108 protein-coding genes and 3 pseudogenes (1 of these 111 running past the window's edge) are annotated in these 112,742 nt (G+C 65.3%); 58 read left to right on the top strand and 53 right to left on the bottom strand.

Annotation, left to right across the window (positions count from 1 at the left end; translation table 11 throughout):
- The 3 genes in view from AC1DRE_RS16720 to AC1DRE_RS16710 are tightly spaced (each overlapping or abutting the next) and all read right to left on the bottom strand, a layout consistent with a single transcriptional unit that may run on beyond the window.
- Positions 1-71 carry the start of a hypothetical protein gene (locus AC1DRE_RS16720; protein WP_476985634.1) on the bottom strand. Its footprint begins 1,180 nt before the window's first position, so the window shows 71 of its 1,251 coding nt (coding positions 1-71); the start codon lies at positions 69-71; the stop codon falls past the left edge of the window.
- On the bottom strand, positions 61-831 hold the full coding sequence (locus AC1DRE_RS16715) for a TIGR03943 family putative permease subunit (RefSeq protein ID WP_476985633.1): 771 nt from the start codon (positions 829-831) through the stop codon (positions 61-63). Before AC1DRE_RS16715 ends, AC1DRE_RS16720 begins: the two co-directional genes overlap by 11 nt.
- Positions 821-1,876 carry a permease gene (locus AC1DRE_RS16710; RefSeq protein WP_476985632.1) on the bottom strand — a complete coding sequence of 352 codons (1,056 nt, stop codon included), beginning with the start codon at positions 1,874-1,876 and terminating at the stop codon, positions 821-823. Before AC1DRE_RS16710 ends, AC1DRE_RS16715 begins: the two co-directional genes overlap by 11 nt.
- A gap of 709 nt (positions 1,877-2,585) precedes the next feature.
- Between AC1DRE_RS16710 and AC1DRE_RS16705 the strand changes: the two genes are divergently transcribed.
- On the top strand, positions 2,586-3,002 hold the full coding sequence (locus AC1DRE_RS16705; RefSeq protein WP_476985631.1) for a hypothetical protein: 417 nt from the start codon (positions 2,586-2,588) through the stop codon (positions 3,000-3,002).
- A gap of 186 nt (positions 3,003-3,188) precedes the next feature.
- Here AC1DRE_RS16705 and AC1DRE_RS16700 read toward each other — a convergent pair whose 3' ends face one another.
- From AC1DRE_RS16700 to AC1DRE_RS16680, 5 genes are all read right to left on the bottom strand, one after another.
- Entirely contained in the window at positions 3,189-3,500 is a 312-nt protein-coding gene (locus tag AC1DRE_RS16700; RefSeq protein WP_476985630.1) for a thioredoxin family protein, read from the bottom strand.
- Between the two features lie 41 nt (positions 3,501-3,541).
- Positions 3,542-3,880: a YnfA family protein gene (locus AC1DRE_RS16695; RefSeq protein ID WP_476985629.1), complete on the bottom strand. Its 339-nt coding sequence runs from the start codon at positions 3,878-3,880 to the stop codon at positions 3,542-3,544.
- Positions 3,881-3,966: 86 nt separating this feature from the next.
- Positions 3,967-4,452 carry an N-acetyltransferase family protein gene (locus AC1DRE_RS16690; protein ID WP_476985664.1) on the bottom strand — a complete coding sequence of 162 codons (486 nt, stop codon included), beginning with the start codon at positions 4,450-4,452 and terminating at the stop codon, positions 3,967-3,969.
- A gap of 35 nt (positions 4,453-4,487) precedes the next feature.
- Positions 4,488-4,838 carry an ArsR/SmtB family transcription factor gene (locus tag AC1DRE_RS16685; RefSeq protein WP_476985628.1) on the bottom strand — a complete coding sequence of 117 codons (351 nt, stop codon included), beginning with the start codon at positions 4,836-4,838 and terminating at the stop codon, positions 4,488-4,490.
- Between the two features lie 82 nt (positions 4,839-4,920).
- Positions 4,921-5,661 (bottom strand): aquaporin, encoded by a 741-nt coding sequence (locus AC1DRE_RS16680; RefSeq protein WP_476985627.1) that lies wholly within the window; start codon positions 5,659-5,661, stop codon positions 4,921-4,923.
- A 45-nt stretch (positions 5,662-5,706) separates the two neighbouring features.
- On the opposite strand from AC1DRE_RS16680, the gene AC1DRE_RS16675 reads away from it, so the two are divergent.
- The 9 genes and pseudogenes from AC1DRE_RS16675 to AC1DRE_RS16635 all read left to right on the top strand — a co-directional run bounded on the left by AC1DRE_RS16675 (position 5,707) and on the right by AC1DRE_RS16635 (position 14,849).
- Entirely contained in the window at positions 5,707-6,381 is a 675-nt protein-coding gene (locus tag AC1DRE_RS16675; protein ID WP_476985626.1) for an arsenate reductase/protein-tyrosine-phosphatase family protein, read from the top strand.
- 146 nt (positions 6,382-6,527) lie between these two features.
- A complete protein-coding gene (locus AC1DRE_RS16670) occupies positions 6,528-6,950 on the top strand; it encodes an arsenate reductase ArsC (RefSeq protein WP_476985625.1) in 423 nt (140 codons plus the stop codon).
- 42 nt (positions 6,951-6,992) lie between these two features.
- Positions 6,993-7,970 (top strand): thioredoxin-disulfide reductase, encoded by a 978-nt coding sequence (trxB, locus tag AC1DRE_RS16665; RefSeq protein ID WP_476985663.1) that lies wholly within the window; start codon positions 6,993-6,995, stop codon positions 7,968-7,970.
- A gap of 217 nt (positions 7,971-8,187) precedes the next feature.
- Complete coding sequence (locus tag AC1DRE_RS16660) at positions 8,188-9,570, top strand: FAD-dependent oxidoreductase (RefSeq protein WP_476985624.1); 1,383 nt, start codon at positions 8,188-8,190, stop codon at positions 9,568-9,570.
- Between the two features lie 51 nt (positions 9,571-9,621).
- The gene (locus AC1DRE_RS16655; protein ID WP_476985623.1) at positions 9,622-10,056 is read left to right on the top strand and encodes an arsenate-mycothiol transferase ArsC; all 435 of its coding nucleotides are present in this window, start codon (positions 9,622-9,624) and stop codon (positions 10,054-10,056) included.
- A 13-nt stretch (positions 10,057-10,069) separates the two neighbouring features.
- The gene (locus AC1DRE_RS16650) at positions 10,070-11,281 is read left to right on the top strand and encodes an MFS transporter (protein ID WP_476985622.1); all 1,212 of its coding nucleotides are present in this window, start codon (positions 10,070-10,072) and stop codon (positions 11,279-11,281) included.
- Positions 11,282-11,416: 135 nt separating this feature from the next.
- Positions 11,417-11,979 (top strand): annotated as a pseudogene (locus AC1DRE_RS16645) (YceI family protein).
- Between the two features lie 336 nt (positions 11,980-12,315).
- Positions 12,316-13,230, top strand: a complete 915-nt coding sequence (locus AC1DRE_RS16640; RefSeq protein WP_476985621.1) for an ABC transporter ATP-binding protein — start codon at positions 12,316-12,318, stop codon at positions 13,228-13,230.
- A complete protein-coding gene (locus tag AC1DRE_RS16635) occupies positions 13,230-14,849 on the top strand; it encodes an ABC transporter permease (RefSeq protein WP_476985620.1) in 1,620 nt (539 codons plus the stop codon). The genes AC1DRE_RS16640 and AC1DRE_RS16635 overlap by 1 nt, the downstream gene beginning before the upstream one ends.
- 59 nt (positions 14,850-14,908) lie before the next feature.
- Here AC1DRE_RS16635 and AC1DRE_RS16630 read toward each other — a convergent pair whose 3' ends face one another.
- From AC1DRE_RS16630 to AC1DRE_RS16615, 4 genes are all read right to left on the bottom strand, one after another.
- Positions 14,909-15,334 carry a VOC family protein gene (locus AC1DRE_RS16630; protein ID WP_476985619.1) on the bottom strand — a complete coding sequence of 142 codons (426 nt, stop codon included), beginning with the start codon at positions 15,332-15,334 and terminating at the stop codon, positions 14,909-14,911.
- Positions 15,335-15,390: 56 nt separating this feature from the next.
- The gene (locus tag AC1DRE_RS16625) at positions 15,391-15,873 is read right to left on the bottom strand and encodes a GyrI-like domain-containing protein (RefSeq protein WP_476985618.1); all 483 of its coding nucleotides are present in this window, start codon (positions 15,871-15,873) and stop codon (positions 15,391-15,393) included.
- Positions 15,874-15,993: 120 nt separating this feature from the next.
- Positions 15,994-16,860: a universal stress protein gene (locus AC1DRE_RS16620; RefSeq protein WP_476985617.1), complete on the bottom strand. Its 867-nt coding sequence runs from the start codon at positions 16,858-16,860 to the stop codon at positions 15,994-15,996.
- Positions 16,857-17,189, bottom strand: a complete 333-nt coding sequence (locus AC1DRE_RS16615) for a universal stress protein (protein ID WP_476985616.1) — start codon at positions 17,187-17,189, stop codon at positions 16,857-16,859. Before AC1DRE_RS16615 ends, AC1DRE_RS16620 begins: the two co-directional genes overlap by 4 nt.
- A 335-nt stretch (positions 17,190-17,524) precedes the next feature.
- Between AC1DRE_RS16615 and AC1DRE_RS16610 the strand changes: the two genes are divergently transcribed.
- A complete protein-coding gene (locus AC1DRE_RS16610) occupies positions 17,525-20,344 on the top strand; it encodes a cation-translocating P-type ATPase (protein WP_476985615.1) in 2,820 nt (939 codons plus the stop codon).
- A gap of 91 nt (positions 20,345-20,435) precedes the next feature.
- Here AC1DRE_RS16610 and AC1DRE_RS16605 read toward each other — a convergent pair whose 3' ends face one another.
- From AC1DRE_RS16605 to AC1DRE_RS16590, 4 genes and pseudogenes are all read right to left on the bottom strand, one after another.
- Positions 20,436-20,594, bottom strand: coding sequence for a hypothetical protein (locus AC1DRE_RS16605; protein ID WP_476985614.1), 159 nt, complete (start codon positions 20,592-20,594; stop codon positions 20,436-20,438).
- A 260-nt stretch (positions 20,595-20,854) separates the two neighbouring features.
- The gene (locus tag AC1DRE_RS16600; protein ID WP_476985613.1) at positions 20,855-21,307 is read right to left on the bottom strand and encodes a universal stress protein; all 453 of its coding nucleotides are present in this window, start codon (positions 21,305-21,307) and stop codon (positions 20,855-20,857) included.
- Positions 21,308-21,514: 207 nt separating this feature from the next.
- Positions 21,515-21,970: a pyridoxamine 5'-phosphate oxidase family protein gene (locus tag AC1DRE_RS16595; RefSeq protein ID WP_476985612.1), complete on the bottom strand. Its 456-nt coding sequence runs from the start codon at positions 21,968-21,970 to the stop codon at positions 21,515-21,517.
- Between the two features lie 390 nt (positions 21,971-22,360).
- A pseudogene (locus tag AC1DRE_RS16590) lies at positions 22,361-23,091 on the bottom strand (DNA glycosylase AlkZ-like family protein).
- A gap of 191 nt (positions 23,092-23,282) precedes the next feature.
- Here AC1DRE_RS16590 and AC1DRE_RS16585 point away from each other — a divergent pair.
- On the top strand, positions 23,283-24,746 hold the full coding sequence (locus AC1DRE_RS16585) for a protein adenylyltransferase SelO (RefSeq protein ID WP_476985611.1): 1,464 nt from the start codon (positions 23,283-23,285) through the stop codon (positions 24,744-24,746).
- 324 nt (positions 24,747-25,070) lie between these two features.
- Positions 25,071-26,528 carry an FAD-dependent monooxygenase gene (locus AC1DRE_RS16580; RefSeq protein WP_476985662.1) on the top strand — a complete coding sequence of 486 codons (1,458 nt, stop codon included), beginning with the start codon at positions 25,071-25,073 and terminating at the stop codon, positions 26,526-26,528.
- A gap of 38 nt (positions 26,529-26,566) precedes the next feature.
- On the opposite strand, the gene AC1DRE_RS16575 is transcribed toward AC1DRE_RS16580, so the two are convergent.
- The 4 genes from AC1DRE_RS16575 to AC1DRE_RS16560 all read right to left on the bottom strand — a co-directional run bounded on the left by AC1DRE_RS16575 (position 26,567) and on the right by AC1DRE_RS16560 (position 30,003).
- Positions 26,567-28,459 carry a transketolase gene (locus AC1DRE_RS16575; RefSeq protein WP_476985610.1) on the bottom strand — a complete coding sequence of 631 codons (1,893 nt, stop codon included), beginning with the start codon at positions 28,457-28,459 and terminating at the stop codon, positions 26,567-26,569.
- A 121-nt stretch (positions 28,460-28,580) separates the two neighbouring features.
- Entirely contained in the window at positions 28,581-28,967 is a 387-nt protein-coding gene (locus tag AC1DRE_RS16570; protein ID WP_476985609.1) for a VOC family protein, read from the bottom strand.
- Positions 28,964-29,800 (bottom strand): hypothetical protein, encoded by an 837-nt coding sequence (locus AC1DRE_RS16565; protein WP_476985608.1) that lies wholly within the window; start codon positions 29,798-29,800, stop codon positions 28,964-28,966. Before AC1DRE_RS16565 ends, AC1DRE_RS16570 begins: the two co-directional genes overlap by 4 nt.
- A gap of 59 nt (positions 29,801-29,859) precedes the next feature.
- Positions 29,860-30,003, bottom strand: coding sequence for a hypothetical protein (locus tag AC1DRE_RS16560; RefSeq protein ID WP_476985607.1), 144 nt, complete (start codon positions 30,001-30,003; stop codon positions 29,860-29,862).
- A gap of 299 nt (positions 30,004-30,302) precedes the next feature.
- Between AC1DRE_RS16560 and AC1DRE_RS16555 the strand changes: the two genes are divergently transcribed.
- Both AC1DRE_RS16555 and AC1DRE_RS16550 read left to right on the top strand, forming a co-directional pair.
- Positions 30,303-30,668 (top strand): alpha/beta fold hydrolase, encoded by a 366-nt coding sequence (locus tag AC1DRE_RS16555; RefSeq protein WP_476985606.1) that lies wholly within the window; start codon positions 30,303-30,305, stop codon positions 30,666-30,668.
- A 188-nt stretch (positions 30,669-30,856) separates the two neighbouring features.
- Complete coding sequence (locus AC1DRE_RS16550; RefSeq protein ID WP_476985605.1) at positions 30,857-31,300, top strand: hypothetical protein; 444 nt, start codon at positions 30,857-30,859, stop codon at positions 31,298-31,300.
- Here AC1DRE_RS16550 and AC1DRE_RS16545 read toward each other — a convergent pair.
- The gene (locus tag AC1DRE_RS16545; RefSeq protein WP_476985661.1) at positions 31,270-31,668 is read right to left on the bottom strand and encodes a LysR family transcriptional regulator; all 399 of its coding nucleotides are present in this window, start codon (positions 31,666-31,668) and stop codon (positions 31,270-31,272) included. The genes AC1DRE_RS16550 and AC1DRE_RS16545 overlap by 31 nt on opposite strands.
- A gap of 230 nt (positions 31,669-31,898) precedes the next feature.
- Between AC1DRE_RS16545 and AC1DRE_RS16540 the strand changes: the two genes are divergently transcribed.
- A complete protein-coding gene (locus tag AC1DRE_RS16540; protein ID WP_476985604.1) occupies positions 31,899-32,912 on the top strand; it encodes an isopenicillin N synthase family dioxygenase in 1,014 nt (337 codons plus the stop codon).
- A gap of 179 nt (positions 32,913-33,091) precedes the next feature.
- Here the strand turns inward: AC1DRE_RS16540 and AC1DRE_RS16535 are convergent, their stop codons facing one another.
- Entirely contained in the window at positions 33,092-34,534 is a 1,443-nt protein-coding gene (locus tag AC1DRE_RS16535; RefSeq protein WP_476985603.1) for an SLC13 family permease, read from the bottom strand.
- Positions 34,535-34,546: 12 nt separating this feature from the next.
- Positions 34,547-35,665 (bottom strand): PrpF domain-containing protein, encoded by a 1,119-nt coding sequence (locus AC1DRE_RS16530; protein ID WP_476985602.1) that lies wholly within the window; start codon positions 35,663-35,665, stop codon positions 34,547-34,549.
- Positions 35,666-35,904: 239 nt separating this feature from the next.
- Here AC1DRE_RS16530 and AC1DRE_RS16525 point away from each other — a divergent pair, with 239 nt between their 5' ends.
- Positions 35,905-36,843, top strand: coding sequence for a LysR substrate-binding domain-containing protein (locus AC1DRE_RS16525; protein ID WP_476985601.1), 939 nt, complete (start codon positions 35,905-35,907; stop codon positions 36,841-36,843).
- A 113-nt stretch (positions 36,844-36,956) separates the two neighbouring features.
- Here the strand turns inward: AC1DRE_RS16525 and AC1DRE_RS16520 are convergent, their stop codons facing one another.
- Both AC1DRE_RS16520 and hisC read right to left on the bottom strand, forming a co-directional pair.
- Positions 36,957-38,372: an amino acid permease gene (locus AC1DRE_RS16520; protein WP_476985600.1), complete on the bottom strand. Its 1,416-nt coding sequence runs from the start codon at positions 38,370-38,372 to the stop codon at positions 36,957-36,959.
- Between the two features lie 57 nt (positions 38,373-38,429).
- Positions 38,430-39,527, bottom strand: a complete 1,098-nt coding sequence (hisC, locus tag AC1DRE_RS16515) for a histidinol-phosphate transaminase (protein WP_476985599.1) — start codon at positions 39,525-39,527, stop codon at positions 38,430-38,432.
- A gap of 92 nt (positions 39,528-39,619) precedes the next feature.
- On the opposite strand from hisC, the gene AC1DRE_RS16510 reads away from it, so the two are divergent.
- Both AC1DRE_RS16510 and AC1DRE_RS16505 read left to right on the top strand, forming a co-directional pair.
- Complete coding sequence (locus AC1DRE_RS16510; protein ID WP_476985598.1) at positions 39,620-40,123, top strand: Lrp/AsnC family transcriptional regulator; 504 nt, start codon at positions 39,620-39,622, stop codon at positions 40,121-40,123.
- 119 nt (positions 40,124-40,242) lie between these two features.
- On the top strand, positions 40,243-41,916 hold the full coding sequence (locus AC1DRE_RS16505) for a thiamine pyrophosphate-binding protein (RefSeq protein ID WP_476985597.1): 1,674 nt from the start codon (positions 40,243-40,245) through the stop codon (positions 41,914-41,916).
- Positions 41,917-41,934: 18 nt separating this feature from the next.
- On the opposite strand, the gene AC1DRE_RS16500 is transcribed toward AC1DRE_RS16505, so the two are convergent.
- The 7 genes from AC1DRE_RS16500 to AC1DRE_RS16470 form a co-directional block, all read right to left on the bottom strand.
- Entirely contained in the window at positions 41,935-42,186 is a 252-nt protein-coding gene (locus tag AC1DRE_RS16500; RefSeq protein ID WP_476985596.1) for a DUF202 domain-containing protein, read from the bottom strand.
- A gap of 100 nt (positions 42,187-42,286) precedes the next feature.
- Positions 42,287-42,688 (bottom strand): YidH family protein, encoded by a 402-nt coding sequence (locus AC1DRE_RS16495; RefSeq protein WP_476985595.1) that lies wholly within the window; start codon positions 42,686-42,688, stop codon positions 42,287-42,289.
- Positions 42,689-42,938: 250 nt separating this feature from the next.
- Positions 42,939-44,447, bottom strand: a complete 1,509-nt coding sequence (locus tag AC1DRE_RS16490) for a sulfatase family protein (RefSeq protein ID WP_476985594.1) — start codon at positions 44,445-44,447, stop codon at positions 42,939-42,941.
- Positions 44,448-44,482: 35 nt separating this feature from the next.
- Positions 44,483-45,319: an ATP-binding cassette domain-containing protein gene (locus tag AC1DRE_RS16485; RefSeq protein WP_476985593.1), complete on the bottom strand. Its 837-nt coding sequence runs from the start codon at positions 45,317-45,319 to the stop codon at positions 44,483-44,485.
- Complete coding sequence (locus tag AC1DRE_RS16480) at positions 45,316-47,160, bottom strand: dipeptide/oligopeptide/nickel ABC transporter permease/ATP-binding protein (protein WP_476985592.1); 1,845 nt, start codon at positions 47,158-47,160, stop codon at positions 45,316-45,318. Before AC1DRE_RS16480 ends, AC1DRE_RS16485 begins: the two co-directional genes overlap by 4 nt.
- Positions 47,157-48,098, bottom strand: coding sequence for an ABC transporter permease (locus AC1DRE_RS16475; protein ID WP_476985591.1), 942 nt, complete (start codon positions 48,096-48,098; stop codon positions 47,157-47,159). Before AC1DRE_RS16475 ends, AC1DRE_RS16480 begins: the two co-directional genes overlap by 4 nt.
- A 63-nt stretch (positions 48,099-48,161) precedes the next feature.
- On the bottom strand, positions 48,162-49,691 hold the full coding sequence (locus tag AC1DRE_RS16470; RefSeq protein WP_476985590.1) for an ABC transporter substrate-binding protein: 1,530 nt from the start codon (positions 49,689-49,691) through the stop codon (positions 48,162-48,164).
- A 270-nt stretch (positions 49,692-49,961) separates the two neighbouring features.
- On the opposite strand from AC1DRE_RS16470, the gene AC1DRE_RS16465 reads away from it, so the two are divergent.
- Genes AC1DRE_RS16465 through AC1DRE_RS16450 form a run of 4 tightly spaced genes read left to right on the top strand, consistent with a single transcriptional unit; the run spans position 49,962 to position 54,119 of the window.
- Positions 49,962-51,527, top strand: a complete 1,566-nt coding sequence (locus tag AC1DRE_RS16465; RefSeq protein ID WP_476985589.1) for a sulfatase family protein — start codon at positions 49,962-49,964, stop codon at positions 51,525-51,527.
- Positions 51,528-51,531: 4 nt separating this feature from the next.
- Entirely contained in the window at positions 51,532-52,194 is a 663-nt protein-coding gene (locus AC1DRE_RS16460; RefSeq protein ID WP_476985588.1) for a PadR family transcriptional regulator, read from the top strand.
- 11 nt (positions 52,195-52,205) lie between these two features.
- Positions 52,206-53,207 carry a formylglycine-generating enzyme family protein gene (locus tag AC1DRE_RS16455; protein WP_476985660.1) on the top strand — a complete coding sequence of 334 codons (1,002 nt, stop codon included), beginning with the start codon at positions 52,206-52,208 and terminating at the stop codon, positions 53,205-53,207.
- A 15-nt stretch (positions 53,208-53,222) separates the two neighbouring features.
- The gene (locus AC1DRE_RS16450) at positions 53,223-54,119 is read left to right on the top strand and encodes a ketopantoate reductase family protein (RefSeq protein WP_476985587.1); all 897 of its coding nucleotides are present in this window, start codon (positions 53,223-53,225) and stop codon (positions 54,117-54,119) included.
- A gap of 146 nt (positions 54,120-54,265) precedes the next feature.
- Here the strand turns inward: AC1DRE_RS16450 and AC1DRE_RS16445 are convergent.
- Positions 54,266-54,496, bottom strand: a pseudogene (locus tag AC1DRE_RS16445) (50S ribosomal protein L11 methyltransferase); the annotation flags it as partial.
- Positions 54,497-54,615: 119 nt separating this feature from the next.
- Between AC1DRE_RS16445 and AC1DRE_RS16440 the strand changes: the two are divergent.
- On the top strand, positions 54,616-55,371 hold the full coding sequence (locus tag AC1DRE_RS16440; RefSeq protein ID WP_476985586.1) for a hypothetical protein: 756 nt from the start codon (positions 54,616-54,618) through the stop codon (positions 55,369-55,371).
- Positions 55,372-55,424: 53 nt separating this feature from the next.
- Positions 55,425-56,987 (top strand): HD domain-containing phosphohydrolase, encoded by a 1,563-nt coding sequence (locus AC1DRE_RS16435; protein WP_476985585.1) that lies wholly within the window; start codon positions 55,425-55,427, stop codon positions 56,985-56,987.
- A 34-nt stretch (positions 56,988-57,021) separates the two neighbouring features.
- On the opposite strand, the gene AC1DRE_RS16430 is transcribed toward AC1DRE_RS16435, so the two are convergent.
- Complete coding sequence (locus AC1DRE_RS16430; RefSeq protein WP_476985659.1) at positions 57,022-58,098, bottom strand: methyltransferase; 1,077 nt, start codon at positions 58,096-58,098, stop codon at positions 57,022-57,024.
- Positions 58,099-58,574: 476 nt separating this feature from the next.
- Between AC1DRE_RS16430 and AC1DRE_RS16425 the strand changes: the two genes are divergently transcribed.
- On the top strand, positions 58,575-59,273 hold the full coding sequence (locus AC1DRE_RS16425) for a DUF998 domain-containing protein (protein WP_476985584.1): 699 nt from the start codon (positions 58,575-58,577) through the stop codon (positions 59,271-59,273).
- A gap of 24 nt (positions 59,274-59,297) precedes the next feature.
- The gene (locus AC1DRE_RS16420) at positions 59,298-60,383 is read left to right on the top strand and encodes a hypothetical protein (protein ID WP_476985583.1); all 1,086 of its coding nucleotides are present in this window, start codon (positions 59,298-59,300) and stop codon (positions 60,381-60,383) included.
- A 65-nt stretch (positions 60,384-60,448) separates the two neighbouring features.
- Here the strand turns inward: AC1DRE_RS16420 and AC1DRE_RS16415 are convergent, their stop codons facing one another.
- The 3 genes from AC1DRE_RS16415 to AC1DRE_RS16405 all read right to left on the bottom strand — a co-directional run bounded on the left by AC1DRE_RS16415 (position 60,449) and on the right by AC1DRE_RS16405 (position 63,794).
- Entirely contained in the window at positions 60,449-61,129 is a 681-nt protein-coding gene (locus AC1DRE_RS16415) for an excalibur calcium-binding domain-containing protein (RefSeq protein WP_476985582.1), read from the bottom strand.
- Positions 61,130-61,175: 46 nt separating this feature from the next.
- Positions 61,176-62,555: a GmrSD restriction endonuclease domain-containing protein gene (locus AC1DRE_RS16410; RefSeq protein ID WP_476985581.1), complete on the bottom strand. Its 1,380-nt coding sequence runs from the start codon at positions 62,553-62,555 to the stop codon at positions 61,176-61,178.
- Between the two features lie 201 nt (positions 62,556-62,756).
- Complete coding sequence (locus AC1DRE_RS16405; protein ID WP_476985580.1) at positions 62,757-63,794, bottom strand: helix-turn-helix transcriptional regulator; 1,038 nt, start codon at positions 63,792-63,794, stop codon at positions 62,757-62,759.
- 120 nt (positions 63,795-63,914) lie between these two features.
- Between AC1DRE_RS16405 and AC1DRE_RS16400 the strand changes: the two genes are divergently transcribed.
- The 3 genes from AC1DRE_RS16400 to AC1DRE_RS16390 all read left to right on the top strand — a co-directional run bounded on the left by AC1DRE_RS16400 (position 63,915) and on the right by AC1DRE_RS16390 (position 65,999).
- Positions 63,915-64,313, top strand: a complete 399-nt coding sequence (locus AC1DRE_RS16400) for a DUF1304 domain-containing protein (RefSeq protein ID WP_476985579.1) — start codon at positions 63,915-63,917, stop codon at positions 64,311-64,313.
- Between the two features lie 100 nt (positions 64,314-64,413).
- Complete coding sequence (locus tag AC1DRE_RS16395; RefSeq protein ID WP_476985578.1) at positions 64,414-65,307, top strand: potassium channel family protein; 894 nt, start codon at positions 64,414-64,416, stop codon at positions 65,305-65,307.
- A 107-nt stretch (positions 65,308-65,414) separates the two neighbouring features.
- Entirely contained in the window at positions 65,415-65,999 is a 585-nt protein-coding gene (locus tag AC1DRE_RS16390) for a mismatch-specific DNA-glycosylase (protein ID WP_476985577.1), read from the top strand.
- Positions 66,000-66,043: 44 nt separating this feature from the next.
- On the opposite strand, the gene AC1DRE_RS16385 is transcribed toward AC1DRE_RS16390, so the two are convergent.
- Positions 66,044-66,613, bottom strand: coding sequence for a TetR/AcrR family transcriptional regulator (locus AC1DRE_RS16385; protein WP_476985576.1), 570 nt, complete (start codon positions 66,611-66,613; stop codon positions 66,044-66,046).
- A 96-nt stretch (positions 66,614-66,709) separates the two neighbouring features.
- Between AC1DRE_RS16385 and AC1DRE_RS16380 the strand changes: the two genes are divergently transcribed.
- Positions 66,710-67,702 (top strand): SLAC1 family transporter, encoded by a 993-nt coding sequence (locus AC1DRE_RS16380; RefSeq protein WP_476985575.1) that lies wholly within the window; start codon positions 66,710-66,712, stop codon positions 67,700-67,702.
- Positions 67,703-67,824: 122 nt separating this feature from the next.
- Positions 67,825-68,463, top strand: coding sequence for a hypothetical protein (locus AC1DRE_RS16375; RefSeq protein ID WP_476985574.1), 639 nt, complete (start codon positions 67,825-67,827; stop codon positions 68,461-68,463).
- 37 nt (positions 68,464-68,500) lie between these two features.
- Here the strand turns inward: AC1DRE_RS16375 and AC1DRE_RS16370 are convergent, their stop codons facing one another.
- Positions 68,501-68,881 carry a VOC family protein gene (locus AC1DRE_RS16370; RefSeq protein WP_476985573.1) on the bottom strand — a complete coding sequence of 127 codons (381 nt, stop codon included), beginning with the start codon at positions 68,879-68,881 and terminating at the stop codon, positions 68,501-68,503.
- A 340-nt stretch (positions 68,882-69,221) separates the two neighbouring features.
- Here AC1DRE_RS16370 and AC1DRE_RS16365 point away from each other — a divergent pair, with 340 nt between their 5' ends.
- Positions 69,222-70,970 carry a RecQ family ATP-dependent DNA helicase gene (locus tag AC1DRE_RS16365; RefSeq protein ID WP_476985572.1) on the top strand — a complete coding sequence of 583 codons (1,749 nt, stop codon included), beginning with the start codon at positions 69,222-69,224 and terminating at the stop codon, positions 70,968-70,970.
- A 34-nt stretch (positions 70,971-71,004) separates the two neighbouring features.
- A complete protein-coding gene (locus AC1DRE_RS16360) occupies positions 71,005-72,306 on the top strand; it encodes a hemolysin family protein (RefSeq protein ID WP_476985571.1) in 1,302 nt (433 codons plus the stop codon).
- 27 nt (positions 72,307-72,333) lie between these two features.
- Here AC1DRE_RS16360 and AC1DRE_RS16355 read toward each other — a convergent pair whose 3' ends face one another.
- The 4 genes from AC1DRE_RS16355 to AC1DRE_RS16340 form a co-directional block, all read right to left on the bottom strand.
- Complete coding sequence (locus tag AC1DRE_RS16355; RefSeq protein WP_476985570.1) at positions 72,334-73,101, bottom strand: amino acid ABC transporter ATP-binding protein; 768 nt, start codon at positions 73,099-73,101, stop codon at positions 72,334-72,336.
- Positions 73,098-74,144: an amino acid ABC transporter permease gene (locus AC1DRE_RS16350; RefSeq protein WP_476985569.1), complete on the bottom strand. Its 1,047-nt coding sequence runs from the start codon at positions 74,142-74,144 to the stop codon at positions 73,098-73,100. The genes AC1DRE_RS16355 and AC1DRE_RS16350 overlap by 4 nt, the downstream gene beginning before the upstream one ends.
- A 6-nt stretch (positions 74,145-74,150) precedes the next feature.
- Positions 74,151-75,053, bottom strand: coding sequence for an ABC transporter substrate-binding protein (locus AC1DRE_RS16345; RefSeq protein ID WP_476985568.1), 903 nt, complete (start codon positions 75,051-75,053; stop codon positions 74,151-74,153).
- A gap of 83 nt (positions 75,054-75,136) precedes the next feature.
- A complete protein-coding gene (locus AC1DRE_RS16340; RefSeq protein WP_476985567.1) occupies positions 75,137-76,408 on the bottom strand; it encodes an alpha-hydroxy acid oxidase in 1,272 nt (423 codons plus the stop codon).
- Positions 76,409-76,541: 133 nt separating this feature from the next.
- Between AC1DRE_RS16340 and AC1DRE_RS16335 the strand changes: the two genes are divergently transcribed.
- Complete coding sequence (locus tag AC1DRE_RS16335; RefSeq protein ID WP_476985566.1) at positions 76,542-78,176, top strand: PucR family transcriptional regulator; 1,635 nt, start codon at positions 76,542-76,544, stop codon at positions 78,174-78,176.
- Positions 78,177-78,220: 44 nt separating this feature from the next.
- Positions 78,221-78,688 carry an SRPBCC family protein gene (locus AC1DRE_RS16330; RefSeq protein WP_476985565.1) on the top strand — a complete coding sequence of 156 codons (468 nt, stop codon included), beginning with the start codon at positions 78,221-78,223 and terminating at the stop codon, positions 78,686-78,688.
- A 37-nt stretch (positions 78,689-78,725) separates the two neighbouring features.
- On the opposite strand, the gene AC1DRE_RS16325 is transcribed toward AC1DRE_RS16330, so the two are convergent.
- The gene (locus tag AC1DRE_RS16325; protein ID WP_476985564.1) at positions 78,726-80,240 is read right to left on the bottom strand and encodes an MFS transporter; all 1,515 of its coding nucleotides are present in this window, start codon (positions 80,238-80,240) and stop codon (positions 78,726-78,728) included.
- 579 nt (positions 80,241-80,819) lie between these two features.
- On the opposite strand from AC1DRE_RS16325, the gene AC1DRE_RS16320 reads away from it, so the two are divergent.
- Entirely contained in the window at positions 80,820-81,815 is a 996-nt protein-coding gene (locus tag AC1DRE_RS16320) for a TM2 domain-containing protein (protein ID WP_476985563.1), read from the top strand.
- Between the two features lie 86 nt (positions 81,816-81,901).
- On the opposite strand, the gene AC1DRE_RS16315 is transcribed toward AC1DRE_RS16320, so the two are convergent.
- Entirely contained in the window at positions 81,902-82,408 is a 507-nt protein-coding gene (locus tag AC1DRE_RS16315; protein WP_476985562.1) for a mycothiol transferase, read from the bottom strand.
- Positions 82,409-82,643: 235 nt separating this feature from the next.
- On the opposite strand from AC1DRE_RS16315, the gene AC1DRE_RS16310 reads away from it, so the two are divergent.
- From AC1DRE_RS16310 to AC1DRE_RS16250, 13 genes are all read left to right on the top strand, one after another.
- A complete protein-coding gene (locus tag AC1DRE_RS16310) occupies positions 82,644-83,159 on the top strand; it encodes a hypothetical protein (RefSeq protein ID WP_476985561.1) in 516 nt (171 codons plus the stop codon).
- Between the two features lie 11 nt (positions 83,160-83,170).
- A complete protein-coding gene (locus AC1DRE_RS16305; protein ID WP_476985560.1) occupies positions 83,171-83,683 on the top strand; it encodes a hypothetical protein in 513 nt (170 codons plus the stop codon).
- A 54-nt stretch (positions 83,684-83,737) separates the two neighbouring features.
- A complete protein-coding gene (locus AC1DRE_RS16300; protein ID WP_476985559.1) occupies positions 83,738-84,235 on the top strand; it encodes a DinB family protein in 498 nt (165 codons plus the stop codon).
- A complete protein-coding gene (pdxR, locus tag AC1DRE_RS16295) occupies positions 84,198-85,838 on the top strand; it encodes a MocR-like pyridoxine biosynthesis transcription factor PdxR (RefSeq protein WP_476985558.1) in 1,641 nt (546 codons plus the stop codon). Before AC1DRE_RS16300 ends, pdxR begins: the two co-directional genes overlap by 38 nt.
- Before the next feature lie 111 nt (positions 85,839-85,949).
- Positions 85,950-87,035 carry a sugar phosphate isomerase/epimerase family protein gene (locus AC1DRE_RS16290; RefSeq protein WP_476985557.1) on the top strand — a complete coding sequence of 362 codons (1,086 nt, stop codon included), beginning with the start codon at positions 85,950-85,952 and terminating at the stop codon, positions 87,033-87,035.
- The gene (locus AC1DRE_RS16285; RefSeq protein ID WP_476985556.1) at positions 87,032-88,330 is read left to right on the top strand and encodes an MFS transporter; all 1,299 of its coding nucleotides are present in this window, start codon (positions 87,032-87,034) and stop codon (positions 88,328-88,330) included. Before AC1DRE_RS16290 ends, AC1DRE_RS16285 begins: the two co-directional genes overlap by 4 nt.
- 230 nt (positions 88,331-88,560) lie before the next feature.
- Positions 88,561-88,938, top strand: a complete 378-nt coding sequence (locus AC1DRE_RS16280; RefSeq protein WP_214950871.1) for a MarR family winged helix-turn-helix transcriptional regulator — start codon at positions 88,561-88,563, stop codon at positions 88,936-88,938.
- Positions 88,935-90,191: an MFS transporter gene (locus tag AC1DRE_RS16275; protein WP_476985555.1), complete on the top strand. Its 1,257-nt coding sequence runs from the start codon at positions 88,935-88,937 to the stop codon at positions 90,189-90,191. Before AC1DRE_RS16280 ends, AC1DRE_RS16275 begins: the two co-directional genes overlap by 4 nt.
- A 204-nt stretch (positions 90,192-90,395) precedes the next feature.
- Positions 90,396-91,379 carry a LacI family DNA-binding transcriptional regulator gene (locus AC1DRE_RS16270; RefSeq protein ID WP_476985554.1) on the top strand — a complete coding sequence of 328 codons (984 nt, stop codon included), beginning with the start codon at positions 90,396-90,398 and terminating at the stop codon, positions 91,377-91,379.
- Positions 91,380-91,502: 123 nt separating this feature from the next.
- Positions 91,503-92,822, top strand: coding sequence for an ABC transporter substrate-binding protein (locus tag AC1DRE_RS16265; protein WP_476985553.1), 1,320 nt, complete (start codon positions 91,503-91,505; stop codon positions 92,820-92,822).
- Entirely contained in the window at positions 92,819-93,829 is a 1,011-nt protein-coding gene (locus AC1DRE_RS16260) for a carbohydrate ABC transporter permease (protein ID WP_476985552.1), read from the top strand. The genes AC1DRE_RS16265 and AC1DRE_RS16260 overlap by 4 nt, the downstream gene beginning before the upstream one ends.
- Positions 93,826-94,740, top strand: coding sequence for a carbohydrate ABC transporter permease (locus AC1DRE_RS16255; protein WP_476985551.1), 915 nt, complete (start codon positions 93,826-93,828; stop codon positions 94,738-94,740). The genes AC1DRE_RS16260 and AC1DRE_RS16255 overlap by 4 nt, the downstream gene beginning before the upstream one ends.
- Positions 94,737-96,416, top strand: coding sequence for an alpha-amylase family glycosyl hydrolase (locus tag AC1DRE_RS16250; RefSeq protein WP_476985550.1), 1,680 nt, complete (start codon positions 94,737-94,739; stop codon positions 96,414-96,416). Before AC1DRE_RS16255 ends, AC1DRE_RS16250 begins: the two co-directional genes overlap by 4 nt.
- Before the next feature lie 45 nt (positions 96,417-96,461).
- On the opposite strand, the gene AC1DRE_RS16245 is transcribed toward AC1DRE_RS16250, so the two are convergent.
- Complete coding sequence (locus tag AC1DRE_RS16245) at positions 96,462-96,974, bottom strand: VOC family protein (protein ID WP_476985549.1); 513 nt, start codon at positions 96,972-96,974, stop codon at positions 96,462-96,464.
- 73 nt (positions 96,975-97,047) lie between these two features.
- On the opposite strand from AC1DRE_RS16245, the gene AC1DRE_RS16240 reads away from it, so the two are divergent.
- Positions 97,048-97,860: a helix-turn-helix transcriptional regulator gene (locus AC1DRE_RS16240; RefSeq protein WP_476985548.1), complete on the top strand. Its 813-nt coding sequence runs from the start codon at positions 97,048-97,050 to the stop codon at positions 97,858-97,860.
- A gap of 24 nt (positions 97,861-97,884) precedes the next feature.
- Here the strand turns inward: AC1DRE_RS16240 and AC1DRE_RS16235 are convergent, their stop codons facing one another.
- Entirely contained in the window at positions 97,885-98,523 is a 639-nt protein-coding gene (locus tag AC1DRE_RS16235) for an HD domain-containing protein (RefSeq protein ID WP_476985547.1), read from the bottom strand.
- A 101-nt stretch (positions 98,524-98,624) separates the two neighbouring features.
- On the opposite strand from AC1DRE_RS16235, the gene AC1DRE_RS16230 reads away from it, so the two are divergent.
- From AC1DRE_RS16230 to AC1DRE_RS16205, 6 genes are all read left to right on the top strand, one after another.
- Complete coding sequence (locus AC1DRE_RS16230) at positions 98,625-99,590, top strand: GlxA family transcriptional regulator (protein WP_476985546.1); 966 nt, start codon at positions 98,625-98,627, stop codon at positions 99,588-99,590.
- Positions 99,591-99,696: 106 nt separating this feature from the next.
- Positions 99,697-100,161 carry a phage tail protein gene (locus tag AC1DRE_RS16225; protein WP_476985545.1) on the top strand — a complete coding sequence of 155 codons (465 nt, stop codon included), beginning with the start codon at positions 99,697-99,699 and terminating at the stop codon, positions 100,159-100,161.
- 433 nt (positions 100,162-100,594) lie between these two features.
- Entirely contained in the window at positions 100,595-103,153 is a 2,559-nt protein-coding gene (locus AC1DRE_RS16220) for a hypothetical protein (RefSeq protein WP_476985544.1), read from the top strand.
- Between the two features lie 230 nt (positions 103,154-103,383).
- Positions 103,384-104,235 carry a PhzF family phenazine biosynthesis protein gene (locus AC1DRE_RS16215; RefSeq protein ID WP_476985543.1) on the top strand — a complete coding sequence of 284 codons (852 nt, stop codon included), beginning with the start codon at positions 103,384-103,386 and terminating at the stop codon, positions 104,233-104,235.
- On the top strand, positions 104,232-105,179 hold the full coding sequence (locus AC1DRE_RS16210; RefSeq protein ID WP_476985542.1) for an SAM-dependent methyltransferase: 948 nt from the start codon (positions 104,232-104,234) through the stop codon (positions 105,177-105,179). Before AC1DRE_RS16215 ends, AC1DRE_RS16210 begins: the two co-directional genes overlap by 4 nt.
- Before the next feature lie 140 nt (positions 105,180-105,319).
- Entirely contained in the window at positions 105,320-106,630 is a 1,311-nt protein-coding gene (locus AC1DRE_RS16205; RefSeq protein WP_476985541.1) for an MFS transporter, read from the top strand.
- Positions 106,631-106,729: 99 nt separating this feature from the next.
- On the opposite strand, the gene AC1DRE_RS16200 is transcribed toward AC1DRE_RS16205, so the two are convergent.
- The 6 genes from AC1DRE_RS16200 to AC1DRE_RS16175 form a co-directional block, all read right to left on the bottom strand.
- A complete protein-coding gene (locus AC1DRE_RS16200) occupies positions 106,730-107,146 on the bottom strand; it encodes an ester cyclase (RefSeq protein WP_476985540.1) in 417 nt (138 codons plus the stop codon).
- A gap of 78 nt (positions 107,147-107,224) precedes the next feature.
- On the bottom strand, positions 107,225-107,974 hold the full coding sequence (locus tag AC1DRE_RS16195) for a DUF2182 domain-containing protein (RefSeq protein WP_476985539.1): 750 nt from the start codon (positions 107,972-107,974) through the stop codon (positions 107,225-107,227).
- Positions 107,975-108,152: 178 nt separating this feature from the next.
- Positions 108,153-108,770 (bottom strand): DUF1326 domain-containing protein, encoded by a 618-nt coding sequence (locus AC1DRE_RS16190; protein ID WP_476985538.1) that lies wholly within the window; start codon positions 108,768-108,770, stop codon positions 108,153-108,155.
- A 191-nt stretch (positions 108,771-108,961) separates the two neighbouring features.
- Positions 108,962-110,320, bottom strand: coding sequence for an MFS transporter (locus AC1DRE_RS16185; RefSeq protein ID WP_476985537.1), 1,359 nt, complete (start codon positions 110,318-110,320; stop codon positions 108,962-108,964).
- A 110-nt stretch (positions 110,321-110,430) separates the two neighbouring features.
- The gene (locus AC1DRE_RS16180; protein WP_476985536.1) at positions 110,431-110,736 is read right to left on the bottom strand and encodes a hypothetical protein; all 306 of its coding nucleotides are present in this window, start codon (positions 110,734-110,736) and stop codon (positions 110,431-110,433) included.
- Positions 110,737-110,849: 113 nt separating this feature from the next.
- Positions 110,850-111,185 carry a cupin domain-containing protein gene (locus AC1DRE_RS16175; RefSeq protein WP_476985535.1) on the bottom strand — a complete coding sequence of 112 codons (336 nt, stop codon included), beginning with the start codon at positions 111,183-111,185 and terminating at the stop codon, positions 110,850-110,852.
- A 188-nt stretch (positions 111,186-111,373) separates the two neighbouring features.
- Between AC1DRE_RS16175 and AC1DRE_RS16170 the strand changes: the two genes are divergently transcribed.
- A partial coding sequence (locus tag AC1DRE_RS16170; RefSeq protein ID WP_476985534.1) for a cbb3-type cytochrome c oxidase subunit I occupies positions 111,374-112,742 on the top strand: 1,369 nt, incomplete at its 3' end.

Genomic DNA, 112,742 nt, shown 5'->3' with positions numbered 1-112,742 from the left:
CGGGCAGGCGCCGGGATGAGATTGGTTGGCCGGGGTCTTTTGCGTTGGGCCGCGGAGCGCTTAGTAGACATACGGAGAATCCGGCTCCGGAACACTGGCGATGGAGTCAGGGACCATCACCAAAACCTCATCGCTCATCCGGCTCGGGTTGGTTTGGAAGCCGCCGGAGACGGTTACCCAGCTGTCGGTGTCGAACCGGTCCTGCCAGCCCGGGGAGTAAATGGGCAGGCCGATTGGCTGGGCGTCCACGGCGCAGCATGTCACGACGAAGCGGGCGGCGAAGAACACGTTCTCCGGGTCGCTCTTGTCCGGTGTCACGAATCCGGTGACTGTTGCCGTCTTGCCGGTCAGGTATTCCACGCCAACCCCCTGTCGCAGCAGCGAGATCCAGTCCTTCATGGTGAACGTTGTGTAGTCAGCGCCCACGAGTTCTACCGCTTCGTCCCTTGTAAGCGTCGATGCCGAGCCGTTGAGGTCGCGCTGGGTGACCGTCGCGGTGCTGAGTGTGGACGGGGGCAGGATCAGAAGTCCCGCGACGGCAGCGGCGCAGATCAATGTGCTTCCTGTGGCCCCCAGTCGTCTCCACCGGCGGTTGCCGGCGTCGGCATGCCCGTGCTCGTCGGGATGCGCGGCGGCGGCGCCGGGAACCACGACGAATGCGGCCAGCGCCAGAACCCCGGCGATCAAGGCCATGATGATGGTGAACACGAAGTATCGCGGGTGGATGTAAAGAGCGAGCTGCCCTGTGAAGCCCAGCCAGAGTGTGGCAACCACACCGATGATGCTCAGCAGCACGCCGAGCCAGCGGTCAAGAAGGCGCCTATAGAACATAGTTGACCGCCAATCCCAGGGCGGCGGAGCTCAGTGCGACCACCACGGTGAGCTGCAGGAGTGTCTTCGCTGTGAATGTGGTGCGAAGGAGGGCGAGCATCTTCACGTCGATCATCGGCCCGAATACCAGGAAGGCCACGATGGAGCCCGGCATGAACGTTGCGCCGAAGGACAGGATGAAGAACGCGTCCACGTTGGAGCACACCGCCACGACAAAGGCCAGGACCATCAACGCTGCGACCGACCAGACCGGGCTGGTCCCCACCGAGACCAGGACGTCCCGCGGAACCCCGACCTGTATCAAGCCCGCGATGCCGGCTCCGATGAACAGGGCAGGCATCATGGCGCCGGTCTCCCGGACAAACAGTTGCACGCTGCGTCCCGCTTTCCCCGTGGCCTGCCCGGCGTGGTCCTCCAGGGAACACTCCTCCTGGAACCGGGACGTCAACAGGACCTCGGGGCGAGGATGGCGGCTGTAGATCCATCCGATCAGATTGGCGATGAGGAAGCCGCCGGCAATCCGGGAAATGAGGATGCCGTTGTCCCAGCCGAATGCCTGTTGGGTGGTGATGATCGTGATCGGATTCAGGATCGGCGCTGCAAACAGAAACGTCATGGATTCGGACACGGTCAGCCCGCGGACGATCAGCCCGCGGGCCAGGGGAACGTTCCCGCATTCGCACACCGGAAGCAGCATACCCAGCAGGGAAAGTATTGGCCGCCTAAGCGCCGGACTCGCAGGCAGCCGACGGAGCATGAACCCGTCCGGCAGCCAGATCTGCACTCCGATAGAGAGCACAATGCCGAGGAAAACGAAGGGGAGGGATTCGATCACCACGCTGATCGACAGCGAGACAAAATCGCGGGCAGCATCCGCCAGCCAGGCGCTTCCCTCATCCGCCGGAGCGAGGATTCGGAGCGCCAGCAGGGCCGCGAAGACTGCCAATCCGATGAGCAGCCCCGCAGTAGGCCGGCGTCGGGTTCCAGGGAGCGCATGCGTGGGGGCATCATGGCGGGCCTCGACGTGTTTGTCTGTGGCTGGCACCGGCACGGGCACTCCCTACTGGGCCGCATCCGCCTGTCCCTGTCGCCGGCGCGGCCGCCAGGGACAGCCAGCCGGCACGCGGTGACCGACAGACACAGCGAAGCTACGTTTCACAAAGCACCGTCAAGAGTGTGACGGCGGCCCATATCGAGCCAATGGCCCCAGTCTAGGCAGAGGACCCCGAAGGCTCATGAGTGGCCGCTACCTGAGTTCTCACCCGTAACTACTCGCATCAACGGCCTCATGCGCATCGGTGCCATCAATCTAGTATTGGCAAGCTCTTCAGCCAGCCATTCCCACCCCTGACGGACCCTGACGGACCCTGACGGGACGAAAGAAGGCCGTCTCATGCAGCCTTGCGGGTAGAGGAAGGCGAAATCGCGGAGGCCGTCTGAGCTTCCCAGGCTCTTGCGAGGTAATCGTTGACACGGGCGAAGCGCGGGCGTTCGTTGATCTCACAGGGTCACACCGCGAGGAGGCAACCGTCGATGCAGGTGGTTAGCAAGCCTAAACGAGTGTCCGTGATGGTCGGCGGTGCCTTGATGGTTGTCGGATGCCTCGGCATATGGCATCGAAAACCTCTACCGCCCGGAGGAGATACCAATGGAGGTCGCATGAGGCCCGGCGCGCCCCGTCGCAGGTAAGAGGCGTGGGCTCCAAGCCGTAGCGTTTTCTTCATTAGCATGTGCGGTGAGGGAAAGAAGGCATGATGACCGAGACATCCGCAGGGCCCCATCCGTCGACGGGTGACACCGTCCTGTCGCTCGGTCTGCATCCGAGCGCCGCCGACCTTAGCCGCTACCCGGAAATCACCCAAGAGATACTGGCGACCCGGATCGCGGCAGGTGAGGCGGCCCTGCGCGAGGCGGGGTTCGACATCGTGCCATGCCAAGTCCCAGCCGACCTGGATGAGGCCGAAAAGAGGGTCCGTGAGTGCATTGCCGAGCGACCGGTCCAGGTCGTGATGATCGGCGCGGGCCTGCGGATGGCCGCGGAGCACACCTTGCTGTTCGAGCGCGTCCTCAACCTGCTCAACGAGCTCGTCCCCGGCATCGTGTTCTGCTTCAACACGTCACCGGAGACCACCATTGACGCATTGCGCCGATGGGCGCGCCTCAGCTACTGAAACGGCAGAAATCCTCCTCACTTGGCAGTTGGTCGGGGGTCAACTGCGAGGGCCGGGTCTAGTCCCGGGCCGCAGTGCGACCCACAGGCCACATCTCCGGCAAATATAGGCTGGTTCGGCGGCGGGGGGCAATGAAGCTTTTCGCGCTTCATTGTCCGCCTACAACAGGAACACGGGCAGTCTGTATCAGAGGCCATGCTTTGTCAGCGCTTCCATTACCTGATCGACGGTGGGAACGCCGGCCAGACCACTGGGAGTGGCGTAAATCCGGCATGCCAGATCAGTGGTCGGGACTCCGGCGGGGAAGATGTCGGCCCCGTCTGCTGTGATCGTAGGCGAACCGGCAAAACCGGTCCCGGCGGTATCCGCTGCGGTCTTGATGCGCCGCAAGTGGACGGGGACATCTTGGCGCCCCAAGGCGGCCAAGGCAGCCTGTACCTGCTGGAGTGCCTTTTCTGTGTTGGGGCAGTCGTCGATGTGGAGAAGTTCTATTCTCATTTGGTCCTTGTCGGGGTCGTCGGCCGGCTGGAAGCGTACTCTTATGCCGCGGTGCGCGGTGCGAACATGATCACGGCCACCCCGAGGAGGCAGATCACGGAGCCGGTGATGTCCCAACGGTCGGGCCGGAACCCGTCGAAGATCATGCCCCAGGCCAGGGACCCGGCCACGAACACGCCGCCGTAGGCGGCGAGGATTCTGCCGAAGTGTGCGTCCGGTTGCAGCGTCGCGGCGAAGCCATAGATCCCCAGGGCGAGGATTCCGAGTCCGGCCCACCACCATTCCTTGCCCTCCCTGACCGACTGCCAGACGAGCCAGGCCCCACCAATTTCAGCCGCTGCGGCGAGGGCGAACAACAGGACGGTTTTTGCGATGGTCACGGATTTATCTTGGCAGACCCGGCCAAGTCATTCTTTGGTGGCCCTACGCGTCCTTTCATTTAGGGGGGGCGAGGGCCCGCGCCCGGTCAGATGGCGGGGGAGCGTCGTTCGATCAGAATGGTGTCGCGCCACTGCCCCGTTAGGGGCCCGTGGGTCATCCTGGCGATGCGGTGCCTGCGCCCGACGACGACATAGCCGTTGGCGAGGTGGAGGTTGAGGCTGGCTTCGTTTTCGGGGAAGACGCTGGCCTGGATGGTCCAGATCCCGTCACCCTCGGTGGATTCTGCCAAGGCCGTCAGCAGCGCTGCGCCCACGCCGAGCCCGCGCGCTTCGGCCGCGACGTAGACGGAGTGCTCGACCACACCTGAGTAGACAGGGCGGACAGAGACGGGGGAGACGGCGGCCCAGCCAAGGATCGTGCCTTCCACGGTTTCGGCGACGAGCCGGTGGCGGGGCAGCCTCGAGGTGTTGAACCGTTCCCAGTCGGGCGCCTCCGCCTCGAAGGTGGCGTGGCCGGTGGCGATTCCTTCACGGTAGATCTGCTGGACGACCGGCCAGTCGTCGCCGCGCATGGCACGGATCGTGATCGTGGACCGTTCCGGCGCGGTCACAGGGTGGCCAAGAGCCCGGCCGTCTGTTCGAGGGCGCCGGGGACCAAGGAGTAATAGGCCCAGGTGCCACGCTTTTCGCGGTGCAGCAGCCCGGCCTCGACCAGGATCTTCAGGTGGTGGGAGACGGTGGGCTGGCCCAGGTCCAGCGGACCGGTCAGGTCGCACACGCAGGATTCGCCGGAGGCGTCGGCCTTGACGATGGAGAGCAGCCGCAGCCGGTTCGGGTCGGCCAGCGCCTTGAAGACCAGGGCTTTCTGCTTTGCCTCCTCGGCGCCCAGGGCAGGTGGCCCTGCCGGGGCGCAGCAGGCGTCATCCGTGGCCGGGTCGAGTACGGGCAGCAAGTTCATGTACCCATTATGCCCCAATATTGATAATCATCAATATATAAGCCGGAAGAGCTCGAACGGCCGGACGACGTGTCGCCGAAGGCTATGAGCTGGTCGTTTCGGAGCTGTGGGGGAGGACGACGTCGTCCGCCGCGCGGTCCGCGGTGGGGAACAGGATCAGGAGGAGCCCGAGTCCTACTCCGGCACCCACCAGCTGCGCCAGGACGAAGCCGGGGACGGACGACGGGGCGATGCCGGCGAAGGTGTCGCTGAAGATGCGGCCGACTGTCACGGCCGGATTTGCGAACGAGGTTGAGGATGTAAACCAGTACGCAGCACCGATGTAGGCGCCCACGGCGGGAGCTGCGAGGGCGCCCCGATTGGTGGCGGCCAGGGCAAAGATCAGCAGGATGAGCCCGGCGGTCGCTACTACCTCGCCCAGCAGGTGCCCCGTCGTTGCCCGGCCCTTGACCGAGATGGAGGTGCCCACCTCAAACATGGCGTTCGCCACGACGCTGCCGCTGATGGCACCCACGATCTGCGCAACGGCGTAGGTGCCGAGTTCCGGCAGGGTCAGTCCGGTACCGCGGCGCCGGCCCAATACGAAGTCCACCAGCGAGACCACTGGGTTGAAGTGGGCGCCGCTGACGGGACCGAACACGAGGATCAGGACTGTCAGGCCCAATACGGTGGCGGTGCTGTTCTGCAGCAGCTGCAGGCCGACGTCGTTCGGGGAGAACTGCTGGGCAGCGATCCCGGAACCGACAACGATCATCACCAGCAAACTGGTGCCGAGCACTTCGGCGACGGCACGGCGCCACAGCGGCGGTTGTTGAGAAGTCATGCCAACAGCTTGACTCAAGATATTTACTCAGTCAAAATTGAACCAATGAATACTGACCCAGTTGAAGTCTTTCGGGCGCGGGTCGCCAAGCATGCGGCCCTCGCGGATCCCGCGCGGCTGCGGATCGTTGACCTGCTGACTCTGGGAGACCTTTCCCCCACGGAGCTGCAGGCCGAACTCGGGATGCCGTCAAACTTGCTGTCCCACCACCTGCGCACGCTCGAAGGCGCGGGACTGGCGACCCGCCACCGGTCGGAGGCGGACAGGCGCCGCAGCTACATCCGGCTCGCCGCCGGGGCGTTGGAGGGGCTGGCTCCCGGCCGCGAACACGGAGCCCGCCGCGTCCTCTTCGTCTGCACCCGGAACAGCGCCCGGTCCCAGCTGGCCGTCGCACTCTGGAACCAGGCCAGCGGAATCCCCTCAACCTCCGCGGGCACGCACCCCGCGGACCGCATCGCCCCGGGCGCCATTGATGTCGCCCGCCGTCACGGCGTCGCTCTGGCGGACGTTCCCCCGCGCCGGCTGGATCTGGTGGCCAACGCTGAAGACTTCGTTGTGACCGTGTGCGATAACGCCCACGAGGAAATCCCCGACCTGGGCGGGATCCACTGGTCCGTTCCGGATCCGCTCCGGCTGAACACCGAGGACGCCTTCGAGGGCGCCTTCACTGACATCGCACGCCGCATCAGCGGCCTCGCACCCCGCCTGCACGCCGCGTAAAACCCGACATCCCACAAATATTGACAAGTGTCGATTTATTGTTCGATACTGCATGCATCGACAAACATCAATGTCTAGTCACTCAGCGCGGGGACAACGACCTCAACAAAAACCGATCCATACACAACTGATTCCAGGAGAAACCCGTGACCGCCGAAGCCGCCAAGAAGCCGTCCGTACTGTTTGTCTGCGTCCACAACGCCGGCCGCTCCCAGATGGCCGCCGCCTTCCTGACAACCCTCTCGAAGGGCGGCATCGAGGTCCGCTCAGCTGGGTCCCAGCCCGCCGACAAGGTGAACCCGGCCGCCGTCGCCGCCATGGCCGAACTAGGCATCGACATGTCCGCCGAGATCCCCAAGGTCCTCACCACCGAGGCCGTCAAGGAATCGGACGTGGTGATCACCATGGGCTGTGGCGATGAGTGCCCGTACTTCCCCGGCAAGCGCTACGAGGACTGGGTCCTGGAGGACCCTGCCGGCCAGGGCGTGGACGCCGTCCGCCCCATCCGCGACGAGATCAGGACCCGCATCGAAGGCCTGATCGCTTCCCTCAGCCCCGCCGCCAAGTAACCGTCCCGGACACAAGGAGAGATCTTCGTGAGCACCAAAGAAGTGAGCACAAAGCAGCTGATCATCATCGGATCCGGCCCCGCAGGCTACACCGCGGCCATCTATGCCGCCCGAGCCGGCCTGAAGCCCCTGGTTCTGGCGGGGTCGGTCACCGCCGGCGGCGCGCTGATGAACACCACCGAGGTCGAGAACTTTCCCGGCTTCCCCGCCGGTATCCAGGGGCCAGAGCTCATGGACGGGCTGCAGCAGCAGGCTGAACGCTTCGGCGCGCAGGTGGTGTTCGACGACGTCACTGACGTCACGCTCACCGGACACCTGAAGCGGGTGGTCACCGGCGCCGGCGACATCCACCAGGCACCCGCCGTCATTCTCGCCACCGGTTCCGCCTACAAGGAACTCGGCCTGCCGGAGGAGAAGAAATTCAGCGGCCACGGCGTCTCCTGGTGCGCCACCTGCGACGGATTCTTCTTCCGCGACCAGGACATCATTGTCGTCGGCGGCGGTGACTCCGCCATGGAGGAAGCCACGTTCCTGACCCGCTTCGGGAGGTCGGTCACCGTGGTGGTCCGCAAAGGTGAGTTGCGGGCTTCCCGCATCATGGCCCAGCGGGCCAAGGACAACCCCAAGATCAGCTTCGCCTGGCACTCGGCCGTCAGCGCCATCCACGGTGATGGCAAGGTCACCGGCGTCACCCTGAGGGACACCCGCACCGGCGAAACCCGCGAACAGGCCGCCACGGGCATCTTTGTGGCGATCGGACACGTGCCGCGCACCGAGCTGGTCGAAGGCCAGGTGGAGCTCGACGCCGAGGGCTACATCAAGGTTGATTCGCCCACCACGGTCACCAACCTGACGGGAGTCTTCGCCTGCGGCGACGCCGTGGACCACCGCTACCGCCAGGCCATCACGGCGGCCGGCACCGGCTGCGCAGCTGCCCTGGACGCCGAACGCTACCTCGCCGCCCTGGACGACGCCGACAGCATCGCCACCGCCCTGGTGGAAGAACCCACCCACGCCTAACCCAGTACAGGGGAGGAGGTGAGCTGAATGAACACCGGATGCTGCGGAGACTCGGGCTGCTGCGACGACTGCCCTGATGACATGCAGGGCTGCTGCTGACCACCCCGCCCCACCCAACTAGGTAGCAGTAGATGTCGTTATGAGCCCCCAAAACGACATCTACTGCTACCTAGTTGGGCCCGAACCGTCACACCTACAGATGGAACAGAGAACAGCCATGGATTCCACCAGAAACCTTCCCGTTGCCGTAATCGGCGCCGGCCCAGTGGGCCTGGCCGCAGCAGCCCACCTGCTCGAGCGCGGCCTCGAGCCGGTGATCTTTGAGGCCGGCGCGACGGCGGGCGCGGCCATTGAACAGTGGCGCCACGTCCGGCTGTTCTCACCGTGGCAGTTCAACCTCGACGCCGCCGCCCTCCGCCTCCTGGAAGGCTCCGGCTGGGCTTCGCCCCGGCCGACGGCCCTTCCCTACGGCGCGGAACTCATCGACAACTACCTCGTACCGCTGGCCGCCCTTCCAGAGATCGCGACCCGGCTGCAGACCGGCGCCCGCGTGATCGCCGTGACCCGGCAGGGCCTGGACAAGACCCACGTCCGGGACCGCGACACCACACCCTTCGTCGTCCGCGTCGAACATCAGGACGGCGAAACGCGCGACCACACCGTGGCTGCGGTCATCGACGCCTCGGGCACCTGGTCCCGGCGCAACCCCCTGGGCACCTCCGGCCTGCCTGCCATCGGCGAGGACGCAGCAGCAGGGCGGATCTCCGCGCCGCTTCCGGACGTCACCGGCCGGGACCGGGCAGCGTTCGCCGGACGCCGGGTCCTGGTCGTCGGTGCTGGCCACTCCGCCGCCAACACCCTCATCAGTCTCGCCGACCTGGCCAAGGACGAACCGGACACCCGGATCCTGTGGGCGGTCCGCGGTGACTCCGCGGCGAAGGTCTACGGCGGCGGCGACGCCGACGGGCTTCCAGCCCGCGGCCAGCTCGGCGCCAGGGTCCGCCGCCTCGTGGAGGCCGGCAAAATCGAACTGCACACCAACTTCGGCATCGCTTCCCTCAAGGCACTGGATTCCGGCGTGACGGTCGAAGCGGTTGACGGCCGTACCCTGGACGCCGACGTCGTGGTGCCCTGCACCGGCTTCCGCCCGGACCTGGAGATCCTGCGCGAACTCCGCCTCAACCTTGACCCGGCCGTCGAAGCGCCGGTGGAGCTCGGCCCGCTGATTGACCCGGAATTCCACTCCTGCGGCACCGTTCCGCCGCACGGCGCGAAGGTCCTCGCTCACCCGGACAAGGACTTCTACATCGTGGGCATGAAGTCCTACGGACGGGCGCCGACCTTCCTGCTGGCCACCGGCTACGAACAGGTCCGCTCCGTCGTGGCCGCCCTCGCCGGAGACCGCGAAGCCGCGGACACCGTCCACCTGGAACTCCCTGAGACCGGCGTCTGCTCGACCGACGCCGGCACCAGCTGCGACGTCCCCGCATCTGCCGCGGCCACTCCAGGCACGGAGGAGGCGGGATGCTGCGGCACACCGGAACCGGTGCTGGTCGGCTTCCCCACCGGCCTGACCCACGGCCGATCCGGCATCAGCTAGGAACCTCGCCAATCAAGCAATGGACTCACTCACAAAGGAAACAACACACTCATGACCCAGGAAGCATCAGACACCCGGAAGACCCCCGCCGTGCTTTTCGTGTGCAGTAAGAACGGCGGCAAATCCCAGCTCGCCGCCGGACTGATGAAGCAGCTCGCCGGCGGAGCCGTCACCGTGTACTCCGCCGGCACCAAACCGGGCAAGTCCCTCAACCCGCAGGCCGTGGAGTCCCTGACCGAGCTCGGCATCGACATCACCGGAGAACACCCCAAACCCGTCACGGACGAGGTCCTGGACACCGTCGACGCCGTCATCATCCTGGGCACCGAAGCGAAGCTCGAACCACACGAAGGCACCCGCTTCGAGGTCTGGGAGACAGACGAGCCCTCCGAGCGCGGCATTGAAGGCATGGAACGCATGCGCCTGGTCCGGAACGACATCAAGGCCCGGGTCCAGAAGCTCCACGCGGAGCTGACCGGGCACTAGCATGCCGGCCCCCGTGGTAACCCGGTCACTGGTCGCGGAGGGTGCACCGCGCGGGGGTTTCGCCGCGCTGTGCATCACCCAGACCACCGGGTGGGGCGTGCTCTACTATGCGCTGTTGGCGGCGGTCCGGCCCATCAGCGAGGACACCGGCTGGGACCCCGCCCTCGTGACCGGGGCGTTTTCGGCCGGACTGCTCGTCTCTGCCGTGGCGGGGATCGCCGTCGGCAGGACTTTGGACCGGACAGGCCCCCGCAATCTCATGATCCGGGGATCCGTGGTCGGCGTTCTGGCGTTGGTTTTGGTCGGTGTGGCGCCGAATCTGCCCACGTTCGCAGCGGCATGGCTGCTGGCCGGAACCGCGCAGGCTGCGGTGCTGTATCAGCCGGCGTTCACCGTGATCAGCCGCTGGTACGGTCCCGCCCGGATCAGGCCGCTGACCATCCTGACCCTCGTCGCGGGATTCGCGTCCACGATCTTCGCCCCGCTCACCGCGGCCCTGTGTGTCACGTTCGGCTGGCGGGCAGCGTTCCTCGTACTGGCCGGAGTGATAGGCCTGATCACCGTACCCCTGCACGCCTGCTACCTGAACCGGACTTGGGTGCCGGACCCGCCCGGGGCCTCTGCGGCCAACGACAGAACGGTGGTCCGCTCGGTCCGGCGCACCGGAGAATTCCTCGGCCTACAGGTCCTCATGGTCCTGTTGTGCCTCGGTCTTTACACGGTGACCCTGAACATCATCTCCCTGCTGATGGAAAAGGGTGCCGACTACGCCACGGCCGCACTCGGCCTCGGACTCGTGGGAGCAGGCCAGGTCGGCGGCCGCCTGTCTTTCGCCGCCATCCCTTCCAGAGCCCGGCTGCCCGTCATCACCGGCACGGCCACCGTCACGGTCCTGACCCTCGCAGCGTTGCCCGGACCTGCCCCGGTGCTGATCGCGGCCAGCATGCTGGCCGGTGCAGTCCGCGGCTGCCAGACACTCTTGCAGGCCACCATCGTCGCCGACCGGTGGGGTGCAAACAGCCTCGGCGCCCTGCAGGGAACCTTCGCCGCACCGCTTACTGCCACCACCGCTCTGGCCCCGGCGGCCGGACCTGCCATGGCGGCCTGGCTCGGCTCGTTCACATCCATGGCTTACGCCATGGCTTACGCCATGGCGGCCGCCACCGGGCTTGCTGCAGTCATCGCCGTCGTCACGCACCTCAACAGCTGTTCCCGTGTCCACTGATCCCACTTTCCTGCTCCCTGGGTTTGTGTTCTGCACGGGGCGGAAGTTGATGTCCCAGGGTGCCGGTCTGATACTGTTGCTAGATCTTTCCGCAGCACAGTCCTTGTGCCGGCACGCCTGCACAGGAGGCATTCCATGGCTGAAATCTTGTCGGACTTTTCGGGTGAGTGGCGCTTTGACCCCACCCACACCCGCATCGGTTTCTCAACCCGCCACGCAATGGTGACCAAAGTCCGCGGGGCGTTCAACGACGTTGAGGGCGCCATTCACGTCAATGCCGAAAACCCGAGCAGTCGTCGGCACGGATGACCATCAAGGTGGCCAGCATCGACACTCGCAATGCGGACCGCGATCAGCACCTGCGTACTAACGAATTCTTTGACGCACCGCAGTTTCCGGAGATCACGTTCTCCAGCAACCGGGTGGACCAGGTCGACGACGGCCACTTCATCGTTGGCGGTGACGTCACCATCCGCGGAGTCACCAAGGACATCGCCATCCCGCTGGACTTCATCGGCGTCGAACGAGACCCCATGGGTAACCTCCGGGCGGGCTTTGAAGGCTCACGCCGGATTGACCGGCAGGACTTCGGTCTCACATGGAATGCGGCTCTTGACTCCGGCGGGGTCCTGATCTCGGAGAAGATCACCCTTGAATTCGAAATCTCCGCCGTGAAGGTCGAAGAACCGGCGGCCTGACACCCGGCGAGCTATTTACTGGCGCTCAGCAACGGGTGGCTGGTCCCCTTCTGGGGCCCGCGCGTTCCGAAGGACCGGACCCTTGACGCCCTCCTGGCATACGCCGAAGAAGTCAGGCCAGTGAACGAGGGCACCCCAAGGACCGTTGGGCCTGTGCCCAGCAAAGAATGGCTCCTGTAGAGCCAGCGCATATGAAGGTCTTCCTCGTCGGTTCGGGTGCTTGTATGCTGTGGATCGGAGAGCCGGGAAGCCTGGTCGGCCCGTAGGCAATGCCTGCGGAACGCCCTCGGCGACCGCCTCGGGTGTTCGCGTGATGACCTGAGGAGCGGCCGGCTCATGAATGCAGCAACACAACCTGTCATCGAGACCCTGGGCCTCGTCAAGGACTTCGGCAGAACACGGGCACTGGGCGGTCTGAACCTGAGCGTCGCCGCCGGTGAAATACACGGTTTTCTGGGCCCCAACGGTGCGGGGAAATCCACCACCCTGAGGGTACTTCTGGGGCTGATCCGCCCCACCGCCGGCACGGTACGGGTGTTCGGCCTGGATCCCTGGGCCGACCCGGTCGCCCCGCACCGGGACATCGCCTACGTCCCGGGGGATGTGAGTCTGTGGCCGAACCTTTCCGGCGGGGAAATCATTGATCTGCTCACCGGCCTGCGCGGCGGCGCCGACGGGAACCTACGCCGGGAGCTCATCGAGGAATTTGAATTCGACCCGCGAAAGAGGGCCCGGACCTACTCGAAAGGCAACCGGCAGAAGGTCGCCCTGATCGCCGCGTTCGCCCGCCCTGCTCGGCTCTATCTGCTGGATGAGCCCAGCGCGGGCCTGGACCCGGTGATGGATGCCGTGTTCCGCCGCCACATCGAACGTGTCAACAGGGACGGGGCGACCGTCCTGCTCTCCAGCCACATTCTCAGCGAGGTTGAACAGCTTTGTGACCGGATCACGATCATCCGGTCCGGTGCCGCGGTCGAGACCGGGACCCTGGGTGATCTCCGGCACCTGAAACGGACGCATTTCCGGGTCACCGGGCTGGCCGAGCCGGCACGCCTGGCGGCGCTGCCCGGAACGCACGGGATCAGCTTTGATGACGCCGCTGCCGAGTTCGACGCCGATCCCGCCGACCTGGGTGCTGTTCTGGCCGGGATCGCCGAGCCGGGGATCAGCGGACTCAGCGTCGCACCGCCGTCGCTGGAGTCCTTGTTCCTGCGGCACTACAGTGACGGCAACGGCAGCGGGGGGCAGTGATGCCCGGCGTGGTGCAGTTGGCTCTGTTCCAGGCACGCAGGGACCGGGTGACCCTGCCGGTCTGGATCCTGGGCATCGCTCTGCTCGGCTTTGCGACCTCCAGCGCGGTGGTCACGCAATTCGGTGACGAGCCGGCGCAGGCAGCGATCCTGACCCTGGCAGCATCGAACCCTGCGTTCCTCTTCCTCCGTGGACTGCCCGACGGAACCGGTGTCGGGGCGGTCGTGTTCTTCCAGGGCTTTGCGTTCACCGCCGTCCTGGCAGGGCTGATGAGCACTTTCCTGGTAGTGCGGCACACCCGCACCGACGAAGAGCTCGGACGGGCTGAACTCCTCGGCTCGGCGCCCCTGCCGCGGGCAGCCCCTCTGACGGCGACCCTCCTTCTGGGCGCGGCCGCGAACCTGCTTCTGGCCGTGTTTGTTGCCGCCGGTTTCGTCGCGGCCGGGCTTCCGGTTCCGGGCGCCGCGGGGGCCGGTGCCGCCGTCGGTGCTGTCGGTGTGTTCTTCGCGGGCCTGGCCGCGGTCATCGCCCAGGTTCTGCCCTCAGGCCGGAGTGCGAACGGTGCGGCTGCAGGCATGGTCGGGGCCGCGTATCTGCTCCGGGGTGTCGGGGACGCGCTGGGGCCCCCGGCGGCGGACCTGCTGCACGTCACGAGTGCATGGCCGTCGCTCCTCTCGCCCATCGGCTGGGGCCAGCGGTCGCGGCCGTTCAGCAGCCCGGACCTGTCGGCGCTGCTGGTACTTCTCACTGGCGCGCTTGCCCTGGGTACAGTGGCCGCATTGATCCGGCGACGCCGGGACGTGGGCGCAAGCCTCCTGCCCCAGCGTGACGGCAGGGACCGGGCCGGAGCCGGGGGCACATCGTTCGTGGGCCTGGCCTGGCGCCTGCAACGCTCAACCCTGGCCGGATGGTGCATCGGGGCCGCGACACTGGGCACCGTGGCCGGCGCTCTCGGCCCTCTGGTTTCCGAGACGGTCTCCAGTGTGGCGCCGCTGCGGGACCTGATTTCCCGGCTTGTGCCAGGTGGCCAGGCCGGACTCATTGACGTGTTCGTCACGGCCCTGCTCGGCGTTGCCGGGGTGCTCGCGGCGGCTGCAGGCATTCAGGCGGTGCTGCGGATGCGCGCGGAAGAGGCCGAGGGCAGGGCCGAGCTGCTTCTCGCCACGCCGGTGTCCCGGAGCCGGTGGCTCGGCGCGAACCTGTTCATCGCGGCTTTTTCGGCGGCCGTTGTTTCCGGCACGGCCGGTGTCTCTGCCGCCATCGGTCTCGGACTTTCGGGCACAGCCAACGGACCTGCCGGGGCTGCGGTGCCGGCAGCGCTGGCGCATGTTCCCGCTGCCTTCGTGTTCCTGGCAGCGGCCTCTGTGGTCTTCGCGTTTGCACCGCGGCTCAGTGTTCTGCTCGGTTGGGGGATGCTTGCGGCAGGACTTGTTCTGGGCGAATTCGGGGAGCTCTTCGGGCTGCCGGTGTGGCTGCAGGACGTGAGCCCGTTCCGGCACTCCTCGGCCATGCCCGTGGAGCCCTTCGACCCTGCCGGGGCGCTAGGCCTGGCCGTCACCGCGGCCGCCTTGGCCGGCCTGGCCACATACGTGATCCAGCGACGGGACCTGACCGAGTGAGTTCCGGTCGCACTTGGCGCGTGGCTGGGCCGGGTGCTGCCATGCAGAGGAAGTCACAGCTAGAGACCGGGGCCCGTTCCCTCTTCTGCAAGGCCCCCAGGGGCAGCGGTATCCGCGTTCTGCCAGAGTCCGACGACGTTGCCTTCGCTGTCCCGGAAATACGCGTTCCAACCAGAACCCGGAACCGCCATCCTGCCTCGTACTGTCTCGCCGCCCTGATGCGCTATCTGCTCCAGCGCGGCGTCGATGTCCTCGACCTCGATGGTGACCACTGGTGCCTGGAGCATGTCTCCGCGCCGGAAGATTCCGCCGTTGATGGAGCCGGGTTCTGCTGGCTCACCCAGGTCGTTCATTGGTGTGGTTATTGCCAGGCTGTACTCCATCTCTGGTATTACCTGAAAAGTCCAGCCAAAGACCGAATTGTAGAACTGCCTCGCGCGATCTTCGTCGTCCGCGGGGATCTCAAAATGTACTACTCCACCCATTGCATTCACCTACAGGTTTGAAGGGGCTGCCTTGGCACGCCCCTGCTTTCTCTGCCCTAGTCGTCATCTCCGGCAATGGGCCAAACCACCCGTGTCTGCCACTTCGTCGGATCAGGCTCTGTCGCCGGATCGCTCAGGTAGTACTCCCACATCGTGTCTGATGGAGTGAAGCCTTCAGCTTTCATGAGTTCCTGGACGATCCCGTACGTCTCTTGGAGAGTGTCGTAGGGGCCGATGTGCAAGGCTTCAAAAGCCTCCGCTTCCGGGAGGGAGCCCTTTGCCACTCCTTCCGACTCCAGGAAATCGGCGTTCACAGGAAATCCGGCCTCGACGTCCACGGTTCGTGTGGGCATTCCCCGGTAGAGAGCAAAAGGCGGCCCGGCCAGTTGAACGTTCTGCGCCTGTGCCGCGGCCATTACGGTGCCAAAAGCCCGGCCGAAAAATTCCGTCAGGCCGTCCATGGGGATTCTTTCGTGGACCACGGCCGTCGGCTGTTCAACCGTGTGGATCATTCTGGGTTGTGGATTGGTGTCATTCATGACACCAGCCTCTGCTGCGGGCGCTGCCTCCGACAGGGCCGAACGTCCTTGGGATTCCTGCCGCCTTCCGACGGTTGCGCTGACGGGCACAACGAAGGGTGCGTCTTGCGTATTGGAGGGCTAGTACTTCTTGTTCTTTATGCGCCGGACCGGGGTTATTACCGTCGGGCACGGCAAATGTGTCAGGACCGAGTGGGCCGTGGAACCGAGCAGTAGTCTTTTGAAACCGCCCCGTCCGCGGCTGCCAACCACAAGCATTTGAGCGTCAGCTGCCGCTTGCACCAGAGCCGCCGCAGGTTCCACATCGGTTTCCAGGACTTTGTGCACCACAAGGTCCGGGTAATCCTCGCTGAGGCCGGAGATTGTTTCAGACAGCACAATCTGCTCTTCCTCCACCATCAGCCGGGCTAGATTCTCCCCGAGAAGGCCACCGTTCACCCATCTGGGAGCCTGGAAGGCGTAGACCACCGTCAGCTCCTGGCCCTCCCGGTCCGCCTCGGCGGCAGCGAATGCAACGGCCTGCGTGGATTCCTCGGACCCGTCCACGCCCACAACCACGCCCCGCCGGCCTTCGATCGTTTGATCTCCGATGACCGCGACTGGGCACTTCGCCGCGGCGGCGACCTGAAGTGCCCGGTCGGTCAGTGAACCACCCAAATGGGCGGCGCCGGATCCAACCACAAGCATTGACACCTTGGTGGAGTACTTGCCCAGCGAGCCGGCAACGCCGCCCTCAAGGATTTTGGTGGTGACCTCAACCGGAACGGTGCCCCTTACGCGCCCGGCTGCGGTTTCCAACAGTTCTTCGCCTTTATCCAGCAGCATTCCGGCCCAGGGGGTGGGTTCTACCACCCAGCGGTCGTCAACAACGTACAGGATAATCAGCGGCAGTCCGACGTCGGTAGCCCGGCGGGCAGCCCACGTCACCGCTGCGCGGCTCTGGGGAGAATCGTTAGTAGCGACGGCGATCGGCTTAGACGTTCTCACAGCGGGGCCTTCCCTATAGCTTTCTCGGGGCTATGAACAACCAGGACGGGGCAGTGCGCGTGAGCAACACAGGCTGAGCTGACGGAGCCAAGAAGCAGGCCGCCGAATCCTCCGTGGCCGCGCCTTCCAACCACGATCATGTCCGCATGGCGGCTGGCGTCGATGAGTGAGTCCCGGGGGTGCCCTCGGACGACGCGGGGAACGATGTGCCGTGGGGTGTCTTGCCCGAAGGCCTGTTCCAGGGCTTGGTTGAGAACCGTTGTGACCCGTTCGTCGGAATGGTTTATGCCCACGGCCTCGTAGGGATCGTGTGTCGCTGACTGCTCCATAACGGATTCCTTTGGACAGGGGTGCTGCCTCTCCAGCCTGCGGTGTGAAAAGGCGGACCTGTAGGGCCAAAGGTCACCCGCTGGGTCGGCCGGCCGACAGAGGTAGCGGATCTGGTCATCTAGCGGGCGGGAGGTGAGTCCTCGCTTGTCACCGGTGCCGCATTCGACATCGGCGGTAGCAAGACCGCCGGTGCGACGAGCCCCAGCCCGGCCGTGGATGATGGCCGTGGAAGATCCCGTGGACAATCTGGCTGATAGCCTGAGGGGAAGCGACGGCTTTTGGCTGTCCCTCCGTTAGAGGGGTTCTTCGTGATTCCTTCCAGAGATGTAGCCTGGTGATCGAAACCACCGCCTGGCACTTGCGTGCGGCCGCGGACGCTTTTGCTGCCTTTGGGGTGGAACCGGCAGCGGGCCTGGATTCTGCAGAGGCCCTGCGCAGGCTGGAGACGGACGGGCCCAACGAGCTCCATGCCGCCCCGCCGGTGCCGATCTGGCGGAAGATCCTGGCCCAGTTTCAGGATCCGCTGATCTATCTGCTGCTGGTGGCCATCGCGATCTCCTTTGGTGCCTGGGCGGTTGAAGGCGCGACGGGTGTGCCTATCGATGCGGTGGTCATCATGGCGGTCGTCCTGCTCAACGCCGTACTCGGATTCGCTCAGGAGAACAAGGCAGAGAACGCCGTCGCCGCTTTGCAGTCGATGACAGCCGCAGTTTCTACGGTGTGGCGCGATGGCGAGCTCAAGACGGTCCCCGCCGCCGAGCTGGTCCGCGGTGACATTCTGGTGCTGGGCGAGGGGGACGCTGTCGGGGCCGATGCCCGGCTGATCACGGCCAGTGTCTTGCGAGTGTCGGAAGCCCCGCTGACCGGTGAGAGTGAAGCGGTCATTAAGGATCCCAGGACTTTGGGCGGGGATGTGCCGATTGGCGACCGCCTCAACATGGTCTTCAAGGGCACAGCCGTCGTCCAGGGGCGCGGCCGCGCGGTGGTCACCGGGACGGCCATGAACACCGAAGTGGGCGCCATCGCCGGCATGCTCGAACGGACCGAGGCCGAGGCCACACCGCTCCAGAAGGAAATAGCAGGGGTTAGCAGACTGCTGGGCGTCACGGTGATAGGCATCGCCGTTGTGGTGATGGCGACCATTGTGCTCGTCAACGAAGTTTCTTCGCTGCAGGATCTGGTGACTGTGCTACTGCTGGGCGTCTCGCTCGCGGTTGCCGCAGTGCCCGAGGGTCTCCCGGCCATCCTGTCAGTCGTGTTGGCCATCGGTGTCCAGCGGATGGCCAGCCGCAATGCCGTCGTGAAGGAACTCCACTCGGTGGAAACGCTAGGCTCAGCCTCTGTCATCGCCTCGGACAAGACCGGAACGTTGACGAGGAACGAGATGACGATCGGCCGGATCGTGACCGCATCGGGGCAGATCGAGCTTACCGGCGTCGGGTACCGGCCCGAAGGCCAGGTCCTTCAGGGAAACCGGGTAGCCAGCGACCCGGTGGTACTTCACGAGGTCCGCATGGTTTTGGCCGGCGGCTCATTCGTCAATGATGCGCAGCTGACCGAACTCAACGGTCAGTGGCAGATCCAGGGCGACCCCACGGAAGCTGCATTCCTGGTTGCTGCCCGAAAGCTGGAAGGTGTTACCGAACGCGTCGGGGAGTTCGAACGGCAGGGCGAGGTCCCGTTCACGTCGGAACGGAAGCTGATGTCAGCGCTCGCGCGCCACAAGGAGTTCGACGAACTCGCCCTCGTTACCAAGGGGGCGCCGGATGTCCTCCTGGGGCGCTGCACCCGGATGCAAGTGGGGGCGGACATCGTGCCGCTGGACGGGCCGCTGCGCGAGAAGGCATTGGCCGACGTCGAGACTCTGTCGGCGCAGGCCTTCCGGACCCTGGGCGTGGCTTATCGCCCGTACGGGGAGCGGGACCGTCACGAAACGGACGTGCTCGACGAAGAGGACGAAAACGCCCTTGTCTATCTCGGCGTCGCCGGCCTCATTGACCCGCCCCGCGCCGAAGCGGCGGCTGCCGTGGCGGCGGCCCGTCGTGCGGGCATCCGCGTGGCGATGATCACAGGCGACCACCCCGTCACAGCCGCCCGGATTGCCATTGATCTGGGCATTTGCGAACCGGGGGAAAAGGCAGTGACCGGAGCCCAGCTCGATGAACTCGACGACGCGGGGCTGCGTGCCGTTACCGGCTCCACGTCCGTCTACGCGCGTGTGTCGCCGCGCAACAAGCTCCAAATCATTGATGCGTTGCAGGCGCAAGGCAACGTCGTTGCCATGACAGGGGACGGCGTCAACGACGCCCCCGCCCTGAAGTCCGCCGACATCGGCATTGCCATGGGCATCACCGGAACCGCAGTAACCAAGGAAGCTTCAAAGATGATTCTCGGCGACGATAACTTCGCCACGATCGTCTCCGCGGTGCGTCAGGGCCGGGTCATCTTTGACAACATCAAAAAATGCCTGCGCTACCTGCTCTCGTCGAATATGGGGGAGGTCTTCACGGTCTTCCTCGGCGTGGTTTTCGCCAGCACCATGGGTCTGGCAGGAGCAAGCGGCGAGGCTGTGGCGCTGCCGCTGCTGGCCACCCAGATTCTGTGGATCAACCTCGTCACCGATTCCGGACCCGCGCTGGCGATGGGGGTGGACCCGGAAATAGACAATGTGATGGACCGCCCGCCGCGGAAAATGACTGACCGCATCCTCGGGAGACGGATGTGGGCCGGCATCCTGGCCGTCGGCCTGGTCATGGGCATCGCGACCTTGCTCACTATCGACATCTTCCTGCCCGGCGGTCTCGTCCAAGGCCGCGACTCCCTGGACGTGGCCCGGACTGCCGGGTTTACCACCCTGGTGTTCGCGCAGCTGTTCAATGCTTTTAGTTCACGTTCAGAACTGAACAGCGCATTCCATCGGCTGTTCGTCAACAAGTGGTTGTGGGGCTCAGTCCTGCTCGCGGCTGCACTTCAGTTCGCTGTGGTGGAAGTCCCGCTGCTGCAGCGTTCCTTTGGGACCGTATCCCTGGACGCCGCACACTGGGCTCTCTGCATCGGTATGGCATCCACCGTGTTGTGGTTCGACGAACTCCGCAAACTGTTCTCCCGGTCAGCCCGGCGGAAGAAGACCGGCGTGCCCTTTACGATCCCGTAGGCGCCGGCCGACAGCTTTGGGTTGGCCCGCCGCGGCTGCGTCCCTGTGAGCCGGCTGTAGGGAAAGAGGTCCCACCCATACACCCGAGCACTCATGCGGGGCGTGGCCCGGGAGCATGCTGCGCCGCCAGCGCTCGCGGGTCATCGGAGGGGCGCATTGTGCCGTCGCTGATACCGGCCCGGATGATCGTTTCGCTCTCATCGACCAGCACGTCAAAATATCGCGCCGCCTCCGGCGCGTTCTCGGCCATGAAGCCCCGAGCACGTGATCGTCGAAAGCGCGTCGCAGTCCGTCTTCGCTTCCGAATAGTTCCGCCACGTCATCCGCGTCTACACGAGCGGCCCGCGTGATCTGGTCAAGCGCTGGTTTGCAGAACCCTGCGGCGGCGAAATGGGCGACCGCCGCGTCGAGGACTCGCGCTCTCATACCGTCCTTCTGCTTCTCCGGTGGTAGTGGAGGGGCCCGGTCACGCTGCGCATCAAATCGTCAAGTGTGCGTGTACTCCAGGGCTCACTGGCCCCCGGACTCATGCCCCACCACAAGGACCGGGCAAAAGGCATGCGCTGCGCAGGCGCTACTGACTGAGCCCATGACCTGGTCGAGGAAACCGCCGTGGCCCCGGCGGCCCACGATAAGCAGTTGCGCATCCTTGCTCTCTTCGACCAGAATCTTGGCTGGCGATCCAAATTTCACCGTCGTGGAGAGCCCCGGTGGACGATCCTGTCCGAAAGCAGTTTCAATGGCCTGCTCCACAAGGCGCGTGGCGACCTCTTCCAGCTGGGTCGTCATTTCGGGATTGCCCGGGGGGAGATGGGCAGCCAGGTAAAAATCGGAAAAGCCGACGCACGTGATGACGTCCAGAGGGGCGCCAAGCGCCGCGGCGTAGCGCCCGGCAAGCCGCAAAGGCGCCGGAGAGTATTCAGAACCGTCAATGCCGACAACAATGCGTTCCTTAGCGTTCATGGAATTACCGTCGTCCCTTTATCGGTGCTGGTCTAGGGCCGAAGGTCACCCGGGGTCCAGCCCGTGTCCGGTCCGGAAATGCAGACCGCCTTGTGACGCGCCTGTCGATGAGTCAGCGTCGCTCACCCCCGCAAGGGAGCGCTCATTTGCTGGTCCACATAGTCGTGGTTTAAGGAGGTCAGTCTTCGGCCGGCTTGTCCTTGGGTGCTAGGGGAATTCCGTCGCTCGAGGATGCCAGGCAAGAGTGTTCCAGACGTGCTCCCTGTCAACACTAAAGCGGCGGCCGCTCACCGACCCGGCGAGCCGGACGTAATGGATTTTAATGCCAGGTTCCCATGGGATGAGGCGCAGGGCATCGGCAGCTGACTTCTCGGATCCATCCACAATGACGTGCGCCCGGCCGCGCACCACCACGCTCCACGCCAGACCGTGTTCCTGGTCATAGCCGTCACCCTCCAGCGCCGACTCCTCGAGGACGGCGCCCCAAAACTTCGTCCCCATCGCTGTCCTGAAGACAACACTGTCGCCGTCCACCACGAAATTGAGGGGAAAGATGTCCACGTGACCGTCGAGGAGCACAGCGAGCCGTCCGACGGCAACCTGACGTAAGAGTTTCCACGATTCCACTGGCGATAGCCGCTCCACCACTGGTGATCTGCTCATGTCCTGAGGGTAGTGCCCGGTTCCTGATGGAATCAGGGACTTAAGTCCTGTTGTGTGGTGTCGGCCTTCTGATCTCCGGCACCAGGAGACGCGAGTCCCACCCGAGACCTGGGAGAGCACGCCCCGTCATAGTAACCCCCACGCGATCCGGACAGCAGAGGCGTCACATCAGAGTCAGGTTTGCGTCACACGAACGTGCTTCCGAGGGGGTGGATAATCCGTACTCTTCGAGACGACCCCATCGAAGCGTTCCCGAGGACTCAGGTCCGTACTTCGACGCTGCTCCGCGGCCGCCGGCTGCGTCTTAGGCGTCCGCCCGTGATCGGATCGGTCCGAGGCTCAGGGTCGGTTCGGCTCGGAGGAAGTCTCCGATGCGTTCGGTCTGGGCCCCTAGCTGGCCCTTTTTGGGTCGTTAGAGGCCCTTTGGGTATCCCCGGCGATAATCCAACCAGTACCACCGTCGATCGTTGCCGGCACCAGCTCGCCGGATAGGGAGTCGAACAGCCCGTCGGCCCAGCGCGGGTCCGCGGCGAGCCACTGTGCGAAGTTCGCCGGAGAAGCGGGTCCGTACGAGAAGAGGTAGGCGCGCACCAACCATGCGAGGGCCGTGCCCGTATCGGCGGGCTGAAACCCTGGTACGACGTTTGCCGGATTCGTGTAGGTAACCCTGCGGCTTCTTACTTTCCCGAAGCACAACGCACCGCGGTCAGCTGCCTGCGCCAGCGCCGCGCGCCAACGCGGCCACATCCCGTTGAACGCGGGCATGACCAGCTCACCCGCCCACGGTCCGGTCCGGGCAACGATGGCGTCGCCGAGTTCCGCCGCGGTGAGCTCGGCCGATCCGAGCGAATCAGCGATCGCTGAGATGATTTCGTCCGTCTGCGCGGGGGTCAGAAATCGCTGCTGAACCGCTGCAGGGGGGGGACTGCGTCCAGAGCCGCTGTCCACAGGGGGAGGTCTTCGGCAGGTAGCAGGTGCACGGTGCCGCGCGGCCCGTATGTCTTGACCAGGCTACGTTCTTCCCCCACGCTCTGACGGACCTCCTGCTGGGAAAGGCTCAACGAGCGTATCCCGACGGACAGTTCCGCGGCGGAGAAGACTTGGGCATGGGCCCCGCACATCGCTCTAACAATATCGGCTGGGCTTGCTTGCTTGGCGGGCGCGACCAGTCCGCTCCGCTCCAACCGCCGGGCGCAAACCTCGGCCCACGAAAAGGCCTCCGGCCGCCGCATGTTCATACCCGCAATGTCCCTTCGACCCCTACCCGGCACAATAGGTACGCGCGGAATTCAGGCGCGGCTATTCTTGGTGGATGGATGCCTTAGCCCTGTCAGCCGTGACCTTGAGCGGCCACTTCGCCCGGGAATTTCCGGAGATGGCCATTGCGTGGCGGGCCGAGGAGGTTCCTGACCCTGAACTGTTGGTGCTCAACGAGCCGTTGGCCGCCGAGTTGGGCCTGGACCCTAACTTCCTGACCAGTTCTGACGGGGTCGGTCTGCTGACCGGGTCTCGGCTGCCCGCCGATGCCACGCCGGTCGCGCAGGCTTATGCCGGTCACCAGTTCGGCTGGTACGCCCCGCGGCTTGGTGACGGGCGTGCGCTGTTGTTGGGCGAGATCACGCACGCCGACGGCCTGCTGCGGGACGTGCACCTCAAGGGTTCGGGGCGCACTCCCTTCGGCCGCGGGGGAGACGGCCTGGCCGTTGTCGGGCCGATGCTGCGTGAGTATCTCGTCAGCGAAGCCATGCACGCGTTGGGCATTCCCACCACACGGTCCCTTGCCGTGGTGGGAACGGGGCGTTTGGTGCAGCGTGAGACCGTGCTGCCAGGAGCCGTACTTGCCCGCGTCGCGAGGAGTCATGTGCGCGTGGGCAGCTTCCAGTACGCCGCGGCCACGGGGGACACCGGCCTTGTTCGCCGCCTTGCCGGGTACGCGATCACCCGGCACTATCCGGCCGCGGCGGAAGCCGAGAACCCCTATCTGGCCCTGTTCCACGCCGTGGTAGCTTCGCAGGCGTTGCTGATGGCCCGCTGGATGCTGGTGGGATTCGTCCATGGGGTGATGAACACCGACAACATGACGATCTCGGGCGAGACCATCGATTACGGCCCGTGTGCCTTCATGGACGCCTTCGATCCCGGCACCGTCTACAGCTCTGTCGACGAGGGCGGTCGCTACGCCTACCGGAACCAGCCGGTGGTGGCGGAATGGAATCTCGCCCGTCTGGCAGAGTCGCTGCTGCCCTTGTTGCACGAGGACCAGGAGAAGGCGATCGGTCTTGCGGTGGAAGCACTGGATGATTTCCGCCGGCAGTACAGTGCTGCCTGGGCGGCGGACATGAACGCGAAGCTTGGATTCCGTCCAGGGCTCGGGGACGACGTGACCGGCCCCCTCATCGAGGAGCTTTTGGTCCTCCTGCAGGAGGGACAGGTCGACTACACCTCCATCTTCCGCAGCCTTGGCAAAGCGGCCCGGGGCGAGCCCGAGCCTGCGCGGCAGCTTGTCCCGAATGTGACGGCGTTCGATGCCTGGGCTGAGCGCTGGCGTGCCTTGAGCCCGGATGCCGACGCGATGGACCGAGTCAATCCTGCGTACATTCCCCGCAACCACCTGGTCGAGGAGGCCCTGGCCGCCGCCACCGGCGGCGACAAGGGCCCGCTGTCCCGGCTTCTGGACGCGGTCACCCACCCGTTTGAGGAGCGCCCCGGTCTCGAACGGTACGCGGCTGGCGCTCCGGAAGATTTCGGCACCTACCGGACCTTCTGCGGAACCTGAGCCCTGGGGCCTCTCTGTCTGGCATGGCTCCCGCCGGGTCCGTTTGGGCCCCGGGCAAGCGTGAGACGAGGTCGGTTCCGTCGGGAATGGACAGCACAACCCCAGGGGCAGAAATTGCAGATCCGGCCACCAAACCAGGTTGCTGCTGAAGGCGAACACGATGACGATTCCGCCGCAACATGAACCAGCTGGCGCTGTGTGTCCCCGGTACTTCCAATGTATCGCGCCCAAGGGGGCTTGCGGCAAGGCCCCCGTCATGCCTCAAACTGGGGCGGACGTGCCCGGAAGAGGCGCACGGCAAATAGGGGGAAAGGCGAGGCTGTGATGGTTGAGGTGATCGTTGCCGGAGGCGGTCCGACCGGGATGATGCTGGCCGCTGAGCTGACGCTGGCGGGCGTGGATGCGGCGATTCTGGAGCGCCGCCCGACGACGGAGCTGGTGGGCTCGCGTGCGGGCGGGTTCCACTCGCGGACGATCGAAATCCTCGATCAGCGCGGGATTGCCGACCGGTTCCTCTCCGAGGGCCAGCGTGTCCAGGCGGCGTTCTTCGGGAACACGATGCTGGACGTGAGCGACTTTCCCACGCGGCACCCTTACACGCTCGGCCTGTGGCAGAACCATATTGAGCGGATCCTGGCCGGCTGGATCGGGGAGCTGGGTGTGCCGGTCCAACGGGGGCTCGAGGTTGCCGGCGTCGCCCAGGACGGTAGTGGGGTAGAGGTGCATCTCGCCGACGGCGGGTCGGTGCGTGCGCTGTACGTGGTCGGCGCCGACGGTGGGCGAAGTGCTGTCCGCAAGGCAGCAGGCATCGGGTTCCCCGGCTGGGATGCGACCAGGAGCAGCCTGATCGCCGAAGTGGAGGTGACCGAGGAGACGCCGGCAGGCATGCGCATCGACGAGGTGGGGGTTCACGGGCTGCACCTGATGGAGGACGGGCGGACCATGCGTGTGGTGGTCACTGAGCAGCAACTTGGACCGGCGACCGAGCCCACTTTGGCAGACCTCGGCAAAGCGCTGACCGAGATCTACGGTACGGACTTCGGGGTCCACGCTCCGACATGGATCTCGCGGTTCACCGACGCCACCCGGCAGGCCGCGGCCTACCGCAGCGGCCGCGTGCTGCTCGCCGGGGACGCCGCGCACATCCATGCTCCTTCGGGCGGGCAGGGAATCGGGCTCGGCATCCAGGACGCCGTGAACCTCGGCTGGAAGCTCGCCCAGGTGGTCAAGGGCACTGCGCCGGACAGCCTGCTGGACACCTATCACGCCGAGCGGCACCCCGCCGGGGCCCGCGCGCTGAAGCACACGATGGCACAGTCGATCATGCAGCGGGCAGACCCGCGCATCGGCGCGTTGGCAGACACCGTGATGGGCCTGCTGACCATCGATGAGGCCCGGAAGCAGGTGGGCGGACTCATTTCCGGCCTGGACATCCGCTACGACCTCGGTGAGGGGCACCCGCTGCTGGGGCGCCGCATGCCCGACCTCGACGTCACCACCGCCAACGGACCGCTGCGCGTCTTCGCCCTCCTGCACGACGCCCGTGCAGTGCTGCTCAATCTCGGCGCGCCGGGCAGCATCGACCCGGGGCCATGGGCTGATCGGGTGCAGTTGGTGGACGCCACGTACGACGGCGGGTGGGAGCTTCCGGTAATCGGTTCAGTCAGCGCTCCCGCGGCCGTGTTGATCCGGCCCGACGGGCATGTGGCGTGGACGGGAGACGGCACGCAGCTGGGGCTGGAGGACGCGCTGGCCAGCTGGTTCGGGCCTGCGCGGCATTAACCCCCGCAAGGGCGGTGATGAACGCGGAGTTGGCGGCGTCAGGTTCGTAGGAGGCCGCGGGCGGCTGCGGTGATGTGGCGGGCGGAGATGCCGGCGGCGTCGAGCAGTTCCTGTGGTTTGCCGGAGGTGGGCAGTGCCTTGACGGCGAGTAATACGATGTGGAGTTCGGGGGTGTCCGTGCCTGCCAGGGCTTCGAGGACGGCGGAGCCGATGCCGCCTTCGGGGTAGTGGTCTTCGGCGACAACGATCCTGCCCCCGGTCGCCTGGCAGGTCCGGCGCAGGGTGTCCACGTCGATGGGTTTGATGGAGTAGAGGTCAATGACGCGGGCGTTGATCCCGTCTTCGGAGAGTTGATCGGCGGCGGTGAGGCATTCGTGCAGAGTCACGCCGGCACCGATCAGGGTCACGGCGTCGTCGGGCCCGGCGTGGTGCACTTTGCACCCGCCGAGCGGGAATTGTTCATCCGGCCCGTAGATGACCGGGTAGGCGCCGCGGGTGGCTCGAAGGTAGGAGATTCCTGTGGTGTCTGCCATGGTCTTGACGAGCCGGGCGGTGGAGGGGGCGTCGGCGGGGTAGAGCACACTCGAGGTGTGCACCGCCCGCATGGCGGCGATGTCCTCCAACGCCATTTGCGAGGGGCCGTCCTCGCCGATTTCCACCCCGGCGTGTGTACCGACGAGCCGGATGCTGGCCTGGGAGACTCCCGCCATCCGGATGAAGTCGTAGGGCCGGGATATCAGGAAAGCGGCGAAACTCGCGGCGAACGCGATGTAGCCGCGGACCGAGAGCCCGATCGCGGAGGCGATGAGTTGCTGTTCAGCAATGAACATTTCGAAATACCGTTCCGGGGCGGCATCTTTGAATTCGCCGGCGTGGGTCGAGTTTCCGACTTCGCCATCTACGACAACGATTTCGGGACGGGCGGCCAGGGCGGACACGGCGGCGCCGAAGGCAGCCCGGGTGGCCACCTCCTCACCGACCTCCCACCGGGGCAAACTGACGGCCGCCCCGGGATCGGGGGTGATCGCAGGCACGCCCGGTTCGGGGAGTGCCGTAGTGATCCGCAGGTCGCTGGGACCGCCGAGGGCTGCCACCGCACGTTCGGCCATGTCCTTGGGAAGCGCTTTGCCGTGCCAGCCGTTCTGGTCCTCGATCTCGGGAACGCCTTTGCCCTTGATGGTTTTGGCGAGAACGACCGTTGGTTGGTCGGGCCGGGACCGTGCGTGGGTGAGTGCGTCGTCGATCGCAGGAAGGTCATGGCCGTCGACGACGAGGGGATAGGCTCCGAAGGACTCGACCCGCCGGGCGTAGCGGTCCATGTCCCATTGGAGTTCGGTGGGACCGTTCTGGCCCAGGCGGTTGACGTCCACGATGGCGGTGAGATTGCCCAGTTTGTAGTAGGCGGCTTTATCCAGGGCCTCCCAGATGGAGCCCTCAGCCAGTTCGCTATCCCCGCACAGGACCCAGGTCTGGTACGGCAGCCGGTCCAGGTACCGTCCGGCCAGTGCCACTCCCACCGCATCCGGCAGGCCCTGACCCAATGAGCCTGTCGCCACGTCAACCCAGGGCAGGACGGGTGTGGGGTGGCCTTGCAGCCGGCCGCCGAACTGCCGGTAGCTGTGGATCAGTTCGTCCTCCTTGACCACGCCGACGGCCCGGTACATCGAAAACAGCAGCGGGGAGGCATGACCCTTTGAAAAAATGAGGTGGTCGTTGGTCGCCAGCGACGGCTGATCCCAGTCATAGCGGAGGTGCCGCACGAGCAGGACGGCCATGAGATCCGCAGCCGACAACGATGAGGTGGGATGGCCGGAACCGGCCTGCGTGCTACACCGGATGGAGTCCACCCGCAGTTGCGCCGCCAGGCTTCCGATATCTTCAGCCTGTGCAGCAGCCAAAGGCGTCGAGGGCAGTTCCTGATGTTCGGTCATCGCAATCACCTTTCGCCCCTTCAAAGGGTCCTCGTCTCCGGGACGCCCAATACGCGTTATACCCGATACCGGTTCCAGGCGGAAGACGCGCACAAAGGCGAACGTCAGCGCACCTAGGACTTCATGCAGCGCCCGATCCGTACGGACGCGTGATCGCCTCGAGGAAATGCCCGTCAGGATCCGAGAAGTAGACGCCTCGTCCGCCGTCGTTGTGGTTGATCTGCTGCGGGCGGGACCGTCCGGGGTCCGCCCAGTAGGGGATGCCCTGGGCCTGGATCCTTGCGAAGATTCCGTCGAAGTCCTCCTCGCTGACCAGGAAGGCGTAGTGCTGCGGGGAAATCGGCCGGTCCGCCGTGGCGAAATCGAGGGCTACTCCGTGGTCGAGGGGCACTGCCATGAAAGACCACATGGCGTGGGGTTTCGGCAGTCCGAGCACGTTGGCCAGGAACTCCGCCGAACGGCGCTTGTCCGTTGCGTAGACGATGGTGTGGTTGAAAGTGACCGTCATAGTGACCTCCTCGGGTGTTTGGTCTCGGCGAGCGGCAGCACCAGCATGTAGCCGGTCGGTAGTTCGCTGCTCCAGCGTCGCGGCTCGCGGACCACGAACTGCGTCGCCAACTGCTCGGGGGTGAGCAGGGTGTTGGGCGCGGGGGACGGTCCCCACTGCTGGTCGCCGTACGGGTAGAGCGGATCCTGGACCCGGATGCCGGTGACTGAGAACTCCGGGAACTGGTCGGGATCTCCGAGTGACTCGAAGCCGCTCATCACCCATACGTGGCGACCGCGCCACATGACCAGCCCGACCGGCCGGTCCGTGTCGGCGATGGCGCGCGAAGCGGTTCGCAGCGCTTCCTCGTAATCAGCGATGCTAACGACGGCGTAAGGCCCCATCCCGACCTCGTTCAGCACCTGCGCCCAACCCAGGGGGTTGGCACCGTTGAACGAGTTGGAGGACCGTGCCCGGGCCATCTCCCACAGTTCGCCCTGCTGAACGTCATCGGCCCACGTGCCGGCGCCCGTGTCGTCGATGAGGTTGTGCATCATCTGGATGCTCGCCGCCACACACCACTCAAAGGTGTACTGCGGCACGAAGTCCCCCTCCTGGTAGAGGTTTAGGGCGAACACCTGGGGCACCGGGGGCGGCGTGGGAACCGATGTTGGGGCCGGGGACGGAGTCCGGTGAGGAGCGGGGACGTCACCGGGCGCGGCCGGCGGGGCCGAGGAAATCTGGATCGGTCCATCGGTGGTGGCCTCATCGAGTCTGATCGCGGGCGCGCAGGCCGAGAGGACGGTCGATAGGACGACGAACCAGGCCAGACGACGGAGCGGGGCACCGATCATGATCGATCCAGTTTATCGCGACGCGGCCGGAATTCGTCGTGCAGCGTGGGCTCGCCGCGTCAGGACAGACGTCGGAATTCCCCCGACAGGAGCTGGACATGGATCGGCAGCACCATCTGGATAGGAGCATTGCCGACCGGCGCATCGAGCAGTTCGTTGATCGAGGTCTGCCCTTCCAGTTCGCCGGTCTGGTCCCTGTCCATGAATCGACAATATCCGCGCCTGGCTGCGGTGAGTACTCAGACACGCAGATCAGGACGCAGCCGGATTTCAGCCCGCCGTTCGGGACTCGTCGCCTGCGATCTGTTCCAGGCACTGGCCGGCGAACTGTGTGCAGGGTCAGGATTGGGGACACGACACACGTGTAGTCCAGAGGAGGCTCGTGGATGATTGACGGGATGACAGCCGCACCCGAAACGGGATACGCGCCGGTGAACGGGCTCCAGATGTACTACGAGTTGCACGGCGACGGTGGTACCCCGCTGTGGGCACGGAAACCCCGATGGAGGAACGCTACCTCGCCGTGTCGCCGCATCCAGATCGCGAACACCTGCAGGGCCTTCTCGACAAGCTCGCACGCTATGGCGCAGGCGAAACCGGATGGAGCGACGACGAGATCCGTGGAATCGCCGCCCCGACGCTCCTCACGGTCGGCGACTGCGACATGGTCAAGCTCGATCATGCGGTGAGGTTCCTCCAGCTGCGTGGGGGAGACGTGAACGGCGACTTCGAGGGCGTGCCCGCGTCGCAGCTCGCGGTGTTCCCCGGAACGACGCATTTCTTCGGGCTCGCGCGGACTGACCTCGTGCTCGACGTCGTGATCCCGTTCCTCTACGCACCCGCGCCCACCGGCTGGGCCGATCGGTGAGGCTGCACCTACGGGCGATGGCGGCTAAGCTTGCCGAAGCCGGTCCAGTTCCGGCGAATCATGGGGGACAAATGCGCCGCACGACACTTTTTTGGGCAGGCCTGCGCCTGAGCATTCTGGGCCCTGGCGGGAGGCCCAACAGGGCCACCCGCGCACCGGCCACCAGGCCAACCTTTGAAAGGCTCCACATGCGCCTCCCCGTCAGGTATTCGATCGCCGCTGCGACCGCCGTTGCCGCAGCGTTCATCCTCAGCGGATGTTCCACCGCCGCACCCGCTCCGGCGCCCGAACCCACGACCGAGACTTCGTCCTCCGCCGCGCCGGCACCTGCTGGCGACAATCTCGCCGCCGCCGTATCCGGATGCGGACTTGACGGCGCCGAGGGTGTAGAGCTGACCGCGGACGGGACAAAACTTTCCATGGACACTAAGGGGCCCCGGGAAACCTCCGGAGCGGCGATGACCGACGTTCAATGTGTTCTGGGCGCCCTGGAAGTCCCGAAAGACATCACGTCGATGATGAAGCTCACCACCTCCACGTCAGAACCCACCGAGGCTGCGTGGGAAGATCTGGGCTTCGCCTGGAGCTACAGCCCGGAAAATCACTTCCGGCTTGCCATCGTCCAGGTCTGAGTATCCCGGGACGGCTCACCCCTAGCCCGCACCTGACCATGGCCGGCTGGGAATTGATGGAGTTGGCGTAGTGCTGCGCTTCCGGGCTCCACTAGGGGGGCGCATTCTGACGCGCCGACCAGCAATCTGCATTGCTCGAGGAAGAGGCTGCCCGCCGCTGTTAGCAAGACGCTGCGGCTCCATCTGTTGAGCAGGGTGGTGCCAAGCTGGCGTTCCAGCTGCAAAATAGCTTGGCTCAGTGGAGGCTGGGACATGCTGAGACGGTCAGCCGCCCGGCCAAAATGGAGCTCTTCGGCCACAGCTCTGGTTGAATTCGGACCTTCATTATTCACCTTCGAGACCTTCGCGCTCGGCACACTCGGCTGCATCCTGGCCTTGGGACTCGTTGGGAATTCCCGCGGCAGGAAGGTCCGCGACGCCGTGGCGCCCGTGAGTCCGACCGCTGAACTGATCAACGACTGAGATTTTTAGAGCGTACGACGGCGGTGGGTCACCTTGGGTATTTCGGTACATCCATGCCCGGCGTAGTTGCCCGGCCGTATCATGAAAGCAGCCACATGCGCCGGCTTGCCAAGTTCGCTGAAAAGGACTGGAGACGTTGCCACTCGAAACATTGCCCGTAGTCGACTTCTCCCGATTGAGTGCGGGAGTGGAGGAGGCTTCCCGGTTCCGTGACGAACTGCGCAACGCCATGCATGAGGTAGGTTTCCTGTACCTGGCTGGCCATGGTGTCCCGCAGGCGCTCACGGACGCAATCCTGGACGTGTCCCGGCGCTTCTTCGAATTGCCCGAAGATCAGAAGCTCGCGATCGAGAATGTCCACAGCCCACAGTTCCGTGGCTACACCCGTGTCGGCGGGGAACTTACGGACGGTGCAGTGGACTGGCGCGAGCAGGTCGACATCGGCGTAGAGCGGGGCGCGGTGGCGCCAGGCCCGGGCATCGCGGACTATTGGCGCCTCGAGGGGCCCAACCTGTGGCCGGAGGCGCTGCCCGAAATGCGGGAGATTGTCGCCGAGTGGACGGAGCGGCTGAGCACGATCTCATTGACTCTCCTGCGGGCCCTGGCCGTGTCCCTCGGCGCGCCCGAGGACACCTTCGATGAGGCATTTGCCGCACGGGCTTTCCCTGTGCTCAAGGTTGTGCGGTATCCGGGGTCATCCCACGAGGAACCCAAGCAGGGTGTCGGCTCCCACCGCGACGGCGGGGTGCTGACACTCCTCCTGGTGGAGCCTGGCAAGGGCGGCCTCCAGGTCGAGTACCAGGGCACCTGGATCGACGCGCCACAGGTGCCCGGAACCTTCGTGGTCAACATCGGCGAGATGCTCGAGCTAGCCACGAACGGTTATCTGAAGGCAACCTTGCACCGCGTGATCTCGCCGCCGCGCGGCACCGACAGGATCTCTCTTCCGTTCTTCTACAACCCGGCACTGGACGCGAGGATGCCGCAGCTCGCGTTGAGCCCGGAGTTCCAAACCAGGGCGCGCGGTCTGTCAGTTGACCCGACGAACAGCCCGATTCTGGAAACCTACGGGGACAATGCCCTTCGCTACCGGCTACGGGCCCACCCGAACGTAGCCGCGGTGCACCACGCGGACCTGATGCAACGCTGAGTGCGCTGCCCTTTCCCCTCGTTTGGTGGCGGGTCGGGCTGATGGACTACGACCGGGGATGGTCGTGGGAGGAGGCGGGGTGACCTGGTGGTCACCCTGCCTCCTGTGCATGCTGCGCAGTTCCCGCGCCCGGCTTTCGGGCTACCTGTTGCGATGGAGTGCGGGAACGGCAGCACGCCTCACACGATGCCGGTTGGTACGAGCAGGGCCCAGGCCAGTGCGGGGGCTACGAGGACGACTCCGCCGGCGTACATCATCAGTTGCTTGTAGACGCGTTGGCGGTCGTTCTCGCGGGCGTTGGCGACGACGAGTGCGCCGTCTGTRGAGAAGGGGGAGACGTCCACGACGGTGGCGGCGATGGCGAGGGCTGCGACGGTTCCGGAGGCGCTGAGTGAACTGGTCGCCAGGAGCGGGCCGGCCAGGGGGATGAATGCGGTSAGCAGTGCGGTGGAGGAGGCGAAGGCTGATCCGACGCCGATGACGTAGCAGAGGACGAGGGCGATCAGGAGCGGTGCTCCGAGCGCGAGGGCCATCTCTGCGAGGGTATCGATCACGCCGACGTGCTGGAGCAGGGAGACGTAGGTGATCATGCCGGCCACCAGCAGGACCGTGGACCAGGAAATGCCGCCGATGAACGTTTTGTGTTCCTTGATGTTGACGAATGCCAGCAGCAGGCCGGCCGAGAGGGCGACGAATCCGATAGGCATGTGGAAGCCAAGGGTGCACACGAGAATCGCAGCGATCAGCGCCAGCGTAAMGATCTGCTGACCRTTCGGACGCCCGGCGCGGGTTGCGTCGAGGCCGGCGTATTCGTTGGCGTGGCTATCGCGCAGCTTGCCCAACAGGGCGAACAGCACGATGGTCAGGGCTGAAAGGATGAGGTTSAGGGCGAAGCTGGCCGCGAAAAGCGCGCCCTGGGAGATGGGGAAGCCGTTTTTCAGTGCGATGTCGTGCACCAGCACACCCGCRACGGACARCGGGGAGAAGCCGCCGGCGTGGGCCCCGTTGATGACAAARGCGCCCATCAGGACCGGGTGGATGCGTGACTCGTAGGCAAGTCCGAGSGCTGCCGGTGCCAGCAGTGCGACGGCGGCCGGGGAGAAGGTGCCCAGAGCGGTCAGCGCGGCAGCCATGAGGAAGAACACCCACGGAAGGAGCGCCGTCTTGCCCCGGACCAGGCGCACGCACCTCTGGACGATGATGTCGATGGTCCCGTTYCTTTGGGCCATGCTGAAGAAGTAGGTGACGCCGATGATCGTCAGGACGATGCTGGCCGGGAACTCCTCAAGGATTTCCTTGTCGCTCATTCCGAGGATGAAGTAGCCGACGCCGAAGGACGCCACCAGCCCCATGACACCGATGTTCAGCGGCCATTTCGTGGCGACGACGAACATCACGACGAGGATGACCAGCGGGATGATCTGCGTGGCGGTCATGGTCTCCGATCCCGAGGCGTCCGCGGGGTTCAAGAGGACACCCCCGAACAGGAGGGCGGCCAGGCCCAGGATAGTGGCGGCGGCTACCGTTATCAGCAGGATACGGCGGCGACGGTTGGGACGCTGGGGGCTGGGCGCGTTTGTGTCGCTTTGCAGGGGTGCTTGTTGTTCTACGGTCTTAGTCATGATGCTCTCTCCTCATTGAGTGGCGCTGGCAAGGGAGGCGCCGACGGCGCTGCCGAGGGCCTCGGGGACGTGGATGACGGTGGTCGCGAGGGTGCGGGCTGTCCGGTCCACGCCCACGAGCAGCGATCCGTCCCGTTCCTCGCTCCAGGTTTCGATGACCCCGGCAGGCGTGCGCAGCCGCAGGGTGGGTTGACGGGTGCCCCCGGTGATGTCGTTGAGTACGGTGCCCGGAGTGCGGGCGGCCAGGGTCAGTGCGATGCTGCCGGTGATGGCCAGCGCCGGGTGCGGCTTGCCCATCGAGAGCATCATGACGCTGACGTCGCTGTCCGGATCGGACCGGGCCGGCGCAGCCACGATGGCGACCTTAGGGACGGCGCGGGCCGCTTCGCTCGTAGTCGCTGCCAGCCCCATCCGCACCGCGGCCTGACGACGGATGTGTTCCAGGGTTTGCAGTTGCAGCTCCACCCCGGCGAGCCAGCTGTCGTAACACTCCGGGTCAAGGCCAAGGTCCACGGCACGGAGAACCACTACCGGCGCTCCCGCATCAACCATCGAGACGGTCCAGCGGGTTCCCCCGGCGAGGATTGTGTCGGCGGGTGCACCGGTGGGAAGCAACGTGCCGGTGGTTTTGCCGGCAGGGTCCTGGAAGCCCAGCCCCACCCGGTATCCGGGAAACGGGACACCGGGCATCTGTGCCTGCGGGACGATGGGCAGGGCACCGGACGGTGTGGACACCCGCTGGATGATGATCTGGCCGGTGTTGGTGTTGCGGGTAATGATCCGGGTGACGTCACCGGTGGGCACCACCCAGCCCTTCTCGATGGCGTACAGGCCAACCACAGCCGAGCAGTTGCCGCAATTGCTGCCCCAATCCACCGCGGCCTCTTCAATTCCCACCTGGGCGAAGGTGAACTCAACGTCAACATCATCGTCTACGGGACGTTGAAGGATCATCGCTTTGCTGGTGGTTGAAGTCGCCCCGCCAACACCGTCGATCTGCCTGTGGTCGGGACTGCCGAACAGCCGGGGAAGCAGCACGTCCGGACTTGTTTCAGCCTCACCGAACTGTCCGCTTTCAAAGACCCAGCATTTGCTGGTGCCTCCGCGCATCCATTCCGCTTCGATCTTCATGGTCTTTTCCTTGCTTCTCTACTGCCCAGGATGTTCGAGGGCTTGATTCGAGATTGAGGCAGATCACAAATGAAGACAATGTCGGATTTGTGATGCAGGATGTAGAAACGCTTAATTCAGCTATCCTGATGGGGTGTGCTTTCAAAAATCCGGCTTCGAGCGTCCGGAAAGACCCGCGGCTTCCCGGGACGGAAGCGGTGCCTGCACCGAATGAACATGTTGCACAGAAGGGTGAACCATTGCTTAAGGATGACAACCAGGATTTATTCGATATTCGCCGGTTGGCGTTGCTGGTGGAAGTCGTCGAGCAGGGATCGATCACCGCCGCGGCCGAGCTGATGATGTACACGCCCTCAGCGGTCTCCCAGCAGTTGCGCAAGCTCGAGCAGGAAGTTGGCCAGCCTCTCCTCAACCGCCGCTCCCGCGGAGTGGTGCCCACCGAGGCAGGACAGGTGCTCTCCGGCCACGCCCGCAAGATCATCGGGCAAATGCGGGCAGCACAGTCCGACCTGGACCAAATCGCCGGACTCAAACGCGGTTCCCTGACCATCGGAACATTTCCGACTCTCGCTGGCTCATTCCTGCCGGTTGTTATCCGGGCCTTCAAAAAGAGGTACCCCGCCATTGGCCTCTCCGTGCGAAGCGCACGCTTCGATGACCTCGTCTCAGACCTGCAGTCCGGAGTTACCGGCCTGTGCCTGTTGTGGGACTACCCTTGGAACCGCTTTCAGGACGATTCAATCCGCATTACGGAAGTCTTCCAGGAAAGCACCGTCCTCTTGGTATCCCGCGCGCACCCGCTTGCCGGCCGCGATGAGATCCGGATGGAAGAGCTCCGCAAGGAATCGTGGATAGTGCGGGCTGAGGCCCACCCTGTGGTGGAAGTACTGCAGCGCTCCGCCCACGAGGCCGGCTTCGAACCAACGATTGGCTTCCTGGCCAACGACTACCAGGAAGCCCAAGCCATGGTGAGCGTCGGTATGGGCGTGGCCATGGTGCCGAAAACCGCCGTCGCCCTCCAACACCCCGACGTCAAGGTCATCAGCCTCGGCCCCGGCGCACCCTTGCGGCGCGTATTGCTGGCCCAGCGACAAGACAAGGTCTACGCCCCGGCTGAAGTCGCATTCCACTCCACCCTGCTGGAGATCGCCCGCGAACGGGCCGGAGACTACCTGTAGCAACAGAGCGGCGATCGGCCGGCCGCATATTGCACGGCGAAGGGCGCGCCCGGCCAAAGCCGGACGCGCCCTTCATGTGCCGCGAACCCGAGGAGGGGTCCAAAGCCCCTGGTTCAGTCGATAAGCACCGGCTGCTTGGCAGGCTCCGAAGATTCGACCCCCAGCGGCGCAACCTTCCCAGACCGGTGGTGCAGCCAGTTCGCCACCCCCAGAAGCGCCACGAGAGCGAACGTGCTCAGGAGCTGGGGCCGGGAATCCTCGCCGATGAAGCCCACCGTGAAGATCGCCGCGAGGATGACCAGACCAAAGCACGTGAGCCACGGGAAACCGGGCATCCGCAGCGGAAGCTCCGTTCCCTCGCGGTCGGCGCGGAGGCGCAGCGCGAGCTGGGCGAGGAGCGCGGACGTCCACACCAGCAGGCAGGTCGAACCCACGATGTTGAGCAGGACGGGAAGGACCTTCTCCGGGAAGGCCAGCTCCAGCACTACCGTGACAACACCGAAAGCGACGCTTGCCAGGACGGCGGCAACCGGAACACGCGCCTTGGACACCGAGGCAAGCACGCGCGGCGCTTCACCCCGCTCGGCGAGGGAGTACGCCATCCGTGACGCACCGTAGAGGTTGGCGTTGAGGGCGGAGAGCAATGCTGCGACGGCCACCAGGGTGATGGCGGTGGCTGCGCCGGGCATTCCGGCCGCATCCAGCACCGCAGCGAAGGGGCTCTTCAGCCCAGCCGAACCCACAGGAACCACCGCCGCGATCACGAAGATTGCACCGATGTAGAAGATCAGGATGCGCCACAGGACGGTCCGGACTGCCTTCTTCACACTGCGGGCCGGCTCGGCGGTCTCGGCTGCCGCCACGGAAACGATCTCGGTGCCGCCGAACGCGAAAGCCACGACGAAGAGTGCCGTGGCAATCCCGGCGAATCCGCTGGGCGCGAATCCGGCTCCCGTGAAGTTGGACAGGCCCGGCGACTGGACGCCCGGCAGCCAGCCGAAGAGCAGGGCAGCGCCCACCAGCAGGAACCCGACGATTGCCGCCACCTTGAGCAGGGCGAACCAGAACTCGAACTCGCCGAAGTTCTTCACGCTGGTGAGGTTCACGGCGGTGAGCACCACAATGAACACAAAGGCCATCAGCCACACCGGCAGGGCCGGGAAGATGGTGGCCAGCAGTCCTGCCGCACCGAGGGCTTCCGCGGCGATGACCACCACGAGCTGCAGCCACCAGAGCCAGCCCACGGTGGCACCGGCCACCGGCCCGTAGGCCTTGGCGGTGTAGACCGAGAAGGCACCGCTGTCCGGGTTGGCGGCGGCCATCTCGCCGAGGGCCCACATCACCAGGATGATGAGGGTGCCGGCCACCAGGTAGGAGATCAGCACGGCCGGGCCGGCCGCCTGGATGCCGGCACCGGAGCCGATGAACAGGCCCGCGCCGATGGCGCTTCCGAGCCCCATCATGGTGAGCTGGCGGGGTTTGAGTGCCGCGCCCAGTGCGCGGCCAGACGTCATTGTCTGTTGTTCCATTGGGAGTCCTCTGGTTTGTAGGTGGAACGGGATTGGGGTTACAGGTCAGTCGGTTTGTTAGGCTGCGTGGGCTTCCAAAAGCCGGAGCACGCGATCGTTGGAGCCGGGGCCGGCAACGGTGATCCGCACGCCGTCGCCCTGGTACGCCCGGACCATGACGCCGGCGGCGTCAAACGCGTCCACCAGCCTCGCCCGGAGGCTCTCGTCCGCACGGATCCACAGGAAGTTGCCCTGGCTCGCCTGCAGCTTCCAGCCCTGGGCTTCGAGCTGCTCAGCCATCCGTGCGCGTTCCTGCCTGACGGCGGCTACCCGGGCTTCCATCTCCTCCCCCGCGTCCAGCGACGCGATGGCTGCCTTCTGGGCCAGCGCGCTCACCGAGAAGGGAAGGGCGGTCCGGCGCAGTCCCTCAGCGATGTCCGGCGCCGCCACGGCGTATCCCACGCGCAGGCCGGCGAGCCCGTACGCCTTGGAGAAGGTGCGCAGGATGCAGACGTTCGGGTACCGGCGGTAGAGCGCCAGGGAATCGGGGCCGCTGCCCGCTTCGGCGTATTCCACGTAGGCCTCGTCGATCACCACGAGGATGTCCGAGCGGACGGATTGCAGGAAGGCCTCGATGCGTTCGTGGCTGATCGGCACGCCGGTCGGGTTGTTGGGGGTGCAGAGCAGGATGACCTTGGTGCGGTCAGTGACGGCCGCGGCCATGGCATCGAGGTCGTGGCCCTCCTGGTCGTCCAGCGGGATGCGGACCGGCCGGGCGCCTGCCAGCTCAACCAGGATGGGGTACGCCTCAAACGAGCGCCACGCAAAGATGACTTCATCCCCGGCGTCGCAAAGTCCGGTGATGATCTGCTGGAGGACGCCGACGCTGCCGGGCCCTACCGCCACCTCTCCGGCCGTGACGCCGAGGTGGCGGGCAATCCGTTCGCGGAGTTCGACGGCGGCACTGTCCGGGTAGCGGTTCATCGTACCGGCTGCTGCGGCCACCGCAGCGGCGGCGGCGGGCAGCGGCTCGTAGTGGCTTTCGTTGCTGGCGAGCGCTGCAATGTCCATGCCGGCGCTGCGCCGGCCCGGGACGTAGGGCGGGAGGCCGGCCACCGCGCCACGAAGGGCGGGGAGCGCGGTGTCCGGTGCGGTCTGGAGCTGATCACGGGTCATGAGCACTGATCATGTTGTGACCCGGCCCACAATGCAAGATACCCTCAACCCATTGGGACTTCTGCTCAACTTCTACTGACTGTGGTGAAAATATGACCATCCCGAACTCCCGCACCCTGGATTCCCTCGACGGCAGGATCATCCTGGCCCTCGACAAGGATCCCGAAGCCAGCGCCCTGGCACTCTCGCGGACGCTCGGCGTCGCACGGAACACCGTCCACGCCCGGCTTTCACGGCTCGAGCGCAGCGGCGCCCTCCGCTCCTTCAGCCGGAGGCTGGATCCCGCCGCGCTGGGCTATGACCTGATGGCCTTCCTCTCCCTGTCCATCAGCCAGACCCGGACAGGTGCGGTGGAAGACGGGCTCGCCGCGATCCCGGAGGTCATCGAGGTGCATGCCACCACCGGCGACGCGGACCTCATGGCCAAGGTGGTGGCACGCAGTACGGCCGATCTCTACCGCATCACCAACCAGATCCTGGAAATCGAGGGGATCCAGCGGACCAGCACGGCCATTTCCGTGCTGGAACTCATGCCGCCCCGCTACGGCGGCCTCCTGAGCCGCCTCTCCGAGCAGGAATCCCGCCCCTCCACCTAAGCTCGGGTGATGCACGCCACAAGTGCGCATATTTTCAGTTCATCGGCATTCGCCTGCCAAAAATCCCAACCGAATTCCACGCTCTTGCCTATCTGTGAACCAGGCCACATGATTCCTGCATGACTTCACTTACCGTCTCCGGCCGCGTGGCGCAGGTTCTCAGCAGCTATCTCAGCGATGTCTTCGGCGTCATGGGCAACGGAAACGTCTACTTCCTGGACGCCGCGGAAAAGCTGGGCCTCCGCTTCTCCCCCGTCCGCCATGAAGGCGCCGCCATCGCCGCGGCCGACGCCTACTACCGGACGTCAGGACGCCTCGCCGCGGGCACCACCACCTATGGCCCCGGCTACACCAACGCACTCACCGCCCTGGCCGAGGCGGTCCAGGCCCAGATCCCCGTGGTGCTGGTCACCGGGGACGCGCCGAGCAGCGGCGCCCGGCCCCAGGACGTGGATCAGGCGGCAATCGCCGCGGGCCTCGGAGCGGCGACCTTCACCGTCACCCGCGAGGCCGCGGGCTCCATCACGCAGCAGGCGGTGGAGTACGCGCTCACCAAGCGGACCGCCGTCGTTATTGCCATTCCCTACGACCTCGCGGCGCTCGAAGCCACCGAAGAGGAACTTCCGGCGCCGCTGGCACCGGCGGTGAGTGACGACGTCGTCGGCGGCCTCGTGCAGGTGGCCCGGCTGCTCGCCGGGGCGAAGCGGCCGCTGATCCTCGCCGGCCGCGGTGCGCATCTCGCCGGCGCCGGCCCGGAGCTCCGGGAGCTCGCCGACCGCCTGGGCGCGCTGACCGCCGGAACCGCCCTGGCGCTCAACCTCCTCCGGGGCGAGGGGTACCTCGGCGTCGCGGGCGGCTTCGGCACGGACACCGCGGCCGGGCTCATGGGTGAGGCCGATGTGGTCCTGGTGGCCGGGGCGAGCCTGAGCCCCTTCACCATGCGGTTCGGGCACCTGCTCGGCCCGGACAGCACCGTCATCCAGATCGACGCCGCCCTGCAGCCGACGCACCCCCGGGTGGATACGTTCGTCAGCGCGGACGTGAAGTCTGCAGCGGGACGCCTGCTCCGGATCCTGGATGGCCCGGCGTTGCCGGACGCCGGCCGCGGAGCAGCCTGGCGCGCGGAGGCGCGCAAGCGCCTGGCCGAGGGACCGGGCCACCAGGCGGGCTCCGCGGAGACCCCGGACGGCCGGCTGGATCCGCGTTCCCTTGCCACGGCACTGGATGCGGTGCTGCCGGAGCGCCGCACGGTGGTCCAGGACGGCGGGCACTTTATCGGCTGGGCACCCATGTACTGGAACATCCCGCGGCCGCAGGACCTGGTGATGGTGGGGACCGCGTTCCAGTCGATCGGGCTGGGCCTTGCCAGCGCCGTCGGGGCGGCCCGCGCGGTGGAGGACGGCCGTACCCTGGTGCTGGCCTCCGGCGACGGCGGTTTCCTGATGGGCCTGTCCGACCTCGAATCGCTCATCGGGACGGCACGCAGCGCCGTCGTCGTGATCTACAACGATGCCGCCTACGGAGCCGAGATCCACCAGTACGGCTCCCAGGGCCTGACCGAAAAGCCCATGCTGATCCCCGAAGTGGACTTCAGCGGCATCGCCCGCGCGCTCGGTGCCGAGTCGGCCATCATCCGCTCCCTGGCGGACCTTTCCGCGCTCCAGGAGTGGATCGACGCCGGCGCCAAGGGGACCTTCGTGGCCGACTGCCGGATCACGTCCAGCGTCCGGGCCCCGTGGATGAGCGAGTGGATGCAGGCCAAGCAGGAGGCGAAGGCGGCAGTGGCGGGATAGGCGAGCTGGATGAGCGTGCTAGTGCTCAAGCGGAAGAAATAGAACAGTGTAGATTCCCATAATTGCCAGCATGCAGGCGCTCACCGCAACAACTGCTGTGGAAGCGGTGTCGGGTGGCATGCTGTCGCGCTTTATCCCGTGCACGGCACGCCGAAAGCGGCGTGTGTGAGTGAGATAGATGGCGAATGCCGTGGCAAGGGCGGCCACGACAAGGGTGCCTACGAACCAGCCGTGGTGCGGCATCCAGCGCAAGAAGACTGCGGCAGCCACAATTAGGGACATCATTGTGCGGCGCCAAGCCAAGTCGGTCCGCTCAGGCTGGAGGCCAGCGTCTCCAGGGATTGGAATATCCGGTTCCTGTTGCATCAATTCAGTTCTGTTGGATCAGGACGAAGGCGACCATCATGCCGGCGGCCAGGGCGCCGCCGGCAGCAAGAAGGGGTGCGATCCATGGCAGCGGCAACGGCGACTGGTGCCGCATGGCGCGCTCAACGTTGACCCAGCGGAAGAACGAGCCGCCGCTGAGGAAAAGAGCCAAGACGAGGAGCAGAACAGCGAGGGTCTTCCGCAGATCCGGTCCGAAGAGGTCCGCCATAAATGCCTCCACTGCGACTCCTCCCGCAAGCAGCGCCAGTGAGGTGCGGACCCAGGCCAGGAAGGTCCGCTCGTTCGCCAATGAAAATCTAGGGTCGGGTTCGATGCCGCCCTGAAGAAGTCGCGCAGACGGGCCGCTGCGCGCTTCGCGGACAGGAAGGGGTTGCTTCTCTGGCATTTCATATCCTTCCTAGAGGGAGGATGAGCGCAAGGAATCTGCGGGCCCGTTGCCGGCGACTGCACTGGGCTAACAGTCCGATCCATCGAATGGCGGCGAACACGGTGAGGGCTGGTGGGCGGGATCGTGTGGCCGGTCCGCGCATTATGCTCATGATCATTGGATGGTCCTCCGTGGAATGGATAGCTCGAAAACAGCGGACACCGGCCAGTTCAGATAAGCCTGGCCGGGCCGGCCATTTCCGGTTTTCTTAACTGGATGCTCGGAGCGCCTGAACGTACTTTTCAACGCGTTCAAGCGTGGCTGCGTCATGTGGACCCCATTCCGGGTGCGGAGTGCCGGAACCGGCATAGGGCTTATCCCGGTAGTGACGCTGGTACTCGGCGAGCTTCTGTTCGAGTTCGGCTCGAATCCCTTCATACTGTGAGTCGTCAGCCACGTTATGGACTTCCGTGGGGTCATCGCGGAGGTCGTACAGTTCCCATTCAGATTCGAACTCCCGCTCTGAGGCGCCGGGAACGTCGAGACCTGCGCCGTAGTAGTGGATGAGTTTGTAGTCAGCGGTCCGGATACCGTAATGCCCGGGTGCCGCATGGATGGGGTCGTCGTGCTCCCAGTACCGGTAGTACGCAGCGTCGGGCCAATCGTCGATCTGCTCCCCCCGCAACAGTGGACGGAAACTACGCCCCTGCGACGTCGGAAGCGCATTGGCAGGGTTGATACCGCAGACATCCAGGAATGTGGCGGCGAAATCGACGTTGGTGATAATTGCCTCGCAACGGCTTCCGGCGGCGATTTCGGCCGGCCACTTCATGAGCATCGGCATCTGCAGGGACTGATCAAACATCAGCCGCTTGTCGAACCAGCCGTGGTCGCCGAGGAAGAACCCTTGGTCCGAGGTGTAGACGACCAGGGTGTTTTCCGCGAGCCCACGCTCTTCGAGGTAGTCCAGCAGCCGGCCGACATTGTCATCGATGGACTGGATACACTGCAGGTAGTCGCGCATGTAAATCTGGTACTTCCATCGCATGCGCGCTTCCCGGTTCTCGGGTCCCCGCAGTTCCTCCGGGACTTCCATCTTGAGGTCGTCGGCGCCCATGTCGTCTGCAATAGTCATGTGGACATTGCGCACAGCCTGACTGCGTGTCGCGTAATCGTCGAAAAAGGTCTCCGGCTCCGGGATCTGCCCGTCGGCGTAGAGGTGTTTATGCTTCTCATCAGGAATCCACGGGCGGTGGGGTGCCTTGTGATGAACGAGCATGCAGAACGGTTCCTCGCCGTTCAGTTCGTCCAACCAACCAAGGGAGAGGTCGGTGACGATGTCCGTCGCATATCCGGGTACGGTCCTGCTGCCACCCTCATCGATCATCTCGGGGTCGATGTAGTCTCCCTGCCCGGGAAAGATCTTCCAGGCATCAAACCCCCGAGGCAAGGCTTTCCCATGCTCTCCGAGGTGCCACTTTCCGAAGAGCGCTGTTTTGTAACCCTGTTCATGGAGCACGTCCACAAACGTAGGCACGCGATAATCCATCTCCGTCCAGATGGACGATACGCCGTTGATGTGGCTATAGGTGCCCGTGAGGATGGAAGCACGCGACGGGCTGCATATTGAGTTGGTGCAGTACACGGCATCCAGGCGCATCCCCCCTTCGGCAATACGGTCCAGATGAGGGGTGGTGTTTACCCGGCTGCCGTAGGCCGAGATGGCGTGTGCGGCATGATCGTCGGACATGATGAAGATGATGTTCGGCTTCGACATTTCTCTTTCTTTCGTAAGTTCATCTGTTTTTGCTCTTATGCGTTCTGGGCGGCGAGCAATTGGCGACGTTCTTCCCTGCGGCGTGCCTGGGCCTTCGGGTCCGCCACAGGGGCGGCAAAGAACAAGCGTTGGGTGTAGGGGTGCTGAGGGCGGCTGGTGACCTGGTCGCCGTCGCCGAACTCGACGATTTCCCCCTGATACATCACCGCAACACGGTGGCTTATGTAGCGCACTACCTCAAGATCGTGGGAAACGAAGAGGTAGGCAACCTGGGTCTGCTCCTGGATGTCCTTGAACAGTTCCAGCACCCGGGCCTGGGTCGAGAGGTCCAGGGCAGATACCGGCTCGTCGCAAACGATCAACGCCGGTTTGAGTGCCAGTGCACGGGCGATGGCGATGCGCTGGCGCTGCCCACCCGAGAATTCACGGGGCAGGCGGTTCCCGGCATCGGCTGGCAGGCGAACCATCTCGAAAAGGTCTTTGATGCGCTTTGACGATTCAGCCCGAGGGACTTTTCGCACATCAAGGGGCTCGGACAGGATCTGTTCGACCGTCAAGGAGGGGTTGAGGGACGTGTAGGGGTCTTGAAAGACCACCTGTATGTCGCTCGCCAGCCGACGCCGGTCGGCGCGGCCTGCGTGTGCGATGTCCTCGCCGCGGAACAGTACCTTTCCTCCCGTGACTGGGGCAAGACCGAGGACAGCTCTGCCCAGAGTCGTCTTGCCTGATCCGGATTCACCGACCAGGCCGACGCACTCGCCCTTCTGAACATCGACTGAGACACTGTGCAGGGCCCTGAACGGCTTGCCGCGGAAACCGTGGCCGGGATATTCAACAGTGACGTTCTGGATGTCCAGCAGTTGTTCGCTCATCGGAGTGCTCCCTTCGGGGAGTGGTTGGTGGTGCTGCTTGCGGCCACAACGAGTGGACCTCGCGGTTCTGTCTCGCTGAGGATTGCACCGAGGAGTTCTTGGGTGTAGGGGTGGCGCGGGGAGGCGAATATCGCTTCGGTGGGGCCGGTTTCAACGACTCGTCCGAGCCGCATGACGGAGACGCGGTCGCAGAGGTCAGCGACCACACCAAAATTGTGCGTGACCAGGACTACGGCCATGTGGAACTCCGATTGGAGGTCGCGGAGGAGGTCCAGGACTTCAGCCTGAACGGTGACGTCCAAGGCTGTTGTAGGTTCGTCGGCGATAAGAAGGTCAGGGTTGCACGAGATGGCCCCGGCGATGAGAACGCGTTGGGCCATGCCGCCGGAAACTTGGTGGGGGTAGGCGGCAAACGTTCGTTCCGGGTTGGGAATACCGACCCGTGCCAGGAGGCTCAGTGCACGTTTCTTGGCCTCTTTCGCGGAGATGCCCAGCTGGATGCGCATCGGCTCGACAAGTTGGCTGCCGATCGTGAACGAAGGATCCAGGTTGGACATCGGCTCCTGAGGAATGTAGGCGATGTTCCGCCCGCGGATCTTTTCCATATCCCGCTCAGAAAGCTTTGCAAGGTCCTTGCCCTTGAACTGGATGGATCCGCCGACGATCCTGCCGCCCTCGGGGAGGAGACGGAGGATGGACCAGGCCGTCTGTGTCTTGCCCGAACCTGATTCACCGACGAGGCCGTGAACTTCACCCCATCGGACGGTGAGGGATACATCATGGACGACCTTCTTCATGCCTCCGTCCGGGCTGGGATAGGCGACGGAGAGATTGGCTACCTCCAGGACGATGTCCCCTTCAAGAGCAGCCGGTTCCGGGTGCCGGATGATGTCCTCTGCAACGGAAGCTTCGGTCCCGGCAGTACCTGCAGCCTTCTTCTTGCGATTCTGCTTGCGGGGTGCGTTGGAGCGCTCAAGCTCGTCCCGCAGGCTGTTGGCCAGCAGGGTCAGGGAGATCAGCGTGAGGCCGATGGCCAGGGCCGGCCAGAGGATGAGCATTGGTGAGGTGTAGAGGTTGGTGAAGCCGTCGCTGAGCATCGAGCCCCAGGTGGGGACGTTGATGTCGCCCAGTCCGAGGAATTCCAGCCCGGACTGGACGGCCAGGGCGATGCCGCCGACGATTGCCGACTGGATCACGATGGGAGCGCGGACGACTGACAGGATGTGGATTGCTATGATTCGTGCGTCGCTAAGCCCTGATACTCGTGCAGCATCAACGTACAGTTCATTGCGGACGGCCGTGACCGAGGCGTAGACCAGCCGGAAGAACGCCGGGGAAAGCATGACGCCGAAAATCAACATCGACAGCCACAACGACGGTCCGACGACGGCTCGTGCGGCGAGCAGAACGATGATGGTGGGCAACGCCATCAACAGCGAGATCACCCATGTCCAGACGGTGTCGATCCACTTGCCGAAGTAGCCTGCCACGAGGCCGCCGCTGACGCCGATGGCCATTGCGGTCAGAAGTGCGACCAGTGCGCCGGCCAGGCTGAACTGGGCTCCGATAATCAACCGGGACAGTACGTCGCGGCCCGAACCGTCGGCGCCGAGCAGGTTATCCCCACCTGGAGGGACAAGCACATTTTGGATCACGGCGTTGTTTGGATCATGCGGGGCCAGGAACTGGGCGAATATTGCGGTGAGAACAGCAATCGCGAGGAACGCCACAGAGGCTACGGCGAGGGGGTTACGCAGAACCCGGCGGAACAGGGAAACCTTCGCGGCGCCGCGTGGTGCGACGACGATCTCGGGATCAGTTGTGTGTGCGGGAGAAGTCATGACAGACGCACTTTCGGGTTGAGCCAGCCCTGGGCCAGATCGACCAGCAGGTTGAAGACGATGACGATGACGCCGGTGGCGAGGAGGAGGCCCATGACCAACGGGATGTCACCCTGGGTGGTAGCTTGCACGGCTACTTGTCCCAGGCCGGGGATGGCGAAGACCTGTTCCACGATGACCGCGCCGCCGAGGAGGCCGACGAAGATAACGGCGAGGACCGCCAGCGCCGGGCCGGAAGCGTTGCGCAGGACATGCTTGAGGATGACGCGCCGCTCTGGAATGCCCCGGCTGCGCAATGTACGGACGTAGTCATTGCGCAGAGCATCAATGACGGCGCCACGTATCTGTTGGGTGACGTTGGCGATACCGCCCAGTGCCAAGGCGATCACTGGCAGGGTCACAGTCTTCGCCCATCCCGAAGGTGACTCAGTAAAGGGGACGTACCCGGTCGGGTCAAACCAGCCCAGTGTGAGGGCGAAGAACAGAACCAGACCGACAGCAAACAGGAATCCGGGGATTGCGTGGCCGAGGACGGCAAGCAATTGCGCGAGCTTGTCCACCCAACCGCGCTTTGTCGCCGCCAGCACGCCAAGCACCACCGAGACGACGGCGACTACGAGAACCGTGCCGATGACGAGGGACAATGTGACGGACAGGCGGGAGAAAATGGCAGCGGAAACGGTCTGGCCGCTGAACCACGAATAGCCGTAGTCTCCGGAAAGGGCGTGGAGCACCCAATCGCCGTACTGCACCAGGACGGGACGGTCCAAACCCAGTTCCTGTGCCTTTTGGGCGACTGTTTGTGCGTCCGCGGATTCGCCGAGGATCTTTCTGGCGATGTCACCGCCGCCCAGGTATAGAAGTGTGAAACCGACGGTAGTGATAGCAGCGAGCATTACGACGCCGGTGAGCAGCCTTCGCACGATGAATGCAATCATGATGATGATCTTTCGGTGGGTAGGCAGCCGGAGGCCTGTTTGGCCAGACCCCCGGCAGCGGTCCTATGCCTTGGGAGTGATGTTCCAGAGGTTGGGCCAGGCGTTGCCCTGGTTCAGCTCAACGTTCGTCTTGGCATTAGTGACGAAGAAGTTTGTAGGCGTGTACCAGGGGGCGAACCACGCCTGATCCACGACGTACTTATTGAGCTCCTTTAGAGCGGCGTCGCGGTCCGCGCCTTCGGCGGTGCGGATTTTCGTGATCAGTTCGTCAGATTTGGGATCCTGGTACTTGAACGTGTTCCAGGTAGCGGTGGGGGCGAGAAGGAAGCTGATCAGCTGCCATTCGTTGGCATCGCGTTGAAGGGGGAAGTACGAGACGCCGTACTTCTTGGCTTGAAGGTCGGCGATCATGTTTTGTCCGACGTCGACGTAGGAGACCTTGATGCCCACGTCGCCAAGCTGCTGCTGGAGCAGCGGCCACATCTGCTTGGGGAAGCCCGGGGCGGTGGGGATCGTCAGGTCAAAGCCCTTGGGGTAGCCTGCCTGGGCGAGCAGTTCTTTGGCCTTAGCCGGATCGAACTTATAGGTGTCGTTCAGTTGCTTGTCGTAGGCCGGGGAGTCCTCACGGAAGACCTGTCCGGTCACCTCGCCGAAGCCCAGGCCAACGACTTTGAGGAAGGCTGCCCGGTCAATTGCATGGTTAATCGCCTGCCGTACTTCGACCTTGCCCAGCGCCGGATTGCTTTGGCCGGCGCGATCAAAGAGCATCAGGCCGGCAAAGTTCAGCGGGCTGCCCTTATCGGTGAAGCCGGCGGCCTTGACCTGGGGGATGATGCTGACGTCATTGATGGCCGAAGCATCTAGCTGCTTGCCCCGCAGAGCGTTCAACAGCGAAGTCGCGTCATTGTAAACATTCACCGTCAATGTGTCGTACTTGACGGCATCCGCATTCCAGTACTTGGGGTTCTTCTCGAACTTGTACGACGTGCCTACCACGGTCTGGCCGGTGTTAAGGATGTAGGGTCCGGACCCGACTGGATTGGTCTGGACATCGGGCTTGTCAAAGGCTGCGGGGCTTTCCTGCATGCCGGCGGCCTGGGACAGGTAGATCAAGAACGCCGGGTTTGCCTGCTTGAGCTTGACTTCCAGGGTGTTTTTGTCCTTCGCAGTGGCGTCTGCCAAGTCCACGATCTTGCCCTTCTGGGGCGAAGTGCCGTCGCGGAACCGGAGAAGGTTCTGCGCCGCAACCTCGGCGGTGAACGCTGTGCCGTCGGAGAAGGTCACACCATCACGCAGTTTCATGGTCAAAACAGTCTTATCGTCGTTGTACGTCCACTCAGTGGCCAGGTTTGCTTCAACGTCCTTGCCATTCGGTGAAGGCTTCAGAAGGCTGTCGTAAACGGCCTGAAAGTAGATGGACTGATTTCCCCAGTTGATGCTCCGAGCCTCAAACGTCGTGGGCGGGGCTATGTTGCCGAGAACAACGCTGGGCGCAGACTTTGCCGTGCCGCTGTTCCCGCCGCCACCGCCGCAGCCGGCCAGTGCAAGACCGGCAGCGACCACGGCCGCAACAGCGGCCTTCTTGAAACGCATCATTACGTCCTTTCAGCTGTGGAGGCACACAGCCGCTCTATCGCCGTAGTACCTGCCGCTCAGCATTGAGCAGTAATTCGAGAATGACAGATTGTGAGCCGCGACACAAGACCCACGCTATTTAACTTGTGAAATAGCAAAACCACCCTTCTTGCCCGGTAGGTCTGTTCATAGCATTTCCACTAGTGCTATAACTAATGGCATCAGAGATCGCCACTACCCAGCAGCCGCTCCCGGCTGACGGCGGCAACAGCAGACAGGAATGGATCGATGAAGATCATTTACGTAGATGTGGATTCGCTTCGCCCGGACCACACGGGAGCGTACGGGTATGCCAGGAACATCACGCCGAATTTGGATGAGATGGCCAAGAGCAGCGTTGTCTTCGACCGGTACTACTGTTCAGACTCGCCATGCCTGCCCTCCAGGACAGCGTTGACCAGCGGCCAGCACGGGATCACCAACGGGGTCATCGGACACTTCGGCGACGATGCACGGTTCCGCCTCGACGCCGGCCACGCCCCACATCCCCACCGTCCACTTCTGGGCCAGGCACTGAACATGGAGGGTTACACCTGCGCAGCGGTCTCGTCGTTCGCTGAACGGCACCGGGCCTACTACTTCATGGGCAACTTCCGGGAGAATGTTCAGGTCACTCCCGACATGGGCGATGAACCCGCGGACATGATCACTGATGCCGCCCTGGACTGGATAGAGAAGCACCGGGACGTCGAGGACTGGTACCTCCACGTCACCTACTGGGACCCGCACACCGACTACCTCCAGGACGAGGCATGGACAAATAAGGCCGCTGCTTCCGGCCCGGCCCCTTCCTGGCCGGACCAGGAGGCCATCGATGCCCACGCGGAAGTTTACGGCGCACGCAGCGCCCTGGATCTCCACTACTCGGGAGGACCAGGAAAATCACGGGTTCCCCACAACATGCCGGACCACATCCGAACCCGGGCGGACTTCGAACACCTCATCAACGGCTACGACGGGGCAATCCACTTCTGGGACGCAGAGTTTGGCAGGCTTCGCACGACCATCGAGGAGATGGGACTGGCCGGTGACATCGCCATTGTTGTCTCCTCCGACCACGGGGAATCATTCGGCGAGCTTGGACTCTATGCTGAGCACGGGCTTGCCTCCGAACCCGTACATCGCCTTCCAATGATCATTCACTGGCCGGGTATCACCGACCAGCCCGGAGTAGCCGCGACCCGCAATGATGCGTTGCTCTACAACATCGACTACGCGCCGACCCTCCTGGACCTGCTGGGACTGCAGCAGCCTGAAAAGTGGCAGGGGCGGTCCTACGCGCCCGCCGTACGCGGAGAAACCATAGAATCACGCCCTTTTCTCGTCTGGGGACACGGCGCCCACACGTACCAGCGTGCGGTACGAACACGCGACCACCTGTACATCCGCACCTATCACCCGGGCTGCTTCCGCGCCGAACTGGAATCACTGTTCAACGTCACTGATGACCCATACCTGACAAAGAACCTGATCGATACCGAACCGGGACTGGCGGCCCAAATGAGGTCCAACCTCATGGAATGGCTTGGGTTCTACGCCGGGAGCCCGGGGGCGCTTCCGGACCCGATGCAGGGAGCGCTGCAGGTGGGTCCTACGCTTTACAATCAGCCCAAGGACTACATGCGTCATCTGCGTAACACCGGTCGAGGCCATCTTGCCAAGCACCTCGAGGAGCGTTTGAACCCAGGCAATTCAGCGACACACGTGTCCTGGCATGCGCAGGTGCCCATAAGCGAGGAAGATCGAGGGGCAATGCGGAAGCGGTTTGCCGCAACGATCATGGCGGAGGAGTAAGAGAGTGGTGACTGTACCCGTCGAAAAGGTATCGACGTCGAAGCGTAAGGTCCCGGAAACCGGGGCATCTCTTGGCAGGCTGGAAGTAATTCTCTTGAGCCTGCTGAGTACTAGCGCGCGTACCGGCTACGACGTCCGAAAATGGCTCGACCGCCACGGCCCCTACGTTGGCTACAGCGCGCAGACCTCCCAAATTTACCGCCAGCTCGGCAAGCTCGTAGACCGGGAATGGGCTTTTCCCACCCCCGATCCGCGGGAATCGGGGCCGGATGCGAAGCTCTATCAAATAACGGATGAAGGCCGCAGGGTGCTGCAGGAATGGATTGACTCACCGTATGAGCCTCCGCTGCGGCCGCTGGACCCGGATTTCCAGGTCAAACTTCGTTTCGCGGGGACGCAGAGCCCGGAAAAGGCCCTGGACCTTGTCCGCACTGAGCTGCGCTTCCGCCGGGAACACCGCCAACACCACCTCATTGTCATGGACCTTACTGACGAAGACTTCGGCCCGGACGAGGATGAAGACGAGCGGTACTGGCGTGAGGAGCTCATAAGGCTGCAGAGCGAAAGAGGCCTCTACATGGTCAACAGCCTGATGGCATGGCTTGAGGCCACAGAAGTCCGCTTGGAGGCCCTGATACGGCAGCGGGAACTGAAGAGGAAAAAGTGATATCGCTATCCTTGCAGGATTCGGGGGCAGGCCATGGCAAAAGCTGCTGTGCCCCGAAACGCGGGCCGGGGAGCACTCCTGGGCAAACTCAAACTGGTTCCCACTCACCGGGGTTACTGAAACCCACCCATGAGGACATCCCTATCCCCGGCGGAACCTACACCATGGGCGATGCCTTCGGCGAAGGCTATCCGGGTGACGGAGAGTCCCCCATCCACGAGGTTCATGTCAACGCATTCAAGATTGACGCGACTGCGGTTACCAATCAGATGTTTGCCGCCTTTATTGCTGACACCGGACACAGATCTGAAGCCGAGGTTTACGGGTCTTCTGCTGTATTCCACCTGCTGTCGACAGCCAAGACTGATGACATCCTCGGCCGAGCGGCAGGGGCACCCTGGTGGTTGAACATCCGCGGAGCTGATTGGGCGCATCCCACCGGCCCGGATTCACACTGGGAGGACCTCCCCAACCATCCGGTAGTCCACGTATCGCACAACGACGCTGTGGCCTACTGTCGATGGGCGGGACGCCGGCTGCCCACCGAGGCGGAGTGGGAGTACGCGGCACGGGGCGGACTGCAAGGCATGCGCTACGCCTGGGGTAACGAACTCACACCCAATGGCGAATATCGCTGCAACATCTGGCAAGGGAGCTTCCCCCAAAAGAACACGGCCGAAGACGGACATTTGGGAACGGCACCGGTAAAGGCCTTCCCGCCTAACGGCTACGGCCTCTACGAAGTGGCAGGAAACGTCTGGGAATGGTGCTCAGACTGGTTCCTGCCCAAGTACTACCGCAACTCGCCGCTAGACAATCCGCAAGGGCCCACGGTCGGGGCGGGACGGGTGATGCGCGGCGGTTCCTACCTCTGCCACGATTCCTACTGCAACAGGTACCGTGTGGCAGCACGCACATCCAATACGCCCGAATCCTCCAGCGGAAACTGCGGATTCCGAACCGTGGCGGTCCTCGGCACCGGCACCGTCACTATCGAACGTTCGGCCACCTAGGAAAGGCATTCACCCATGCGGATACTCGTCGTCGGAGCCGGAGCCACAGGCGGGGCGTTCGGTACCCTCCTGCAGGAAGCGGGCCGGGATGTCACCTATCTGGTGCGGCAGCGCAGGCAGGAGGTGCTTCGCCGCGACGGGTTGCGCTTTATCTCCCCCTCCGCTGACCGGACGCACCCGGTGCAGACCATCACGGCCACGGACGGGCCAGAGACGTTCGATCTGATCCTGGTCACGGTCAAAGCCACCGCGTTCGACGGCGTACTCGGCGAAGTTGGCGCGTTCGTCGAACCTGAAACCACCATCATTCCCATCCTCAACGGCATGGCCCACGTGGACCGGCTTGAGCAGCAGTACCCTGGCCAGGTGCTCGGCGGCCTGGCCCGGATCGTCGCCACTCTCGACGGCGATGTGGTCCGCCAGCAGATGCCCCTCACTTCCCTCACGGTCGGCGGGCTGAACGGAAACGCTGTCCCCGCCGATGTCTCCGAAGCTCTGGACGTGCCCGGCGTCGACTTTTCAGTAGTCGACGACGTAATGGGCGCCCTGTGGGAGAAATGGGCATTCATCGCTGCCGCAGGGATCGTCAACTGCCTGTTCCGGGCGCCGGTCGGACGGATCATCGACGCCGGCGGGCAATCCAGGATCCTGGCGGCCATCAGCGAAACCGAAGCCGTGGCCGCCGCGGCAGGACATTCCGTTTCCGACGCCGGTCATGCACAAGCGGTCGGCATACTCACCGAACCGGGATCGGCCTTCGCTTCCTCCCTGTACCGGGACCTCAGCGCAGGGCTGCCCTCGGAAGCCGAGCACATCCTCGGCGACCTCGCCAGCAGAGCCCGCAGCCTCAACGTCCCGACGCCACTGTTGGACCTCACCCTCATCCAGATCAGGGCCGGCCTGCAGCGCTGAACCATCGGCTGCTGCACGGAACGCGCGGATCGCAGCCTTTGGCGCTTAGCCCGCACCATCGCCGACGCAGGCACTCACGCAAGTGCCGCCGTCGTGCGTCCCTGCCTCACATCACCGTCGGCTTCCCGGGGCGGAAAGTCCGTTCAGGCCCGTCCGGGCGGGAACATGTCGGTCAGGACGGCCTCAGCACGGTCCTGGACGCCGAGGTTCCTGAAATTCTCAGCGGCGCAGGCGATTGCACGCCGTTCATTGTCCGTCGCCACCACGCGGTGGACGCCACGGCGCGCGAGGACGGCAGCGAGCACCCCGGTGCCGGTTCCGACGTCGAACGCCAGCATGTCAGAGGGCAGCGCAGCGGCCGCCACGAGATCCACGTACCCAGGACTGGCGTGCCGTGGCCGCCACGCGCCGCTCTGTAAAGCAAAATGGGGCAGTTGCCCCATGCCCCTGCTCCGGCCCGGCCCTAGGCTCGGGTCATAGAGAAAAGGAGGCGGCAATGACCATCTACCAGCCGCAGTCATCAGCAGAGGCAATACCGACACTTGCCGACCTTCCGGAGGACGCTGCCGAACATTTCGCCGGCTACGCCGTCCTGGGGTTACCTTTTAGCAGCGGCCACTACCTGGCCTTCCGGGATTTTCCGGTGAGCTCCGTTGGCCCCGGCTACCGCTCCGTCTGGCACCGCACACCCGGCGGGGAGTGGACCATCTACGCCAACACCGCGCCCGAGTTCAGCTGCGCCCGTTACTTCGGGACAGCCGTCCACCATACGGTGGAGACCGACGTCGACATCCAGTGGAGCGGGCCGTTCACCGCCGTGATCACGGTTCCAGGCGTTGTTGACTGGCACCTGCAGCTGGGCACATCCGCGGCCACCACGATGCTGACCGCCATGGCCGTACGCATGCCGGAAAGCCTGTGGCGAAACGAGCTGGTGCTCCGGGCCATGGGAGCATTCGCCGGTCCGCTGCTCGGCGCGGGCAGAATGAAAGTCTCGGGTGTGGTGCCCAACGGCCAGACGTTCCAGGCCCAGCCGCGGCGGTTGTGGCTCGTGACGGATTCCCAGGCCGCCATCCGGGGTGAGGACGCGGGAGTTCCGGGCGCACTGCCTGTACAGGACCATCTGGCGGACTTCTGGCTTCCGCAACGTGGACTGTTCGGAGCCCAGGTGGGTGTTAGGTTCCCGTCCACGGCCCATCCCGCCGGACCAGGTCTTGCCCAGGCACGGAGCGGGAAGAACCAGGCGGCATAACGGCCGCCGCGTGATCCCTGCTGCCTTGGCTGACGGCTCCTAGAATGGCAGGTGTGAAGCAGTCATCGGCTGACCCCCGCCGCAGCGAAGTCCTGGCTGCACTGTCGCTCGCCATTGACCTGGGGCTGGGGCAACCGATGGAGCACATGCTGCGGGCGTCCCTGCTGGCGTTACGCATCGCGCGGGCGGCCGGCGTTGACGCCGCCGGCCAGGGCAGGATCTACTACGCCAACCAGCTGGCCTGGATCGGCTGCCACGCGGATTCCTTTGAACTCGCCGCGCTGTTCACGGACGATATCGCCTTCCGCGCCGACTACTACAACCGCGACCAGCATGGGCTGCCCATGTATGCCGGCATGTTCAGCCACGCCGGCGCCGGCCTCCCGCCGCTCGCCCGCGTTGCGTACTGGACGCGTTTCGCGGCGACGGGCAGTGGGGCGGTGCGGACCATGATTGCCTCGCACTGCGTCTCCGCCGGGGCGTTGGCCAGCAGTGTAGGGCTCGACGACGGCGTGGCAGGACTGCTCACCCACACCTTCGAGCGGTGGGACGGCAAGGGCCTGCCGGAGGGTGTGGCGGGGCCGGAAATTCCGCTGGAGATGCGGATCATGCATCTCGCGGATACGGCCGAGGTCTTCCTGCGGCGGGAGGGCGTGGCCGGTGCGGTGGCCATGGTGCGGGCGCGCCGCGGCAGCCAGTTCGATCCGGCACTGGCCGGGCTGTTCATCGATCAGGCCGAGGCACTCACCGAAGGGCTCCTCGACGTCGACTGCTGGCAGGCCGCCCTGGATCTGGCCCCCAATGACGCTCCGCTGTCCGGCCACGAGCTGGATGCGGTGCTGCGAGCGATCGGCGACTTCGCGGACCTCAAGTCTCCCTACACGGCAGGTCACTCCCGTGCGGTAGCGGCCCTCGCCGCCGCCGCGGGCGAGGAGCATGGGCTACCGGCCGACGACGTCACGGAGCTCCGCCGCGCAGGATGGGTACACGATCTGGGCCGGCTGGGGGTGTCCAACCAGGTGTGGGACAAGAAGGAACCCCTCTCCGGGCTGGAGCTGGAACGTATCCGGATGCATCCGTATCTGGGAGAGCGGATCCTCAGCCGCGTTCCCGGGCTGAAGGGCGAGGCTGCCCTCACTGGCTCACACCACGAGCGGCTCGACGGGTCCGGCTATCCGCGAGGGATTGGCGGAACGGAGCTGGGCATTAAGCAGCGGATCTTGGCGGCCGCGGACTCCTACCATGCCTCCCTGGAGCCACGCCCGCACCGGCCCGTGCTCGCGCCGGCTGATGCGGCTGCCAGGCTCCGGCAGGAGGTTTCAGCCGGCAGGCTCGCTGCGGAAGCTGTGGAGGCCGTGCTCGTGGCGGCCGGCCAGCAGCCCCGCCGTCCGCATGCCCCGGCGGGTGGCCTCACACCGCGGGAAGCGGAGATCCTCGGCATGCTGTGCCGCGGGATGACACCGGCCGAGATCGCCGGCGCCCTGTTTCTCGCCCGGAAGACCGTCCGCAACCATGTGGAGCACATCTACACCAAGATCGGTGCCACCAACCGGGTGGGTGCCACCTTGTTCGCGATCAGGAACGGCCTGACCGAGTACGGGATCCCGGCAAAGTAGCGGCCCCGTCCCTGGTCTTGCACATCTCTTGGGACTATCGGGGAACGAGCCGCCACAGCGACGTGACCTCGGCCGAGCGGGCCTCGAACAGGGGATCGTCGCGGTCCGATGCCTTCGGATGCGTCGGCTTGGTGTCCAGCCGTTCCACCACCTTCAGCCCGGCCGCCTCGATGGCGGCCAGCAGATCCTCACGCGACCGCAGGCCAAGGTGCTCGGCCAGGTCGGAGAGGACCAGCCAGCCCTCCCCGCCCGGCTCAAGATGGTCGGAGAGTTCGTTCAGGAAGCGGAACAGCATCCTGCTCCCGGGGTCGTAGACCGCGCTGTCCAGGCTGGAATGCGGCGTGGCCGGAATCCAGGGCGGGTTGCACACGATGAGGGGTGCCCGCCCGGGCGGGAACATGTCGGTCAGCACGGCCTCAGCACGGTCCTGGACACCGAGGTTCCGGAAATTCTCAGCGGCGCAGGCGATTGCACGCGGTTCATTGTCCGTCGCCACCACGCGGCGGACGCCACGGCGCGCGAGGACGGCAGCGAGCACCCCGGTGCCGGTCCCGACGTCGAACGCCAGCGTGTCAGAAGGCAGCGGCGCGGCGGCCACGAGATCCACATACTCGCTCCGGGTGGGGAAGAACGTGCCATAGTGCGGGTGGATGCGTCCCTGCAGGGCATCGACGTGGACGCCATTCCGCCGCCACTCGTGGGCGCCAATGGCCCCGACCAGCTCGTGCAGGGACACGATGGAGGATTCGCCGATATCACCGTACGCTTCAGCGGCGGCCTGCCGGATGTCCGGTGCGCGTCGCAGCGGCACCACCGGGCCCGGATCAAGGGGAATCAGCAGCAGGCCGAGAACGCGTGCACGGTGCGAGCGGGACTGGCGGTGCCGGTAGAACTTATCGGCCGGAGTTGCTGCGGTCCCCTTCTTTCCGGCGCCCATCCGCCGGTCCATGGCGTTGAGGATCTGCCGTGCGTTGTGGAAGTCACCGTGCCAGAGCATCGCGATCCCCTGTGACGCCATCCGGTTCGCATCATCGGCCGTGAGGGAGTCGGAGACCACTTCGACGCGCGTCGGCGCCGGCCTGCCGTTCGCCGAACGCCATCGCGCGGTCATGCTCTCACCAGCCTCGGCCCAGGTCACGACGGCGGGATCATCCACCGCAACTGTCCGCGAGGGCTTGAGGACCGACGTCGGGATTCCCACGGGTGCTGGCGTGTCGGTAGTGATAAGGTTCCATTCCAGGCGTCAGAGGAGCCGATCGGCGACTGACGATTGCGGCGGTGATTCCACGACATGGAAGGCGACGGCCCAGGATTCCGGACCGTCATCCGGCCGTGAACCGAGCGTGGTTGATGGCCGCTGTAGCCATTCAACCTGCCTTCTCAGGATACAGGTGAGACATAATCGCCGCCTGCCGCTCGGCTCGTGCGACCAGCCCATGCCGCAGTAGTTATGGGCGCAGGCAAAAGGCCGTTCGGCCCTATCAAACCTGCGGCAACCGGCCCAAAGCTTAATCAGGTAGGTGCGGGGGCGGATCCGCGGGCCCTGCACCGAACCTGGCCAAACCGCGGCTCTGAGGACATCCGGACATGTCAATCGACAAGCGTCGACCCCCGCTGCGCAGGCAGGCCAAGACGCAGGGAAGTCAGCGCCGTGACGTGACTCGCAAGGCCCTTCTCGCTTCAGGAGCGCTGTCTTCGCTGCTTTACGTGATTGCCACCGACGTCGTGGCGGCGTCCATGTGGGATGGCTACCGCCGCACCGAACAGATGGTGAGCGAACTGTTCGCCGTCGGCTCCCCCGGCCGGGACGTCCTGCTGCCGTTCACGTGGCTCTACACGGTGCTGTTTACCGCGTTCGGGGTGGGCGTCTGGAACTCCGTGCGCGGCAACCGGGCCCTGCGCATCGGCGGCGGCCTGCTCATCGGGTACGGGCTGTGGAACATCATGGGCGCCCTCTACCCGCTGACGCTGGGAGACGATGCTTCCGTTCCCATGCATATCCTGGTCACCAACATCCAACTCGCCCTCATGGTCGCGGCAATGTGCTTCGTGGCTGCAGGGTTCCACGGCCGGATGCGGGTGTATTCGATCGTCTCGCTTGCTGCTTCCGCGGTTATGGGCATGGTGGCGTTTATGGCCGCCCCGGGGCCTAACCTCGTGCTGGGTATCAGCGAAAGAATCAGCATCGGGGCATTCCTGCTCTGGGTTGCGGTCCTCGCAGTTGCGCTGTGGAAGCGGCCTGCGGCTGACGGAACATCGCACCGTCAGGCGCCATCCCCTCACTGAACAGCTTCGCGGAAGTGGCCAAAGATGCTCGAAACTGCGCGCAATACCAGGACCGACGGACGCCGCGACCTGGTCACCGAACTCCTGGGCCTGTGGCTGGTGCTGGCCGTCTTCCTGGACGGCTGGGCGCACCTGAACCTGCCCAGCCTGGAGACGTTTTTCACCCCGTGGCACGCCGCACTCTACTCCGGCATGCTGGCGACGGCGGCGTGGACCGCCGTCGTGATCTGGCGGACCCGGACACCGGGGCAGCCGCTGGTGCAGGGCATCCCTCCCGGCTACCGGGGAACCGTGGTTGGCCTCATCCTCTTTGCCACCGCCGGCGGCCTGGACCTGCTGTGGCACGAGCTCCTGGGCATCGAGGTCTCGCTGGATGCCCTGGTCAGCCCCACCCACCTGCTGCTGGGCTTCAGCCTCTTCCTCATCCTGGGCACGGCGGTCCGGAGCGCCCGGGCCAGTCATTCAGCCAGCCCCGCCGACCACCAGTCACTGGCCCCGCCGGCGCTGTTCGCCGTCGTACTTATGACCGGGCTGGGGGCGTTCTTCCTCGTCTACGTCTCCGCCTTCGTCCGGCCGGGGCCAACGGCCCTCTTTGTGCCAACGCCGTTCGGCAGCCCCGGGCGCGTCCAGGCGGAGATGCCGGTGGTCATCACCCTGGCCAGCTACTTGCTGACCACCGTGCTGATCATCGCCCCCTTCCTCTTCACGCTCTCCGCGGCGAGGCGTCCCGTCCGGGGGGTTGTCACGCTGCTGGTTGCCGCTGCAGCATGGCTGCCCGTCGCGATGCTGGGATTCCACACGTATTCAATTGCTGGAGCTACGGGCGCCACCATTGCCGCCGTCGTGGCTGACCTGCTGCTGGCCCGGCTCCCGGCAACCTGGCTGCGCAGGCGGCTGCCGGCGGTCACGGCAGGAATCGCGGCGGTCCTGTGGACGGGACAGCTCGTGGCGTTCGCGGTGACGGACGCGATCCGCTGGCCCGTCTCGCTCTGGCTGGGCGCAGTGGTCCTCAGTGCCGCGGTGGCCGCGGGCCTCGCCCTCCTCGCTTCCTGGGGTCCGGCGGGTTCGGTGGCTCCGGCGGGTTCGGTGCCGGACTCCGCCGCGCGGTAGGGGCCAAGAACACCGTGGGTACCTCCGGAATCAGAAGGTACCCACGGCTTTCACGTCGTCAGCGACTATTTCTCACAGGCAACGCCGTCGCGATCGCGGTCAAGGCTGGTGCTGTAGCCCGGCTGCCCGGCATAAAGCGGCGCGGCTCCTGCTGCCTTCGCTGCAGTGCAGTTGGCGTAGTAGGCAGCGGCTGGCGCCTGAGGGACAGCCTGCTGCACTGGCGCCTGCGGGACGGCCTGCTGCGCCGCCGCTTGTTCGGCGGCCGCCTTCGCGGCAGCAGCAGCCGCATCCGCTGCAGCCTTGTCCGAAGCAGCCTTATCTGCCGCTGCTTTGTCAGCCGCAGCCTTGTCGGCGGCGGCTTTCTCAGCAGCAGCCTTGTCCGCTGCCGCCTTGTCTGCCGCGGCCTTTTCGGCGGCAATCTTGTCCAGGCTCTTGACGCCGAGTTTCACGGTGGAACCCTTTGCCGCTTGTGCACCTTCGGCGGAGTCCTGCGACGTCACCAGCCAGTTCTTCTTCACAATGATCGACTTACCGTCCACGGTGTCCTCAGCCTCGACCTTGAGCCCGAGATCTTCCAGTTGATCCGTGGCTTTATCCAGCGTCAGGCTCATCACGCCTGGAACCGTGACGGTATCAGTAACCGCGGCAACAGCCGAGGCTGATTCTGTCGGCGCTGCGGTCTTCTGGCCGCCGCATCCGGTCAGCATGAGGCCGGCCAGCACAACTAATGTCAGAGTCTTCTTCATTTTTCCCCCTAGGAAAGTTTTGAAACTGTTGAGTGATGGAAGTGGTCTAGCTTTCGCAGGCGATGCCGTCGTGGTCGCGGTCAAGCGCGGCACGGTAGCCCGCTGACCCCGCGTACAGCGGCGCGGCACCTGCGGCCTTCGCCGCCGTGCAGTTGGCGTAGTAGGCAGCTGCCGGCGCCGGCGCAACCGGAACCTGTACCGCAGGTGCGGGAGCAACAGGGGCCGGCGCGACGACAGCCGGAGCGGGTGCTGCCGGGGCGGGCGCGGCCACCACAGGTGCAGGCTGCACGGCGACAGGCTCAGGAGCCGGGGCCGCAGCTACCGGTGCCTGTTCGTTTGTGGGCGCGAGCTGGCCGGAGCAGTCGGCCAGGATCCTGGCCATCGCGTCGTGCTCCGCCTGGGTGACCCATAGGCTGTACGTCGCCTTCACCGAAATCTGCCGGGCAACGTATTCGCACCGGAAGCCCTTGTTCGGCGGCAGCCAGGTGGCGGCGTCGCCGTCGCCCTTTTTCATGTTGGTCGGACCGTCGGTCGACTGGAGGTTCAGCGGATCATTGGCGAAGGCTGTCCGCTGTTCCGTGGTCAGCTGCTGCGCGCCCTTCTGCCACGCGTCGCTCAGGGCAACAACATGGTCGATCTGGACTGCGCTGCTGGTCGCAGTCCCCCGCAGGAAGCTGATGCTGGTACCCGTGTACGGGTCAGCCAGCGTGCCGGACTGCACCTTGCAGGGGACGCTGTTGGTGTAAGTGATGCCGGTAAGGTCGCGCTTGAGGATGTCATTCCGGGTGTCGCAACCGTTTCGATCAACGTCCGCCCACGCCTGCCCGAACAGTGCGCGGTCATATCCCGTCTTCGGTGCCCGGCCCTTGATGGGAAGCGTAGCTAGCAGGTCCACCGCCTTGGTGGCGAAGGCAGGCTGAGTCTTCGGAGCCGTAACGCTGGCGCCCTGCGCCAGGAGGTAGGGGCTGTCCGGATCCAGTGGGGCGCCCGTCTCCTGCGCCGTTGGAGCGGACGACGGCGTCGGCGTGGCTTTCGCACTTGCGCCCGCTTCGGTGGAGGCCGGCGAGGCAGCTCCCTCCGACGAGGCGGCCTCCAGATCCGCCGTCGCAGTGCGCGGCATCGCCAAGCCGCCCGCGATAAGCAGGGCAAAGGAAACGGCAATGGCGACGGCCCCCGCCTTCCGCTTCGCCGGGAGCCACGCCCACGAGCGACGGCCGGTCGCCAGGACATAGAGACCTGTGAGGCCGGCGGTGATAGCCAGGAAGACCAGCGCTCCCCCAAGGCCGCCACTGAACGCCCCGAGGATCATGAACAGCGCGGTTATGCCCCCGACAATGAAGGTGGAAGCGCGTGGCTTCTTAGGCGGCCTCTGGCCCGGTCCCGCGCCCGCGGGCTGTGACCCCCAAAGGGTCTCGTAGTTCGACATTCTTTCCCCCATTAAAAAAGACCCGGCAAATAGCCGGGCCTTTTGCTTAAGCCGAAATGTTGCTAATGAGAAGCGTATTTCTCCGGCGCATGGGGAAAACGGGAACTGCGTTGAACCTTGCACAACATTGATTGAGTCTTGAGCCAGTCTTGAGGACGCGTGTCACACTGCGGAATCCGCGCTTAACTTCCGCACCTCTGCCTAAACCAGCAGCCTGGCCACGAGCTCACCGCGGCTACCGACGCCCACTTTTCCGTAGAGCGCCTTCAGGTGGTCGTGCACCGTGTGCGGGGAAATGAACAGATTCCGGGCGATGTCCGCCGTCGGATTCCCGGACAGAACCTCCAGGCAGACGTCCCGCTCGCGGGCGGAGACTCCGTAGGCGGCAAGCAGGAGGCTGACTACGTCGTGCGAGGTGGCGGGCTCCACCGTGACCACCATCTGCTCGGGGTCGTCGCCGGTAATGAGGCGGCTGGCCTGAAGCACCACCCAGTTGCCGCCGGCGTCGCGCATTCTGGCCCGGGCAGTGCCTGAGGCAGAGGCGTGGGCCTGCGCCACCACGGAGTGCAGCGTCATGGTGAAACCGCCCGGCGCCGCATCCTCCACCTCGGCCAGCCACAGGACTGCGGCGGGAGTGGCCGCCCGCAGCTCACCGTGGATCCCTGCAATCACGATCACCGGGCCACCCGCAACCGGGCGTGGCCCGCGCTGCACCCGCACGGCCACCCGGGTGGCCGCTGCCAGAGTGGCGGCGACGGCGTCCAGGAATTCCACCTCACGGTCCGAGAAATCCAGCCCGCCCTCCCGGAAGATACTGCCCACACCCCAGCACGCCTCGTCCACCCGGAACGCCGCGCGCAGCTCATGATGCAACCCCAGGGGAACCAGCAGGTCGTTAATCCGGACGCTGCGGACCACGTCCCGGTGCGGGGCATCAGAAATCCGTGCCACGGGCCGCGGCCGCCGCAGCAGCTCCCTGAACGTGTTGGGCTCGGCACCGGTGTACTCGGACTCGGCGAAGCGGGCGGCATATTCGTCCGACACCGGCCACGCCCGCCAGTTGGTCACGGACGTCATCCCCAGCGTGTCCGGGTCCACCCCGGCCCAGCAGCCCTGATCGAACGGGACCGCCTGCCGCACCACGGCCAGCGCCGCAGCATAGAGCTCAGGCAGGTCCAGGCCGCCCGCGGCGCGGTCCGCAATCTCGCGCCGGGCACGCTCAGCGCGCTCCTCCCACATACCTCCAGTATCCGGTTGGAGGTCCGGACCGCAATCCCCTGAACCGGGGATTGAACGGGTCTCCCGGAACCCTCGGTGAGGGGATCGCAGCGGCGCGCCCCGCCGTCGTACTCTTCCTCCATGAACGCCGTATCGCAGCTGTTCGCGGTGCTCGCCGCACTGATCTACATCGTGGTGTTCCCGCTGGAAAGCTTCTTCCTGCGGCACCCGGCAGCGCAGAAATTCCTCAGCACCCCCGCAGAAAACGTGCCCGCCGTGATGATGTGGGCCATCCCCACCGGGTTCCGCAACCTGCTGATCGGGCTGGGGAACATCGCCGGGGTGGTGGCGGTGAACATGGGCTACGTGGTGGTGGGCTGCACGCTGGTGGTCTACTGCTGCGCCAATATGGTGCTCAGCGGGGCCACGATGGGGCTGGCGGACTGGCTGGGCCACTACCCAAGGAAGGGCGACAGCATCCCCGGCACCCTCGGGTCGACCGTCCCTCCCCTGATTGCGCTGGTGGCACTGCCGTTCTGAGCAAGCAGGCGCCGAGCAACCAGGCTCTGGCAACCTGGCGCCGTCGCCCGGTCCGGTGATGTCCATCGCGGTTCAGACAGTGCCGCCCCTAAGATGAGGCATGGACTTCGAGGACACGCTCTGGACGGTTTTGGGGGCCGGGCTGGTTCTGCTGATGCTCGTAGACGTCTTCCGTACGCTCCTTTATCCGCACGGTTCCGGTCCTGTGGGCCGGGCGATCATGCGCGGATTCTGGCTTGTGTCCAGGAAACTGCGGGGCCGGGGCTCCTTCATCGCAGCACCCCTGGCGATGGCCGCCGTCATTGGCGCCTGGGCAGGCCTGGCGGCCATCGGCTGGGCCCTGCTCTACCTGCCCCACCTGACGGACGGTTTTATTTACGGAGCCGGGGTACCGCTGCGGGCCGACTTCGCCGAAGCCCTCTACATCTCCCTGGTCACCCTTTCCACCGTGGGGTTCGGCGACATCGTGGCAGCCCACCCGGTGCTCAGGCTGGTTGTTGCCCTCCAGGCCGTCACCGGTTTCGGGTTGCTGACAGCAACGGTCACCTGGATCCTGCAGACGTTCCCGGCCCTGAACCGCCGCCGGGCCCTTGCCCACCAGCTCACCCTGTTCGGGGAGGCTGCAGGCCCGGCAGGTGTCCTGGCGCTGGACCCCAGGCACGCTGCCGGGCTGTTGGAGTCAATTGCCGGAAACGTGGCATCGGTGAGCATAGACCTGCTCGCGTTCCATGAAACCTACTACTTCCGTGAAGTCGAACAGCGCGGCTCCTTGCCCGCAACGGTGGCATACGCCCAGGAGCTGGCATCCCAGGCCCAGCGCAGCGAGAGCCCTGAACTCCAGTTCGCCGGGCGCATGCTCCACGCGGCGCTGGATGGACTCGCGGACGTCCTTCGCGGCAAATTCGGCCACGCAGGAGCCACGTCCGCCGATGTATTCGACAGCTACGAGCTGCACCACCGGCACCGGCGGCCGGGGCAACCGGACGCAAAGTAGCGTCACGCCAGAAAATGGTTTCGGGCCAACAATTTCCACCCCCGGCCATGTACCCGGTAACAGAGCCGGAGTTCCAGCCCGGATGGCTCGGGTCCTAAGCTGGAAGGGTGCGGTTTACTCGGTCTGCGCTTGCTTCGTTCCGCGGCGGGAGCCTGCCGGACCTGCTCGCGGACCACACGCGGCTTCTGTTCGTGGGCGTTAATCCTGGTCTGCGGGCCGTGGCCGTGCAGGCACATTTCGGCGGCGGCGGGAGCAACCGCTTCTATCCTGCGCTCTACCGGGCAGGCATCGTCGATCGGCGGATAGATGCTTCCGCGGGCTTCCTTCCCCACGACCTCGCACATCTGAATGAGCGCGGCCTCGGCATCACCTCACTCGTTGCGGGAGCGTCGGCACGCGCGGACGAACTCACCGCCGAACAACTCATCGCCGGGGCGGACGCGTTGTCAGAGCGCGTCGGACGCATCGCGCCGGCAGTGGTGGCGGTACTGGGAATCACCGCCTACCGGATTGCGTTCGCCCGGCCGCAGGCGAGGGTCGGGCGGCAGCCGGATCCGCTCGGCGGCGCCCCCGTTTGGGTGGTCCCCAACCCGAGCGGATTGAACAAGCACGCGAGCCTCGCTACCCTGGCAAACGCCTACCGAGAAGTTGCCATCGCAGCCGGCATCGAAGTCTTCACAGCATCAGACTGACCGGCGCGCGCCTGCTCACGCCTGATCGTGGATTCTTTTCGACGTCACAATGCGTCGACGATGCCGTCCACGACGGCATCGAACCTCTCCGCCGGCCCACCTGCCTTGACGAGCACGCTAAGCCCAACCACAGAGGCAAGCAGCTGACGAGCGGCGGTCCCGGCATCCCGATCCATGCTGAATTCTCCGGACTCCCGTCCCTGCGCGATTGCTTGCCGAAACACCGCTTCGATCCGGGTGAAGAGGTGGTCCGCAATGCGGTTCACCTCGTCGTCGGCGGTGCCAAGCTCCGCGGCAGCATTGACCATGACGCACCCCCGCTGGTGCTCGCCTACGCCGGCAAGGACAGTCATCGCCCCTTTGAGACGCGGCCGGACCGGCCCGGGCGCTGAGAACAGGTCGGTCAGGTACTCGAGCCGCATCTCGCTGTAGCGCCGAAGGGCACGCGTGAACAGCGCGTGCTTGCTCTCAAACGTGTTGTAGAGACTGCCTTTGCCGATCCCCAGCTCAGTGGCCAACTCCTGCGGCGTGGTCCCGGCGTAACCCTGCCGCCAGAACAGGTCCATCGCCCTGTCGACGGCCGTGTCCGTCTCAAACTGCATCGGTCTACCCATGGGAAAAGCGTAACCTGGGTGATATTGTACTTCAAGGTCAAAAACTGCTGATGCGACCAATCCCGGGCCCCTGCCCACTATCAGGAAGGCATTCCTTTGTCTGCTCAACTGCTCTCGGCGCACGTCCCCTCTGCGACAACCGTGCGCACGCGCGTCCCGTTGAACACGCTCGCCATCCCACTGGGCCTGGCGGGCCTCGCCCAAGTCTGGACCGTGGCGACTTCCGCGCTCGGCTTCCCGTTCGAGCTCGGGCAAGCGTTCTGGCTGATCGCTGCGATCGCCTGGATCTGGACCCTCGCGCTGCACCTGTATCGCGGCAGGCGCACCGATCAGCCGCTCACCTATCAGCTCACGCACTTCGCCCAGGGTCCGCTTGCGGCATTGCTTCCCATCGCCGCGATGCTGCTTGGAGCGGCCCTTCACCGCACGATTCCGGTTGCCGGCACCGTGCTGACGCTAATCTCCCTCGCCGCCGCGGCCGCCTTCGCCGCATGGATGCTGAGCTTCTGGATGCGCGGCGAGATGCCGCTCGAATCCGTTCATGGCGGGTACTACCTGCCCATCAGTGCAGCCGGTCTAGTCGGTGCACTCGCTGCCGCAGAGACGGGACCCGAGTGGCTTGCCGTCGGTAGCTTCGCAATCGGCATCTTCTTCTGGCTGGTGATCTCCGTGCTCTTCTTCCTCCGGCTCGCGCTCCGTCCAACCATGCCGGCGTTGCTCGTCCCGACACTTGCGATCATGATGGCTCCCCCGGCCGTCGCGGCAGCTGCGTGGCTTACGATCTCCGGCGGTCGACCCAATCATCTGTTCGAGGGGTTGACGGCGATGACAGCGTTAATGGTGATGATCCAAGTGATGTTGTTGCCGCGCTACCGCGCACTGCCGTTCTCGCTCGGCTTCTGGTCATTCACCTTCCCCGCGGCGAGTGTCGCTGCGCTGGCAATCACGTGGCTGCACCTACTCCAGCCGTTTGCCTGGCAGGCCATCACAGTTGGAGTGCTGGCTGCCGTTACGCTCCTCGTCGTCTCGATCGCGACGAAGTCGATCCTCCTGCTCATCGCAACGACCCGCGCGGCCAGGACGTCCTGACAGCCACAAGCCATCCAAATTGCACGTTAATCATCGACGGCCACGTGGATGCGGCTCCTGCTGTCAGGTCGTGCTGGTGGCGACGCTCCGGGGCCGCCGTGTTCGCGTGAAAGTATTCACCTATGACTATCGACGGCGACACCGCCAAACTCCTGGCCTTTATGGACTCCCATGGCATCGACGCCTCGACTGAGGCCAGCCGGGGTTGGGCTTCCATCGGAGCGATTATTGTCGATGCCTGCCTGCAGCGACGGCAGAATTACGAGGCAACGGTGAAGCCGCGCGTTGACGGCCTGCTTGCCGCATGGCCGGATGCACAAACCACGAGCGGGTTCCGCAAACGTCTTGCTACGGGAGCACTCTCGGACGTCATCGACTGGCCATCGCCGGGCCGGCTGGCCCAGATCGACGACCTAACCTGTGTGTTTGAGGATCAGGGCATCGAAACCGTAGAGCAACTCCGGGCCACACTCACTGGCCCGGCAACAAGGCCCGTTCTTCGTGAGGCCCTCGCTGGGGTACGTCACGTGAGCCCCAAGACACTGGACTACATCGACACTCTGAGTGGACTCGCTACGGGGGATGCTGTTGATGTGCGGATACGGAGAGTTGCCGGGGCTGCGGGCATCGAGGACACCTCCTACGCCAACATGTCGGCCGTGATCCACGCTGCCGCAGACTCCCGCGGGTGGCGCGCTGAGGACCTGGACGCTGCGCTGTGGCACTCCGGTATTGCGAGCGCCCCGGAATCAACGACCTAAGGCCGGGGCGCCCGCAGCGGCGAGCGCCGACGTCGTCCTACGCGCGCTGGGAGATGTTGAGGATGTTCCCTTCGCTGTCCAGGAACCAGGCGGCCTTCCCCCAATCGCTCGTGGCAATGCCGTTCTCCGTCTTCAGCCCGGGCATGTCGTACTCCTCAAAGACGACGCCGCGGCCCCGCAGCTCCTCCACTTCGCGTTCGAGGTCATCCGTGGCCCAGCCCATCTGGGTGTTCTTCGCCGTCCCTGCATTCTCCGTCTGATAAACGAGGAAGGTAGTTCCGTGGCCGCCACGGTAGACCAGGCTGTCCTCCTCAGCGGACTCGGACGGTTCCAGCCCCAGCTTGTCCCGGTAGAAATCCTTCGCCCTCTTGATGTCCTTCGCAGGAAGGACGGCCATGATGTCTGAATCCGTGAGCATGATGAGTTCCTTTGTGCCTTGGTCTCGCGTTGATGGCGATGGTCTCCCCCGGTGGCGGCTCCGGAACTCTCCCGTAGCCGCGTGGCCGCCCGTTCCGCCACGTACCGGGCAGCCACCTGGGACTCTGCTACGCCCCGCCAGCCATCATCGCGAGGGTCCCCGAAGCTTATGGGGACATTATGGAACCGATTCACGGCTACGGAAATAGTGCTGAGGCCGAGGGTGCCGCTCAGTAACCGGGCCTCGCAGCAAGAAACCCCAGGCGCGTATGCTGAACCCCTCGGCTGATGACACCCGGCCACCGGATCGCACCACCACGGAGCCACCACGGAGCTGCCACATGACCGAGGCACCAGCCCCCGCAGTCACCACTGACGCCGTCAGTACCCAGGACCCCGACGCCGGCCTCCGCCTGCTCGCGGCGGACACGTTCGGACTGCCCCAGCTTCGCGCCGGCCAGCTCGCCGGGATGCGCGCCCTCGTCGCCGGCCGGGACGTCCTCGCCGTGATGCCCACCGGCTACGGCAAGTCGGCCATCTACCAGGTGGCCGCGCTGCACCTCCACCGAAACCAGGGCCAAGCGGCCCCGAACTCCAGCGGTCCGGGCAGCGCAAGGCGCGGTCCCGCCGTCGTGGTCTCCCCGCTGATCGCCCTGCAGGAGGACCAGCTGGACGGCCTGCTGGAGACGCTCGGCGGGGAGGCTGCCGTCGCCATCAACTCCGGCCGCAGCGATTCCGACGTGAACGGCGCTTGGGAAGCCGCCGATCGAGGCGACGCCGTCTTCGTGTTCCTCGCCCCCGAACAGCTCGCCAAGGCCGAAACCGTGGAACGGCTCGCGGCCCTGGACGTCTCGCTGTTCGTGGTGGATGAGGCACACTGCGTCTCCTCCTGGGGCCACGACTTCCGGCCCGACTACCTGCGCCTCGGCGAGGTCCGCGCACAGCTGGGCAACCCGCCCGTCGCCGGCCTCACCGCCACCGCCTCTCCCCCGGTCCGCGACGAAATCCAGCAGCGCCTGAACATGTTGGACCCGCTGGTCCTGGTGCACGGCTTCGACCGGCCCAACATCCGGCTGGAGGTGGTCCGCCACCACCAAGACAAGGACAAGCGCCGCACCGTGACCAAGCAGGCGGTCGCGCTCAAGGGTCCCGGGCTGCTGTACGCCGCCACCCGCAAGGACACCGAGGCCTACGCCGCCGAGCTCACCGGCCTGGGCCTGCGCGCCGAGGCGTACCACGCCGGCCGGAAGCAGGGCGAGCGGGACCGCGTCCACCAGCAGTTCCTCGACGACCACCTCGACGTGGTGGTGGCCACCACCGCCTTCGGCATGGGCATCGACAAACCCAACGTCCGCTTCGTCATCCACGCCGACATCCCCGATTCGCTGGACAGCTACTACCAGGAGATCGGCCGCTCCGGGCGCGACGGCCAGCCCGCCGCCGCGGTCCTGCACTACCGCTCCGAGGACCTGGGCCTGCGCAAGTTCTTCGGCACCCACACCCCGGACCAGGAATCGCTCCTGGCCGTCCTCCAGGTGCTGCGCGCCGCCGGCGGGCCGGTGAAGCAGAAGGAGCTCGCCGAGCAGACCGGCTTCTCCCCGCGCAGGCTCACCGGACTGCTGAACCAGCTGCAGGAAACCCGCGCCGTCAAGGCCGGAAAGCGCGGCATCCGGCTCGAAGCGGGAGCCAAGCTGCCCGCGGTGCTGGAACGCGCCGTCGAACACGCAGAAGCCCGCCAGCGGGTGGACCGCTCCCGCATCGAGATGATGCGCGGCTACGCCGAGACCGACGCCTGCCGGCGCCAGTTCCTGCTGGGCTACTTCGGCGAGGACCTCCCCGAGCCGTGCGGCAACTGCGATACCTGCACCGACGGCTCCGCCTACGAGGAGGATTACGACGACGACGCCGCGGCCGCCGCCGGCGGTGACCCTTTTCCGCTCCAGGCCGCCGTTACCCACAAGGAATGGGGGCCGGGCCTGGTGATGCGGCATGAGGAGGACACGATCACGGTGCTGTTCGAACAGGAAGGCTACAAAACGCTGTCCCGCCGGGCCGTGACGGACGGGAAACTGCTGACGCTCGCGACGTGACACGATTGGTGACCGCGTTCGGTAGTGTCAGGTCATGGACAGCGGCACGTTGGTCAACTTCGCTTTGGTGCTCTTCTTCGTGCTGCTGGGAGGCGTCTTTGCCGGCACCGAAATGGCGCTGGTGTCCCTCCGGGAAAGCCAGGTGCGCCGGATTGAAAAGATGGGGAAACGCGGGGCCAGGGCTGCAGCCTTGGCCCGGAATCCCAACCGCTTCCTCTCCACCGTCCAGATCGGTGTGACACTGTCCGGTTTCTTCTCAGCCGCCTATGGCGCGTCCACCATTTCCCCCGACATCGAACCCATCCTGGAAGGCGTGGGGTTCGGCCCTGCGGCTCAACCGGTGGCGTTTATCGGCATGACGCTGCTGGTGGCCTACCTTTCCCTGGTGCTGGGTGAGCTGGTTCCCAAGAGGCTGGCCATGCAGAGCGCTGTGGGCTTCACGAAGGTCCTGGCCCTGCCGCTGGTGGTCCTGTCCGAAATCATGCGGCCCGTCATCTGGCTGCTGTCCGTTTCCACCGACGCCGTGGTCAGGCTCTTTGGCGGTGATCCGCACGCCAAACGGGAGGGCATCAGCTCCGAGGAACTCTGGGACATGGTGGCGGAAAGCGACCTGCTGGAAGAAAGCAGCCGGCGCATCCTGACCGACGTGTTCGGCGCCGGGGACCGCACCCTTCAGGAGGTCATGCGCCCCCGCACCGAGGTGACGTTCATCGACGGCACCATGAGCATCGCCGACGCACGCGGCATGGTCCGGGACGGCCCGTATTCGCGTTTTCCCGTGATCGGCAGGAGCCCGGACGACGTCCTGGGATTCGTCCATATCCGCGACCTGATGCCCCGGGACGAACGTCAGGACCAGGGAATGGTGAAGGACATTGTCCGTGAGATCCTCCCGCTGCCGGGGACGAACAGGGTGCTGCCATCGCTGTCCCGGATGCGCCGGCTGGGCCACCACATCGCGCTGGTGGTGGACGAATACGGCGGCACGGACGGCATCGTCACGCTGGAAGACCTGGTGGAGGAACTGGTGGGTGAAATCTACGACGAATACGACACCGGGGCCGACCACGAGGACCGCGTCACCGTGGCCAACGGATCCATCGACGTGGACGGCGGCCTGATCCTGCAGGAATTCGCGGCCGCCACCGGCATCGCCCTCCCGGAGGGCCGCTACGAGACCGTGGCCGGCTTCGTCATCTCCCGGCTGGGCCGCCTGCCGGTCGTTGGGGACCGGGTGGAGGTACCCGGCCACGTGCTGACGGTCCTCGCGATGGACCGGCTCCGCATTGCCCGGATCCGGGTGACGCCGGTGGCCGGACAGCGCACGGCACTATGAGCACGCCCGCGTGGGCGGCCCGCGGCGTCAGAGGACCTTGGACAGGAACGCCTTGGTCCGTTCGTGCTGCGGATCGCTGAGGACCTGCCGGGGAGGACCGGCCTCCACCACCACGCCTTCATCCATGAAGACCAGGGTGTCCGCCACTTCGCGGGCGAACCCCATCTCGTGCGTCACCACGATCATGGTCATGCCGCTCTTGGCCAGTTCCTTCATGACGTCAAGCACCTCGCCCACGAGTTCCGGGTCCAGCGCGCTGGTGGGCTCGTCGAAGAGCATCAGCTTCGGGTCCATGGCCAGGGCGCGGGCGATGGCCACGCGCTGCTGCTGCCCGCCGGACAGGTGCGCAGGGAAGGCATCGCCCTTGTCCCCCAGGCCCACGCGCTCCAGCAGTTCCATGGCCCGGGCGGTGGCTTTGGCCTTGGAGATCCCTTTCACCCGCATCGGGGCCAGGGTGATGTTCTCCACCGCGGTCAGGTGCGGAAACAGGTTGAACCGCTGGAACACCATGCCGATTTCCTGGCGCTGGAACGCTGCCTCCTTGAGCTTCAGTTCGTAGAGCTTCTCCCCTTTTTGACGGTAGCCAACCAGCTGGCCGTCCACTGAGAGCCGGCCGCCGTCAACCCGTTCCAGGTGGTTGATGCAGCGCAGGAACGTGGATTTGCCCGAACCACTGGGCCCCACGATGCACAGCACCTCCCCGGGGTCCACTTCCAGGCTGATCCCGCGCAGTACCTTGTTGGTACCGAAATTCTTGGAGACCCGCTCCGCGAGCACCATCGGCGCGTCAGTCATCCTTTTCCTCCAAACTCATTGCCCAGCGGTCCGCCGGGGACCCCCGGGGCGCCGGGAACCGCGGCAGGTGCCGGTCCCGCCGTCGTGCTTCCCTTGCCCGTTTTGGCCCGTCCGGTTCCGCGCGAGAACCGCTTTTCAATGAAGTGCTGGCCCACCATCAGCACGGAGGTGAAGAGCAGGTACCAGAGGGACGCCACAATCAGCAGCGGCACCGGCGTGAACGTCACCGCGGAAATACCACGGGACACCCCGTAGAGGTCAACGCTCAACGGGATCGCCGCCACCAGCGAGGTGGTTTTGAGCATCGAGATCACCTCATTGCCGGTAGGCGGAATGATGATCTTCATCGCCTGCGGAACCACGACGTACCGCATGGTCTGCCCCCAGGACATCGCCAGCGCCGTCGACGCCTCCGCTTGCCCCTCGTCCACTGACAGCAGCCCGGCCCGCACGATCTCGGACATGTAGGCGGCCTCGTTGAGGGCCAACCCGATCACCGCTGTGATGAAGAGGTTGGTGAAGACCTCATTCGGGATGGTGACCCACGGGTCCATAAACGGGATGCCCAGCGTGAACACGGGATGGATAAGCGCCACGATGCCCCAGAAAACCAGCTGCACGTAGACCGGGGTTCCCCGGAAAATCCAGATATACAGCCAGGCGATGCTCTTCAGCACAGGGTTGGGCGAAAGGCGCATGATGGCCAGCAGCAGTCCGATCACGATCGCGCCGATCATCGCGTAGATGGTCAGCCACAGCGTCACCCACGCAGCCTGGCTGATCCGGCGGTCGAAGATGTACTTGCCCACGTCCGCCCAGCCGTAGTCGGGGCGCTGGGCGGCATCCAGCACAAAGACCGCCAGGCCGACGATGAGGAGAACCGCCACCACGTTCCGCCACGGGTGGCGCAGCGGGATGGCCACGATCGCTTCCGGCGGCGGACCGTTCGTGTCCGGATCTTGCCCGGCCCGCGGCCGCCTGCTGGGACCCGGCTTACTGCCGGGTTCCGCCTCAATCATCCGGCCGGATTCCGGCTCGCTCATGGTGTGTCACCCCTTGGCTGCGACGTTGAGGTCCGCCGTCTTCACTCCGCCGGCTTCCACTCCCCACTTGGACAGGATCTTGGTGTAGGTACCGTCGTCGATCAGCGCCTGGAGCGCCTTCTGGAGGACCGGCGTGAACTCGCTGCCCTGGGCAACAGGGATGCCGTACGGTGCCACTTCGAAGGCATCGCCGGCGGTCTCCAGCTTGTCCTTCGTCTTGGAGATCGCGTAAAGGGTCACGGGTGAATCGGCGCTCATGGCGTCCACCTGGCCCACCACGAGGGCGTTGGTGGCCTGGTCCTGGGCGTCGTACTTGAAGATGGTGATGGCCGGCTTGCCGGCGTCGGTGCAGGCCTTCGACTTGGCGGGCACCTCGTGCGTGTCCTCATACGTGGTCGCCTGCACGGCCACCTTCAGCCCGCAGGCGTTGTTGGGGTCCACGGTCTTGCCCTTGGGCGCAGCCCACTGGATGCCGGCGGAGTAGTAGTTCACAAAATCCACCTGCTTTTCGCGTTCCAGCGTGTCCGTGAAGGAGGACATGCCCATGTCGTCCTTGCCCGCGCGCACGGCCGGAAGGATGTTGTCGAACGTGCCGATGTCGAAGTTGACCTTCAGGCCCATCACCTTGCCCAGGGCGTTGGTGAGGTCCACGGACCAGCCCGCCGGGGCACCGTTGTCATCCTTGAATTCGTTGGGCGGGTAGTTGTTGGCCATGCCCACGTTCAGCACGCCGGCCTTCTTGATCTTCTCCGGCAACATCGCGGCAATGGAGTCGTTCTTTTTCACGTCGACGGCGTCTGCGGTGCCGGATGCGCCGCCGGTGGCTGCCGGTTGGCTGTTATCGACGCAGCCGGAGAGCGCGAGCGCCGTGGCTATGGTGAGAACGGGAAGTAGGTATCGGGTGCGCATGGTTTCCTTAGCTGTTCAAAGATTCACAGGTTCCCGCAAGTCTGCGGGAGGAAGGCACTGTGTGCCTGCATGTTCAGAACTCGTTAGTGCGTGTTGCCTGACGCCGTTGTTTCGATGATTTCTCCGGAACGGCGGATGTCCCGGAGAATTTCCCCGCCCCGGGCCTTCAACTCGGAAATGCTGGAAACGCCTACTAACGTCATGGTACGCCGCAGTTCATCCCCGAAGATCTCGATGATGCGCCCGACGCCCGGTGACCCGGCCGCCACCAATCCGTAGAGGTACGCCCTGCCGATGGAGCAGGCATCGGCACCCAGCGCCAGCGCCTTGAGGATGTCGCTGCCCCGCCGGATGCCCGAGTCCACATAAATCTCCATCGAATCGCCCACCCGCTGGCGGGATTCCTGCAGCACGTCCATGGGACTGAGCATGTGGTCCAATTGGCGGCCGCCGTGGTTGCTGAGCTGGACGGCATCCAGGCCGATCCGGGCGGCCTTTTCCACGTCGGCCGGGTTGACGCAGCCCTTGAGCACGATCTTGCCGTGCCACGCCTGACGCAGGGCGTCCAGCTCCTTCCATCCGCTGGTGGCATCCGAGTGGCCAAGGATGTGCTGCCACATCGACGGGGTGACCACGGAGGTGGCCGCCGCACTGCGCGGATCCAGGTTCGGAAAACTGATGCCGTCCGCCTTCAGGAAGTTGATCCACCAGGACGGCCGCCGGGAGATGTCCGCAATGGTGGACAGCGTCAGCGCCGGAGGCGCGGTGAAGCCGTTGTGCAGGTCCCGTTCCCTGGCGCCCAGCGCCCTGGTATCGACGCCGACAATCAGCGTGCTGAAACCGGCGGCTTCGCAGCGGGCCAGTTTGTCCTTCAGCGCCTGGGCGTCGGAGGTGAGCCCGATGTTGAACCAGCGGTCGAGTGCCGGATGGGCCTCGGCGATGGTTTCCATGGCCACGGTGCTCAGCCCCGCCAGCCCGTAGGGGATGCGGGCCCGGTCGGCGGCGGCCGCGACGGCCAGCTCCCCCTCGGGATGGAACAGGCGGGTTGCCCCGGTGGGCGTCAACGTCAGGGGCAGGGCACTCTTTTTCCCGAGCAACGTGGTGCCCGTGTCGGGTCCGGATACCGGGCCCCAGCTGGGCATAAGCGCCCAGGAATCGAAGACGGCGCGGTTGCGGCGGAGCGTCACTTCGTCCTCAGAGCCGCCGTCGAGGTAGTCAAAAATTCCCGCCGGCAGGACTTTGCGTGCCGACTTTCGGTATTCCTCCACATTGAAAGCGTTGGCCAGCACACGGCGCCGCCGGGATAAGACAGGGGCTTTGACCTGGACGAGCTGCCTGGCTTCGCTGATTTTCAAGGACGGCCTTTCCACTGCGTGCGTGCGTTACGGTTCAGCGTAGGAAGCGGAAGTCCGTGCCACTATGGAGATAACGACAAATTAAGGGGCATTGAATTAGCACTACCTACCAAACCGTGCGTTTGGCGACACCGTGAAGGTGCCTCCCGCGGCGGAGACTCACGGCCTGCCCACCCTGGCGGATGTCGCGCGTTCGGCGGGATCGGAAATTGTCAGTCTCGTCGAAATGCCGGCCGACGACCAGCAGCTTGTGGCGGGTTCCGTGCTGTACGATTCGACGGCCCGGCCCGCCACGTTCCCCGGCGCTGTTGCCCTGGCCATCGGCCTGTCGCTGTCAGGAAAACGCCTAAGCGTGAAGGTCCAGGAACTCCACGACGCCGGCTACGTGGCCATTGTGTACAAGTCCAACGGCAACCCGGACACCGCCCTCCGGGCAGCCGCCCGGGAAACGGGCATGGCCCTGTTCCGCGCCTCCGACTCGGTTCCGTGGAACCAGCTGGCGGAGATCATGGACGCGGCCGTGGTCCCGCACCGGCAGTCAGGCCGCACCCTGGTGGACATCCGCCCCGGGGACCTGTTCGATCTGGCCAACACCGTCGCGGCCCAGGCCGGCGGCGCCATCGCGATCGCCGATCCGGACCAGACGATCCTGGCCTATTCCACCCTCCCGGACCAGCCCATCGACGAGACGAGGCGGAGCTCGATCCTGCGCCTGCACGTGCCGCATTCCGTGCAGACCGACAAGGACTACCGCCGCGTCCACGCCGCCAGCGATGCGTTGAATGTGGCGACGGAGGACCCCCTGCTCCGTCGCACGGCCATTGCCATCCGGGCCGGCGGCGCCGTGCTGGGATCGCTCTGGCTGCTCGAACGCGCCGAACACCACAACGAGGACGCGAACCGGATCCTGCGCGAAGCCGCCAACGTTGCCGCGCTCCATATCCTGCACAAGCGCACCACGTACGTCTCGAACCTCACCCGCCAGATGGACCTGGTCCGGCCGCTGCTGTTCGAACCGGAGCGCGCCGAGCTGGCCGCCATGCGGCTGGGAATATCGGCCTCTTCGATCCGTGTGGCCGCCCTCAGCGTCTGGCCGGCGGACGCCAGAGCGGCCGAAACGCTGCAGTCACGCCTCAGGCTCTTTGACACCATCCGGACCGCCTGCGCCATCCGGCTGCCCTCCGCCGTCTGCGGGCTCTCGGACGGCATCGTCTACATCGTCCTGCCGCAGGGCACTGAAGCGTCCGTGCAGTTTCAGCGCGGCGCGATTCTCAAGATCGTCCAGAACGCACGGCAGCTTCTGTCACGCCCGGTCCTGGCCGCCCTGGGTGTGGCGGCCGCGATCGACCGGCTGGCAGAGTCCCGGGTCAACGCGGAACTGGTCCTGTCCGAACTGGTCCGCAACGTCGTCGAGGGGCGCATAGCTGCCGACTCCGATGACGTGGTGGCCGACGACGACTCCCTCGGCTCACGGCTGCAGCTGCGCCAGATCGTCTCGTCGCTGACGGCGTCCGGTCAGCTGCCGGGAACCCACGCCCTCAGGATCGCCGAGTACGACGAACGCCATAGGAAATCCTTTGAAGAGACCATCCACGCCTACCTGGGCTGCGGCGGCAACGCGATCGAGGCCGCCAAGTCCCTGGACGTACACGTGAACACGGTCCGCTACCGCCTGTCCCGGGTGGAGGCCCTCTTCGGCATCGACCTGGACGATCCCGAAACGCGCCTGCTCGTATGGCTGCAGTTGTGGGCGAGACACAACCAGTAGAGCCGCTTCTTCCGTCACCGCGCGGAGGATGCCAGAGTTGAACGATGAACGAGGCAACCGGGAACGAGGAAACAGGCGGGCTGGTCCTGAACCTGGAGTGCACGCTCCCTGCTCCCCCGGAGGAAGTTTTCAGGACGCTGACGGAACCATCCGAACTGGTGAAATGGTGGGGCCCGCACGGCTTCACCATCCCGGCAGCCGAGCTCAACCTTGTGGTGGGTGGGCCCTACCGGTTCCGCATGACACCACCGGACGGTGAGCCCTTCCACCTTTCCGGCAAGTTCCTGGACATAGATCCGCCCTGGCGCCTGGTGTTCACCTTCCGCTGGGAGGAACCCACGCCGGACGACCGGGAAACCGTGGTCGACCTATCCCTCCAAAGCGCCGGCAAGGCCACACGCCTGGCGCTCTCGCAGGGACCGTTCCTGACGGAGGAGCGGCTGGCCCTTCACCGCGGCGGTTGGACGGAGTCGTTCGAGAAACTGCAGGCGGTGCTGGGCAGCCGTACCTGAGGAACGGTCAACTGCCGGCTGTCAGGTACCGGGCGCCTCAACTGCCCGGCGTCGTCCCCGAGTGTCCCACGTGAGACGCACGCGCAGCTTCGTAGCTGCTGTCGAACGGGAGCGTGTCCATGTCCAGCAGGGGGTTCTCGTCCTGCGTCGCCACCAGCTCGCGGGCCGCTTCGTCCGAGTCCACGCTGGGCATTGACCCGGGCAGGTGCCGACGGGCGGATTCCGGCAGGAAGTAGATGGTGACCGCGGCGATCGCCGAGGTGGCCATCAGGTAGTAGGCGGGCATCATGTCGTTGCCCGTCGCCTGGATGAGGGAAGCGATGATGAACGGGGTGGTACCGCCGAAGATGGCGACGGCAAAGTTGTAGGCGATGCCCATGGCCCCGTAGCGGTGGGCCGTGGGGAACAGTGCCGGCAGCGCCGACGCGAGGTTGGCCACGAAGAACGTGACCGGGAAGGCGATCATGGCGAGGCCGGCAATGGTTGCCGGAACGGTTCCGATCGAGATCAGAATGAACGCCGGCGTCGACAGCACCACCGTGCTGACGGCACCGATCCAGAGCACCGGACGCCGCCCGATCCTGTCCGAAAGACGCCCGGTGAACGGGATGCACAACGACATGACCACCAGGACGGGGATGGTCAGCAGCGTTCCGTGGACCTCGTCGTATCCCTTGTTGGTGGTCAGGTACGTTGGCATGTAGGACGTGAGGGCATAGCCCACCGTGTTGCCGGCAGCCACCAGAATCATGGCCAGCACGATCCTGCGCCAGTGAGCCTTGAAAATGCCCACCGGGCCCACGGGCCCGAGCACCTCGCCGGTCTCGGGATGCCGGGCTGATTCCTCTTCCGCATCGAGGGTTGCCTGGAAAGCAGGTGATTCCTCAATCTTCATCCGGAAGTAGATGGCGACGATGCCCAGCGGACCGGCGATCAGGAACGGAATGCGCCAGCCCCACGCCTCCATCTGGCCCTGGCCCAGCGTCAGCTGAAGGGCGGAAACCAGCCCGGCTCCGAGGGCGAAGCCCAGGTAGCTGCCCATGTCCAGGAAACTGACGAAAAAGCCGCGGCGCCTGTCCGGCGAATGCTCGCAGACGAACGTGGTGGCGCCAGCGTACTCACCACCGGTGGAAAACCCCTGGATCAGTTTGGTGACCACGAGAAGCACGGCGGCCCAGATGCCCAGCACCGCGTAACCCGGGAGGAGGCCGACGACGAACGTCGCCGCCGCCATCAGCATCAGGGTCATGGCCAGCACCTTCTGGCGGCCGATCTTGTCGCCGAGCCAGCCGAAGAACATGCCGCCCAGCGGACGGGCGATAAATGTGGCCCCGAAGGTGCCCAGCAGGAACAGGTTCTGTACGGCTTTGTCCGCCTCGGGCAGGAACACGGGGCCCATAGTGGTGATCAGGTAACCGAACACGCCGACGTCATACCATTCCATGGTGTTGCCGACGATGGTGCCGCCGAGCGCTTTCCTCAGCGTGTGGTGGTTGACAACATTGACGTCCGAGACACGGAGGCGGCGGATTTTCGGGGGCTGGGCGGTCATGGCTGCGACCCTCCCGCGTCGACGTTCATCTGTCCCTGGCACTGGCTCTGAAGAAGCATTGTCATTCCTCCATGGGAGGTCACGCGTCATCCCCAAATGGCGCCATCTTGGGCGTTGGACTCACGGTGCTCCGACCATTTTCGCACCGTTGCCCGGACACATCAATGAAATACCGCATTTCACCACCCGCCGTGACCTCCTGGCGGGCAGCGGGCGCAACCCGGGCGCCGCCGTCGTACTCCCCGCCCGGCGGGAGTATGGAGGACGCCGAGTCGGCGACATGTCCCGTGAGGCCGGGACGGGTGGCTGCGGTATTGCTGTGCAAAACCTGTTCCAGTCCTGCGCGAATACTGCATAAATCGGCACGTGCGCTGAGGCATGCTGTAACCCGGGCGGCTACACCGTAGACGCACTTCTGGGGGGAAGCGAACGTCACATGAGCATGCCATCGCGCCAAGCCATCCTTCCGCACCGCCCGAGAGCGAATCACCGGCGAACCCCGTCCAGTTGACGGCATACCTCGCATCCATCACGCACTCCGGGCGCCCCGGCACCAGGGCGCCCTTTGAAAGGAACCCAATGAGCTCAAAAGACCCCTACGGCGCACCCCAGCAGCCGCAGCCGCAGCAGGCCCCCTACGGCCAGGGGCCCTCCTACGGGCAAGCCCCCACTTATGGGCAGACCCCCGCCTTCGGGCAAGCACCCGTGGCCACACAGCCTTACCCCGGCGCCCCTGGCCAGTATCCGGGTGCCCCGGCCCCCTATCCCGGTGGCCCAATGCTGGGTGGATACGGAGTGAGCAACAAGTCCTTCCTTGTGACCTGGCTGCTCTCCCTGCTCGTCGGAGTATTCGGCGTCGACCGTTTTTACCTGGGCAAGGTCGGTACCGGACTGCTCAAGCTGTTCACCTTCGGAGGCTTGGGTATCTGGGCACTCGTTGACCTTATTCTCGTTCTGGCGAACAAGCAGCGCGACAAGCAGGGCCTCCCGCTGGAGGGTTATGACCAGCACAAAAAGGTCGCCCTCATTGTGACCGGAGTGGTCGTTCTCCTCAGTGTCATCTTCAACTCCACCCGAGGTCCTTCAGTTCCTGTTTCCGCACCTGCGGCTAATCAGGCAGCTGACGCCCCCGCTGCAGAGCCTGCAGCCAAAGCCCCGGCGGTTGAAGCCCCCGCTGCGTCCTCCGAAAAGAAGGTCGGCGAGGCATTTACTGCTGACATGGGCAACGGGAACACCGCCAAGATCACCATCCTTTCCGCCACCTACGGCCCCTCGATCACGACTGGTCCGTTCGACAGCCCGGCGAAGAACGGCGGCTACCTGACCCTCGATGTGCTTTGGGAGACGGAGAAGGGTGAGACCACCAGCAACCCGCTGTACTTCAAGGCCAAGGACGCTGACGGCCGCTCCGCCAGCGTTGAACTCATCATGGATGACCAGCTGGGTTCCGGCGAGATCCCGGCCGGCGACAAGGCACGAGGCAAGGTTGCCTTTGACATCAAGCCGGGCACGTCTACCGTCATCATCACAAACCCGATCCTGCAGGAAGTCGCACGCATCAGTGTGACCCCGTAAGGGCTGACATTCCCCGAGGGAGCCCTCGTTTGGGGGCTCCCTCATCCATGGGGTCCGGGGTGCTGTCCAGCCGTCGACCAGGAGGGCTAGCCGGGGCGGTTCAGGCCCTTGGCGTACGCGGCCTGCCCCACGTGCTGGAGGCAGTCGGCAATCGTGCTGACCAGCCGCACGCCGAGGGTGACGGGCGGGTCCCAGCGGGTGTCGACGATGCGGTCGAGATCCGCGTCGCTGAGGCTCTGCAGGAAGTCCACGGTCTGCCGGTGAACGGCGTCATAGTATTCGAGCAGCAGCGCCGGCGGGGCCTTCACCGAATCGACCTGCACGCTTGAATGGCCGTAGCCGGTGTCACGCTTCTGCAGCGGCAGGTCGAAGCGGCCCACGAACCCCTGCGAAGTCCAGACCTGTTCCAGGCCGGCGGCGGAGGCGACCTGCGCATCCTCCACCCGGCCAAGGTGCCAGATCAGCCACGCCATCGAGTTTCCGGTGCCCGCGGGCCGCCGGACCAGGACCCCGCCGTCGACTCCTTCAAGAGTGGCTTCCACGGTCTCCCGGATCCGGCCGAAGGCGTCCAGCAACAGTTCGTTGGATTTCATCAGGTCCCCTTTATCAGCGTTGCGGTGAGCCCATGCTCGCATGACGGCTGCGGCGCCGGGTAGTTCTGCCCATCGTCCGCAAGCCCCAAGCGAGCTGCCAACGACTAGAGTCAGGCACGGCTGTCAGACGAAATCAGGGGGACAACGGATGCAACCACCTCAGGGCTACGGCCCGCCGCAGATGCCTGCGCAGGGGCCGCAGGGACCTCCGTACCCGCAGTATGGGCCACCGCCAATGCCTGCCCAGCAACCTCAGGGACCTCCGTACCCGCAGTATGGGCCACCGCAGCAGCGATTTCAGCCACCACCAAAGAAGAGCAAACTCGGCTGGATTCTGGGTGCGGTTGGTGTTGTGACCGTCCTGTTTTTCGCCGGATGCTCCGCCTTGGTCAATGGCATCAACGAAGGAGGCAACCATCAGGAAAAGGTCCGCACGATGATGGCCATGGCGGACAACCTGCCGGAGGAGGATTGGCAGCTCAGGGGTCGCTTTGACCCGAAAGTGGAGCAGGGCTGCCTCTCGATCGACATCGAGTGCGTACGACTGAACGCCGTATGGTCGGTGCCCCATGAGGTGAGTATGGAAGACGCTGCCGCCCGTCTGGGACTGGATTGCAGTGATGCCGCAAGGACCAACAAGGGCTGCCCCCGGAAAAACTCGACAGACGGCATCACAGCAGACCTTCGTACTTATCCGGCCGAGGATGCGCCAGGCACGTGGCAGGTCATCCTTGACCTGAGGGCAAGATAGGAATGCAAGATATGCAACCACCGCAGGGCTACGCCGCGAAGCCGGAACCTTCCCAGCAGCCTCAGGTTCCGCAGAAGAAGAACAAGCTCGGATGGGTGCTCGTTGGCGCCGGCGTCGCAACCGCACTGATCCTTGTCCTCCTCTTCGCCGGTTGCGCCGCCTTGGCTGACGCCGTCAAGAACGACGGCAGCAACGAGGAAAAAGCCCAGGCGATGGTCTCCAAGGCCGACGACCTGCCACAGAGCGACTGGCAACTCGTGGAACGTTCAGATCCGGATACCGGCTGCCTTTCGACAGATACCGCCTGCATCCGGCTGAACGCAACATGGTCGGTGAACCACAAAGTAGGCCTTGAGGACACCGCCAGCCGGCTGGGAGTGGACATCAGCGGCCCGCCAATGGGCAGGTACACCGGTTGCCTCAAGTCCGAAATGGAGGGCGGCGGCATGGCAAGGGTCTGTATCGACCCCGGCCCGGACCTGGACGACACCTGGCTTGTCAGCATTGAACTGACCGCAAAGTAGCGGCTCCTTGCCAGGGTCGTTGCCCCGGCCTGCCGCCCTTGCAATACTTCAGACATGCCTCCCCTCCCCGCCACCTTTGCCGAAGACGTCCTCCACCAGCCTGCCCGCGTCCAGTTCGAGGCCTTCCTCAATGAGCACCGCAGCATGCTCAACTCCTGCCTGGACGGACTGACCGAAGAACAGGCCCGCCGGTCCCTGGTGCCGTCACGGACCACGCTGCTCGGCCTGGTGAAGCATGCCACCTTTGTGGAAAAGGTCTGGTTCGACGAAGCGATCACGTGCCGGTCGCGCGCCGAGATCGGCATCCCGGCCACGCCGGATGAGTCGTTCATCCTCGACGAGGCGGACACCATCGCCACGGTCCAACAGGCCCACCTCGACGCCTGCGAGGCCTCCCGCCGCGCCACGTCAGTCCTGGAGCTCGATGACGTGCTCCGCGGCAACCGCCGCGGACCGCTGCCGCTGCGCTGGGTGTACCTGCACATGCTCCGCGAGCTCGCCCAGCACTGCGGGCATGCGGACATCCTTCGCGAGCAGATCACCACCGGCTAAGGCGTGTCTCCGGGACGTCGTCGTTTCCCCATCGGCCTCCGCAGCTCCGATGAAACCGGGGTGCGTAAAATGGAGCGATGGTGAAATCAGCTCCGCGATTCGCAGGATGAAGAGCCCTGGTGGCCGTCTGCTGGCCGGACTCGAGCTCGACCGCGCCGAGGCTCAGCCCCTGCACCGGCAGCTGTACGCGCAACTGCGCACTCAAATCCTGACGGGTTCACTGCCGAGTGGAACCCGCCTACCCTCGACCCGCACGCTCGTCTCCGAGCTGGGGGTGTCGCGGATCACCGTCGTGTCGGCTTTCGAGCAACTCACCGCCGAGGGCTTCCTGCGCTCACGCGCTGGAGACGGCACGTACGTCGACACCCTGTGGAGCGATGCCGCCCCGCCGCGGCCGACGTCCCGGCCGCCACTGTCCGAGCGCGGGGCCGCCACCTCTTCACGGGGCACCGACCTGTTCAGCGAGGCGCCGCACTCTTGGGCGCCGGCCGAGACGGAATCGTTCGTTGCCAGCCAGGTTGCGTCCTCGGCTTTCCCCGCGGTGACCTGGAAGCGCCTGCTGGGGCGCCATGCCGCGCGCACTGATCAGCTTGCGATCGGATACGGCGATCCGCACGGCCATCGCCCGCTGCGGGAAGCGATCGCGGACTACGTCAACGACGTAAGGGGCCTGGGGTGCACAGCGGACCAGGTCGTGGTCACTTCCGGTGCCCAGCATGCCTTCAACGTGCTGGCGGTTCTCCTGCTCGACGCCGGCGACCCCGTCCTCGTCGAGGACCCGGGGCACATCTCCGGACGGCTCGCCTTCCAGTCCCAGGGCTGCCCGGTCCGGGGTGTCCCCGTTGACGACGAAGGAGCGGTCCTCCCGGACGAACACGATGGCGCGCCGCCGGCCCGTCTGGCCTGCCTGACTCCCGCGCGGCAGCACCCGCTCGGCATCGCGATGAGTCCGGCGCGGCGGGCGGAATGGATCGCCTGGGCGCAGCGAAACGGGAGCTGGATCGTCGAGGACGACTGCGACAGCGAGTTGCGCTACCGCGGAAAACTCCTCCCGACGCTGTTCGGGCTGGATCTGAGCAGGCACGTGATCACCGTAGGCTCCTTCAGCAAGGTGCTCGCGCCTTCGATCCGCCTCGGATATTGCGTGCTGCCGGAGGACCTGGTGGAGCCGTTCGCATCCGCATCATCGGTCATCGGCCGCCCGCCCGCGGTGTTGCTCCAGGCGGCTCTCGCGGACTTCCTGTCAGAAGGACATATGCACGCCCATCTGCGCCGCACCCGGCGTCTGTACGCGGCACGCCAGGACGCCCTGCTCGACGCGATCGATCATCAGTTGAGCCATAGGATCCACGCCTCCCAGGTCGACGCGGGCATGCATGTAATGGGCTGGCTCCGTGAACCGGTGGACGATATCGAGGTGGCGCGGGGACTTGCCGCAGGCGGGGTGTACACCTACCCCCTCGGCGAGTACCGGCTCACCCAACGGCGTTCCCCGGCGTTGCTGATCGGCTTCGCCGGCACCGCGGAGGAGCGCATGCCGCAGGCGGTCGGCAGGATGGCCGCCGCGTGGGACCGATGGGCGCGCAGCACCACAGGTTCCTGAATGGACTTAATAGTTACTCGCATAATGGATCTTTTGAGTAATCCATTACGCGCGTACAAATGAGGAGTGACATTCGCCACCACCCCAGATACGCCTCCCGAGGAGCCCCCGATGCCCCCAGCCGACGCCCGATTCCAGGCGCTCCTAAGACCCCGCCTCAATGACGAGGAAGCGGAGTCCCTGCCCCGCCTGACTGACGAGCTCGCCCGGATCCTGATCAACCGGATCGACAATGCCCGCCTGTTCGCCCACGCCTATGCCCTCCTCGGCAACCTGACCTACGGCGGATACGGGCCCGATGATGTGCTCGACTTCGCGCACCGTCACGGCCTGGCCGGCGCCTGCATCCACCTCCTCGACGGCGAAGAGCGGAGCCTGGGCCGGATGAGCGACGACCAGCTGCGCGGGTTCGCCGGCCGCGCACGCCGCCTGGGCCTCAGCATCCACCTCGAGATCAGCACAACCCTGCGCGCGGACGTGGACGAGGCGGTCCGCATCGCGGGAGTCCTCGGCGTCGAGCACATCCGCCTCTACTCGCGCTTCGAGGGCACCCTCTCCGGGGTGATGACCCTGATCGAGCAGGACCTGCGCCGGCTCGCCTCCCTCGCAGACGAACACGATCTGCACTTCTCCTTCGAGCAGCACGAGGAACTGCGATCCACCGAGATCGCAGAGCTGTTGCGCCGGGTCTCCCATCCGCGACTGCACGCCATGTTCGACTTCGGGAACATGATCAATGCCTGCGAGCGCCCCTTGGATGCCCTCACCGCGCTCGCGCCGCACATCCTGCAGGCGCACCTGAAAGGGGTGCATGTCCTCCCCGAGGGGGACGGGTACGGACACCGCGGCGTGCTGCAGGGAAGTCCTGAGGACGATCTGCCCGGTGCGCGGATGCTCTTCGAACTCCTGATGCTCGGCGAGGACGAGCCCCAGGTCATCGCCCTGGCCCTCGAACAGGAAAACCTCTACTACGCTCCAGCCTTCCGCCACGCCGGCGAGGGCGAGGACCCGTTCATCCCGTACCGCGACCTGAGCACCACCGGCATCCCCGCCGGCTGGACCCGGGATGACTTGCTCGCTGCAGAACCGGGCTGGGCCGACCACCAGGTGGCCTATGTGAAGGATCTGCTCACCTCACTGCGCGACATCGCCGTCTCGCAACTCGACACCACGAACTCCCTGGCAGGTGCACGATGACCACAATGGCAAACACTCCCGAGAAGACCTCGGACCGCACCGACTGGAGCAAATGGATCCGCTTCGCCCTGCTGGTCATGGCGGGCGGCACAATCTACAAGCTCGCCAACCTCAAGGACGCGTTCTACGTCCCCATGCAGGAGGCCATGGGCCTCAGCCACACCGAGATCGGGACGCTGCTGAGCGTCAACTCGATGGTGGCAACGGCTCTCTTCATCGTGGGCGGCTACCTCGCAGACCGCTTCTCCACAAGGATCCTCATCCCGCTCGGTCTCGTCGGCACCGGTGCGCTGGGTCTTTTCCTGAGCACCTTCCCGGGTTTCGGCACGCTCCTCCTCCTGTTCGCGCTGCTGGCCGTCTGCTCGGACTGCCTGGTCTGGCCCGCGCTGCTCAAGAGCATCCGCCAGCTCGGCGGCCCGACGGAACAGGGACGGCTCTTCGGCCTGCTCGAAGGCGGCCGCGGCGTCGTGGACACGGCCGTGGCATTCTCCGCACTGGGAATCTTCGTCCTCCTCGGTTCAGGCACCGGCGGGTTCCGCGCGGCCATCGCCTTCTACGCCATCATCGACGTCGCCGTCGGCGTGCTGCTGTTCCTGCTGCTTCGAAATCAGACAAGCGAGCAGGTCGGTGAGCAGCCCGCAGAGAAGAAGCAGAAGGCCGGCCTCGGCGAGATCTGGCGCGCGGCGAAGATGCCGCAGCTGTGGTGGGTGAGCTTCACCGTGTTCATGGTGTACGTGGTCTACTGCGGCCTCACCTACTTCATTCCCTACCTGACCTACGTCTACGGTCTGCCTGTCGCGCTGGTCGGCGCCTACGGCATCATCAACCAGTACGGCCTGAAGATCCTCGGCGGCCCGATCGGCGGAGTTCTCGCGGACAAGGTGTTCAAGGGTGCGAGCCGGTACATCCGGCTGGCGTTCCTGTGCCTGATCCCGGTGGTGGCGGTGCTGCTGGTCCTGCCGGCCGATCCGGGCAGCCGGATCCCGGCCATGATGGTGACCCTGCTGTTCTCGCTCATCGTCTTCACGATGCGCGGTGTGTTCTGGGCGCCGATGGACGAAGTGGGGATCCCGGAGAAGACCAGCGGCACCGCCTTCGGCACCGCCTGCCTGGTGGGCTACGCACCCGGGATGTTCGCCTTCATGGTCTACGGGGCCATCCTCGATGCGAATCCGGGAGCCGGCGGCTACCACATCGTATTCATCGTGCTCGCGGCGCTCGCTCTGGTGGGAGCGCTGGTGTCCAGCGGCCTCGTGCGGGCCGCCCGGGCCCGACGGGCGGCAGTCGAGGTCTGACGCTTTTCCGGACGCGAACGACGACGGAACCCCCGGAAACCCCCGGGGGTTCCGTCGTGCATAATCCCCACTTGCCGCCAGCACCTCCTCGGAGCATAATGGTTAGCAGAGCTAATTAGCATTGCTAAGTAAATTCCCAGGAGGCGCAACGCACAGTGACGGCAACGGACCGGGAGCCCCAGGACAGCATCAAGCCGGACATTCTGGCCATCGACCTTCGGACGGCGGTGATGCGCACTTCCCGCAGGCTCCGCGTGGAGGCAACCGGTGACGTCATCACGCCGGGCCAGTACACAGTCCTGGCCCAACTCAACGGCGGCGGCCCGCAGACCCTCCGCGAGCTGGCAGAACGCGAGCACGTGCAGGCGCCCTCCATGACCCGGATCGTGAACGCCCTCACAGAGCTGGGCTTTGTCACCCGGACAGCCCATCCGCTGGACGGACGCCAGGTCCAGGTGGGAATCACCCCGGCCGGCGAGGCCATCCTGGCCGAGGCGCGTGAGCAACGGACTGCCTGGCTGGCCCACCGGGTCGCCGGACTGAGCGACGAAGACCGCCGGATCCTGAGCCGCGCGGCCCGCATCATGCAGCAGCTGAGTGCCAAATGAGCGCCATGTTCCAGGCGTTGGAGAACCGCAATTACCGCATGTGGGCGGGCGGGGCGCTCGTCTCCAATATCGGCACGTGGATGCAGCGCGTGGCCCAGGACTGGCTGGTACTGACCGTGCTCACCGACCACTCCGGCACGGCCGTCGGCATCACCACCGGCCTGCAGTTCCTGCCGATGCTGCTGCTTGGCCCCTACGGCGGCGTGCTCGCGGACCGGCACCGCAAACGTGTGATCCTGCTCTGGACGCAGCTGGCGATGGGCCTGTGCGGGCTGGCCATCGGACTCCTGGCGGTGACGGGCACCGCCCAGCTGTGGCACGCCTACCTGGCCGCCCTGTGCCTGGGGCTGGCCAGCGCCATTGACGCACCGGCCCGCCAGTCCTTCGTCTCCGAACTGGTGGGGCAGGACAAGGTGGCCAACGCAGTGGCCCTGAACTCCGCCTCCTTCAACACGGCACGGCTAACCGGCCCCGCCATCGCCGGTGTGCTGATTGCCTGGGTGGGCACCGGGCCGGTCTTCCTGCTCAACGCTGCCAGCTTCGCCGCCGTCATCATCTCGCTGTTCCGGATCCGCACCTCGGAACTGGCCCCGGCCACGCTGGCAGTCCGCGGCAAGCACCAGGTGGCCGAGGGCCTGCGGTACGTGCGGGGCCGCCCGGACCTTGTGCTCATCCTGGTCATGGTGGGGATCCTCGGCGCCTTCGGGATGAATTTCCCCATCACCAACGCGCTGATGTCCACCGCGGAGTTCGGGGTGGGACCGGGTGAATTCGGGCTGCTGGGCTCCATCATGGCCGTCGGGACCCTGGCCGGCGCCCTGCTCGCGGCCCGCCGGTCCGGCCCCCGCCTGCGTTTCCTGCTCGGCGGGGCACTCGGGCTCGGGTTCTTCACGCTGGTAGGCAGCGTGTCGCCGTCGTTCTGGCTCTATGCCGCGGTACTGATACCGGTGGGCCTGGCCTCCATCACGTTCCTGAACAGCTGCAACACCAGCATCCAGCTCTCGGTGGAGCCGCAGTTCCGGGGGCGGGTGCTGGCCCTCTACCTGGCCGTCCTCCAGGGCGGCACCGCCGTCGGGGCGCCGCTGATGGGGTGGATCGGCACGGAATTCGGCGCGCGCTGGTCAGTGGCCGCCGGCGGACTCATTGTGTTGCTGACAGGCCTGCTCTCCGTCATCGCGGTCAGCCGGCGCAGCCCGCTGACCTTCCGGGGACAGCTGCGAACCGCGTTCCCCGGGAAACGAGCCCGTACCTGACGCTTAGGCGTCGGCCTCCACAGCGCCCGCACGTCCCACTTCAAGGCGCTGACAGCGCTGTCAATGGCTCCCCCCGGCCTCCGCGTTTACGAAACGTACAGCAATCCCGAATGCCGCCGTTTAGTGTTGGTGCAGCAGATCACGAAACCGATTACGTAAACCGTTTGCGTATGACGGTGCCAGCAGCACCCGCAAGGAGAAACAGTGGTAACCATCAGGGACGTCGCCAAGCACGCCGGCGTATCTCCCGCCACCGTTTCGCGGGTGGTCAACGGGCTGGTGGGCTACTCCACCGAGACCCGCGAGCGCGTGGAGGACGCGGTCCGGAGCCTCAGCTACGAAACGGACTACCTGGCCCGTGGCCTCAAAACCCGGCAGACCTCCGTGATCGGGCTCCTGGCCCCGATGGTGTCGGATGCCCTCGCCTCGCAGGTCATGCTGGGCGTGGAGCAGGAAGCCCAGGAGCGCGGCTACGCCGTGATGCTGGGCCGCACCGGTGCCAAGTCGGCGTTCATCGCCGGCTACCTGCGGACGCTCCGCACCTACCGGGCGGCCGGCGTCATCCTTATCTCCGCCGTCATCACCCCCGAAACACGGCAGCTGCTGGGGCCTAACATCCCCATCATCTCCGTGGCCATCAGCGACAAGTCCGGCTCACCCAGCGTGGCCATCAACGACGAACAGGCAGCCTACGACGCAACCCGTCACCTGCTGAAGCTCGGCCACCGCCGCATCGGCCTGCTCGCCGGCGACCCCGCCTCCGTCTACGTGGCCCAGCCACGCCAACGCGGCTACCTCCGCGCCATGGCCGAGGCCAAATGCACCCCCGTCACCGCCGCCGGCAGCTTCTTCTACGAAAGCGGCGCCGCCGGCCTGGACGAACTCCTCCACCAGGAACCGGACCTCACCGCCATCTTCGCCATGAGCGACGAGATGGGGGCCGCCGTGGTGAACGAACTGCAGAAACGTGGCCGCCGGGTCCCGGAAGACGTCTCCGTCCTCGGGTTCGACAACACCTCCACCGCCCTGCACGTCCACCCGCCCCTGAGCACCATGGCCCAGCCGCTCGAGGAAATGGGCCGGATGGCGGTCAAGAAACTCCTCCGCTCCCGCGACCTGGGACCGAAGATCATGCCGCACCGGCTGATCGAACGCGGCTCCACGGCGCCACCCTGTACTTCTAACTAGACCAAACCCAACCCACAACCCCACCGGCAACAGCCGGCACTGACTTGTGCCGCCGTCGTCGTACTCCCCTGCGCCCGAAACCAATTGCCACACAACAGACAGAACCCCCTGAAGGAGCAACACATGAGGCAGCGCCGCCGGACCTGGCAGACTCTTCTCACCACCACCGCCCTCGTGACGGCCGCCGCCGTCTCGCTCACGGCCTGCGGCGGATCCGCGCAGGAACCCAAGGCCGCCGCCAACGCCGCCGCGGCGTTCGAAGGCAAGGGCCCCATCAACTACGTCTCCTCCCGCGACGCCTCAGGCGCCGCGCAGAAGAGCATTGACGAATGGAACGCCGCACACCCGGACCAGAAGGTCACCTTCATCGAACTCCCGGACTCCGCGGACCAGCAGCGCCAGCAGCTCATCCAGAACGCCCAGATCAAGTCGGACACGTTCAGCGTGCTCAACCTGGACGTGGTCTGGAACTCCGAATTCGCCGCTAACAAGTGGGTCCTCCCGCTCCCCGCGGACGCCATCCCCACGGCGGACATGATCCCCGCCACCGTCAACGCCGCGAAGTACCGGGACTCCCTCTACGGCGCCCCGTACTACACCGACGGCGCGCTCTTCTACTACCGCACCGATCTGCTGAAGGCCGCCGGCGTGGCCGCCCCGCCCAAGACCTGGGAGGAAATGAAGGCCGCCTGCGAAAAGGTCCTGGCACTGCCCGAGGCCAAGGGCATGTCCTGCTATGCCGGCCAGTTCGACAAGAACGAGGGGCTCACCGTCAACTTCTCCGAAGCCGTGGCCTCAGCCGGCGGCAGCATTGTGGACGCCGAGGGCAAGCCCACCGTCAACACCGCCGAAGCCAGGCAGGGCCTCTCCCAGCTGGTGGACGGCTTCAAGGACGGCCTCTTCCCCAGCGACGCCATCACCTACCTCGAGGAACAGGGCCGCCGCGCGTTCCAGGACGGCAAAGTGGTGTTCCTGCGCAACTGGCCGTTCCTCTACTCGTCGCTGAGCGCCACGGACGGCTCCAGCTCCGTGGCCGGCAAGTTCAACATCACCTCCATCCCCGGCACCAAGGGCCCCGGCGTCTCCACCCTGGGCGGCCGCAACCTGGCCGTCTCCCCCTTCACGCAGAACAAGGCAACGGCACTGGAGTTCATCAAGTTCTTCACCAGCCAGGACCAAGCCCAGAAGCGCCTGGCCCTCAGCTCCCGTGCACCGGCCTACGCCGCGCTCTATGAGGACCCCGCCGTCGTGGCCAAGCGCCCGTTCTTCCCCACCCTGCTCGAATCCCTGACCAACGCCCAGCCCCGCCCGAAGGTGGTCCAGTACGGCGCCACCACCAAGGCCATCCAGGAAGAGGCGTACGCCGCGCTCACTGGCGCCAAGGACACGGACGCCGCCCTGAAGGACATGCAGGCCAAGCTCGAAGAGATCACCGCGAAATGACAACCACAGTTGATTCTTCGGCGCCGCAGGACCTAAAGTCCCCAAGAAGCCGCAGCCTCAAGACCCGCACGCCCGGCGAAGGCCGTATGGCCGCCATGCTGCTCTCCCCCACGCTCCTGGTCCTGGCACTGGTGATCGTGTACCCGCTCATTTCGGCCGTCCACCAGTCCCTCTTCAGCGCAGAGTCCGGGCTGGACGCGGACGGCTTCGTCACCGAGGGCGAGGCCTTCGTGGGCCTGGCCAACTACGCGGACCTGTTCGTGGGCGAATCCGGCCGGCGCTTCCTCAACGCCTTCGGCAACACCACGTTCTTCACCGTGACCACAGTGCTGCTGGAAACCGTCCTGGGCCTGTGCCTGGCGCTGGCCATGCACCGGGCGTTCCGCGGCCGGGCCTTCCTCCGCGCCAGCATCCTGGTCCCGTGGGCCGTGCCCACAGCCGTCTCCGGCCTGCTGTGGCGCTGGATCTTCCAGTCGGACGGCATCGCCAATAGCCTGCTGGGCAGCGAGATCCTCTGGACCGCCGAAGGCACCGCCTCCAAGCTGGCGGTGATCATCGCCGAGGTGTGGAAGACGGCACCGTTCATCGGCCTGTTGGTCCTGGCCGGCATGCAGATCATCCCGGAGGAAGTGTACGAGGCCGCCAAGATCGACGGCGCCGGCTGGTGGCGCCAGCTGGGCTCCATCACGCTCCCCCTGGTCAAGCCCACGCTCCTGGTGGCCGTGCTCTTCCGCATGCTCGACGCCCTGCGGATGTTCGACCTCCCGTTCGTCCTCATCGGGCCCGGCAAGGAGTCCGTGGAAACCCTCTCCATGCTCGCCTGGGACGAGTCCAACCAGCTCCGCTACGGCTCCGCCTCCGCGTTCGCCGTCGTGCTGTTCCTGTATGTCGCCGTCGTCGCCGTGGTGTTCGTGAAGGTGCTGGGCGCGGACGTCACGGGCGCGAAAAAGTTGGGCAGCAAGAAGCTCAAGGCAAACCGTTCACAGAAGGCCGAGGCCACCCGATGACCATCACCGAACTCCGCAGCCTCGCCACCGACGGTCAGCGGCGCGCCGGCCAGCAGAACGCGGGTACGCCCGTCCCAGCGAAGAAAAAGCGCACCTGGCGCTCCTATTCCGTGTACGCCGGGCTGGTGCTGATCTTCGCCTACTGCCTGGCGCCGTTCTACTGGATGATCGTCTCCAGCCTCCGCCGCACCGCGGACATCTTCGACAACACCTTCCTGCCTGCGCCGTTCTCCCTCGAGAACTACGTGAAGGTGTTCGACGGCTCCACCATGTTCGGCCAGGCCCTGCTCAACAGCCTGATCGTGGCCGGCACCACCACGGTGTTCGCCCTGGTGCTGGGTGTGTTCGCCGCGTACGCCATCTCCCGGCTGGAGTTCCGGTTCAAGTCCGTGATCCTCGGCGTTATTATTGCGACGTCGATGTTCCCCGGCATCTCGGTGGTGGTCCCGCTGCTGAGGTTCTTCACGGACCTCGGCTGGATCAACACCTACCAGGCGATGATCATCCCGAACCTGTCCTTCGCCATCCCGCTCGCCGTCTGGAACCTGACCACGTTCATGAAACAGCTGCCGTTCGACCTCGAAGAAGCGGCGATGATCGACGGCTGCACCAAGTGGCAGGCGTTCCGGAGGGTGCTGTTGCCGCTGGCCGCGCCCGGAGTGTTCACCACCGCCATCCTGACGTTCATCCACAGCTGGAACGAGTTCATCATCGCCCTCTCGATGATCAACGACCCCAAAATCCAGACCGCCACCGTGGCCATCTCCAAGTTCACCGGCGCCACCGAATTCCAGGCCCCGTTCGGCGAACAGATGGCCGCCGGCGTGATCGTCACCGTCCCGCTGGTGATCATGGTCCTGATCTTCCAGCGCCGGATCGTGGAAGGCCTCACCGCCGGGGCCGGCAAATGAGCGCTATCGCTGTTTCACAAGAAGCGCACGACGCCGACTGGTGGGAGTCCGCCGTCATCTACCAGGTGTATCCGCGCTCCTTCGCGGACGGCAACGGCGACGGCGTGGGAGACCTCGCCGGGCTCACCGCACGCCTCCCGTACATCGCCTCGCTGGGCGTGGACGGCATCTGGATGACGCCCTTCCAGCCTTCCCCGCAGGTGGACCAGGGCTACGACGTCAGCGATTACTGCGGCGTGGACCCGCTCTTCGGCACCATGGACGAGTTCGACCGGCTGCTGGAGCTGGCCCACTCGCTGGGCCTGCGCATCCTGCTCGACGTCGTGCCCAACCACTGCTCCTCGGCCCACCCGCTGTTCCAGCAGGCCCTCGCGGCCGGGCCGGGCTCGCCGGAGCGGGACATGTTCCACTTCGTCGAGGGCCGCAGTTCCGGCCCGGACTCCCGCAGTGACCTGCCGCCCAACAACTGGCAGAGCGTGTTCGGCGGGCAGGCCTGGAGCCGAGCGGACCCGGGCCCGGAAAGCAGCAGTCCACCTACGGACACCGAGTGGTACTTGCACCTCTTCTCGGCCGGCCAGCCCGACTGGAACTGGCGGAACCCCGCGGTGGGCGATTACTTCGAAGGCGTGCTCCGCTTCTGGTTCGACAAGGGCGTGGATGGCCTCCGGATCGACGTCGCGCACGCCCTGTTCAAGGCGGACGGCCTACCGGACGCAGCGTCCGCCACCGCCGTGGTGGACGGGCTGCGGTCCAATCCGCTGGTCTCGGACCAGGAGGAAGTCCACGAGGTGTACCGCCGCTGGCGCACCCTCGCCGAGAAGTACCAGCCACACCGACTGCTGGTGGGCGAAGTCAACCTGGAACCCGCCCGCGCAGCCCGCTACACCCGCGCGGACGAGATGCACCAGGCATTCGCGTTCGCCTTCGTGAAGCTCGGCTGGGATCCCGCGGCCTGGGCTTCTGTGGGATCGGAGCTGGAGGCCGCGCGGCAGCTCCACGGTGCCGCGCCGAGCTGGGCGCTGGAAAACCACGACATCGTCCGCTCCGTGACCCGCTTCGCCGGTAGCGGGGCGGGCGGCGGCGAGCTGGGTGTCCGCCGGGCCCGGGCCGCCCTGCTGGCACTGCTTGGACTCCCCGGCGCGGCCTACATTTACCAGGGCCAGGAACTCGGCCTGCCCGAGGTGGACGTCCCCGTGGAGGCCCGGGTGGACCCCATGTGGGCCCGCGGCGGCGTTACCCGCGACGGCGCCCGCGTCCCGCTGCCCTGGACCGAGGACGCGGCGCTGAACCACGGGTTCTCGCTTGGTTCCGGGGCTGAGCCGGCGGCGAGCCACGCATCGCCGCCGTGGCTGCCGCAGCCCGAGGGCTGGGGCAGCCACGCGGTCGAAACCCAGCAGCAGGATCCCGGTTCCACGCTCGCACTGGTAACTGCCGCCGTCGGACTCCGACGCAAATTGCGGGAGCAGGGCGTGTTCACCGCGGACGACGGCGGCAGCTGGCGTGTGGAGGACGGGAACCTGCTGATCTGCGAGCGCAGCCCGAAGTTCCTGGTGGCCGTCGCGATGGGATCCGGGCCGGTGCGGCTGCCGGCCGGGACCGTGCTCGCCAGCGCGGTCCCGCTGGAAACCGACGGCTGGCTGCAGCCGGACAACGCCGCGTGGGTGCTGCGGGACTGAGGTGCTTCGGGACTGAGGTGCTTCAGGACTAGGTCCTGCGTGGGTTCAGCCTTGCGTGGCGGCCCAGTCGGCGACGCGCTGGGTGCTTTCCTCTTCGGAGAGGTCTTCGACGCGGGTCATGATGGACCAGCGCACACCGTACGGGTCCCGGATGCTGGCGAACCGGTCTCCGGAGACAAAGGTGGACAGCGGCTCCCGAATGGTGGCACCCGCCCGCTCGGCGCGCGCCACGAGGGCGTCCGCGTCGGCGCAGTAGAAGCCGACGGAATAGCAGTCGTCGTCGCCGTTCGGTGCCGGGACGAGGTGGTAGCCGGGGTTGGGCTCGCCAATTTGGAGCCGCCCCTGACCGAAGTCCAGGTCGGCGTGGACCACGATTCCGCCGATCTCGGTGGCACTGACGGTGCGCGCACCGAAAACGTCCTGGTAGAAGGTGATCGCTTCCTTGGCAGAGGTGATCGCCAGGAACGGCGTGAGGCTCGTGACGCCGTGCGGGATGCCGGATGTTGTGTGCTTGCCGTCGGCGGCTGCGGTCAGTTCGGTGCTTGTAGTATCAGTCATAAATCTCACGGTACGCAGCGGTCCGCCCGGCGGCTTGGAGAATTGCGACAGCCTGGATAAGGAGTGGCCACCGATGGTGGATTCGTTCAAGGGAATCCTCTACCCGGCCCGGCTTCCCACGTTTCACCGCGTGCCCGCACCGGAGTCCGTCACGGACCTGGTGCAGTGGTTTTGGATCCCCGAATGGGACATTGAGCCGGGGCACACGTCACGCCAGCACCTCATCGCGTTCCCGGTGTCCAACCTGGTGGTCCAGCAGGATCTCGTTGAGTTCGCCGGCCCAACAACCCGCCGGTCACACCGCGACCTCACGGGCCGGGGCTGGGCGGTGGGGGCACTCCTGCGTCCCGCGCTGGTTCCGCGTTTCACGGCTGATCCGGGGAGCCTGCGGGATGCCCAGCTGCCGCTATCGCTCGTGGATCTGCAGGCCTCCGTGTCGGCGGCGATGAGCGGAACCGATCCGCTGGAACGCCGGCAACGCGCGGTGAAGGCTTTCACCGACTGGCTGGTATTGGAGAGCCCGGAGGTGTCCGAGGAAGGCCTCCTTGCCAACGCAATGATGGACCTGGTCGGAACATGCACCGACGTGACCCGCCTTGAAGACGTCGCGGCGCGTTTGTTCGTTTCGCCGAGGACCCTTCAGCGGGTGGCGAAGAAGTACATCGGCCTCAGCCCGTCCGCGCTCATCCGAAGGCGCCGCCTGCAGGAGGCCGCTGACCGGTCCCGGACCGACCCGGCAGCTGACCTCGCGGCGATAGCTGCCGAGCTCGGCTACACCGATCACGCCCACCTGACGAACGACTTCCAAAAGACCTTGGGCTTCACGCCGAGCACGTACCGGCGGTCCGTAGTCCAGAACCCGGCCGGGAATCAGAACGACGATTAGGTGATTAGGTAACCGGGGTTGCGCTTATTCCGGCCAGTCGGAGCCCCGGATGACTTCCACGAAATCGCCGCGCTGGAATTTGGGGACGTAATGGGCGAGCACGTCTGCCTTGACGTTGCCGAATGTGGTGTCCGGCCGGTCCTTGATGCCCTCGGTGAATGCTTCAAGGATGCCGTCCTTGAAGTCCGGCCTGGGGTGTGCCGCGACCACGGCGGCACGCTGTTCGTCGGAGATGGCATCGTAACCGATGCCCAGGACGTCCAGTTCCACCCCGCGGGTCACCAGGGCAATCTCGGGGGCCATGTGCAGCGGAATCTCCGGTGTGGTGTGCAGCGCGATACCCGTCCAGACCCTGTCGGCCTCCTCGCCGGTGATTCCGTGGGAGTGCAGGAACCGACGGGCCTCGTCTGCGCCGTCGATCTCGAACCGCTGATCGGTGCGGCGGTACTTTTCGGTCAGGCCGAGGTCATGGAACATTGCCCCTACGTACAGCAGCTCCGGGTCGAAATCCAGGCCCTGCCCGCGGCCGCGCAGCGACCCGAACACGAAGACCCTGCGGGAGTGGTCGAACAGCAGCGGCGATGTAACCCCGCGTACCAGTTCGGTCGCTTCCCGCGCCAAAACACTGTCGGGAATATCCACGCCGGCGATCGATTCAGTCATCTTGTTTTCCTCTTCTCAGCGGTTGGTGGTCTCTTCCAGCATCGCCCGGAAGGGTAGAGTGGGGCCATGTCCGTACAGCCAGAAAAACCACAGATTCAGACATGACTCAGCGGATGGGCTTTGTCGTGTTCGACGGTGTGACGATGCTGGACGTCAGCGGTCCCGGCGAGGTGCTGCAGCAGGCCATCCGGGCCGGCCTCCCGTACACGTCGGTCCTGGTCTCCCCGCGCGGCGGCAATGTCACGGCGTCCTCCGGACTGGTGATGGCGGGCACCACTGCGGCGGCCGACGCCGGGCCCCTGGACACGGTTGTCGTCGTCGGCGCCGACCGGCTCACCGACCAGGGCCTCGACGACGAGTTGCTGGCCGCCGTCAGCATGCTCGCTGAGCGGGCGGGGCGGGTTGCCTCAGTGTGCACAGGTGCATTCGTGCTTGCCGAACTCGGCCTGCTCGACGGCCGCCGGGCAACCACCCATTGGCGGCACAGCGAAACGTTGGCCCGCCGCTACCCCCGAGTGCACGTGCAGGCGGACGTCATCCATGTCCGGGACGGCCGGTACATCACCTCTGCAGGCATCACCGCAGGAATCGATCTGGCGCTGTCGTTAGTGGAGGACGACCACGGGGCGCAGTCCGCCAGGGAGATAGCCCGCGAGTTGGTCGTGTTCATGCATCGTCCGGGCGGGCAGTCCCAATTCTCCACGGCACTTGCCACGCCGCCGGCCCGCAGCAGCCTGCTGCGGGCCCTGACCGCGGCAGTGCGCGCCGATCCGACGGCCGAACACACGCTGCCGGCCATGTCCGCGGCCGCGGCAGTCAGTGCCCGGCACCTGACCCGCCTGTTCCAGGCGGAGCTGGGCACCACGCCGGCCCGCTGGGTGGAACGCGTCCGCCTCGACCGGGCGCAGCAACTGGTGCTCGATGGCCACAGCATCACCGCAGCGGCCGAGCACAGCGGGTTCGGCAGCGACGAAACCCTCCGCCGCGCTTTCGGCCGGCACCTGGGCATCACACCGACCGAATACCGGACGCGCTTCGCCACCACCACGCCGCCCGTCATCCAATGACGTCACCGCCTGACCGCTTCAATGCCCCCAACGGGTCACTGCCTGACGTCCGGGCAGCACGTCGCCGCGTTAGCATGGTCCCAACACGTCCGTACCAGGAGGCTGCATGCCGTACACCGTTGACTTCGAGAACGTTTCTACTGTCGGCTTGGAGTCGTCTCCGGTCGCCGAGACCCTCGCCGGGTTGCGCGCCAACGAGGCCCGCTATTACCGGAACAAGTACAGCCACGTCTTCACAGTGAGCCCTGCCAGCGAGGTTCCGGAGGTGGTGGACCGGGTGAGCCGGATCCTCCGGGACGAGCGTGATATCGTCATCGGCTCCCGCCCGCTGGAAGCCACCGCCTTCGAAGTCGACGGTTTGCGGATGGCCTACGTTTTCTACGAGTCGGGGCTGTCGGTCAACGTCATGTACAGCATCGACGACGGCGGGAAGCGGGCGGTCGGGTTCAAACTCGCCGATGGCATGGAAATTCCAGAGGAACTGGCGCCGCGCTTCAAGTTCGCCCGGCAAAAATCGAAGCTGGCGGGGGTTATTCGCGGCTCCTACTTCGTGATCAAGGGCGAGTACTGACCGGGCACCGGTGTCGCGCCGACGGTAAACCTGTGACGGTGTGCTTTTCGGGCCGGGGACGTTCAGCCGTGTCATTTGTTTTTAGGGCCTTCCCGATGCCCCCTCTATAAGGGTCCGTGGCTTTACACGCAAAAGCTGCCCACATAATTCAAATGGACCTTGCGAATTGGGCCGGATTCATTCCGCTGTAAACCGCCGATTAGCCCTGCCCGAAAGCGTGAGAAGGGCGGGGGCAAGCGTCGAAGACAATTGCCGTATGTGCCCACCGGCGGGCGCGCACCGTCACTGCCGGGACCTACGAATAGGCAACCTCAGGATAAGGTCAAGTGGTCATTAGGAATCGGTAAACATTCATTTTCCACGCTCCTTTATCAGGTGAGTGTGTTTGTGAATGGCAACATCCAGATAATCAAAGCAAATATTGGGGGAAAATATGAGCGACTCACAACTTCCAGCTGACGGTCCACCCGTCGCAACGGATTCAACAGGCACACCAGCGGGCCACCCTCAACCCGGCCCGGCCGCACCCAGGACCCTGCCAGAGGTCGTCCGGTCATTCAACTACATCACGCTGGCCCCTGGCGCAGCCCTGGCAGCCGCCACCTTCCTTGCAGCCTTTTTCGCCTCCCTCATACTGGTTGTCCTGGCCCTCGCGGGTTTCTCGGCCAGCAACAGCGGAAGCACTGACCTGCCCAGCAACCCGATGATCCCAGCAGACATGAAGCAGTCCCCGTGGTCGATGGTGGCCCAACTGGCCGTTCAGCTTGTTGCAATGGGCTTCTTTGGCGCACCGGGGCTCAGCGTGAAAGCCTCCATCCCGTTCCTGGGCAACATAGACGGTTCGGGAGGGGGATTCGCGGCCCCTTTGATCCTGACTGTAATTTCGATTGCCCTGCTGTATTTCGGTGCTCGATTGACCCAGAAACGCGTCGCCGTCGACAAGATGCCACACCCCGGAATCTTTGCACTGAGCACCGGGCTGGCCTTGACCATCCTTGTCAACGTGAGCGCTGCCGTCTTCGCAATATCGTTTCCAGACGTCCCCTCAATTCAAGCCTCGCCCGTCACTTCCGTGACATTCGGTTCGGTCGTGTTCGCGTTTCTGATCGGGGCCTGCGCCGCCTACGCGGGGGTAGTCCCCCCGCATTCTCGGAAAGGCGCCAGCAGTGGACTTCGGGCGAACACAGTTGCCGCCCTGGAAGTCGTCGGTGTTCACTACGGCACCCTCCTGGCAGTGGTGCTCCCCGCAGTCACCATTGCCCTGGGGATTAAGTTTGGCTGGCAGGCGACTTTGTCGGCACCGCTTTGGGCGCCAACAGCAGGATTGTTCCTCGTGGGTCTCGCACACCTGGGTGCGGCCGGGCGGTCTTGGAGTATGAGCTCATATGGGTCCAGCTCATCAAATGCTGCAGGTTCCGAATATGGGTTGGCTTTTGGAGACGGGTTGTCCCAATTCGGTATCCCCGGATGGACCGGATGGGTGCTCCTGGTGTTGGCGCTCATAACCGTCCTGGTCAGCTCCACTTTTTGGTACCTCCGCCGCCCTGCAGTCGTAAACCCGTGGCTAGCCCGAGCTGCCCTGCCGTTGGCGTTCCTTTTTGCCGGGATGCTGCTCACGTGGATCACAACGATCTCCGGCTCATTCCAAGCCGGTTCGTTGGTCCAGGCCAGTGGGACAATTGCCCTTGCGTGGTGGACACCGTTCATCATGCTGGTTTGGGGAATCGTCATCGAAGCATCGACGTTCTTTATAGCTCCCCACCTTGTCCCCTACGTCCCCGCCACATTGGTCAAGAGGACCGTTCACACCGTGCCGGCAGTCTCCGGATCTGCCGTTTTCGCAGATTCGACCTATGCGGGAGCCGGGTCAACACCAACCGGAGTGACGTCTGCCTCATACCCGGCCCAGCTGACAACTCCCGTCAGCCATCCCGCCCTTGCCCCACGGGAGCCGCTGTCGCCATCCAAGCGTCGGAACATCAAAATTGTTCTCATCGCCGCCCTATCTGTGGCTGTCCTGGCTGCTGGCAGTGCAATCACCCTCAACGTCATCAGAGGGGCGAACGGGCCAGCGGTGCCAGTCCGGAGCTACCTGGAAGCGTTGACCAAGGGCGAAGCCGGAAAGGCAATGGGCATCGCCGATCCTGCGCTGGCAAACGACCAGAGGATCCTCCTAACTGATGAGCTTTATTCAAAGACGAACCAACGCATTGATGGATTCGACATCGTTTCCTCCATCACCAGTGATGATCAGGCAACTGTCGTAGCGGAACTGCGCCAGGACGGCCGGAAACAGCGCACGACATACAGCCTGCGAAAGGACGATCCGGACTTGCTGGATGACCACTGGCGCATGGAATCAGCACCAATAAGCGAGTTGTCTATCAAACTGGATACTTGGATGCCCGCGATTCTAGTCAACGGGCAGGAAGTCAAAACAGGCGCTGATCCCGGAATTTACTCCAACTCGGAACTGAAGATCCCTGCGCTCCCTGGGGAGTACATCGTCGAATTACCTGCATCGGAAAAATACCTGCAAGCGGAGAAATCAACCGCCCTCGTGAAGATTGGCGACTCGCACCAGCGCGGGGAGGCCTCCCTCTCCATTCGGCCTTCCGGTGAACTTGAAAAAGAAGTCAGCGTGCAAGCGGAGGCATACCTGGCCCAATGCCTGAAATCTACCGAAGCATCTCCGGCAAATTGCCCCAACAGCATGTACGCCGGAAGCTACGCACGGAACTTCACCTGGGCATTGGACGCTAAACCAGTCTTCTCGCTGACCAAGGACACTTACTCATCCAAGGGCAGCACACTGGTCTGGCGCCTAAGGACCGAGACATCTGGCAAAGCCACAGTCAGCTACGAGACCAACAAATCGTACAGCTCGAGCAAACCAGATTGGCAGCCTAAGAAAGATACGGACACGATATCCTTCGGAGCCCTTGTGACAGTGGCGAACGGCGACCTGCAGGTGAAGTTCAGCGACTACTAAACCCCGGTTTGGGGCGAGTCTGCTCCTAGGCTCTGGCGAAGGGACTGGGACCGGTTTTCGAACCGGTCCCAGTCCCTTCGTGAGGCCAGCGCGTTGAAACGCTCCTCGGGAAGCCTGGAATCATCGTCCCGCCCAGGGCGTCGGGTAACAACCCTTCTGACCGGGCCGGCCGTGCTGGGGGCACAGTTGACGGCCGGAGCCGGATGACGTGCGAGGATACCGGAATGGAAATGACCTCCGAAGTACTGCGTTATGCCGCCTTTACCACCACCCCCGAAGGGGGAAATCCGGCGGGTGTCGTCCTGGACGCAACCCGTCTCGACGACGCCCGGATGCAGGCCATCGCAGCCGACATCGGATATGCGGAAACGGTCTTCGTCACCGAAGCCAGTGTTGACGGCGACTTCCGCCGAAACCGTGTCCGGTACTTCTCCCCGATTGCCGAGGTGCCGTTTTGCGGCCATGCCACGATAGCTTTGGCCGTCGCCCTGTCAGGGCGTGATGGTACGGGGACCTTTGTCTTCGACACGGCCGTGGGACCTGTCGCGATCGAGACTGCAGGCCAGGGTGCAACGGTGACGGCGTGCTTCACAAGCGTTGAGCCGCGGGTGGCCGAGTTCCCCCACGGTGTTCTGGCCACCCTGCTCGGGTTGCTCGGTGCGGACCGGGGCGACCTGCACCCTGAGTACCCTCCGATGATCGCTTTTGCAGGAAACTGGCATCCCATTCTCGTCTTCGCGGAACGAAGGACCTTTGACTCATTTGTTTTCGACCCGGACTCCATGCGCACGCTGATGGATGCCCAGGACTGGGCCGGCACCGTCACGACGCTCTGCGAGATTGGACCGGGCGTGTACGACTCGCGCAACCTCTTTCCGGTTGGCACCATCACTGAAGATCCGGCGACCGGTTCGGCAGCCGCTGCCTTCGGCGGATACCTCCGCTTGCTTTCACTCGTCGAGCCGCCAAGCCGCGTTGTTGTCCACCAAGGCAGCCATGTGGGCCGCCCGAGCGTGCTTACAGTCGATACTCCCCCGTCCGGCGGGATTGCGGTAAGCGGTGAAGCAGTGGAGATCCCATGACGGAACTTGAGGACCACGGGCTGCCGTTGACCGCCCTTGCCGTGGCAGCAGGCCGTGCCGTCGAGACATCCCGGCCCGACCAGCTCATCGCGGATCCGTTCGCTGCCGCCCTGGTAAAGGCCGCCCACTCCCACGTGGACCTGCCCACGGCATGGCCCGCCAGCCCGGAAGACGCCCCTCCGTTCCAGCAGCCTCTCCTGCTGGCCTCCATCTACCTCGGGATGCGAACCCGGTTCATCGACGACTTCCTGACGTCGGACCCGCAGACCGCCCAGACCGTGATCCTGGGCGCAGGGCTGGACACCCGCGCCTACCGGCTCGCGTGGCCGGACGGGGCCAGGGTCATCGAGATCGATCACGCCAACGTCCTGGAGTTCAAGGCGTCCGTATTGACGGGACTGTCCGCCGGGCCGGCGTGCGAGCTGATCACTGTGGCTACGGACCTGTCCCGGCCGTGGCGCGAGCCACTCCTGGCGGCCGGCTTTGATCCGAAGCAGCCAACCACATGGGTCCTCGAAGGCCTGCTGCCGTACCTCGATGCCGCCGCCCAGCTGGCGGTACTGGAGGAGGTGGCGGCACTGTCGGGGTCGGGATCCCGGGTGGTGATTGAGCGGGCGGTGGCCTTGCCCAAGACTGACGGTCTGGAGGCAAAGCTGCGCGACTTCAGCCTCCAGACGGGGCTTTCCATGAGCGAACTGCTGGCGCGGGCCGATCCGCCTGACCCGGCGGAGTTGCTCGAATCGGCGGGCTGGCACTGCAGCGAACACACCGTCCCCGAGCTGTGTTCGATGTATGGCCGCAACCTGTCGCTGGCTGAATCCACCGAGACTGACTCCACCGAGGCTGACCCCGCGGAGACTTCCGCGCCCGGACCGGAGCAGACGGGCGGTTCCGGCACGTCCGGCCAGTCGCGCGGCGGCTTCGTCACCGCGTGGAGGCAGTGAGACGGTAGCGTCAGGGCGAGCCCGTGAGGGTGGGTCTGGCAGACCCTGCCTCGGGTCGAATAAATCAGGTAATTTGAGTGAAGGACACCGGCAACCGGCGCCGCGTTCCTTCCCCACTCCCTGAAAAGGACTCCTCACCCGTGTCTCCCGCGACCTCCGTTTCCGCACGCGAGCGCATGCCCTTCGGCGCGCTGCTGGTGCTGTCGATGATCGGCTTCACCGCCATCACCACCGAACTGCTGCCCTCCGGCCTGCTCCCCCAGATCAGCGCCGGGCTCAACGTGTCCGAACCCGTGGCCGGCTACCTCACTGCCGGGTACGCCGCCGTCATCGTGGCCACGGTGATCCCGGCCGCCATGCTGCTGTCCCGCATCCCCCGCCACATCCTCCTGGTGTCGCTGGTGCTGACCTTCGCCATCAGCAACGCCCTGGTGGGCCTGGTGTCCGACTTCGGCTCCGCCCTCGCCGCCAGGCTGGTGGGCGGCATCGCCCACGGCCTGCTCTGGACCGCGATGGCCCCCTTCGTGGCGCGCATTGTTCCGGCCCACAAGGTGGGCAAGGCGATGGCCATTGTGTTCAGCGGCAACAGCCTTGGCCTGGCCATCGGCGCCCCGCTGGGAACCGCACTGGGCGCCGTGATCGGCTGGCGGGCGTCCTTCCTCCTGCTCGCGGGCACCGGCGTCGTGCTCGCGGCGCTGGCCATGTGGCTGCTTCCCGCCGTGCGGAGGGTCCCGGACGCCCCGCGGCCGTCGCTGCGCAAGGCGATCGGCCAGCCCGGAGTGAAGCCCGTGGCCATCGCCTGGCCGCTGATGCTGATGGCGCACTTCGCGCTGTTCACCTTCATCGCCCCGTTCCTCCGTGAGGCCGGCCTGCCCGACTACAGCATCACTCTTTCGCTCACCGTACTGGGATTCTCCGGGCTGGTGGGCATCTGGATCGCCGGCATCACCGTGGACATGCGGCCGCGCCGTTCACTGCTGATCACGACGGCGGTAGTCGCCGCCGCGTTCCTCCTCCTGCCGCTGGGCGGCACAACCGTCCCCGGCGCCCTGGTGCTGATGGCGGTCTGGGGAGCGGCTTTCGGCGCGATCGGCATCTACAACCAGTCCGCCATCCTCCGCGCCGGCAAGGAGTACCGCGAAGCCGCCAACGGCCTCACCGTGCTGACCATCCAGCTGGGGATCACCATCGGTGCGCTTTACGGTGCGGCCGCCCTCACTGCAGCGGGCCCGCTGCTGGTGCCGGTCGCCGCTGCGGTACCTGTCGTCATCGCCCTCGTGATTGTGGTGACCGGGCGCCAGCATGCCTATCCGCCGGGGCCGAAAGAGGCGGGCTATGTGGCAGCGGAACAGAAACCAGCGGATCCGCAAAGGGCCAACGCACCCGCACCCGATGCCCCTGCCGTGAACGTGGCTGCCGCAACTGCGGCGGACGTTTCCGCCCGCGCCTAGGGCATAGGGGTGCGGCACCGCCACGGGACGGTGCCGCACGCTGTGCCTCCCGCCGTCGGCTAGGAGCGGCGGCGGGAAACCCTGTTGGCCGGATGCCCCTTAGGTAGGGACTGCACCAAGCTGCTGCATGAGGGTCAAGTTGTCCGTGGTTCCCCAATGCTCGGCCACCTTGCCGTCCTCGACGCGGATAATGTCAGTTGTGCCGAATTCGACGCTCTTGCCCGTTGCGGGCATACCGGCCATTTCCCCGCGATGAGTGCCCGTGAGAACTACGTGGCAGGCCTCCAGGTTTCCGTCGGCCAATGACGCTTCGATCGTCTTGACCTTAATATCCGGGAACGCCGTCCGGATCGCATTCACGAAGTAGCGAACACCATCCTTGCCGGGCGGCTGCCCTGGTAGGGCCTCCTCATGATCGATGTAGTCATCCGTCGACAACTCGTCAATGAGGGAAAGATTTCCGCCCTCGATTATTTCCTTATAAAACCGCTCGATCAGTCCAGCCCCGTCAGCCATTGTCGGCTCCTTTGTTGGATGAGACCCGTCAGAATTCCCCCGTTTCCACGGCCGCCGCGCGTTGTGCGGGGCGGCCGGCTACATCCCCATGCCGCCCGTCGCCGCGGGTATGAGGGCCACACCGAGTGCAATCACGGCGAGCGCCACCGCAACGGAGCGGTTGGCCAGCCGTTTCCAAGGCAGCATCTTCTCCCCCGCAATGAAGGCCCCGATCAGCGCCATCCAGCCGAGGCTCATCACCCCTAGCGCAAACAGGGCCACCATCAGCGCCCAACAGCAGGCGACGCACCAGGCCCCGTGCTCAATCCCCATGCGCAACGCACCGCTGTAGCCCGGGCGTAGGCCGTGCAGGAGGAAGTCCATGGGGTTCCGGCATTTCATCAGGCTGACGTTCTTTGCGGGCGTCAGCTGGTAGGCCGCCGCCACCAGGATCACGGCGACGGCCAGGTAGCGGCCGCCCTGGTCCGTGCCGAAGAAGCCGGGAAGCAGCGACGCCACTGCGTTGTAGAGCCCGTAAGCCAGCACCCCGAACACCGTCCAAGCGATGAGATACCCTGCCACGAACACCGCAGTGGAGCCGGCCGGGGCATACCGCCCCTGCCCGCGCCGGTGGTGCTGGATCCTGTCATAGGCCACCACCATGGGGGCAACGGAGGGGAACATCATGGCCGCCAGCATTACCACCCACGTGGTGACGAAGAATCCCAGCGGACCCGGGTCCGTCCAGCGGCCCATGTCCATCCCGCTCAGCTGGGTGGACGTGAAGATCCAGCTCATCGCTGCCAAAATCAGCAACGTGGCGATCAGGCCAATCTCCCGTGGATCCATCCGGGATCCTGCCGGGACCGAAGCCGCCGCTGACGGGCTTGGCGCCGTTGGCGCGGGGCTGACGGGGGAAGCGGCGGCGAGCCCGGACGGGGCAGTAGAACGGGAGAGGGCCGCGCGCGAAAAGATACGCGCGCGGCCCCGCCTAAACAGCCTCCTCTGATACATCGACCGGCCGCACTTAACCGCGGCCCTTAGGGGCGCCCTCGGCCATTTCGCTGGCGAAGGTGAAGTCGAACGTCTCGCCGTAGACGCCGTCAAATTCCAGGCCAAACAGGTCCGAGTGGCCCGGTCCCTTTCCGATCCGGAATTCCGGGGCGAAGCCGAACATCGCGTTCTTCTCGGTGGTGAACCCGCCGCCCGGCCCCGGCAGCGGCTCGAATCTGACGTCAGCGCGCCCGGCCACCGAACCCGACGGGCTGTCCCCACCAGAGAACGAGATGCTTGCACGCTCGACGCCTAACCAATCTCCGTACAACGCCGCAAAATCCGCGAACGGGCCGCCGGCCTCACCATGAAGTATGGTTTCCAAAGCCGTGGCCTGCGCAGCCGATGCGCCGTCGTCGACGACCACTCCCACCTTCCAGCCACCTGCGCTGAGGTTCGACGGGAACCAGTTGGAGAACGCGAAGTCGACGCCGGCCAGGTCCGTCTCATCCATGTTTCCCTTGGCGATATGGAAGATATTCAGGCCGCGGCATTCGCCGTCCGGCCCTGTGGGCGCCCCGTCAATCGGGCAGGGGCAAATCAACTGGCAATTGCAGTTTCCAACATACGTTCCTGATATTTCCCAAGACACAGGACCCTCCTCGCTGGCGCTGTCGCCAAGCAGAACCGGCCCAGGGTCAGCGCCGAAATACACAGGACAGAGCGCCCTGTTAAGGCGCACGCTATTCCTGCTCAAATCGCCTGTCAAGATGCCGTTGGTACCGGCTTATCCAGAGCAAGCAGCGCACCCCTTTCGGTGTATTCAGCCCTGCTCCAAGTGCGTCATTTCCGCTCCCGCCACAGCAGCGTCACGCCGAAGGCGACGCCGCCCAGCACCAGCATGGCGATCACCATCAGGCCCCAGTTGGCCTGGTTCACGCCGCTCCCGTAGAAGATGCCGATCATCACCGTGGCCGTGATGGCGCCAAGGTAGCGGCAGGTCTGGAAGATACCCGCGGCCACCCCGCGTTCGTGCGGCTGGGTGGAGACGTACATGCCCTGGCTGGAGGCGATGCTCACCACGCTCCACGGAATGCCCATCAGCGCGGTGAGCACCAGCACCAGCGGGATGGCGAACGAGGCAGTCAGCAGCCACATGGTTCCCGCGGCGGCCACCAGGAACAGCACCCCGGCAATCAGCACCAGCCGCACACCGAAGCGGTCGATCGCGCGGACCGCGAACGGCGTCGCGATCACGGACATCGCTGCAAGCGGCAGCATCAGGAGACCCACGACGCCGGGATCGTAGCCCGCCGCTTCCTGCAGCAGCTGCGGCAGGCCGAAGAATGCGAAGTAATAGATGCCGTTGAACACGGCGAAGCCGAGGTAGACCAGCAGCAGCGGCCGGTTCCTGCCGAGCAGCCGCAGGTCCAGGAACGGCGGGCTGAACTTCAGCTCCCTCCAGACGAACAGGGCCGCCAGCAACGTCCCGCCGGCAAGCAGCCACCAGCGCACGTTCGGCAGCACATTCAGCAGGGCCATCATGGTGAGCAGCAGGGATCCGACGAAGCCCAGGATGCCGGGGATGTCCGAGTCCCGCAGCAGCTCCGCGGCACTCCCGCGCTCGCGGTCCTCATCCACCGGGGCGAATTTCCAGACGACGAGCAGTGCCGCGAGGGACAACGGCACATTGATCAGGAACAGCGCCTGCCAGCCCACCAGGCTTACCAGCAGCCCGCCCACCACGGGGCCGACCGCCGCCGCGGACGTGTTGGCCATCTGGATCCGGCCCAGCGGACGGGTGGACTTCACGTTGGCTGTCCGGGCCAGCGCGCCGACGATGACGACGGCGCTCGGGTAGGCGGTGGCCGTGCCGAGCGCCATGAATGCCCTGGCGACGCAAAGCAGGGCGAAGTTTGGCGCGAACGGGGCCACCGCGCAGGTTGCCGCCACCAGTACCATCCCGAAGGTGAACAGGCGCCGCGGACCGAAGCGGTCCGCCAGCCGGCCCATCAGCGGCTGGCCCGCCGCGGAGGTGAGGTAGAAGGCGGTGATCACCCAGGTGACCGTGGCGACGTCGAGCCCGAAATCCGCGCGCAACACCACCAGGGCGACGGCGATCATGGACGAGTTCAGCGGGTTCAGCGAAGTGCCCAGGCTGAGGCCGGCCACGGCGAGGGCTGTCCGAGGTTTGTTGCTCACGGAAACAGTCTGTCCCACATCTGCGCGGGAGGCCGAACTTGGTTACGGCCGTGCCTGAGTGGCACCGGCCGCGTCACCACCCGCCGTGGTGGCGACCGGATTCGAAGCGGTCAGCCCGCGGCCTGACCCTCGCGGGCAACCTCCTCCAGAATCCTGGCTGTCGGCGACGCCGTCATCAGCTGCCCTATCACCTCCGGTTTGTCCCACACGTCGCTGCGGAGCCGCTCCAGAAAGGCGGTTGCAGCGTCCTTGGTGTCGAAGTCAAGGAGCACGGCGACGCTGTTCTGTTCGTCTGTATCCCGGAACAGGCGGACAGACTTGGCGCCCGAGGCGGCGCGGCCTGCAGGATCGCTGTCGAATACTTTCTTGAAAGCCTCGTAGTCCCGGACCGGATAGCTGATCTGCAAGGTGAACACCGTGGTTCCTTTCCTTCGGGCTGTGTCAGGTCAAAGATAGGCCTTCCGGCCTCATCCCGGTAGGGCCGGTCGCCGGCCGTGATCCGCAGGTGAGTCGGGAGGCAGGTGCGGCTCTACCTCGCAGCCTTTGCCACGGTGAACAGGAATGCCGAGTCCTCTTCCGCTTCCAGGCTGTGCAGTCCCGCCGGAACGATCAGCAGGTCACCGGGCTTGCCGTCCCAGGAGTCGTCGCCGGCCCGCAGCCGCAGACTCCCTTGAAGGACGAAGACTGTGGCGTCACCAGGATTCTGGTGCTCGCTCAACTGCGTGCCGGCCTTGAGCGCCATGACCGTCTGGCGAAGCACCTTCTCATGCCCGCCATAGACGGTGTCGGCAGCCCGCCCGTTGTTCGCTGCAAGGGCCGCGGCGAGCTGCTGCCGGGCCAGGGCGTCGATCGAAATTTTCTGCATGAGGCCACGGTACTCAAACGGGCCTTCGGGCGATATAGGCCGGTGGACCCGCCAAGCGGAAGCGCGCGAAAAACGTATGGCCTGTCGGGCTCGCGGCCGGGCCAGCACAACCTCTGGACAGCACGTCCCGCCGTCAGTAAATTCGAAGAATAGATCCCACCTGGATGCACGACGGGAAAGAGCCGGCCATGGCCACTTATGATTACGCCTCCGGAACTGCGGCGCCTACCGCCTACGCCCAGGTGGTGCCGAAGCGCAAGGGACGCATCGTCGTCAATTGGATCACCACCACGGACCACAAAACGATCGGGTACATGTACCTGATCGCGTCCTTTGTGTTCTTCTGCTTCGGCGGCGTTATGGCGCTGCTGATCCGCGCCGAGCTGTTCGAACCGGGCATGCAGGTCCTGCAGACCAAGGAGCAGTACAACCAGCTGTTCACCATGCACGGCACGGTGATGCTGCTGATGTTCGCCACCCCGCTGTTCGCCGGCTTTGCCAACGTCATCATGCCGCTGCAGATCGGCGCACCGGACGTTGCCTTCCCGCGACTGAACGCGCTGGCCTTCTGGTTCTTCCTGTTCGGCTCCACCATCGCCGTTTCAGGCTTCATCACCCCGCAGGGTGCTGCCGCTTTCGGCTGGTTTGCGTACGCGCCGCTGAACAACACGACATTCACGCCCGGCGTGGGCGGTGACCTGTGGGTCTTCGGCCTGGCGCTGTCCGGCTTCGGCACCATCCTTGGCGCGGTCAACTTCATCACCACGATCATCTGCATGCGCGCCCCGGGCATGACCATGTGGCGCATGCCGATCTTCACCTGGAACACGCTGGTTACCGCCATCCTGGTGATCATGGCCTTCCCGCCGCTGGCAGCAGCGCTATTCGCCCTCGGCGCCGACCGCAAGTTTGGTGCACACATCTACGATCCCGAGAACGGCGGCGCCGTCCTCTGGCAGCACCTGTTCTGGTTCTTCGGCCACCCCGAGGTGTACATCATTGCGCTGCCGTTCTTCGGCATCGTCTCGGAGATCTTCCCGGTCTTCAGCCGCAAGCCGATCTTCGGCTACAAGGGCCTGGTCTACGCGACCATCTCGATCGCCGCGCTGTCCGTGACCGTGTGGGCACACCACATGTACGTGACCGGCTCGGTCATGCTGCCGTTCTTCGCCTTTATGACGATGCTGATCGCGGTGCCGACGGGCGTGAAATTCTTCAACTGGATCGGCACCATGTGGGGCGGCTCGCTCACCTTTGAGACACCCATGCTGTGGAGCATCGGCTTCCTCGCGACCTTCCTGTTCGGCGGCCTGACCGGCATCATCCTGTCCTCCCCGCCGCTGGACTTCCACGTCTCGGACTCCTACTTCGTGGTGGCCCACTTCCACTACGTGGTGTTTGGCACCGTGGTGTTCGCCATGTTCGCCGGCTTCTATTTCTGGTGGCCGAAGTGGACCGGCAAGATGCTCAACGAGCGCCTCGGTAAGATCCACTTCTGGATGCTGTTCCTCGGCTTCCACGGAACCTTCCTCATCCAGCACTGGCTCGGTGTCGAGG

It is taken from the genome of Arthrobacter sp. P4_H3, assembly GCF_056400885.1.
The sequence above is the reverse complement of the archived record's forward strand: the minus strand, read 5'-3'. Positions and strand labels throughout refer to the sequence as shown.

Bases quoted from the DNA above. Each gene is read 5' to 3' on its own strand.
- AC1DRE_RS16715 (WP_476985633.1), bottom strand. From the start codon at position 831: ATGTTCTATAGGCGCCTTCTTGACCGCTGGCTCGGCGTGCTGCTGAGC.
- AC1DRE_RS16705 (WP_476985631.1), top strand. From the start codon at position 2,586: ATGACCGAGACATCCGCAGGGCCCCATCCGTCGACGGGTGACACCGTC.
- AC1DRE_RS16700 (WP_476985630.1), bottom strand. From the start codon at position 3,500: ATGAGAATAGAACTTCTCCACATCGACGACTGCCCCAACACAGAAAAG.
- AC1DRE_RS16690 (WP_476985664.1), bottom strand. From the start codon at position 4,452: ATGCGCGGCGACGACTGGCCGGTCGTCCAGCAGATCTACCGTGAAGGA.
- AC1DRE_RS16685 (WP_476985628.1), bottom strand. From the start codon at position 4,838: ATGAACTTGCTGCCCGTACTCGACCCGGCCACGGATGACGCCTGCTGC.
- AC1DRE_RS16680 (WP_476985627.1), bottom strand. From the start codon at position 5,661: ATGACTTCTCAACAACCGCCGCTGTGGCGCCGTGCCGTCGCCGAAGTG.
- AC1DRE_RS16675 (WP_476985626.1), top strand. From the start codon at position 5,707: ATGAATACTGACCCAGTTGAAGTCTTTCGGGCGCGGGTCGCCAAGCAT.
- AC1DRE_RS16660 (WP_476985624.1), top strand. From the start codon at position 8,188: ATGGATTCCACCAGAAACCTTCCCGTTGCCGTAATCGGCGCCGGCCCA.
- AC1DRE_RS16655 (WP_476985623.1), top strand. From the start codon at position 9,622: ATGACCCAGGAAGCATCAGACACCCGGAAGACCCCCGCCGTGCTTTTC.
- AC1DRE_RS16640 (WP_476985621.1), top strand. From the start codon at position 12,316: ATGAATGCAGCAACACAACCTGTCATCGAGACCCTGGGCCTCGTCAAG.
- AC1DRE_RS16635 (WP_476985620.1), top strand. From the start codon at position 13,230: ATGCCCGGCGTGGTGCAGTTGGCTCTGTTCCAGGCACGCAGGGACCGG.
- AC1DRE_RS16630 (WP_476985619.1), bottom strand. From the start codon at position 15,334: ATGGGTGGAGTAGTACATTTTGAGATCCCCGCGGACGACGAAGATCGC.
- AC1DRE_RS16625 (WP_476985618.1), bottom strand. From the start codon at position 15,873: ATGAATGACACCAATCCACAACCCAGAATGATCCACACGGTTGAACAG.
- AC1DRE_RS16615 (WP_476985616.1), bottom strand. From the start codon at position 17,189: ATGGAGCAGTCAGCGACACACGATCCCTACGAGGCCGTGGGCATAAAC.
- AC1DRE_RS16605 (WP_476985614.1), bottom strand. From the start codon at position 20,594: ATGGCCGAGAACGCGCCGGAGGCGGCGCGATATTTTGACGTGCTGGTC.
- AC1DRE_RS16600 (WP_476985613.1), bottom strand. From the start codon at position 21,307: ATGAACGCTAAGGAACGCATTGTTGTCGGCATTGACGGTTCTGAATAC.
- AC1DRE_RS16595 (WP_476985612.1), bottom strand. From the start codon at position 21,970: ATGAGCAGATCACCAGTGGTGGAGCGGCTATCGCCAGTGGAATCGTGG.
- AC1DRE_RS16585 (WP_476985611.1), top strand. From the start codon at position 23,283: ATGGATGCCTTAGCCCTGTCAGCCGTGACCTTGAGCGGCCACTTCGCC.
- AC1DRE_RS16580 (WP_476985662.1), top strand. From the start codon at position 25,071: ATGGTTGAGGTGATCGTTGCCGGAGGCGGTCCGACCGGGATGATGCTG.
- AC1DRE_RS16575 (WP_476985610.1), bottom strand. From the start codon at position 28,459: ATGACCGAACATCAGGAACTGCCCTCGACGCCTTTGGCTGCTGCACAG.
- AC1DRE_RS16570 (WP_476985609.1), bottom strand. From the start codon at position 28,967: ATGACGGTCACTTTCAACCACACCATCGTCTACGCAACGGACAAGCGC.
- AC1DRE_RS16565 (WP_476985608.1), bottom strand. From the start codon at position 29,800: ATGATCGGTGCCCCGCTCCGTCGTCTGGCCTGGTTCGTCGTCCTATCG.
- AC1DRE_RS16560 (WP_476985607.1), bottom strand. From the start codon at position 30,003: ATGGACAGGGACCAGACCGGCGAACTGGAAGGGCAGACCTCGATCAAC.
- AC1DRE_RS16555 (WP_476985606.1), top strand. From the start codon at position 30,303: ATGGAGGAACGCTACCTCGCCGTGTCGCCGCATCCAGATCGCGAACAC.
- AC1DRE_RS16550 (WP_476985605.1), top strand. From the start codon at position 30,857: ATGCGCCTCCCCGTCAGGTATTCGATCGCCGCTGCGACCGCCGTTGCC.
- AC1DRE_RS16545 (WP_476985661.1), bottom strand. From the start codon at position 31,668: ATGCAGCCGAGTGTGCCGAGCGCGAAGGTCTCGAAGGTGAATAATGAA.
- AC1DRE_RS16530 (WP_476985602.1), bottom strand. From the start codon at position 35,665: ATGAAGATCGAAGCGGAATGGATGCGCGGAGGCACCAGCAAATGCTGG.
- AC1DRE_RS16520 (WP_476985600.1), bottom strand. From the start codon at position 38,372: ATGGAACAACAGACAATGACGTCTGGCCGCGCACTGGGCGCGGCACTC.
- hisC (WP_476985599.1), bottom strand. From the start codon at position 39,527: ATGACCCGTGATCAGCTCCAGACCGCACCGGACACCGCGCTCCCCGCC.
- AC1DRE_RS16510 (WP_476985598.1), top strand. From the start codon at position 39,620: ATGACCATCCCGAACTCCCGCACCCTGGATTCCCTCGACGGCAGGATC.
- AC1DRE_RS16505 (WP_476985597.1), top strand. From the start codon at position 40,243: ATGACTTCACTTACCGTCTCCGGCCGCGTGGCGCAGGTTCTCAGCAGC.
- AC1DRE_RS16495 (WP_476985595.1), bottom strand. From the start codon at position 42,688: ATGCCAGAGAAGCAACCCCTTCCTGTCCGCGAAGCGCGCAGCGGCCCG.
- AC1DRE_RS16490 (WP_476985594.1), bottom strand. From the start codon at position 44,447: ATGTCGAAGCCGAACATCATCTTCATCATGTCCGACGATCATGCCGCA.
- AC1DRE_RS16485 (WP_476985593.1), bottom strand. From the start codon at position 45,319: ATGAGCGAACAACTGCTGGACATCCAGAACGTCACTGTTGAATATCCC.
- AC1DRE_RS16480 (WP_476985592.1), bottom strand. From the start codon at position 47,160: ATGACTTCTCCCGCACACACAACTGATCCCGAGATCGTCGTCGCACCA.
- AC1DRE_RS16475 (WP_476985591.1), bottom strand. From the start codon at position 48,098: ATGATTGCATTCATCGTGCGAAGGCTGCTCACCGGCGTCGTAATGCTC.
- AC1DRE_RS16470 (WP_476985590.1), bottom strand. From the start codon at position 49,691: ATGCGTTTCAAGAAGGCCGCTGTTGCGGCCGTGGTCGCTGCCGGTCTT.
- AC1DRE_RS16465 (WP_476985589.1), top strand. From the start codon at position 49,962: ATGAAGATCATTTACGTAGATGTGGATTCGCTTCGCCCGGACCACACG.
- AC1DRE_RS16450 (WP_476985587.1), top strand. From the start codon at position 53,223: ATGCGGATACTCGTCGTCGGAGCCGGAGCCACAGGCGGGGCGTTCGGT.
- AC1DRE_RS16440 (WP_476985586.1), top strand. From the start codon at position 54,616: ATGACCATCTACCAGCCGCAGTCATCAGCAGAGGCAATACCGACACTT.
- AC1DRE_RS16430 (WP_476985659.1), bottom strand. From the start codon at position 58,098: ATGACCGCGCGATGGCGTTCGGCGAACGGCAGGCCGGCGCCGACGCGC.
- AC1DRE_RS16425 (WP_476985584.1), top strand. From the start codon at position 58,575: ATGTCAATCGACAAGCGTCGACCCCCGCTGCGCAGGCAGGCCAAGACG.
- AC1DRE_RS16420 (WP_476985583.1), top strand. From the start codon at position 59,298: ATGCTCGAAACTGCGCGCAATACCAGGACCGACGGACGCCGCGACCTG.
- AC1DRE_RS16415 (WP_476985582.1), bottom strand. From the start codon at position 61,129: ATGAAGAAGACTCTGACATTAGTTGTGCTGGCCGGCCTCATGCTGACC.
- AC1DRE_RS16410 (WP_476985581.1), bottom strand. From the start codon at position 62,555: ATGTCGAACTACGAGACCCTTTGGGGGTCACAGCCCGCGGGCGCGGGA.
- AC1DRE_RS16405 (WP_476985580.1), bottom strand. From the start codon at position 63,794: ATGTGGGAGGAGCGCGCTGAGCGTGCCCGGCGCGAGATTGCGGACCGC.
- AC1DRE_RS16400 (WP_476985579.1), top strand. From the start codon at position 63,915: ATGAACGCCGTATCGCAGCTGTTCGCGGTGCTCGCCGCACTGATCTAC.
- AC1DRE_RS16395 (WP_476985578.1), top strand. From the start codon at position 64,414: ATGGACTTCGAGGACACGCTCTGGACGGTTTTGGGGGCCGGGCTGGTT.
- AC1DRE_RS16385 (WP_476985576.1), bottom strand. From the start codon at position 66,613: ATGGGTAGACCGATGCAGTTTGAGACGGACACGGCCGTCGACAGGGCG.
- AC1DRE_RS16375 (WP_476985574.1), top strand. From the start codon at position 67,825: ATGACTATCGACGGCGACACCGCCAAACTCCTGGCCTTTATGGACTCC.
- AC1DRE_RS16370 (WP_476985573.1), bottom strand. From the start codon at position 68,881: ATGCTCACGGATTCAGACATCATGGCCGTCCTTCCTGCGAAGGACATC.
- AC1DRE_RS16365 (WP_476985572.1), top strand. From the start codon at position 69,222: ATGACCGAGGCACCAGCCCCCGCAGTCACCACTGACGCCGTCAGTACC.
- AC1DRE_RS16360 (WP_476985571.1), top strand. From the start codon at position 71,005: ATGGACAGCGGCACGTTGGTCAACTTCGCTTTGGTGCTCTTCTTCGTG.
- AC1DRE_RS16355 (WP_476985570.1), bottom strand. From the start codon at position 73,101: ATGACTGACGCGCCGATGGTGCTCGCGGAGCGGGTCTCCAAGAATTTC.
- AC1DRE_RS16350 (WP_476985569.1), bottom strand. From the start codon at position 74,144: ATGAGCGAGCCGGAATCCGGCCGGATGATTGAGGCGGAACCCGGCAGT.
- AC1DRE_RS16345 (WP_476985568.1), bottom strand. From the start codon at position 75,053: ATGCGCACCCGATACCTACTTCCCGTTCTCACCATAGCCACGGCGCTC.
- AC1DRE_RS16330 (WP_476985565.1), top strand. From the start codon at position 78,221: ATGAACGAGGCAACCGGGAACGAGGAAACAGGCGGGCTGGTCCTGAAC.
- AC1DRE_RS16325 (WP_476985564.1), bottom strand. From the start codon at position 80,240: ATGACCGCCCAGCCCCCGAAAATCCGCCGCCTCCGTGTCTCGGACGTC.
- AC1DRE_RS16320 (WP_476985563.1), top strand. From the start codon at position 80,820: ATGAGCTCAAAAGACCCCTACGGCGCACCCCAGCAGCCGCAGCCGCAG.
- AC1DRE_RS16315 (WP_476985562.1), bottom strand. From the start codon at position 82,408: ATGAAATCCAACGAACTGTTGCTGGACGCCTTCGGCCGGATCCGGGAG.
- AC1DRE_RS16310 (WP_476985561.1), top strand. From the start codon at position 82,644: ATGCCTGCCCAGCAACCTCAGGGACCTCCGTACCCGCAGTATGGGCCA.
- AC1DRE_RS16305 (WP_476985560.1), top strand. From the start codon at position 83,171: ATGCAACCACCGCAGGGCTACGCCGCGAAGCCGGAACCTTCCCAGCAG.
- AC1DRE_RS16300 (WP_476985559.1), top strand. From the start codon at position 83,738: ATGCCTCCCCTCCCCGCCACCTTTGCCGAAGACGTCCTCCACCAGCCT.
- pdxR (WP_476985558.1), top strand. From the start codon at position 84,198: ATGCGGACATCCTTCGCGAGCAGATCACCACCGGCTAAGGCGTGTCTC.
- AC1DRE_RS16290 (WP_476985557.1), top strand. From the start codon at position 85,950: ATGCCCCCAGCCGACGCCCGATTCCAGGCGCTCCTAAGACCCCGCCTC.
- AC1DRE_RS16285 (WP_476985556.1), top strand. From the start codon at position 87,032: ATGACCACAATGGCAAACACTCCCGAGAAGACCTCGGACCGCACCGAC.
- AC1DRE_RS16280 (WP_214950871.1), top strand. From the start codon at position 88,561: ATGCGCACTTCCCGCAGGCTCCGCGTGGAGGCAACCGGTGACGTCATC.
- AC1DRE_RS16275 (WP_476985555.1), top strand. From the start codon at position 88,935: ATGAGCGCCATGTTCCAGGCGTTGGAGAACCGCAATTACCGCATGTGG.
- AC1DRE_RS16265 (WP_476985553.1), top strand. From the start codon at position 91,503: ATGAGGCAGCGCCGCCGGACCTGGCAGACTCTTCTCACCACCACCGCC.
- AC1DRE_RS16260 (WP_476985552.1), top strand. From the start codon at position 92,819: ATGACAACCACAGTTGATTCTTCGGCGCCGCAGGACCTAAAGTCCCCA.
- AC1DRE_RS16255 (WP_476985551.1), top strand. From the start codon at position 93,826: ATGACCATCACCGAACTCCGCAGCCTCGCCACCGACGGTCAGCGGCGC.
- AC1DRE_RS16250 (WP_476985550.1), top strand. From the start codon at position 94,737: ATGAGCGCTATCGCTGTTTCACAAGAAGCGCACGACGCCGACTGGTGG.
- AC1DRE_RS16245 (WP_476985549.1), bottom strand. From the start codon at position 96,974: ATGACTGATACTACAAGCACCGAACTGACCGCAGCCGCCGACGGCAAG.
- AC1DRE_RS16240 (WP_476985548.1), top strand. From the start codon at position 97,048: ATGGTGGATTCGTTCAAGGGAATCCTCTACCCGGCCCGGCTTCCCACG.
- AC1DRE_RS16235 (WP_476985547.1), bottom strand. From the start codon at position 98,523: ATGACTGAATCGATCGCCGGCGTGGATATTCCCGACAGTGTTTTGGCG.
- AC1DRE_RS16230 (WP_476985546.1), top strand. From the start codon at position 98,625: ATGACTCAGCGGATGGGCTTTGTCGTGTTCGACGGTGTGACGATGCTG.
- AC1DRE_RS16225 (WP_476985545.1), top strand. From the start codon at position 99,697: ATGCCGTACACCGTTGACTTCGAGAACGTTTCTACTGTCGGCTTGGAG.
- AC1DRE_RS16220 (WP_476985544.1), top strand. From the start codon at position 100,595: ATGAGCGACTCACAACTTCCAGCTGACGGTCCACCCGTCGCAACGGAT.
- AC1DRE_RS16215 (WP_476985543.1), top strand. From the start codon at position 103,384: ATGACCTCCGAAGTACTGCGTTATGCCGCCTTTACCACCACCCCCGAA.
- AC1DRE_RS16210 (WP_476985542.1), top strand. From the start codon at position 104,232: ATGACGGAACTTGAGGACCACGGGCTGCCGTTGACCGCCCTTGCCGTG.
- AC1DRE_RS16200 (WP_476985540.1), bottom strand. From the start codon at position 107,146: ATGGCTGACGGGGCTGGACTGATCGAGCGGTTTTATAAGGAAATAATC.
- AC1DRE_RS16195 (WP_476985539.1), bottom strand. From the start codon at position 107,974: ATGGATCCACGGGAGATTGGCCTGATCGCCACGTTGCTGATTTTGGCA.
- AC1DRE_RS16175 (WP_476985535.1), bottom strand. From the start codon at position 111,185: ATGCAGAAAATTTCGATCGACGCCCTGGCCCGGCAGCAGCTCGCCGCG.